The 114586-nt window shown below is 68.1% G+C and carries 102 protein-coding genes, 1 tRNA gene and 1 pseudogene (2 of these 104 only partly in view); 64 read left to right on the top strand and 40 right to left on the bottom strand.

Going from position 1 to position 114586, the window contains the following annotated elements; all coding sequences use genetic code 11:
- A protein-coding gene (gene hrpA / locus AC3WS6_RS13985) for an ATP-dependent RNA helicase HrpA (RefSeq protein ID WP_492501637.1) crosses the window boundary here: on the bottom strand, window positions 1-3178 show its 5' portion. 719 nt of this gene lie to the left of the window's left edge; 3178 of the gene's 3897 nt are visible here — the first part of the coding sequence; the start codon lies at window positions 3176-3178; its stop codon lies off the left edge, out of view.
- Window positions 3179-3220: 42 nt separating this feature from the next.
- Between hrpA and AC3WS6_RS13980 the strand changes: the two genes are divergently transcribed.
- The 5 genes from AC3WS6_RS13980 to AC3WS6_RS13960 all read left to right on the top strand — a co-directional run bounded on the left by AC3WS6_RS13980 (window position 3221) and on the right by AC3WS6_RS13960 (window position 9162).
- Window positions 3221-4393: a heparan-alpha-glucosaminide N-acetyltransferase domain-containing protein gene (locus AC3WS6_RS13980; RefSeq protein ID WP_492501636.1), complete on the top strand. Its 1173-nt coding sequence runs from the start codon at window positions 3221-3223 to the stop codon at window positions 4391-4393.
- Complete coding sequence (locus tag AC3WS6_RS13975) at window positions 4390-5226, top strand: aldo/keto reductase (protein ID WP_492501635.1); 837 nt, start codon at window positions 4390-4392, stop codon at window positions 5224-5226. The genes AC3WS6_RS13980 and AC3WS6_RS13975 overlap by 4 nt, the downstream gene beginning before the upstream one ends.
- A gap of 76 nt (window positions 5227-5302) precedes the next feature.
- The gene (msuE, locus tag AC3WS6_RS13970; RefSeq protein ID WP_492501634.1) at window positions 5303-5875 is read left to right on the top strand and encodes an FMN reductase; all 573 of its coding nucleotides are present in this window, start codon (window positions 5303-5305) and stop codon (window positions 5873-5875) included.
- A 47-nt stretch (window positions 5876-5922) separates the two neighbouring features.
- A complete protein-coding gene (locus AC3WS6_RS13965) occupies window positions 5923-7722 on the top strand; it encodes a thioredoxin domain-containing protein (RefSeq protein ID WP_492501633.1) in 1800 nt (599 codons plus the stop codon).
- Between the two features lie 72 nt (window positions 7723-7794).
- Entirely contained in the window at window positions 7795-9162 is a 1368-nt protein-coding gene (locus AC3WS6_RS13960; RefSeq protein ID WP_492501632.1) for an amino acid permease, read from the top strand.
- Between the two features lie 17 nt (window positions 9163-9179).
- On the opposite strand, the gene AC3WS6_RS13955 is transcribed toward AC3WS6_RS13960, so the two are convergent.
- Window positions 9180-10739, bottom strand: a complete 1560-nt coding sequence (locus tag AC3WS6_RS13955) for a dolichyl-phosphate-mannose--protein mannosyltransferase (protein WP_492501631.1) — start codon at window positions 10737-10739, stop codon at window positions 9180-9182.
- An 80-nt stretch (window positions 10740-10819) separates the two neighbouring features.
- Between AC3WS6_RS13955 and rsmI the strand changes: the two genes are divergently transcribed.
- From rsmI to AC3WS6_RS13940, 3 genes are read left to right on the top strand one after another with little or no spacing between them, the layout of a single operon-like run.
- Entirely contained in the window at window positions 10820-11638 is an 819-nt protein-coding gene (gene rsmI, locus AC3WS6_RS13950; RefSeq protein ID WP_492501630.1) for a 16S rRNA (cytidine(1402)-2'-O)-methyltransferase, read from the top strand.
- Entirely contained in the window at window positions 11638-12258 is a 621-nt protein-coding gene (locus AC3WS6_RS13945; RefSeq protein WP_492501629.1) for a class I SAM-dependent methyltransferase, read from the top strand. The genes rsmI and AC3WS6_RS13945 overlap by 1 nt, the downstream gene beginning before the upstream one ends.
- A 49-nt stretch (window positions 12259-12307) precedes the next feature.
- Window positions 12308-13414: a LacI family DNA-binding transcriptional regulator gene (locus AC3WS6_RS13940; protein ID WP_492501628.1), complete on the top strand. Its 1107-nt coding sequence runs from the start codon at window positions 12308-12310 to the stop codon at window positions 13412-13414.
- Between the two features lie 14 nt (window positions 13415-13428).
- Here the strand turns inward: AC3WS6_RS13940 and AC3WS6_RS13935 are convergent, their stop codons facing one another.
- A complete protein-coding gene (locus tag AC3WS6_RS13935; RefSeq protein WP_492501627.1) occupies window positions 13429-13797 on the bottom strand; it encodes a VOC family protein in 369 nt (122 codons plus the stop codon).
- 64 nt (window positions 13798-13861) lie between these two features.
- On the opposite strand from AC3WS6_RS13935, the gene AC3WS6_RS13930 reads away from it, so the two are divergent.
- The 9 genes from AC3WS6_RS13930 (at window position 13862) to AC3WS6_RS13890 (ending at window position 25038) form a co-directional block, all read left to right on the top strand.
- Window positions 13862-14314, top strand: coding sequence for a MarR family winged helix-turn-helix transcriptional regulator (locus AC3WS6_RS13930; protein WP_492501626.1), 453 nt, complete (start codon window positions 13862-13864; stop codon window positions 14312-14314).
- 177 nt (window positions 14315-14491) lie between these two features.
- Entirely contained in the window at window positions 14492-16162 is a 1671-nt protein-coding gene (locus tag AC3WS6_RS13925; protein WP_492501625.1) for an ABC transporter substrate-binding protein, read from the top strand.
- On the top strand, window positions 16162-17142 hold the full coding sequence (locus AC3WS6_RS13920; RefSeq protein WP_492501624.1) for an ABC transporter permease: 981 nt from the start codon (window positions 16162-16164) through the stop codon (window positions 17140-17142). Before AC3WS6_RS13925 ends, AC3WS6_RS13920 begins: the two co-directional genes overlap by 1 nt.
- A complete protein-coding gene (locus tag AC3WS6_RS13915; protein ID WP_492501623.1) occupies window positions 17139-18053 on the top strand; it encodes an ABC transporter permease in 915 nt (304 codons plus the stop codon). The genes AC3WS6_RS13920 and AC3WS6_RS13915 overlap by 4 nt, the downstream gene beginning before the upstream one ends.
- Window positions 18050-19774 (top strand): ABC transporter ATP-binding protein, encoded by a 1725-nt coding sequence (locus tag AC3WS6_RS13910; protein ID WP_492501622.1) that lies wholly within the window; start codon window positions 18050-18052, stop codon window positions 19772-19774. The genes AC3WS6_RS13915 and AC3WS6_RS13910 overlap by 4 nt, the downstream gene beginning before the upstream one ends.
- Before the next feature lie 12 nt (window positions 19775-19786).
- A complete protein-coding gene (locus tag AC3WS6_RS13905) occupies window positions 19787-20956 on the top strand; it encodes a glycoside hydrolase family 1 protein (RefSeq protein ID WP_492501621.1) in 1170 nt (389 codons plus the stop codon).
- 43 nt (window positions 20957-20999) lie between these two features.
- Window positions 21000-22541, top strand: coding sequence for a molybdopterin-dependent oxidoreductase (locus tag AC3WS6_RS13900; protein ID WP_492501620.1), 1542 nt, complete (start codon window positions 21000-21002; stop codon window positions 22539-22541).
- A gap of 37 nt (window positions 22542-22578) precedes the next feature.
- The gene (gene metG / locus AC3WS6_RS13895; RefSeq protein ID WP_492501619.1) at window positions 22579-24156 is read left to right on the top strand and encodes a methionine--tRNA ligase; all 1578 of its coding nucleotides are present in this window, start codon (window positions 22579-22581) and stop codon (window positions 24154-24156) included.
- 3 nt (window positions 24157-24159) lie between these two features.
- The gene (locus AC3WS6_RS13890; protein WP_492501618.1) at window positions 24160-25038 is read left to right on the top strand and encodes a TatD family hydrolase; all 879 of its coding nucleotides are present in this window, start codon (window positions 24160-24162) and stop codon (window positions 25036-25038) included.
- On the opposite strand, the gene AC3WS6_RS13885 is transcribed toward AC3WS6_RS13890, so the two are convergent.
- Window positions 25017-26303: an MFS transporter gene (locus tag AC3WS6_RS13885; protein WP_492501617.1), complete on the bottom strand. Its 1287-nt coding sequence runs from the start codon at window positions 26301-26303 to the stop codon at window positions 25017-25019. The two genes, AC3WS6_RS13890 and AC3WS6_RS13885, sit on opposite strands and share 22 nt — an antisense overlap.
- Window positions 26304-26376: 73 nt before the next feature.
- On the opposite strand from AC3WS6_RS13885, the gene rsmA reads away from it, so the two are divergent.
- The 7 genes from rsmA (at window position 26377) to AC3WS6_RS13850 (ending at window position 34582) form a co-directional block, all read left to right on the top strand.
- The gene (gene rsmA / locus AC3WS6_RS13880; protein ID WP_492501616.1) at window positions 26377-27246 is read left to right on the top strand and encodes a 16S rRNA (adenine(1518)-N(6)/adenine(1519)-N(6))-dimethyltransferase RsmA; all 870 of its coding nucleotides are present in this window, start codon (window positions 26377-26379) and stop codon (window positions 27244-27246) included.
- Window positions 27247-27255: 9 nt separating this feature from the next.
- Entirely contained in the window at window positions 27256-28323 is a 1068-nt protein-coding gene (locus AC3WS6_RS13875) for an aldo/keto reductase (RefSeq protein WP_492501615.1), read from the top strand.
- A gap of 12 nt (window positions 28324-28335) precedes the next feature.
- The gene (locus AC3WS6_RS13870) at window positions 28336-29268 is read left to right on the top strand and encodes a 4-(cytidine 5'-diphospho)-2-C-methyl-D-erythritol kinase (protein WP_492501614.1); all 933 of its coding nucleotides are present in this window, start codon (window positions 28336-28338) and stop codon (window positions 29266-29268) included.
- A gap of 71 nt (window positions 29269-29339) precedes the next feature.
- Window positions 29340-30371 carry a LacI family DNA-binding transcriptional regulator gene (locus AC3WS6_RS13865; protein WP_492502317.1) on the top strand — a complete coding sequence of 344 codons (1032 nt, stop codon included), beginning with the start codon at window positions 29340-29342 and terminating at the stop codon, window positions 30369-30371.
- A 155-nt stretch (window positions 30372-30526) separates the two neighbouring features.
- The gene (gene mmsA, locus AC3WS6_RS13860) at window positions 30527-32047 is read left to right on the top strand and encodes a multiple monosaccharide ABC transporter ATP-binding protein (protein WP_492502316.1); all 1521 of its coding nucleotides are present in this window, start codon (window positions 30527-30529) and stop codon (window positions 32045-32047) included.
- Window positions 32044-33402, top strand: coding sequence for a multiple monosaccharide ABC transporter permease (gene mmsB / locus AC3WS6_RS13855; RefSeq protein ID WP_492501613.1), 1359 nt, complete (start codon window positions 32044-32046; stop codon window positions 33400-33402). Before mmsA ends, mmsB begins: the two co-directional genes overlap by 4 nt.
- Before the next feature lie 61 nt (window positions 33403-33463).
- Window positions 33464-34582, top strand: a complete 1119-nt coding sequence (locus AC3WS6_RS13850) for a substrate-binding domain-containing protein (protein WP_492501612.1) — start codon at window positions 33464-33466, stop codon at window positions 34580-34582.
- Between the two features lie 90 nt (window positions 34583-34672).
- Here AC3WS6_RS13850 and AC3WS6_RS13845 read toward each other — a convergent pair whose 3' ends face one another.
- The 4 genes from AC3WS6_RS13845 to AC3WS6_RS13830 all read right to left on the bottom strand — a co-directional run bounded on the left by AC3WS6_RS13845 (window position 34673) and on the right by AC3WS6_RS13830 (window position 38345).
- A complete protein-coding gene (locus tag AC3WS6_RS13845) occupies window positions 34673-35251 on the bottom strand; it encodes a hypothetical protein (protein ID WP_492501611.1) in 579 nt (192 codons plus the stop codon).
- A 257-nt stretch (window positions 35252-35508) separates the two neighbouring features.
- Window positions 35509-36066 carry a hypothetical protein gene (locus AC3WS6_RS13840; protein ID WP_492501610.1) on the bottom strand — a complete coding sequence of 186 codons (558 nt, stop codon included), beginning with the start codon at window positions 36064-36066 and terminating at the stop codon, window positions 35509-35511.
- Between the two features lie 2 nt (window positions 36067-36068).
- Window positions 36069-36611, bottom strand: a complete 543-nt coding sequence (locus tag AC3WS6_RS13835) for a hypothetical protein (protein WP_492501609.1) — start codon at window positions 36609-36611, stop codon at window positions 36069-36071.
- 222 nt (window positions 36612-36833) lie between these two features.
- Window positions 36834-38345: an HNH endonuclease signature motif containing protein gene (locus AC3WS6_RS13830; protein WP_492501608.1), complete on the bottom strand. Its 1512-nt coding sequence runs from the start codon at window positions 38343-38345 to the stop codon at window positions 36834-36836.
- Between the two features lie 187 nt (window positions 38346-38532).
- Between AC3WS6_RS13830 and AC3WS6_RS13825 the strand changes: the two genes are divergently transcribed.
- The 5 genes from AC3WS6_RS13825 to AC3WS6_RS13805 all read left to right on the top strand — a co-directional run bounded on the left by AC3WS6_RS13825 (window position 38533) and on the right by AC3WS6_RS13805 (window position 45207).
- Window positions 38533-40344, top strand: a complete 1812-nt coding sequence (locus AC3WS6_RS13825) for an ABC-F family ATP-binding cassette domain-containing protein (RefSeq protein WP_492501607.1) — start codon at window positions 38533-38535, stop codon at window positions 40342-40344.
- A gap of 190 nt (window positions 40345-40534) precedes the next feature.
- Window positions 40535-42388, top strand: coding sequence for a Na+/H+ antiporter (locus AC3WS6_RS13820; RefSeq protein ID WP_492501606.1), 1854 nt, complete (start codon window positions 40535-40537; stop codon window positions 42386-42388).
- Window positions 42389-42479: 91 nt separating this feature from the next.
- Window positions 42480-43403, top strand: a complete 924-nt coding sequence (locus tag AC3WS6_RS13815) for a MetQ/NlpA family ABC transporter substrate-binding protein (protein WP_492501605.1) — start codon at window positions 42480-42482, stop codon at window positions 43401-43403.
- Between the two features lie 101 nt (window positions 43404-43504).
- Entirely contained in the window at window positions 43505-44548 is a 1044-nt protein-coding gene (locus AC3WS6_RS13810) for a methionine ABC transporter ATP-binding protein (protein WP_492501604.1), read from the top strand.
- Window positions 44548-45207, top strand: coding sequence for a methionine ABC transporter permease (locus tag AC3WS6_RS13805; protein ID WP_314426216.1), 660 nt, complete (start codon window positions 44548-44550; stop codon window positions 45205-45207). Before AC3WS6_RS13810 ends, AC3WS6_RS13805 begins: the two co-directional genes overlap by 1 nt.
- Window positions 45208-45251: 44 nt before the next feature.
- Here the strand turns inward: AC3WS6_RS13805 and AC3WS6_RS13800 are convergent, their stop codons facing one another.
- Both AC3WS6_RS13800 and AC3WS6_RS13795 read right to left on the bottom strand, forming a co-directional pair.
- Entirely contained in the window at window positions 45252-46172 is a 921-nt protein-coding gene (locus tag AC3WS6_RS13800; protein WP_492502315.1) for a pseudouridine synthase, read from the bottom strand.
- An 18-nt stretch (window positions 46173-46190) separates the two neighbouring features.
- Complete coding sequence (locus AC3WS6_RS13795; protein ID WP_492501603.1) at window positions 46191-46685, bottom strand: MarR family winged helix-turn-helix transcriptional regulator; 495 nt, start codon at window positions 46683-46685, stop codon at window positions 46191-46193.
- A gap of 71 nt (window positions 46686-46756) precedes the next feature.
- Here AC3WS6_RS13795 and AC3WS6_RS13790 point away from each other — a divergent pair.
- From AC3WS6_RS13790 to AC3WS6_RS13765, 6 genes are all read left to right on the top strand, one after another.
- Window positions 46757-46828, top strand: a tRNA-Gln gene (locus AC3WS6_RS13790).
- Window position 46829: 1 nt separating this feature from the next.
- Window positions 46830-48260 carry a bifunctional UDP-N-acetylglucosamine diphosphorylase/glucosamine-1-phosphate N-acetyltransferase GlmU gene (glmU, locus tag AC3WS6_RS13785; protein ID WP_492501602.1) on the top strand — a complete coding sequence of 477 codons (1431 nt, stop codon included), beginning with the start codon at window positions 46830-46832 and terminating at the stop codon, window positions 48258-48260.
- 11 nt (window positions 48261-48271) lie between these two features.
- Window positions 48272-49306 (top strand): ribose-phosphate diphosphokinase, encoded by a 1035-nt coding sequence (locus AC3WS6_RS13780; RefSeq protein ID WP_201470285.1) that lies wholly within the window; start codon window positions 48272-48274, stop codon window positions 49304-49306.
- Between the two features lie 85 nt (window positions 49307-49391).
- A complete protein-coding gene (locus AC3WS6_RS13775) occupies window positions 49392-49877 on the top strand; it encodes an FMN-binding protein (protein WP_492501601.1) in 486 nt (161 codons plus the stop codon).
- Between the two features lie 17 nt (window positions 49878-49894).
- Entirely contained in the window at window positions 49895-50749 is an 855-nt protein-coding gene (locus AC3WS6_RS13770) for an FAD:protein FMN transferase (RefSeq protein ID WP_492501600.1), read from the top strand.
- Window positions 50750-50776: 27 nt separating this feature from the next.
- Window positions 50777-52351 (top strand): FAD-dependent oxidoreductase, encoded by a 1575-nt coding sequence (locus AC3WS6_RS13765; protein ID WP_492501599.1) that lies wholly within the window; start codon window positions 50777-50779, stop codon window positions 52349-52351.
- Window positions 52352-52380: 29 nt separating this feature from the next.
- Here the strand turns inward: AC3WS6_RS13765 and AC3WS6_RS13760 are convergent, their stop codons facing one another.
- On the bottom strand, window positions 52381-53853 hold the full coding sequence (locus AC3WS6_RS13760) for a sensor histidine kinase (RefSeq protein WP_492501598.1): 1473 nt from the start codon (window positions 53851-53853) through the stop codon (window positions 52381-52383).
- Window positions 53854-53879: 26 nt separating this feature from the next.
- Window positions 53880-54608: a response regulator transcription factor gene (locus tag AC3WS6_RS13755; protein ID WP_201470281.1), complete on the bottom strand. Its 729-nt coding sequence runs from the start codon at window positions 54606-54608 to the stop codon at window positions 53880-53882.
- A gap of 164 nt (window positions 54609-54772) precedes the next feature.
- Between AC3WS6_RS13755 and AC3WS6_RS13750 the strand changes: the two genes are divergently transcribed.
- Window positions 54773-56248: an ABC transporter permease gene (locus AC3WS6_RS13750; protein WP_492501597.1), complete on the top strand. Its 1476-nt coding sequence runs from the start codon at window positions 54773-54775 to the stop codon at window positions 56246-56248.
- A gap of 41 nt (window positions 56249-56289) precedes the next feature.
- On the top strand, window positions 56290-57015 hold the full coding sequence (locus tag AC3WS6_RS13745) for an ABC transporter ATP-binding protein (protein WP_492501596.1): 726 nt from the start codon (window positions 56290-56292) through the stop codon (window positions 57013-57015).
- A 57-nt stretch (window positions 57016-57072) separates the two neighbouring features.
- Here AC3WS6_RS13745 and gnd read toward each other — a convergent pair whose 3' ends face one another.
- Window positions 57073-58521 (bottom strand): NADP-dependent phosphogluconate dehydrogenase, encoded by a 1449-nt coding sequence (gene gnd / locus AC3WS6_RS13740; protein ID WP_492501595.1) that lies wholly within the window; start codon window positions 58519-58521, stop codon window positions 57073-57075.
- A 117-nt stretch (window positions 58522-58638) separates the two neighbouring features.
- Complete coding sequence (locus AC3WS6_RS13735) at window positions 58639-58764, bottom strand: hypothetical protein (protein WP_492501594.1); 126 nt, start codon at window positions 58762-58764, stop codon at window positions 58639-58641.
- 221 nt (window positions 58765-58985) lie between these two features.
- On the opposite strand from AC3WS6_RS13735, the gene AC3WS6_RS13730 reads away from it, so the two are divergent.
- Both AC3WS6_RS13730 and pth read left to right on the top strand, forming a co-directional pair.
- On the top strand, window positions 58986-59609 hold the full coding sequence (locus AC3WS6_RS13730; protein ID WP_492501593.1) for a 50S ribosomal protein L25/general stress protein Ctc: 624 nt from the start codon (window positions 58986-58988) through the stop codon (window positions 59607-59609).
- Window positions 59610-59723: 114 nt separating this feature from the next.
- Window positions 59724-60305, top strand: coding sequence for an aminoacyl-tRNA hydrolase (gene pth, locus AC3WS6_RS13725; RefSeq protein ID WP_492501592.1), 582 nt, complete (start codon window positions 59724-59726; stop codon window positions 60303-60305).
- A 39-nt stretch (window positions 60306-60344) separates the two neighbouring features.
- Here pth and AC3WS6_RS13720 read toward each other — a convergent pair whose 3' ends face one another.
- The 8 genes from AC3WS6_RS13720 to sdhC form a co-directional block, all read right to left on the bottom strand.
- Window positions 60345-61073 (bottom strand): hypothetical protein, encoded by a 729-nt coding sequence (locus AC3WS6_RS13720; protein WP_492501591.1) that lies wholly within the window; start codon window positions 61071-61073, stop codon window positions 60345-60347.
- Between the two features lie 24 nt (window positions 61074-61097).
- Window positions 61098-62099 carry a tryptophan--tRNA ligase gene (gene trpS / locus AC3WS6_RS13715; protein ID WP_492502314.1) on the bottom strand — a complete coding sequence of 334 codons (1002 nt, stop codon included), beginning with the start codon at window positions 62097-62099 and terminating at the stop codon, window positions 61098-61100.
- A gap of 70 nt (window positions 62100-62169) precedes the next feature.
- Window positions 62170-63012: an exodeoxyribonuclease III gene (locus tag AC3WS6_RS13710; RefSeq protein WP_492501590.1), complete on the bottom strand. Its 843-nt coding sequence runs from the start codon at window positions 63010-63012 to the stop codon at window positions 62170-62172.
- Between the two features lie 9 nt (window positions 63013-63021).
- Window positions 63022-64224: a YihY/virulence factor BrkB family protein gene (locus tag AC3WS6_RS13705; protein WP_492501589.1), complete on the bottom strand. Its 1203-nt coding sequence runs from the start codon at window positions 64222-64224 to the stop codon at window positions 63022-63024.
- Between the two features lie 74 nt (window positions 64225-64298).
- A complete protein-coding gene (locus tag AC3WS6_RS13700) occupies window positions 64299-65066 on the bottom strand; it encodes a succinate dehydrogenase iron-sulfur subunit (protein WP_201470274.1) in 768 nt (255 codons plus the stop codon).
- A gap of 2 nt (window positions 65067-65068) precedes the next feature.
- Window positions 65069-66895, bottom strand: a complete 1827-nt coding sequence (gene sdhA / locus AC3WS6_RS13695) for a succinate dehydrogenase flavoprotein subunit (protein WP_492501588.1) — start codon at window positions 66893-66895, stop codon at window positions 65069-65071.
- 19 nt (window positions 66896-66914) lie between these two features.
- Entirely contained in the window at window positions 66915-67358 is a 444-nt protein-coding gene (locus AC3WS6_RS13690; RefSeq protein WP_201470272.1) for a succinate dehydrogenase hydrophobic membrane anchor subunit, read from the bottom strand.
- Window positions 67358-67792: a succinate dehydrogenase, cytochrome b556 subunit gene (gene sdhC, locus AC3WS6_RS13685; RefSeq protein ID WP_201470271.1), complete on the bottom strand. Its 435-nt coding sequence runs from the start codon at window positions 67790-67792 to the stop codon at window positions 67358-67360. The genes AC3WS6_RS13690 and sdhC overlap by 1 nt, the downstream gene beginning before the upstream one ends.
- Before the next feature lie 179 nt (window positions 67793-67971).
- On the opposite strand from sdhC, the gene AC3WS6_RS13680 reads away from it, so the two are divergent.
- From AC3WS6_RS13680 to AC3WS6_RS13635, 10 genes are all read left to right on the top strand, one after another.
- The gene (locus AC3WS6_RS13680; RefSeq protein WP_492501587.1) at window positions 67972-69087 is read left to right on the top strand and encodes a mannose-1-phosphate guanylyltransferase; all 1116 of its coding nucleotides are present in this window, start codon (window positions 67972-67974) and stop codon (window positions 69085-69087) included.
- Between the two features lie 147 nt (window positions 69088-69234).
- Entirely contained in the window at window positions 69235-70347 is a 1113-nt protein-coding gene (locus tag AC3WS6_RS13675; protein ID WP_463503892.1) for a BMP family lipoprotein, read from the top strand.
- A 150-nt stretch (window positions 70348-70497) separates the two neighbouring features.
- Window positions 70498-72012, top strand: coding sequence for an ABC transporter ATP-binding protein (locus AC3WS6_RS13670; protein ID WP_492501586.1), 1515 nt, complete (start codon window positions 70498-70500; stop codon window positions 72010-72012).
- On the top strand, window positions 72009-73328 hold the full coding sequence (locus AC3WS6_RS13665; RefSeq protein ID WP_492501585.1) for an ABC transporter permease: 1320 nt from the start codon (window positions 72009-72011) through the stop codon (window positions 73326-73328). The genes AC3WS6_RS13670 and AC3WS6_RS13665 overlap by 4 nt, the downstream gene beginning before the upstream one ends.
- Window positions 73328-74611: an ABC transporter permease gene (locus tag AC3WS6_RS13660; RefSeq protein WP_492502313.1), complete on the top strand. Its 1284-nt coding sequence runs from the start codon at window positions 73328-73330 to the stop codon at window positions 74609-74611. Before AC3WS6_RS13665 ends, AC3WS6_RS13660 begins: the two co-directional genes overlap by 1 nt.
- A 7-nt stretch (window positions 74612-74618) precedes the next feature.
- Entirely contained in the window at window positions 74619-75017 is a 399-nt protein-coding gene (locus AC3WS6_RS13655) for a cytidine deaminase (RefSeq protein WP_492501584.1), read from the top strand.
- The gene (locus tag AC3WS6_RS13650) at window positions 75014-76306 is read left to right on the top strand and encodes a thymidine phosphorylase (protein ID WP_492501583.1); all 1293 of its coding nucleotides are present in this window, start codon (window positions 75014-75016) and stop codon (window positions 76304-76306) included. Before AC3WS6_RS13655 ends, AC3WS6_RS13650 begins: the two co-directional genes overlap by 4 nt.
- 52 nt (window positions 76307-76358) lie before the next feature.
- Window positions 76359-77474 carry an adenosine deaminase gene (locus AC3WS6_RS13645; protein WP_492501582.1) on the top strand — a complete coding sequence of 372 codons (1116 nt, stop codon included), beginning with the start codon at window positions 76359-76361 and terminating at the stop codon, window positions 77472-77474.
- A 2-nt stretch (window positions 77475-77476) separates the two neighbouring features.
- On the top strand, window positions 77477-78580 hold the full coding sequence (locus tag AC3WS6_RS13640; RefSeq protein WP_492501581.1) for a polysaccharide deacetylase family protein: 1104 nt from the start codon (window positions 77477-77479) through the stop codon (window positions 78578-78580).
- 27 nt (window positions 78581-78607) lie between these two features.
- A complete protein-coding gene (locus AC3WS6_RS13635) occupies window positions 78608-79465 on the top strand; it encodes a carbohydrate kinase family protein (RefSeq protein WP_492501580.1) in 858 nt (285 codons plus the stop codon).
- A gap of 7 nt (window positions 79466-79472) precedes the next feature.
- Here AC3WS6_RS13635 and AC3WS6_RS13630 read toward each other — a convergent pair whose 3' ends face one another.
- The 7 genes from AC3WS6_RS13630 to AC3WS6_RS13600 form a co-directional block, all read right to left on the bottom strand.
- Window positions 79473-80222: an alpha/beta hydrolase gene (locus AC3WS6_RS13630; RefSeq protein WP_492501579.1), complete on the bottom strand. Its 750-nt coding sequence runs from the start codon at window positions 80220-80222 to the stop codon at window positions 79473-79475.
- Window positions 80223-80368: 146 nt separating this feature from the next.
- Complete coding sequence (locus AC3WS6_RS13625; RefSeq protein WP_492501578.1) at window positions 80369-81526, bottom strand: mannitol-1-phosphate 5-dehydrogenase; 1158 nt, start codon at window positions 81524-81526, stop codon at window positions 80369-80371.
- Window positions 81527-81543: 17 nt separating this feature from the next.
- On the bottom strand, window positions 81544-81975 hold the full coding sequence (locus AC3WS6_RS13620; RefSeq protein WP_492501577.1) for a PTS mannitol transporter subunit IIA: 432 nt from the start codon (window positions 81973-81975) through the stop codon (window positions 81544-81546).
- A gap of 78 nt (window positions 81976-82053) precedes the next feature.
- On the bottom strand, window positions 82054-83688 hold the full coding sequence (locus AC3WS6_RS13615; protein WP_492501576.1) for a PTS mannitol transporter subunit IIBC: 1635 nt from the start codon (window positions 83686-83688) through the stop codon (window positions 82054-82056).
- Window positions 83685-85370 carry a phosphoenolpyruvate--protein phosphotransferase gene (gene ptsP / locus AC3WS6_RS13610; protein WP_492501575.1) on the bottom strand — a complete coding sequence of 562 codons (1686 nt, stop codon included), beginning with the start codon at window positions 85368-85370 and terminating at the stop codon, window positions 83685-83687. The genes AC3WS6_RS13615 and ptsP overlap by 4 nt, the downstream gene beginning before the upstream one ends.
- Window positions 85367-85645: an HPr family phosphocarrier protein gene (locus AC3WS6_RS13605; RefSeq protein WP_492501574.1), complete on the bottom strand. Its 279-nt coding sequence runs from the start codon at window positions 85643-85645 to the stop codon at window positions 85367-85369. Before AC3WS6_RS13605 ends, ptsP begins: the two co-directional genes overlap by 4 nt.
- Complete coding sequence (locus AC3WS6_RS13600) at window positions 85642-85959, bottom strand: PTS sugar transporter subunit IIB (RefSeq protein ID WP_492501573.1); 318 nt, start codon at window positions 85957-85959, stop codon at window positions 85642-85644. The genes AC3WS6_RS13605 and AC3WS6_RS13600 overlap by 4 nt, the downstream gene beginning before the upstream one ends.
- Window positions 85960-86123: 164 nt before the next feature.
- Here AC3WS6_RS13600 and AC3WS6_RS13595 point away from each other — a divergent pair, with 164 nt between their 5' ends.
- Window positions 86124-88046, top strand: coding sequence for a BglG family transcription antiterminator (locus AC3WS6_RS13595; protein ID WP_492501572.1), 1923 nt, complete (start codon window positions 86124-86126; stop codon window positions 88044-88046).
- A gap of 35 nt (window positions 88047-88081) precedes the next feature.
- Here the strand turns inward: AC3WS6_RS13595 and AC3WS6_RS13590 are convergent, their stop codons facing one another.
- Genes AC3WS6_RS13590 through AC3WS6_RS13580 form a run of 3 tightly spaced genes read right to left on the bottom strand, consistent with a single transcriptional unit; the run spans window position 88082 to window position 90849 of the window.
- A complete protein-coding gene (locus tag AC3WS6_RS13590) occupies window positions 88082-88345 on the bottom strand; it encodes an HPr family phosphocarrier protein (protein WP_492501571.1) in 264 nt (87 codons plus the stop codon).
- 3 nt (window positions 88346-88348) lie between these two features.
- Window positions 88349-90019 (bottom strand): phospho-sugar mutase, encoded by a 1671-nt coding sequence (locus AC3WS6_RS13585; protein ID WP_492501570.1) that lies wholly within the window; start codon window positions 90017-90019, stop codon window positions 88349-88351.
- A complete protein-coding gene (locus tag AC3WS6_RS13580) occupies window positions 90016-90849 on the bottom strand; it encodes a purine-nucleoside phosphorylase (RefSeq protein WP_492501569.1) in 834 nt (277 codons plus the stop codon). Before AC3WS6_RS13580 ends, AC3WS6_RS13585 begins: the two co-directional genes overlap by 4 nt.
- Window positions 90850-90897: 48 nt before the next feature.
- Here AC3WS6_RS13580 and AC3WS6_RS13575 point away from each other — a divergent pair, with 48 nt between their 5' ends.
- Both AC3WS6_RS13575 and AC3WS6_RS13570 read left to right on the top strand, forming a co-directional pair.
- Window positions 90898-92352, top strand: coding sequence for an NAD(P)H-quinone dehydrogenase (locus tag AC3WS6_RS13575; protein WP_492501568.1), 1455 nt, complete (start codon window positions 90898-90900; stop codon window positions 92350-92352).
- Window positions 92353-92385: 33 nt separating this feature from the next.
- Window positions 92386-93267 (top strand): hypothetical protein, encoded by an 882-nt coding sequence (locus tag AC3WS6_RS13570; protein ID WP_492501567.1) that lies wholly within the window; start codon window positions 92386-92388, stop codon window positions 93265-93267.
- 53 nt (window positions 93268-93320) lie between these two features.
- On the opposite strand, the gene AC3WS6_RS13565 is transcribed toward AC3WS6_RS13570, so the two are convergent.
- Both AC3WS6_RS13565 and AC3WS6_RS13560 read right to left on the bottom strand, forming a co-directional pair.
- Window positions 93321-95087 carry an acetyl/propionyl/methylcrotonyl-CoA carboxylase subunit alpha gene (locus tag AC3WS6_RS13565; protein ID WP_492501566.1) on the bottom strand — a complete coding sequence of 589 codons (1767 nt, stop codon included), beginning with the start codon at window positions 95085-95087 and terminating at the stop codon, window positions 93321-93323.
- Window positions 95088-95165: 78 nt separating this feature from the next.
- The gene (locus AC3WS6_RS13560; RefSeq protein ID WP_492502312.1) at window positions 95166-95804 is read right to left on the bottom strand and encodes a Maf family protein; all 639 of its coding nucleotides are present in this window, start codon (window positions 95802-95804) and stop codon (window positions 95166-95168) included.
- 23 nt (window positions 95805-95827) lie between these two features.
- Here AC3WS6_RS13560 and AC3WS6_RS13555 point away from each other — a divergent pair.
- The 5 genes and pseudogenes from AC3WS6_RS13555 to AC3WS6_RS13535 all read left to right on the top strand — a co-directional run bounded on the left by AC3WS6_RS13555 (window position 95828) and on the right by AC3WS6_RS13535 (window position 101503).
- Window positions 95828-97056 (top strand): annotated as a pseudogene (locus AC3WS6_RS13555) (class I SAM-dependent RNA methyltransferase).
- A 38-nt stretch (window positions 97057-97094) separates the two neighbouring features.
- Window positions 97095-97757 carry a response regulator gene (locus AC3WS6_RS13550; RefSeq protein WP_492501565.1) on the top strand — a complete coding sequence of 221 codons (663 nt, stop codon included), beginning with the start codon at window positions 97095-97097 and terminating at the stop codon, window positions 97755-97757.
- Window positions 97747-98982 (top strand): sensor histidine kinase, encoded by a 1236-nt coding sequence (locus AC3WS6_RS13545; RefSeq protein WP_492501564.1) that lies wholly within the window; start codon window positions 97747-97749, stop codon window positions 98980-98982. The genes AC3WS6_RS13550 and AC3WS6_RS13545 overlap by 11 nt, the downstream gene beginning before the upstream one ends.
- Window positions 98979-99989, top strand: coding sequence for a hypothetical protein (locus AC3WS6_RS13540; RefSeq protein ID WP_492501563.1), 1011 nt, complete (start codon window positions 98979-98981; stop codon window positions 99987-99989). Before AC3WS6_RS13545 ends, AC3WS6_RS13540 begins: the two co-directional genes overlap by 4 nt.
- 314 nt (window positions 99990-100303) lie before the next feature.
- On the top strand, window positions 100304-101503 hold the full coding sequence (locus AC3WS6_RS13535; protein ID WP_492501562.1) for an ROK family transcriptional regulator: 1200 nt from the start codon (window positions 100304-100306) through the stop codon (window positions 101501-101503).
- Between the two features lie 204 nt (window positions 101504-101707).
- On the opposite strand, the gene AC3WS6_RS13530 is transcribed toward AC3WS6_RS13535, so the two are convergent.
- The 4 genes from AC3WS6_RS13530 to AC3WS6_RS13515 all read right to left on the bottom strand — a co-directional run bounded on the left by AC3WS6_RS13530 (window position 101708) and on the right by AC3WS6_RS13515 (window position 105433).
- The gene (locus AC3WS6_RS13530) at window positions 101708-101947 is read right to left on the bottom strand and encodes an acyl-CoA carboxylase subunit epsilon (protein WP_492501561.1); all 240 of its coding nucleotides are present in this window, start codon (window positions 101945-101947) and stop codon (window positions 101708-101710) included.
- The gene (locus AC3WS6_RS13525) at window positions 101944-103533 is read right to left on the bottom strand and encodes an acyl-CoA carboxylase subunit beta (protein ID WP_492501560.1); all 1590 of its coding nucleotides are present in this window, start codon (window positions 103531-103533) and stop codon (window positions 101944-101946) included. Before AC3WS6_RS13525 ends, AC3WS6_RS13530 begins: the two co-directional genes overlap by 4 nt.
- Before the next feature lie 122 nt (window positions 103534-103655).
- The gene (locus AC3WS6_RS13520; RefSeq protein ID WP_492501559.1) at window positions 103656-104660 is read right to left on the bottom strand and encodes a hypothetical protein; all 1005 of its coding nucleotides are present in this window, start codon (window positions 104658-104660) and stop codon (window positions 103656-103658) included.
- Between the two features lie 80 nt (window positions 104661-104740).
- Entirely contained in the window at window positions 104741-105433 is a 693-nt protein-coding gene (locus AC3WS6_RS13515; protein WP_201470241.1) for a phosphocholine cytidylyltransferase family protein, read from the bottom strand.
- Between the two features lie 253 nt (window positions 105434-105686).
- Here AC3WS6_RS13515 and AC3WS6_RS13510 point away from each other — a divergent pair, with 253 nt between their 5' ends.
- From AC3WS6_RS13510 to AC3WS6_RS13500, 3 genes are read left to right on the top strand one after another with little or no spacing between them, the layout of a single operon-like run.
- Window positions 105687-107729 (top strand): ABC transporter ATP-binding protein, encoded by a 2043-nt coding sequence (locus AC3WS6_RS13510; RefSeq protein ID WP_492501558.1) that lies wholly within the window; start codon window positions 105687-105689, stop codon window positions 107727-107729.
- A complete protein-coding gene (locus AC3WS6_RS13505) occupies window positions 107705-109267 on the top strand; it encodes a hypothetical protein (protein ID WP_492501557.1) in 1563 nt (520 codons plus the stop codon). The genes AC3WS6_RS13510 and AC3WS6_RS13505 overlap by 25 nt, the downstream gene beginning before the upstream one ends.
- 40 nt (window positions 109268-109307) lie before the next feature.
- A complete protein-coding gene (locus tag AC3WS6_RS13500; protein WP_045253497.1) occupies window positions 109308-109574 on the top strand; it encodes a DUF3039 domain-containing protein in 267 nt (88 codons plus the stop codon).
- A gap of 39 nt (window positions 109575-109613) precedes the next feature.
- On the opposite strand, the gene AC3WS6_RS13495 is transcribed toward AC3WS6_RS13500, so the two are convergent.
- Window positions 109614-110939 (bottom strand): nicotinate phosphoribosyltransferase, encoded by a 1326-nt coding sequence (locus AC3WS6_RS13495; RefSeq protein WP_492501556.1) that lies wholly within the window; start codon window positions 110937-110939, stop codon window positions 109614-109616.
- A gap of 75 nt (window positions 110940-111014) precedes the next feature.
- On the opposite strand from AC3WS6_RS13495, the gene murI reads away from it, so the two are divergent.
- From murI to AC3WS6_RS13475, 4 genes are all read left to right on the top strand, one after another.
- Window positions 111015-111896 (top strand): glutamate racemase, encoded by an 882-nt coding sequence (gene murI, locus AC3WS6_RS13490; RefSeq protein ID WP_492501555.1) that lies wholly within the window; start codon window positions 111015-111017, stop codon window positions 111894-111896.
- Complete coding sequence (gene rph, locus AC3WS6_RS13485; protein WP_492501554.1) at window positions 111893-112627, top strand: ribonuclease PH; 735 nt, start codon at window positions 111893-111895, stop codon at window positions 112625-112627. Before murI ends, rph begins: the two co-directional genes overlap by 4 nt.
- Window positions 112627-113220: an RdgB/HAM1 family non-canonical purine NTP pyrophosphatase gene (gene rdgB / locus AC3WS6_RS13480; RefSeq protein WP_492501553.1), complete on the top strand. Its 594-nt coding sequence runs from the start codon at window positions 112627-112629 to the stop codon at window positions 113218-113220. The genes rph and rdgB overlap by 1 nt, the downstream gene beginning before the upstream one ends.
- 75 nt (window positions 113221-113295) lie before the next feature.
- The gene (locus tag AC3WS6_RS13475; protein ID WP_492501552.1) at window positions 113296-114216 is read left to right on the top strand and encodes a cation diffusion facilitator family transporter; all 921 of its coding nucleotides are present in this window, start codon (window positions 113296-113298) and stop codon (window positions 114214-114216) included.
- Between the two features lie 3 nt (window positions 114217-114219).
- Here the strand turns inward: AC3WS6_RS13475 and ligD are convergent, their stop codons facing one another.
- Window positions 114220-114586 carry the final stretch of a non-homologous end-joining DNA ligase gene (gene ligD, locus AC3WS6_RS13470; RefSeq protein ID WP_492501551.1) on the bottom strand. It continues 1616 nt past the right edge of the window, so only the last 367 of its 1983 coding nucleotides appear in the window; its start codon lies beyond the right edge, outside the window; it ends in the stop codon at window positions 114220-114222.

Genomic DNA, 114586 nt, shown 5'->3' with positions numbered 1-114586 from the left:
CAGCCGCGTCGGCCGTCGACTCGACCCGCACCGAGACGGTCTTTCCCTGATCGATGATCGCCGGATATCCGCGCACCACTCCGCCGGCGACACGGGTGTCGAGCACCTCGGGAAGGTCGCCGAACGTCCAGCCGGTGAGACCGCTCTGCTCGATCGACGCGGCGGGTGCCGCAGGCTGGGGGCCTTTCGACGGGCCGGGGCGGCGCGGCGGCGCGGCGATCGAGCGGGCCACGCTGCTGCGGGCCCGGTCGGCGAGCTGCGCCTGCAGCACACGGAGATCACGGTTCGATCCGGCGACCCGACCGCGTTCGTCCACCGCGCGAAAGTTCATGCGCAGGTGCGCCGGCACGCGCTCGTCCTCGAAGTCGGACGCCGTGACGAGTTGATTCGCGAGCGGCTGGATGAGCCGAGCGAGAGCCTCTTTCAGCGTGCGTGCCGGCATTCCGCCGTGGGACTCGGGGCCGTCTCCCGCGAGCTCCGCGCCGAACTTCTCGGCCCAGTCGGCGGCGGGCACGACATGGCGTCGGATCGCCTTCGGCAGCGCGCGCAGCAGACCGGTGACGAGTTCGGCACGGAGGCCTGGCACCTGCCAGTCGAAGCCCCGGTTCTCGATCTGGGCGAGCAGAGGGAGCGGGATCACCACGCTCACGCCGTCGTCGGCAGCGCCAGGCTCGAACCGGTAGGCCAGGCCCAGCACCTGGTCGCCCTGCGTCCACCTGGTCGGGAACTCGTGCTGATCGGCGCGGCCTTCGTCGTCGACGAGGTCTGCCTCGCGCATCACCAGCAGCTTCGGCGTCGAGGCCAGCTGCTCGCGCCACCACTTCTCGAACGAGCGCACGTCGAAGACGTCGGCCGGGATCCGCTCCTCGTAGAAGCGGAAGACCGCCTCGTCGCCAGCGAGGATGTCACGGCGACGCTCGCGCTCCTCGAGCTTCTCGAGGCGCTTGCGCAGTTCGGCGTTGCTGCGCCAGAACGCACTCACGCGCTTGTCGATGCGCGAGGGGTCCCACTCGCCCTCGACGAGCGCATGCCGCACGAAGAGCTCCCGCGACGCGGCGCGATCGATACGCGCGAACTGCACACGACGGCGCGGGATGATCTCGACCCCGAACAGCGTGACCTTCTCATAGGCGACGGCCGCGCCGGCATCCTTCGACCAGTGCGGCTCGGTGACCTGCCGCTTCGCGAGGTCGCCGGCGAGCGCCTCGGCCCAGGCAGGGTCGATCGCGGCGACCGTGCGCGCATAGGTTCGCGACGTCTCGACGATCTCGGCGGCCATCACGGCTTGGGGACTCTTCTTGCGCAGGGCAGAACCCGGGAAGATCGAGAAGCGGATGCCGCGGGCGCCGCGGTACTCCGCCATCCGCTTCTTCTTGGGGTCGATGCCCTTACCGGTCTTGCGCTCGTCGAGGATGCCGATCTGCGACAGGAGCCCGGCGAGGAGCGCGCGGTGGATCGCGTCCGGATCCGCCGTCCCCGAACCGTCTGCGGTCTTCAGGAGTCCGCGGAGCTGGCGGTGCACGTCGAACCACTCCCGCACGCGCACATAGTTGAGATGCTCGGAACGACAGAGTCGGCGGAAGGCACTGGACCCCAACTCGCGCTGCTGTTCCCTGAGGTGGTTCCAGAGGTTCAGGATCGAGAGGAAGTCACTCGTCGGGTCGGCGAACCGCGCGTGCATCCTGTCGGCCTCGTCGCGCACGCTCTGCGGTGCCTCCTGCGAGGGGCGCTCGCGCACGTCCTGGATCGACATCCCCGCCACGATCGCGAGCACGTCGCGGGTGACGTCTGCGCCGCCGGGGCGACCCGCCTCGATGAGCATGCGCGCGAAGCGCGGGTCGATCGGTATGCGCGAGATGTCGCGGCCGATGCGGGTCAGCGTGGGGGCGTCCGAGCCGGTCGAGGGGCGGACGGCTCCGAGCTCGGTGAGGAGGTCGAACGCCGCCTTCACCCCTCGGGAGTCGGGTGGCGTGAGGAAGGGGAACGCGGTGATGTCGCCGAAGCCGAGCGACAGCATCTGCAGGATCACCGAGGCGAGCGAGGTGCGCAGGATCTCGGGCTCGGTGAACTCCGGGCGCTTCTCGAAGTCCTCTTCGGAGTAGAGGCGGATCGCGATGCCGTCGCTCGTGCGACCGGCACGCCCCGAGCGCTGGTTCGCCGAGGCCTGCGAGATGGCCTCGATCGGCAGCCGCTGCACCTTGGAACGGTTGCTGTAGCGCGAGATGCGTGCGGTGCCGGTGTCGATCACATACCGGATGCCGGGCACGGTGAGACTGGTCTCGGCGACGTTGGTGGCGAGCACGACGCGGCGACGCACTCCGGCGACCCTGCTCCGCTCGAACACACGGTGCTGCTCGGCCGCCGACAGCCGCCCGTACAGCGGCAGCACCTCGGTGGGGGAGCGATCCTTCGCATACGCGCCGCGCACGGCATCCGCCGCGTCTCTGATCTCGGCCTCCCCGGGCAGGAAGACGAGCACGTCGCCCGGTTCCTCGCGGTCGAGCTCGCGCAGCGCGGCGACGATCGCCGTCACCTCGTCGGCGGCTTCGGCGGCACCGCCCTCCTCGGTGTCATCGGTCTGGCCGCGATAGCGGATCTCGACCGGATACGTGCGCCCGGACACCTCGATGATCGGCGCCGGGGTTCCGTCCGCCGCCGCGAAGTGTCTCGCGAAGCTCTCGGGGTCGATCGTCGCCGAGGTGATGATGACCTTGAGGTCTGGTCGCTCCGGCAGCAGCCGTGCGAGGTATCCGAGCAGGAAGTCGACGTTGAGCGAGCGCTCGTGCGCCTCGTCGATGATGATCGTGTCGTAGCGGCGCAGCAGCCGGTCGCGGTTGATCTCGTTGAGCAGGATGCCGTCCGTCATCAGCGCGATGCGGGTCTCGTCCGAGACCTTGTCGGTGAATCGCACCTTGTAGCCGACGAGCGTGCCGAGCTCGACCTGGAGCTCCTCGGCGACGCGCTCGGCGATCGTGCGCGCGGCCAGACGGCGGGGCTGCGTGTGTGCGATCCGCTCGCGCCCGAGCTCGAGGCAGATCTTCGGCAGCTGCGTGGTCTTTCCCGACCCCGTGGCGCCCGCGACGATCACGACCTGGTGGTCGCGGATGGCGTCGGCGATCTCGTGGCGGGCAGCGCTGACGGGCAGCTCGGCGGGATACGAGATGACGGGGGAGGACATGGCTCTCCATCGTATGTCGGGATCGGCCTCTACGATCGTCGAATGACGGTCGTGCACAGCCCCACCCAGTGGTTCCACGACTTCGGTCGGCCGCCTCGCATCCTCGGACTCGATGTCGCTCGCGGTCTCGCGATCCTCGGCATGGCCGGGGCTCACATCGGCGAATCCGCATCGTTCGACGCGCTCGATCCCTCGACCTGGGGTGATCTGGTCAACGGGCGCTCATCGATCCTGTTCGCCGTGCTGGCGGGGGTGTCGATCGCACTCATGACCGGGCGCAGCTCGGGCCCCGACCCGGCGCGCATCCCGAGCATCCGACTGCAGCTCGTCGGGCGTGGTGCGGTGATCTTCCTGATCGGCGTGGGGCTCGAGCTGCTGAACACCCCGATCGCGGTGATCCTCACGCTGTACGGCCTTCTCTACGTCGCCGTCATCCCGTTCCTGCGGTGGCAGCCGTGGAAGCTGCTGCTCGCGGCCGGCGTGCTCGCTCTCGCAGGGCCGGCGCTCCTCGCCCTGCTGGCCGTGCTCACGCTGCATCCGTCGGGGCCGGGTATCGATCTCGTGCTCTACGGTTCGTACCCGATCACCGTCTGGCTCGCGTTCGTCTTCGCGGGCATGGCCCTGGGGCGCCTGCATGTGGAGCGACTCGAGACCGCAGCGGTCGCACTCGCGGTGGGGCTCGGACTCATGGTCGTCGGCTACGGGCTCGGCCTCGTCGGAGCGCTTGCGGGTGTGGGTGGCACGGGCGGCGTCAGCGGCACGGCGGGAGTGCCGAGCACGGGATGGACCACCTATCCGGATGCCGTCGCCGACGCCGATCCGCTCGGTGCGGTGCTGGCGGCGGTCTTCGGAGTCGATCCGCATTCGGGAGGCACCGCCGAGATCCTCGGTTCCGGCGGATTCGCGCTCGTGATCATCGCACTGTGCCTTCTGCTCAGCCGTCCACTGCGCGGGATCCTGCTGCCGCTCGCCGCGCTGGGATCCATGCCGCTGTCGGCATACACCGCTCACGTGCTCTCGACCGCGCTGATCGGCGGACCCGGCGGCTTCTTCACGAGCAACGAGTTCTGGGTCGGCACAGCGATCACGCTGCTGCTGGCGACGACCCTCTGGTCGATCTTCGTGGGACGCGGCCCGCTCGAGCGGCTCGCAGGCGGAGCAGCCTCGGCGATGGCGACCCCGCCGGCCTCCGGTGCTCCTAGGCTGGATGCATGACGATTCCTGCACTCGAACTGAACGACGGCAACTCCATCCCCCAGCTCGGCTACGGCGTCTTCAAGGTGCCGGCCGACGAGACCGAGCGCGCCGTGAGCGAAGCGCTCGAGATCGGCTACCGCCACATCGACACGGCGGCCATCTACGGCAATGAAGAGGGCGTGGGAGCCGCGATCGCCGCATCCGGCATCGCGCGCGACGAGCTCTTCGTCACGACGAAGCTGTGGAACGACCGCCACCACGACGACGAGCCGAACAAGGCGATCGCCGAGAGCCTCGAGAAGCTCGGACTCGACGCGGTCGACCTGTACCTCGTGCACTGGCCCACGCCGGCGAAGGACGACTACGTGCACGCCTTCGCGAAGCTCGTCGAGCTGCGTGAGGCGGGACTCACCCGCAGCATCGGCGTCTCGAACTTCCTCGTGCCGCATCTCGAGCGCGTGGTCGCCGAGACGGGCGTGACCCCCGCGGTCAACCAGATCGAGCTGCACCCGGCCTATCAGCAGCGCGACATCGTCGACTGGGCGACCGAGCGCGGCATCCGCATCGAGTCGTGGGGTCCGCTGGGACAGGGCAAGTACGACCTCTTCGGTACTCCGGCGATCGCCGAGGCCGCCGCAGCTCACGATGTCACCCCCGCCCAGGCGGTGCTGCGCTGGCATCTGCAGAAGGGGTTCATCGTCTTCCCGAAGTCGGTGCGTGCCGAGCGGCTGCGCGAGAACCTCGATGTGTTCGGGTTCGAACTGACCGATGCCGAGATCGCGGCGATCGACGCGCTCGACCCGCTCGACGGCTCGGGCCGCGTGGGCGCGCACCCGAACGACGTCAACTGAGGCGTTCCGTTTCGACAGATGACGCCCCGTGTCGCGCATGGCGACACGGGGCGTCGTCGTGAGTAGCGTCGTCGGCATGACAGCTCCCTACCGTGTCGTCGCCGTGTCCGGCTCTCTGCACGAACCCAGCAAGACCACGGCTCTGATCCGTGCGATCGCCGGTGCTGTCGCCGAACGCACCGCGGTCGATATCGAGGTCATCGAGTTGACCGACATCGGCCCCTCCCTCGCGGGAGCACTGTCGCGCGACCAGCTGCCCGAGCGCGTCGAGGAGAAGCTCGTGGCCATCGAGCAGGCCGACCTGCTGATCGTGGGCAGCCCCGTCTACCGCGCATCGTTCACCGGACTCTTCAAGCACCTGTTCGACTTCGTGGGTCAGTACGAGCTCGTCGGTAAGCCGGTGCTGCTGGCCGCGACCGGCGGCGGCGAGCGCCACGCGCTCATCATCGAGCACCAGCTGCGTCCGCTGTTCGCGTTCTTCCAGGCGCTGACGCTGCCGGTCGGCGTGTATGCGAGCAACACCGATTTCGACGGCTACGTGATCTCGTCGGACGTTCTGCAGGCGCGGATCGCGCTCGCCGCCGACCGTGCGCTGCCCTTGGTCGGCTATGCCGCGTCGCGCCCTGCCGAGCCGCTTCTCGTCTCCTGACGCCGCCCGGCTTCCGCCGCGCCCTCGGGCCCGCGTAGCGTAAAGGGATGACCAACCGGCTCGCCGACACGCTCAGTCCGTACCTGCGCGCACACGCCGACAACCCCGTCGACTGGTACCCGTGGGGACCGGAGGCCTTCGCCGAGGCCGAGCGCCGCGGCGTGCCGCTGCTCATCTCGATCGGCTACTCGACCTGTCACTGGTGCCACGTGATGGCGCGCGAGTCGTTCGCCGATCCCGTGACGGCGGCGGCGATCAATCAGGACTTCGTGGCGGTCAAGGTCGACCGTGAGGAGCATCCCGACGTCGACGGCGCGTACATGGCCGCAGCATCCGCGTTCACGCAGAACCTCGGCTGGCCGCTCACCGTGTTCGCCACGCCCCGGGGGCGAACGTTCTACGCGGGTACCTACTGGCCGCCGGTCGCGCGGCAGCCGATGCCCGCCTTCCGCGATGTGCTCGCTGCGGTGCACGAGGCGTGGACGGTGCGGCGCGCGCAGGCCGAGGAATCGGCGGATGCGGTGACCGCGGCGCTCGCGCAGGCCGCCGCATCCGCTCCGTCGGATCTGCCGGATGCCGGTGCGATCGCCGCAGCCGCCCGTGCGATCGCTGCACGCGAGGACCCGCAGTTCGGCGGTTTCGGCGGCGCACCGAAGTTCCCGGTGGCCACCACGCTGAGCTTCCTGCAGAGCCCGCTCGTGCGTCGCGAGGCTCCGGATGCGGCGGCGACCGCCGATCGGGCACTCGCCGCCATGGCGGCGTCCGCTCTGCGGGATGAGGACGGCGGGTTCTTCCGCTACGCGACGCAGCGGGACTGGACCGTGCCGCACTACGAGCGCATGCTGACCGACAACGCCCAGCTGCTGCAGGTGGCCCTCGACGCCGGGGATATGCCGACGGTGCACGGGGTGGCGGACTTCCTGCTGCGCACGCTGCGGCGCGATGGCGGCGGATTCGGTGCCGCACAGGACTCGGAGTCGTGGATCGACGGGCAGCGCAGTGAGGGCGGCTACTATCTGCGGCCGGTCAGCGAGCGGAGCGGGCTCGCGGAGCCCGCTGTCGACGGCAAGGTCATCACGGGCTGGAACGGTCTCGCGATCGCGGCGCTCGCTCGGGCGGGCGCCGCGTGCGCCGAACCCGTGTGGGTGACGGCCGCGGTCGACGCCGCCGAACACGTGCTGCGGGTGAACCGGGATGCCGCAGGCGTCCTGGTGCGCGCGTCGCTCGACGGCGTGGCGTCGTCAGCCGTCGCGACCACCGCCGACGCCGCGCTTCTCGCGGACGGACTGTTCGCGCTGGCTCTTGCGACCGGCGACGCAGCGTGGGCTCGCGAGGGACTGACGCTGCTCGACACGGCTCTCGCGGGGATCGACGGAGACCCTCTGCTGACCGTTCACGGCATCGCGACGGCGCCGGATCAGACCGACGGAGACCTTCCCTCGGGCGCCGCGGCCGTCGCCGCCGCCTCCCTCACGGCGTGGCTGCTGGGAGCGGGGGATCGGTATCGGGACGCCGCCGTCGAGTCGGTGAGCGCGCACGCCGCTCGGGCCGTCGAGCAGCCGTTCGCCCACGGCAGCCTGCTGCGGGTCGCTGCGGGGCTCGTCGACGCTCCGCGACAGGTCGTGGTGGTCACCGCACAGCCCGACGGCGCGCTCGCTTCGGCCGCCCGCGGCCTCGATGCCGATGCGGTGGCGATCGTCTCCCCGACACAGGCCCGAGCGTTCGCCGCCGCCGGATTCGAGCTCTTCGAGGGCAAGGCCGACGGGTCCGAGCAGGCGTTCGACTGCCGCTCGTTCGTCTGTCGGCTGCCGGTGAGCGATCCGGCCCAACTGTCGCACGCGCGCTGATCGGGTTCAATAGAACGGAGATCGGGTGCTGTCAGCGCTCCAGACTGACATCGCACCGCAGGAGGCACACGCATGACCGAGGTTCCCACCACCACGACGACGACCAAGGGTCTGCACCCGGGTCTCACCCGCCGCCAGATCTCGATGATGGGACTCGGCGGCGCGATCGGCGCCGGGCTCTTCGTCGGATCCGGTCAGGCGATCGGCATCGCCGGGCCCGCCGTGCTCATCTCGTATCTCGTCGCCGGCGGCATCGTGGTGCTGGTCATGGCGATGCTGGCCGAGATGGTCGCCGCTCGTCCGAGCTCCGGCGCGTTCAGCTCGTATGCGCAGCGCGCGATGGGGCGCAGTGCCGGAAGCGCGGTGGGATGGCTCTACTGGGTCCAGCTCGTCGTGGTGATCGCCGCTGAGGCGACGGGCGCCGCCGGCATCGTGTCGGCCTGGGTTCCCGGCATCCCCGCCTGGGTCTGGGTGCTCGTGTTCGTCGTGGCGCTGACCGCGGTCAACCTGTTCGGCGTGCGCAACTACGGCACCTTCGAGTTCTGGTTCGCGGCGATCAAGGTCGCGGCGATCATCGCGTTCCTGGTGGTCGGTGTGTGCGCGATCGTCGGGCTCTTCCCCGGCGTGCCGGCGACCGGCGTCGGCAACCTGTTCGACAACGGCGGTTTCGCCCCGACCGGCCTGCCCGGGGTCGCAGCGGCTCTCCTGATCGTGATGTTCGCGTTCGGCGGGACCGAGGTCGTGGCGATCGCCGCCGCCGAGTCCGATGATCCCGCGCGCAACATCCGCCGCATCGTGCGCGAGGTGCTCGTGCGCATCCTGATCTTCTACGTCGGCTCGATCTTCGTGATCGTGTCGGTGCTGCCGTGGAACGATCCCGCCGTCGCGGAGGGGCCGTTCTCAGCCGTCCTCGAGACGCTGCGCGTGCCCGGCGTCGGTCTGGTGATGGACCTCATCGTCGTGATCGCGCTGCTCTCGGCGATGAACGCGAACATCTACGGCGCGTCGCGCATGGCGTACTCGCTCGGCGAGCGGGGCCTCGCCCCGGCGGCGACCACGCGCACCACCGCGAAGGGCGTGCCGGTGGTGGCGGTGCTCGCCTCGGTCTCCTTCGGTTTCGTCACGGTGGGTCTGAACTGGGCGTTCCCGGATGTGGTGCTCCCGGTGCTCCTGAACGTCGTGGGGTCGACCGTCCTGATCATCTGGTCGGCCACGGCGGTGTCGCAGATCATCCTCCGCCGTCGCGCGGACCGCACAGGAGAGCAGATGCCCATGCGCATGTGGGGCTTCCCCTGGTTGTCGTGGCTGTGCCTGGCCCTGCTCGCCGGGGTCATCGCCCTCGCGATGACCGATGAGGCCGCGCGGGCGCAGCTGCTGCTGACGATCGGCTTGACGGCCGTGCTGCTCGTCGTCGCGCGCCTCACGCGTCGCCGAGTCTGAGGGGAGACCGGCCGGGATCAGACCCAGCCCGGCAGCCAGTTGTGCAGCAGCCAGAAGTCGTAGGGCACGCTGACGCCGGTCCACACCGGATAGTAGAACGCCGAGACCAGCACGACGACCGCGAGGAACACCATGACCGTGCGCTCGCCCGCCTGGCGTCGGTGCAGCGGGTCTTCGCGTCGACCCGCGATCACGCGCAGCACGACCGCGAGACCGATCACGAGGAAGGGCGCCATCGCCACCGTGTAGAACTGGAAGATCGTGCGCTCGGGGAACATGAGCCAGGGGACATAGGTCGCTGCGAGACCGACCAGCGGGAACGTCAGTGCCGGATCGATCGGTCGCCGGGCGATCCAGGCGCGCACGAGACGGTAGATCAGGTACCCGGCGGCCGCGATGCTCGCGTACCAGATCAGCGGATTCGGGATCGTCGAGATCACCGCGATGCAGTGGTCGACTCCGCAGGGTGCCGGGTCCGTGCCGACCCAGACGGCCGTCGGTCGCAGCAGCAGCGGCCACTGCCACGCCGGGCTGGCGTAGGGATGCCCGCTGGTCAGTCCGACATGGAAGTTGAGGATCGACTGGTGGTAGTTCCACAGCGCGATGAACGGGTTCGGGTCGCTGTCACGGGCGTACCCGCCCTCGGTCACGAGCCAGCCGGTCCAGCTCACGAGATACGTGGCGAACGCGGGGAACACGAGCAGCACGAACGACACCGGACCCTGGCGGAACGCCGCTGAGCTCGGCCACAGCACCACGCCCGCGCGGCGACGGGCCAGCGCATCGGTCACGACGGCGTAGAGACCGAACGCGGCGAGCGCGTAGAGGCCCGACCATTTGACGGCGCATCCGGCCCCGAGGGCGACTCCCGCGGCGATCAGCCAGGGCCGCCGCCAGAGCACCCGTCCCCAGAGCGGCTCAGGCGCGTCGGCGTCGGCATCGATGCGTTCGAGCACCGGGATCGTGCGTTCACGGTCGATCAGGATGAACAGGGCGCCGAGCATCACGAAGAACGTGAGCGGTCCGTCGAGCAGGGCGGTGCGGCTCATCACGATGCTCAGGCCGTCGATCGCGAGCAGCGAGCCGGCCACGGTGGCGACGACGATCGAGCCGGTCAGACGGCGTGCGACGAGATAGACCAGCAGCACGGTGGCGGTGCCCAGCAGCGCTGTCGCGAGCCTCCATCCCACGGAGTTGTCGGGCCCGCCGATCGACATGCCGAGGGCGATCAGCCACTTGCCCAGCGGCGGATGCACGACGAACGACCCGTTGTCGGCGAGCGGCAGCTCCTGCAGGGTGATGAACGCCTCGTTCGCCTTCTCTCCCCATGTGCCCTCGTAGCCCAGCGTCCACAGCGACCACGCGTCTTTGACGTAGTAGGTCTCGTCGAAGGCGAGCTGGTGCGGGTGGCCCAGGTTGACCAGGCGCAGCACCGCCGCGACGACGGTCACGATGAAGGGCGCGAACCACCGCAGCATCCGTCCCCAGCCGGGGTCGTCGAGCAGTCGGTCGCGCAGCTGCCCGTAACGCGTCAGGCGCTCTTCGGGAGCGGGCATCAGGGGCACGGGCGCTGTCACCGCTCCAGCCTAGACAACCCGGGTCCGCGGCGACCCGGGTTCGAGGCGGGCTGCGGCCTCGGTCGGCCTAAGCTGGGCGGGTGATCATCCTCGCCGCCACGCCGATCGGAAACCTCGGGGATGCGTCCCGCCGCCTGATCGAGGTGCTCGAGAACGCCGAGGTCGTGGTCGCAGAAGACACGCGCACCACCGGGCGGCTGCTGCAGGCGCTGCAGATCGTCAACAGGCCGCGCCTGATCGCGCTGCACGACCACAACGAGAAGCAGAAGTCGGCCGAGCTCGCGACGCTCGCGATCGAGCAGGACATCGTGGTCGTCAGCGACGCAGGGATGCCGGCGATCAGTGATCCGGGGTATGCGCTCGTCGCCGAGGCGGTGGCGCAGGGCGTGACGGTGACCGCGATCCCGGGGCCGAGCGCCGTCATCATGGCGCTCGCGATCTCGGGGCTGCCCACCGACCGTTTCACGTTCGAAGGCTTTCTGCCGCGCAAACCGGGGGAGCGGCGGTCGACGCTCCGCGCCCTCGCCTCCGAACCCCGCACGATGGTCTTCTTCGAATCACCCGCCCGACTGGCGTCCGCGCTCGCCGACATGGGTACCACGCTCGGTGACGACCGCCGCATCGCCGTCTGCCGCGAGCTGACGAAGTTCTACGAGGAGGTCCGTCGCGGCACCGCGGCCGAGCTCGTCGAGTGGGCTTCGGCGGGGGTCAAGGGCGAGATCGTCGTCGTCGTCGAAGGAGCTGCGCCTCGGGAGTCGTCCGCCGAAGACGCTCTCGCGCAGGTGCAGCGACTGGTCGCATCCGGTGTGCGTCTGAAAGAGGCGTGCGCCGAGGTCGCCGCGGCGACCGGGCTGTCGTCTCGCGACCTGTACCAGGCAGCACTCGCCGCGCGCAGCTGATGCGCGAGGCCTCGGATGCCGCGATCGCTGCGGCGTACGACGCGCGGGCCGTGGAGTACGTCGAGCTCGCCGGTGCGATCGAGCAGATGGACCCCCGGGATGCTGCGGTCATCGGGGCCTGGCGCGCCACGACCTCGGGGCGGCTGCTGGATGCCGGTTGCGGCCCCGGGCACTGGACCGCCTTCCTGAGCCGCGGCGAACGCGTGCCCCAGGGGGTCGACCTGTCTGCGGAGTTCATCGCGACGGCGAAGGAACGGCATCCCGGCATCTCTTTCGACGTCGGCTCGTTCCGCGACCTGCCGTTCGAAGCAGGGGCGGTCGGCGGCATCCTCGCCTGGTACTCGCTGATCCACACCTCTCCGCCTGACGTCCCCGGGATACTCGAAGAGTTCGCTCGCGTGCTGTCTCCCGGAGGCAGCATCCTGATCGGCTTCTTCGACGGCGAGCCGCGCGAGCCGTTCGCGCATGCCGTCGCTCCGGCGTGGTTCTGGTCGGCTGAGGCGCTGAGCGGACTCCTGCACGACTCGGGCTTCGAGGTCATGTCGAGCGAGACCCGCGGCCGCGAAGCCGGTGAGATCAGCGCCCGCCCTCACGGCTCGCTCGAAGCGCGCAGGCGGTGACTCGCTCGCCGGGTAGCCTGGTGCACACGCAAGCGGAGGAGGACCGAGCGTGAGCAAGAAGGCGACCGTCTACGACGTCGCAGACCGCGCCGGAGTGTCGATCGCGACGGTCTCCCGCGTGCTGCGACAGCCGGATGCCGTGCGCCCCGCCACGCGCGAGCGCGTGCTCGACTCCGTCTCCGCGCTCGGCTACGTGCCCAGTGGCAGCGCCCGCGGTCTGGCCGAGCGCCGCACCGGAGTGCTCGGGCTGTACTTCCCCGGTTTCGATGCCTCGGAGGACGCGCCCGTCCTCGACGTGCTGGCCGACGAGCAGGGCGAGGCACCGCCGTTCACGGTCGAGCAGGCGTCCGCCGACGCGGGAGCACCGCATCCGACCATGCTGTTCCTCGACGAGGTGCTGCGGGGAGCGGAGCTCGAGGCCTGGAAGCAGGGTTTCGTGCTCATGATCGGCGTCGGCCGCGACGATCCGACGCGTGAGACCGTGCGTGACATCGCCGGACGCGTCGACGGGCTGATGGTGCTGGCGCAGAGCGTGCCCGACGACGTGCTCGCCCGGCTCGCTCAGCGGATCCCCGTGGTCGTGCTCTCGGGGCCGGCGCGCGGCGACAGCTACGACCACGTCACCGTCAGCAACGCCGAGGCGATGTCGGAGCTGACCAGACTGGTGCTCGCCCAGGCCGACGAGGGGACGCTCGCTTTTCTCGCCGGCCCCGAGGACTCGCCCGACGGTGCCCAGCGCTGGGAGGGTTTCGCCGCGGCGGTCGCCGAGGCGGGCATCGCGACGGATGCCGTGACGGTGCTGCGCGGCGACTTCACCCGCGCGTCCGGGCGACGGGCGGCCGAGCAGCTGATCGCCGACGGCGCCCCCGCCGCACTCATCGCCGCGAACGACCAGATGGCCCTCGGGGCGATCGACGCGTTCCGCTCGGCCGGCATCCGCGTGCCCCACGATGTCCGCGTCACGGGCTTCGACGGCATCGAGGCGGCGGCGCTGTCGCGTCCCGCCCTCACCACCGTTCGCCAGCCGATGATCGATCTCGGGCGGGCCGCCGTGCAGCTGCTCTCGCGACGTCTCGAGAACCCGGACGGCCAGCCGATGACGGTGCGACTGCCCGTGCAGATCCTGGTCCGCGAGAGCTCCCAGCGCCCCGAGTGAACCGCTGGCGGCGTTCAGGCGCGGTCGTGCAGGGTGATGCGGTAGCCGTCGGGGTCGGCGAACGTGAACGTGCGACCGAACGGGCCGTCGATCGGATCGGCCACGATCGTGCGGCCGTCGGCGACGAGGGCGTCGTGGATCTCCTGGACATCCGTGGCGTGCAGCCAGACCGCCGTGCCGATCCCGGGCTGATCGACGGAGTCGAGGTCGGTCCCCGGGGCGAGGTCGCGCAGCGCGAAGGCGATCGGCGTCGTCTCGAAGACCACGGCGTGAGGCGGACCCGCCGGCGATCTGACGAGTCCGAGGTAGCGCTCGTAGAACGCCTGTGAGGCGTCGAGGTCGCGCACCTGCAGGGAGATGAAGTCGGGTCCGGTGACGGGCATGATCGTGCTCTTTCCTTTTCGTGTCAGTTATCTGACATGCTTGAACCTATGTCAGAATACTGACATGAGTCAAGACCGAGCCGGCATCGACCTCGACACCTCGCTGGGCTACCTGGTGAAGGAGGCGTCGAGCGCTCTCCGCGTCGAGATGGAGGCGGTGCTGAAGCCTCTCGGCATGACGATCACGCACTACTCGTGTCTCGAACTCCTCGCTCAGCGGCCGGGGCTCTCGAACTCTGAACTCGCTCGGGGAGCGTTCGTCACGCGTCAGTCGATGAACGTGCTCCTTCAATCGCTCGAGCGCGAAGGATTCGTCTCGCGGGCCGACGAGGCTCCGGTCGGCAAGGCGCTGCCGACCAGCCTGACGCCGAAGGGGCGCAAGAGCCTCGCCGCGGCGACGGCCGCCGTCCGCTCTGTCGAGGTCAGGATGCTCACCGGGATGACCTTGGAGGAGCAGTCCGCCGCGCTCCGCGCTCTGCGGAGCATGGTCGACTCGCTGCGACGCGTCCCCGAGTGAGACCGGGTCCTGATACCGCTCCCACGCCCGTCGCAGCAGGGGATCGGGGGAATCGGGGGTGATGCGAGGGGTTGCAGGGGTAAATGTATGCGCTTACAATTGCTCATGCGGCTTCGGCCGCGGGGTGCCCCGACCCGTGGGACCCCCTTCATGACACAGACGACATGAGGTGGCAGTGTGGCGAAGACGCACATGCTCCGACGCTGGCGGAGAGCGGCGATCGCGGGACTGGCGGCAGCAGCCGTCGCGCTCAGCGGTTGCAGCATCCAGATCAGTTCGCAGCCCGATCCGTCGATCGGCGACGACACGATGCTCATCAATGCGGACAAGGGGAATCCGTTCTTCACGCGGAACTTCAATCCGTACCTGACGAACACGCGCACGGCATCGCGGTGGATCTACGAGCCCCTGATCCTGGTGAACCCGCTGGACGGAACCCTGAACCCCTGGCTCTCGAGCGAATGGTCGCAGCCCGACGCACGCACGGTCGTGATGACCATCCGCGACGGCGTCGAATGGAGCGACGGCGAGAAGCTGACGCCCGATGACGTGGCGTTCACGTTCCAGCTGCTGAAGGACAACCCCTCGCTCGACATCAAGGGCGCCTGGCAGCACCTCGAGTCCGTCGAGGTCGAGGGCGACGACGTCATCATGCATCTGCAGACGGATGACGCACCCTCGCTGCCGATCCTCGGTCAGACCATGATCGTGCCCGAGCACCTCTGGTCCGACGTGAAGAACCCGGACACGTACCGCAACGAAGAGCCGGTGGGCACCGGACCCTTCTTGCTGGGCAACTACAACGACCAGCAGTACTCGGTCGACAAGAACCCCGACTACTGGCAGGCCGACAAGATCGAGATCGAGCACATCATCCTGCCGTCCACGAACTCCCAGCTCGACACCGTCACGCGCGGATACGACTGGGCCTACTCGTTCATCTCCGACGTCGAGGGCACCTGGGGCGCGGCGAGCGAGCACAACGCCTGGTGGTTCCCGCCGGGCGGTGTGATCGCGCTGATGCCGAACCTCGAGGTCGCGCCGTTCGGCGACGTGAACGTGCGTCGCGGCATCGCCCTCTCGCTCGATCGTGCCGAGATCGCCGAGACCGCCTCCGAGGGCTACATGGAGCCCGCCGGTCAGACCGGACTCATCCTGCCCAACCAGCAGGAGTATCTCGACCCGAGCATCCCTGATCAGGGCATGATCACGCAGGACACGGATGCTGCGCTGGCGGCCTTCGCCGAGTCCGGCTACACGCTGCAGGGCGACCGACTCGTGGGTCCCGACGGCGAGCAGCTGGAGTTCGCGCTCACCACCGCCAACGGATACTCCGACTGGACCCGTGCGGCGCAGACCGTGCAGAGCCAGCTGGCGAAGGTCGGCGTCAAGGTCAGCCTCAAGCTGCCGCAGCCGGCCGGCTACCAGAATGCCATCAGCAACGGCGACTTCGAGATGGCGATCGGCGGCATGGGCAACGGCGACGTCTACCAGGCGTTCAACAACCTGCTCTCGAGCGAGTTCTATGTGCCGTCCGGGTCCGGCGAACCCACCGCCAACAACTTCGAGCGCTATCGCTCGGATGAGGCGGATGCTCTGCTCGCCGAGTACCGCGAGACGGTCGACCCCGCCCGTCAGACCGAGATCGTGAACGAGCTGCAGGGCATCGTCTACGACGACCTGCCCGTGATCGGGCTGTACTACGGCGGCATCTGGGGTCTGTTCAACGACTCCAAGTTCACCGGCTGGCCCACAGAGGACGACCCCTACATGATTCCGCAGAACTACGACTCCGCTCCGCTGGGCATCTTCACCCGGCTCGAGCGCGCGAAGGGGGATGACGACTGATGAAGTATGTCCTCCAGAAGCTCGGCCTCTTCGTGCTCACGCTGTGGGCGGCGGTCACGCTGAACTTCTTCCTCCCGCGACTCATGCCGGGCTCTCCCGCCGACGCCGCGGTCGCGAAGCTCGCGCAGAACGGCCCGGTGTCCGACGCGACTCGTGCCGCGATCGAAGCCCAGCTGGGTGTGCCCACCGGTTCGATCTGGGATCAGTACGTGACCTACCTCGGTCAGGTCGCACGACTCGACTTCGGCGTCTCGTACACGTTCTACCCGCAGACCGTGTCGAGCATGGTCTCGACCGCGCTTCCCTACACGATCGGCCTGGTCGGCATCGTCACGATCCTCGCGTTCGTGATCGGCACGCTGATCGGCACGGCCGCCGCGTGGCGTCGTGGCACCTGGCTCGATTCGCTCCCGACACTGACGGGCTCGTTCCTCAGCACCTTCCCGTATTTCTGGACGGCGCTGCTGCTGCTGTTCTTCTTCGGGTACGTGCTGCACTGGTTCCCGACGACCGGGGCGTACGCGGCCACCACCACCCCCGCGTTCAGCTGGGACTTCATCGTCGACCTCGTGCAGCATGCGGTGCTGCCGGCGGTGACGATCCTGTTGACCTCGCTCGGCGGCTGGATCATCGGCATGCGCAACGCCATGATCAACACGCTGGGTGACGACTACGTGACCTTCGCCGAGGCGAACGGACTGCACGGGCGCACGATCGCGCTCCGCTATGCCGCCCGCAACGCGATCCTGCCGAACCTCACCGGCTTCGGGCTCACGCTCGGCGGAGTGGTCGGCGGATCCATCCTCGTGGAGCAGGTGTTCGGGTATCCGGGCATCGGGTATCTGCTCTTCAACGCCGTGATCGGGCAGGACTACCCGCTCATGCAGGCGCTCTTCCTGATGATCACCGTGAGCGTGCTCGTCGCCAACTTCCTCGTCGACATCCTGTACGGCGTGCTGGATCCAAGGACTCGCCGATGACCTCCACCATGAATGTCAAGGTTCCCGCCGACCGGATCGCGGCTCCCAGCCCGTGGCGCTCGTTCGCCCGGATGGTGGGCACCCTCTGGTCCAACGGCAAGGCCCGACTGGGTCTCATCATCCTCGGCCTGTTCGTGCTGGTCGCGGTGTTCGCGCCGCTGCTCGCGCCCTACGGCCCGAAGGAGAACTCTTTCGAGCGCAATGCGGATGCCTCGTGGGCGCACTGGCTCGGCACGACCGCCGCAGGTGAAGACGTGCTCAGTCAACTCATCTACGGCTCGCAGATCAGCCTGCTGGTCGGCATGGCCGCCGGCATCCTGTCGACGATCGTCGCGGTGCTGATCGGACTCAGCTGGGGCTACATGCGCGGATTCCTGGGTGAGGTGGTCGGCTTCATCGTCAACCTCTTCCTCGTGATCCCCGGGCTGCCGTTGATGATCGTGATCGCCGCGTACTTGCAGAACGGCGGCATCCTGATGATCATCGCCGTGATCGTCGTCACCGGGTGGGCCTGGGGCGCGCGCGTGCTGCGCAGTCAGACCCAGTCGCTTCGAGGCAATGACTTCGTCACCTCGGCGCAGTTCTCGGGAGACAGTCGGGCGCGCATCGTGTTCCGGGAGATCCTGCCGAACATGACCTCGATCATCGCGGGAACGCTCTTCGGGGCGGCGACCGCGGCGATCCTCGCCGAGGCGGGCCTCGAGTTCCTCGGACTCGGCGACTCGAGCATCGTCAGCTGGGGCACCATGCTCTACTGGGCGCAGAACTCCAACTCTCTGCTCACCGGGCAGTGGCTGCTGCTGTTCGCCCCGGGTCTGTGCATCGCCCTGCTCGCTCTGAGCCTGACACTGATCAACTTCGGCGTGGATGGGATCTCCAATCCACGCCTGCGAGAGGGGAAGGGCCGATGAGCGCCATGGAAGCGAATGCCCCCGGGGGCGACGTGCTGCTGGATGTCCAGGGCCTGTCGGTCGAGTACGCCTCGCCGGGCACGACTCCCGTCACGGCCGTCGAGAACGTCTCGTTCACGCTGCGCCGTGGAGAGTTCGTCGGTCTCGTCGGTGAGTCGGGCTCGGGCAAGTCGACGCTCGGCTTCGCGCTGACGCGGCTGCAGAAGCCCCCGGCCCGCATCAGCGGCGGGCGCATCCTGTTCGACGGACGCGACATCCGCGAGCTGAACGCCGAGGAGCTGCGTCGCCAGCGCCAGGGCGGCTTCGCGATGGTGCTGCAGTCGGGCATGAACGCGCTCAACCCGGTGCGCACGGTCGGCAACCACTTCCGTGACATCTTCGCCGCGCATGGTCACGTGCCGCGCGAGGATCGGGATGGCAGGGCGCGCGAGCTGGTCGGCAAGGTGGGTCTCGACCCCGCCGTGCTCGCCCGATACCCGAGCGAGCTCTCGGGCGGCATGCGTCAGCGCACCTCGATCGCCCTCGCCCTCTCGCTCGAGCCGCAGCTCATGGTGTTCGACGAGCCGACCACGGCCCTCGACGTGCTCGTGCAGCACGCCGTCATGGACACGATCAAGGATCTGCAGCGCTCCGAACACTTCACTGCGATCCTGATCAGTCACGATCTGGGCATCGTGCTCGAGGCGACCGACCGTGTGATGGTCATGCACGAGGGGCGGATCGTCGAGGACGCTCCGAGCCTCGACATCCTGCACCGCCCGCAGGACGAGTACACGAGGATGCTGCTCAGCCACTACGCCGACCCGCGGGCCGAGTCGATCTCGATCCCCGGATTCGTCGATCTCGGCACCCGGCGTCGCGAGGGGCGCTCGCGCACCGACCTCACCGAGACCCTGCCCACGGTCTCGCAGCGCGACACCCGTCGCGCCGATGCCGCGATCGTGGTGGAGGGCGTGTCGAAGCGCTACCCGGCTCCGCGCCGCGGCGAGAAGCCCGTGACGGCGGTCGATCATGTCTCCTTCCGGCTCGAACCCGGAGAGGCACTGGCTCTCGTCGGCGCCTCGGGGTCGGGCAAGTCCACGCTCGCGAAGCTGATCACCGGCGTCGAGAAGCCCACCGAGGGCACGGTGCGCTTCGGCGACGTCGATGTCGCGACGCTCCGCCGCCAGGGTCTGCGCGACCTGCGCAAGGACGTGCAGATGGTGTTCCAGGATCCGTATGCCGCGCTCAACCCGCTGCACACGGTGGAGTATGCGCTGAGTCGGCCGATCCGCAACTACACACCGTTGCGCGGCCACGAGGCTCGAGCCCGCGTGCTCGAACTCCTCGAGACCGTGGGGCTGACGCCCGTCGAGCAGTTCGCCGCCAAGTTGCCGCACCAGCTCTCGGGTGGCCAGCGGCAGCGCGTGGTCATCGCCCGCGCACTCGCCAGCGACCCGCAGGTGCTGATCGCCGACGAGCCCGTCTCGATGCTCGACGTGTCGCTGCGCGCCGGCGTGCTCGCCCTGCTCGAGGACCTGCGCGAGAGGTGGGGGATCAGCATGCTCTACATCACGCACGATCTGCTCAGCGCCCGACTCGTCACCGAGAACATCCTCGTGCTCAACGGCGGACGCGTGGTCGAGCGCGGCGAGACCTCGCAGGTGCTGCAGCATCCCGAGGACCCGTACACCGTGCAGCTGCTCGACGCCGTGCCCAACCCATCCCGAATCTCGAAATAGAGAGGAGCACTCGTGCTCACATTCCCTGACGGCTTTCTCTGGGGCGCTGCGACCGCAGCCCATCAGGTGGAGGGGAACAACACGACCAGCAACTGGTGGGCCATGGAGCATGCTCCCGGCTCGCCCATGGTCGAGCCCTCGGGCGACGCGGCCGACCACTTCCACCGGTACCCCGAGGACATGCGTCTGCTGGCGGATGCCGGTCTGAACTCCTACCGCTTCTCGATCGAGTGGGCGCGCATCGAGCCCGAGCGCGGGTTCGTCTCGCGGGCGATGCTCGACCACTACCGCCGCATGATCGACACGGCTCGCGACAACGGGCTCGATCCCACGGTGACGCTGATGCACTTCACGGTGCCGCAGTGGTTCCAGAACGACGGCTTCTGGCGTGCGGATGACGCGGTCGACCTGTTCTCTCGCTACGTCGAGACGGTGCTCCCGATCCTCGAGGGCGTGACCTACGTCTGCACGATCAACGAGCCCAACATCGCGGCGATGCTGGCCGGGGGAGAGGATGCGGCGAACCTCGTCGCCTACGGTCTGCCGAACCCCGACCTCGCGGTCGCCGACACCCTGCTCGACGCCCACCACCGCGCCTCCGAGATCCTGCATTCCGTCTCGGGTGTGCAGGCCGGATGGACGATCGCGACGCAGGCGTTCCACTCCACGGGTGAGCCGGGGGCGGACGAGATGCTCGCCGAGTACGGCGACCCTCGCGACCACTGGTACCTCGACCAGTCGGCCGGCGACGACTTCGTCGGCGTGCAGGCCTACACGCGCACGTTCATCGGGCCGGAGGGTCCGCGGCCCGTCTCCGACGACGTCGAGACGACGCTCACCGGCTGGGAGTTCTTCCCGGAGGCGCTCGAACTGGGTGTGCGCAGCGCCTGGGAGCGCAGCGGCGGCGTGCCGGTGCTGGTGACCGAGAACGGCATCGCGACCTCCGACGACACCCGCCGCATCGCCTACACGCAGGGCGCTCTCGAGGGCCTGCATCGCGCGATCTCCGACGGCATCGAGGTGAAGGCCTATCAGCACTGGAGTGCGCTCGACAATTACGAGTGGGCGAGCGGCTTCCGCCCGACCTTCGGGCTGATCGGCTTCGACCACGAGACGTTCGAGCGGTCGCCGAAGCCGTCTCTCGCGTGGCTCGGCGAGGTCGCTCGTCGCAACGGGCTCTGAGCCGCACGGCCCCGGGGCACTGCCCCGGGGTTACGCTCGGTTCATGAGCCACGCCGCCCGCACACCCCGCAGGGACGGGCTGCGAGCGGCGGCCGCCGGACTCAGCGCGGCCGTCGTCGCGGTCGGCCTCGCCGAACTCGTCGCGGCCCTCGTCGAGCCGAGCGCGAGCCCCTTCGCCGTGATCGGCGGCGGGCTCATCGACCTGGCGCCCAGCTGGGCGAAGGATGCGGCGATCGCGCTGTTCGGCACCGGCGACAAGATCGCGCTCCTCACAGGGATCGCCGTCGTGCTCGCGGCCATCGCCGCGCTCGCCGGAATCCTGGAGTCCCGCAGAGCCGGTGTGGGGTCGACGATCCTCGCGGCGCTCGGTGTGATCGCACTCGTCGCAGCGATGATCCGACCCGGCGCCGGACCCTTCGCCTGGCTGCCCGGTCTCATCGCAGGCATCACCGCGGTCGTCGCACTGCGGCTGCTCGTGCGCAGACTCCACCCTGTTCCGTATGCGCGCCCGGATGCTGAGGAGCGGCGCCGATTCCTGCTCTGGACGATCGGTGTCGCAGCCACGGGCGCCGCAGCGCTCATCGTCGCCAACGTCGCTCGCGGTGCCACCCGCTCGATCGAGGCGGTGCGTGAGGCACTGCGCCTGCCGTCTCCGGTTGGCTCCGCTCCAGCCGTGCCGGCAGGAGCGGAGCTCGACATCCCGGGCCTCGCCCCCGTCGTCACGCCGAACGCGCAGTTCTACCGCATCGACACCGCGCTGATCGTGCCGCGCATCGACCCGGCCGACTGGTCGTTGCGCATCCACGGGATGGTCGAGCGCGAGGTCGTGATCTCGTGGGACGAGCTGCTCGCCCTGCCGATGACCGAGTCGCACGTGACACTCGCCTGCGTGTCGAACGAGGTCGGCGGCGACCTGATCGGCAACGCCCTGTGGCTCGGTCATCCCGTGCGCGAGCTGCTCGCGCGCGCGGGCGTCGACCGGGATGCCGACATGGTGCTGTCCAGGTCGTCAGACGGGTTCACCGCATCCACTCCTCTCGAGGCGCTCACCGACGACCGCGACGCTCTGCTCGCCGTCGGCATGAACGGCGATCCGCTGCCGATCGAGCACGGCTTCCCGGCGCGCATGGTCGTTCCCGGGCTCTACGGCTATGTGTCGGCGACCAAATGGGTGACCGAGCTCGAAGTCACGCGGTTCGACCGGGCCACGGCGTACTGGACCGACCGCGGGTGGTCCGAGCGGGGGCCGGTCAAGCTGCAGTCGCGCATCGATGTGCCCCGCCGCGGCGTTCGGCTCGAGCCGGGTGATGCGGTGATCGCCGGCATGGCCTGGCAGCAGCACGTGGGCGTCGAGGGCGTCGAGGTGCGGATCGACGAGGGCGAGTGGCGTCGCGCCGAGCTCGCCTCTGCGATCTCCGACGACACCTGGGTGCAGTGGCGTCTCGACTGGGCGGCCGAGAGCGGCGATCACACGATCGAGTGCCGGGCCCTCAGCGCTGATGGCGAGACGCAGACCTCCGATCCGGCCGATGTCGTGCCCGACGGCGCCCAGGGCTGGCACCGCATCGAGGTCTCGGTCGCCTGAGCGTAACGACCCCCGCATCCCACCTAGAATTGACCGCATGCCCGCTGGCGAATCGTTTTACATCACCACGCCCATCTACTACCCCTCCGACGTGCCTCACATCGGCCACGGGTACACCTCGGTGGCGGTCGACGCGCTCGCGCGCTGGCACCGTCAGAGCGGCGATGACACGTGGATGCTCACGGGCACCGACGAGCACGGCCAGAAGATGCTCCGCGCGGCGGCGGCGAACAACGTCACTCCGCAGGAGTGGGTCGACAAGCTCGTCACCGAGTCCTGGTTCCCGCTGCTGAAGACCCTCGACGTGGCGAACGACGACTTCATCCGCACCACGCAGGAGCGGCATGAGGAGCGCGTCAAGAAATTCGTGCAGGCGATCTACGACCGCGGCTACATCTATGCCGGCGAGTACGAGGCCCTCTACTGCGTGGGCTGCGAGGAGTTCAAGCCCGAGGCCGAGATCCTCGACGGCACCGGCCCGTTCGAGGGTCTGAAGGTGTGTGCGATCCACTCCAAGCCTCTCGAGCTGCTGCAGGAGAAGAACTACTTCTTCAAGCTCAGCGAGTTCCAGGACCGGCTGCTCGACCTCTACAAGACCCAGCCCGATTTCATCCGCCCCGAGTCGGCGCGCAACGAGGTCGTCTCATTCGTGCGCCAGGGACTCAAGGACCTGTCGATCTCGCGGTCGGCGTTCGACTGGGGCATCGAGGTGCCGTGGGATCCGTCGCACGTCATCTACGTCTGGGTCGATGCGCTGCTCAACTACGCGACAGCTGTCGGGTACGGCGACGACCCCGAGACGTTCGCACGCCGCTGGCCCGCGTATCACGTGGTCGGCAAAGACATCCTGCGCTTCCACGCGGTGATCTGGCCCGCGATGCTGATGGCGGCGGGCGTCGATGTGCCCAAGGGTGTGTTCGCGCACGGCTGGCTCCTGGTCGGCGGCGAGAAGATGTCGAAGTCGAAGCTCACCGGCATCGCGCCCACCGAGATCACCGACGTGTTCGGTTCCGACGCGTACCGCTTCTACTTCCTCTCGGCGATCGCGTTCGGTCAGGACGGATCGTTCTCGTGGGAGGACCTCGCCGCTCGGTATCAGGCCGAGCTCGCGAACGGCTTCGGCAACCTCGCCTCCCGCACCACGGCGATGATCGAGAAGTACTTCGACGGCGTCGTGCCGCCGCCCGCCGAGTACCTCGAACAGGATCTGGTGATCCAGCGACTGGTCGCTCGGGCGACCACCGATGCGGACGCCGCCGTCGAGCAGTTCCGCATCGATGAGGCGATCCGCGCGATCTGGACGATCGTCGACGCTCTCAACGGCTACATCACCGAGAACGAGCCCTGGGCGCTGGCCCGCGACGACGATCAGCGCGCGAGGCTCGGAACAGTCCTCTACACCTGCGCCGAAGGCCTTCGCGCGCTCGCCGTGCTGCTCTCGCCGGTCATGCCGCAGTCGACCGAGAAGCTGTGGGTCGCACTCGGTGCCGCCGAGAGCCTCGGCCGGCTGCTGGACCAGCCGATCCGCGAGGCCGGTGCCTGGGGTGCCCTGCGCCCGGGAACGAGTGTCAACGGCCTCTCGCCGCTGTTCCCGCGGGTGGAGTCGAACGCCTGACCCATGCCGGAGACGTACGTGCAGCGCCGTGACGGCGACGGGCGCAAGGATCTGCGCTACCCCGCGGCTCCCGAGCCCCTCGCGGTGCCGGTGTACGACAACCACGCGCACCTCGAGATCCTCGACGGCGATGAACCGCTGTCGTTGGTCGAGCAGCTCGACAGGGCCGAGGCCGTAGGCATCGCGGGGGTCGTGCAGGCCTCCGGCGACATCGATTCCTCACGCTGGGCGGTCGAGGCGGCGGCATCGGATCATCGCGTGCTCGCCGCCGTCGCGATCCACCCGAACGATGCGCCCACCTATGCGGAGGAGGGGCGTCTCGACGAGGCGATCGCGGTGATCGACGAGCTCGCTGCGCATCCGCGCACGCGAGCGATCGGCGAGACCGGACTGGACTTCTTCCGCACCGAGCCCGAGCGCCGCGCGCCGCAGTTCGCGTCGTTCGAGGCGCACATCGCGCTCGCGAAGAAGCACGGCATCGCGATGCAGATCCACGACCGCGATGCGCATGAGGCTGTTCTCGAGACGTTGACCCGCGTGGGCGCACCCGAGAGGACCGTCTTCCACTGCTTCTCGGGCGATGAGGCGATGGCTCGTCTCTGCGCGGATGCCGGCTACCACCTGTCCTTCGCGGGCAACGTCACGTTCAAGAACGCGCAGAACCTGCGCGACGCGCTGAAGGTCACGCCGCTGGACCGCATCCTGGTCGAGACCGATGCGCCGTTCCTCACGCCGACCCCGCTGCGGGGCCGACCGAACGCGCCGTACCTCGTGCCGATCACCGTGCGGTTCATGGCGGCGGAACTCGGTGTCGAGGTCGACGAGCTGTCGGCGCAGCTCGCCGCGAACACCTTGCGGGTCTACGGCTCGTTCACCGACTGATCCACCGGCGCTGCGCTGACGATCTGCGAGATCGGCTTCCATACCAGCAGCAGCGTCAGGGCGGCGCCGACGAAGGCGAACCACCACGGTCCGGTCAGGCCCCAGATCTGCGCGATCACTCCGCCCAGGGCCTGCCCGATCACCATTCCGCCGAACACGCCGACCATGTTGACCGAGGCGACGCGACCCTGCAGTTCGGCGGGCACCAGGCGCTGGCGCACGGTGGTCGAGATCGTGCCCCAGACGAAGGCGTAGGCGCCGAAGAAGAACATGATCACGAGCGCGACCCACCCGGTGCTCGTGAGGGCGAAGGCCAGGTGCATCAGCACTTCGAGCGTGAGCACGATGCGCATGAGTGTGGCGAACGACACATGTCGCTCGAGCCATCCGAAACTCACCGTGGCGAGGATCCCGCCGATCGCGGAGGCGGTCGTCAGAGCACCGTACCCGACGGCGCCCATGTTCAGGTGCTCGGTGGCGTAGAGCACGAGCACACCCCAGGGGGCGGCCCACGTGACGTTGAACACCAGGATGATCAGCACCAGCATCCGCACCGGGGGGTTGCGCCAGAGCCAGCGCAGCCCTTCGGCGATGTCGGTGTGCACATGCGTCCTGGCCTCTGTGCTCGTCGTCTCGTGGGTTCCTGCGCCCACCGCAGGGCGAGGAGGCACCGGCGTGCGCGCCATGCGCGAGATCAGTGCGACCGCCAGAAGCACGCAGAGCACCTCGACAAGGAACGGCCAGGCCGTGCCCGCCGCGAAGAGGAAGGCACCGAGCGGCGGGCCGGCGAACTGATTCGCGACGAGATACCCCGCCTGCAGGCGGGCGTTTCCGACGCCGAGGTCCGCCGGCTTCACGAGCATCGGCAGCAGCGTGCTGCCCGCCGTGTCGACGAAGACCTCGGCCGTGCCGTAGAGGAATGCGACGGCCAGCACGATCCAGATGTTCGCGGTCCCGGTGAGCAGGAAGACGCACAGGCCCGCGAGCACGATCGCTCGAGCGCTGTTCGCGAACATCACCAGGCGACGCCGATCGAACCGGTCGGCGATCGCACCCGCGTGCAGCCCGAAGAGCAGCCAGGGTAGGAACTGCATGATCGCGCCCGCGGCGACGAGGATCGGCGACGACGTCATCGACGCGATGAGCAGGGGAGCGGCGGCCAGGGCGACACCGTCTCCCACGTTGCTCGTCCACGACGACGCGAGCAGCCAGCGGAAGTCCCTGCCCATGCGCCGTGGTGCGATGAGTTCAATGGGGGAGGGCATCACAGAAGACTACTGGCGGGCTCCGACATCGGCTGCGGCTTCGAAGGCGGGGGCGGTGGGGGACAATGGAGCAATGACAGTCACCCTGCTCGGCGCCACCGAGATCCGCCGCCTCGCCGCCGAGCTCGATGTCACCCCGACCAAGAAGCTCGGACAGAACTTCGTCGTCGACGCGAACACGGTGCGCAAGATCGTGCACGCGGCGCGGGTGCAGCCGGGCGAGCGCGTCGTCGAGGTAGGGCCGGGCCTCGGATCGCTCACTCTCGCGATCCTCGAGACGGGAGCGTCCGTCACCGCCGTCGAGATCGATCACCGTCTCGCCGCCCGACTGCCGCAGACCGTCGTCGAGCACGGGGTGCCCGAAGGGCAGCTGACCGTCGTCGATGCCGACGCGCTGCGTGTGACCGAACTCCCGGGCGACCCCACGGTGCTGATCGCGAATCTGCCGTACAACGTCTCGGTGCCGGTGCTCCTGCACTTCCTCGAGAACTTCTCGTATCTCAAGCGCGGCGTCGTGATGGTCCAGTCCGAGGTGGCCGAGCGCCTGGCGGCGAAGCCGGGCTCCAAGATCTACGGATCGCCCAGCGTCAAGGCCGCCTGGTACGGCGAGTGGCGACTCGCGGGAAACGTGTCGCGGCAGGTGTTCTGGCCCGTGCCCAATGTTGACAGCCTGCTCGTGGGATTCGACCGCTCCGACGGCGAACGTGGTCCGGAAGACGAGCGACGCCGCACTTTCGCGATCGTCGACGCCGCGTTCAACCAGCGACGCAAGATGCTGCGCCAGGCCCTCTCTGGCCTCTTCGGCAGTTCTGCAGCGGCATCCGAGATCCTGCTCGCCGCCGGTGTGGCGCCGACCTCTCGCGGGGAGGACCTCGGCGTCGACGACTACCACCGCATTGCGCAGCACGTCGCTCGGATCGAAGAAGCCGCCGTCACCGACTAACCTGGCACCGTGACCGACTCGCCCCGCTTCCGCCCGAACGTCCCCGAACTGCACCGGCCGTATGCGGCGGACGAGAACCGCTACCGGCAGTTCGAGTACCGCCAGGTCGGCACCTCGGGACTCTTCCTTCCGCCGATCTCCCTCGGCCTGTGGTGGAACTTCGGCGACAACATCCCGCTCGACAACCAGCGCGAGCTGCTGCGCCACGCGTTCGATCGCGGCATCACCCATTTCGACCTCGCGAACAACTACGGCCCGCCCTACGGCTCTGCCGAGAAGAACTTCGGCCGCCTGTTCGCCGAGGACTTCCGCCCCTACCGTGACGAGCTGATCATCTCGTCGAAGGCCGGATGGGACATGTGGCCCGGGCCCTACGGCGACTACGCGAGCCGCAAGTACATCCTCGCCAGTGCCGAGCAGTCGCTCACACGCATGGGACTCGACTACGTCGACATCTTCTACTCGCATCGGGTCGACCCGGTGACGCCGATCGCCGAGACCGTGGCCGCGCTCGACACTCTCGTGCGACAGGGCAAGGCTCTCTACGTCGGCATCTCCTCGTACAGTGCCGAGCGCACCGCTGAGGCGGTCGCGGTCGCGAAGGACCTCGGCACCCCGCTCGTGATCCACCAGCCCGCGTACTCGATCCTCAACCGGTGGGTCGAGGACGGCCTGACCGACACCCTGCGGCAGTCGGGCGTCGGGGCGATCGCCTTCACACCGCTCGCGCAGGGGCTGCTGACCGACAAGTACCTCGGAGACGGCACGGCCGAGCGCGCGCAGAAGCGTGGCTCGCTGCCCGATGCTCCGCTCTCGGGCGACGCCGTGCAGACCCTGCGGTCGCTGAACGGCATCGCGGGCGACCGCGGTCAGTCGCTCGCGCAGCTGGCGCTGCAGTGGACGCTGCGCGACCCGGTGGTCGCATCCGCACTGGTCGGAGCCTCGCGGCCCGCCCAGCTCGACGAGAACATCGCGGCGCTGGACGGTCCGGCCTTCACCGACCAGGAGCTGGCCCGCATCGACGAGCTCTCCGGCTCGATCGACGTCGACCTCTGGGCGTCGTCGACGGAGCTCTGACAGGAGCACATCATGAGCGTCGCCTCCTCGCCCCCCGCCGTGCACGTGCGTGCGCCGGGCAAGATCAACCTCTATCTCGGCGTCGGTGGGCGACACGACGACGGGTATCACGCCCTTGCTACCGTCTTCCAGGCGGTCTCGCTCTACGAAGACGTGATCGCGCGGCATGCCGACGACTTCTCGATCACCGTGTCGGGGGTCGACGACGTCGACAGCGTGCCGCTCGACGACCGAAACCTCGCGATGCGCGCGGCGAAGCTGCTCGCGACCGCAGCGCAGTACGAGGGCGGAGTCGCGCTCGAGATCAGGAAGAGCGTTCCCGTCGCGGGAGGGATGGGCGGAGGCTCGGCTGATGCCGCTGCCGCGCTCGTGGCCTGTGACGCGCTCTGGGGTACCGGCTTCTCGACGGCGCGGCTGCACGAACTCGCGGCGCGCCTGGGCGCCGACGTGCCGTTCGCGTTGCACGGGGGCACCGCCGTCGGAACGGGGCGGGGCGATCAGCTCAGTCCCGCGTTGGCACGCGGCCGGTTCGACTGGGTGCTCGTCACGAGCGCTCAGGGACTCTCGACGCCCGTCGTCTACGGCCGGCTCGATGCTCTCCGCGAGCAGCAGGGTGCGCTCGCCGACGACCCGCCGCTCTCCCTCGACGTTCCGGTGCCCGTGCTGCAGGCGCTGCGTTCCGGTGATCCCGAGTCGCTGTCCGAGAGCATCTACAACGACCTTCAGGAAGCGGCGCTGTACGAGCGCCCCGACCTCGAGACCACGATCCTCCGCGGCATCCATGCGGGCGCGCTGCAGGGGATCGTGTCGGGATCGGGGCCCACGGTGGCGCTGCTCTGCGGCAGTCCCGAGAGCGCTCAGCATGTGCAGAACGAGCTCCGCGACCACGGGTTCGATTCGATGCACGTGCACGGTCCCGTTCCCGGCGCGCGCATCGTCGCCTGAGCGATCCACGGCATGCGAGGTGCGTTCGGCGTGCCGTGCGTACATAATGAGATGACGATGTGACCGTGCACATGCAAGGAGGCAAGGCAGTGTCCACCGCCTCCGAGCGAGCAAGGATGCCGAGCATCCGCGATGTCGCGCGCCTCGCGGGGGTGTCGCACCAGACCGTCTCCCGCGTGCTCAACGACCACCCGAGCATCCGGCCCGAGACCAAGGCCAAAGTGCTCGACGCGATCTCGGTCCTCGACTATCGGCCGAACCTCGCCGCCAGGGCCCTGGTGACGAGCCGGTCGAACATGCTCGGCATCCTGTCGGCGACCGTGGGGGAGTTCGGCCCCACCTCGTCGATCGTCGGCATCGAGGATGCCGCGCGCGAAGAGGGGTACTCGGTCTCCACGCTCAACCTCTCGGCGACGTCTCCCGAGGCGATCGGCAACGCTCTGCGCCAGCTCTCGCGGGAGCAGGTCGACGGAATCGTGGTGCTGGCGCCGCAGGTGCGGGTCTTCCATGTGCTGCGCGGCATGGCCGTCGACATCCCCTTCGTGTCGCTGCAGACCGCATCCGGCTCCGACGGCGTGAGCCTCTCGGCCGACCAGGTGACGGGTGCGCGCACCGCCACCGAGCATCTGATCGGGCTCGGCCACAGTGACATCCTGCACATCGCCGGACCGCAGGACTGGGTCGAGGCCGAGTCGAGGATGCGGGGATACCTGGATGCCCTGAGGGAAGCGGATCTGCCCACGTTCCCGCCCATCCGCGGTGATTGGACGGCCGACTTCGGCTATTTCGCCGGTCAGGAGTTGTCGCGCCGCCGCGACTTCACCGCGGTCTTCGTGGCCAACGATCAGATGGCGATCGGGCTGCTGCACGGCTTCCGCGACGCCGGCATCCGCGTGCCCGACGACGTGAGCGTCGTGGGGTTCGACGATATTCCGGTGGCGGCGCATGTGGCTCCGACCCTGAGCACCGTGCACCAGGACTTCCCCGAACTCGGTCGCCGCGCGGTGCGCCTGCTGCTGGCGCAGATCCGCGGCGAGCAGGCACCCGTGTTCGGGCCCCTGCAGACGACCCTGAGAACCAGGGAATCCTCGGCGCCTCGATAAGGCCACATTTTCGTCAGTGGTCTTGACACCGCTTCGGCGAGCGTAGACTATGTAATCCAATGTGAACGGTCACATCGTCTGTGGCCGCCCGTCGCGAGGAAGATCTTGTGAGCACCACAGCAACGTTGCCGGTCGTGTCTGGCCCCATCCTGGAGATGCGCAGCATCACCAAGGAGTTCCCGGGTGTCAAAGCGCTGTCCGATGTGTCCATCACCGTCAGGGCCGGCGAGATCCATGCGATCTGCGGCGAGAACGGTGCGGGCAAGTCGACACTGATGAAGGTCCTGTCCGGGGTCTACCCGTACGGGTCGTACGAGGGCGAGATCCTGCTGTACGGCGAGGAGCAGCGGTTCCGCGACATCGCCGCGAGCGAGCAGGCCGGCATCGCGATCATCCACCAGGAGCTCGCGCTCATCCCCGAGCTGTCGATCACCGAGAACATCTTCCTCGGCAACGAGATCCGCCGGTTCGGACGGATCGACTGGCAGGCGCAGCGTCAGCGGGCGATCGAGCTGCTCGCCCGTGTCGGGCTCGGCGAGAACCCGGATGTCGCGATCAAGACGCTCGGCGTCGGCAAGCAGCAGCTCATCGAGATCGCCAAGGCGCTCAACAAGGACGTCAAGCTGCTGATCCTCGACGAGCCGACCGCGGCGCTGAACGAGAACGACTCGCAGCACCTCCTCGATCTGATCCTCGGGCTCAAGGCCAAGGGGATCGCGTCGATCATGATCAGCCACAAGCTCAACGAGATCGAACAGATCGCGGATGAGATCACGATCATCCGCGACGGACGCACGGTCGAGACGCTCGACATCTCGCGCGGCGAGATCAACGAAGACAGGATCATCCGCGGCATGGTCGGGCGTTCGCTCGAGAGCCGCTATCCCGACCGCACCCCCGAGATCGGAGAGGTGTTCTTCGAGGTCAAGGACTGGTGGGTGCAGCACCCGACGGTGTCGGAGCGCATGGTCGTCAAGGGATCGAACATCAACGTGCGGCGCGGCGAGGTCGTCGGCATCGCGGGACTCATGGGCGCCGGGCGCACCGAGTTCATGATGAGCATCTTCGGTCGCTCGTACGGCAACTTCCAGTCGGGCACCCTCGTCAAGGACGGTCAGGAGATCACGATCCCCGACGTGTCCTCGGCGATCAAGCACGGGCTCGCGTATGTGAGCGAGGACCGCAAGGTGCTCGGGCTCAACCTGCTCGACACCATCAAGCGCTCCACGGTCGCTGCGAAGCTGTCGAAGATCTCCAAGCGCGGCGTCGTCGACGAGCGTGCCGAGTACTCGATCGCCGAGCAGTATCGCAAGGCGCTGCGCATCAAGGCGCCCTCCGTCGAGGAGGGCGTGGGAAAGCTGTCCGGAGGCAATCAGCAGAAGGTCGTGCTGGCGCGGTGGATGTTCACCGATCCCGACCTGCTGATCCTCGACGAGCCCACGCGCGGCATCGACGTCGGAGCCAAGTACGAGATCTACGCGATCATCAACGAGCTCGCATCCCAGGGCAAGGGCGTGATCGTCATCTCCAGTGAGCTGCCCGAGCTTCTCGGCATCTCCGACCGCATCTACACCGTCTTCGAAGGTCGGGTCACCGACTGCATCCCGGCCGACCAGGCGACACCCGAGGCCCTCATGCGCAGCATGACCTCCGCTACTCAGAAAGCATCCGCATGACCACCGACATCACGACAACGAAGCGCGGCTTCCACTTCGGCGACATCCGCAAGATGTTCGGAAGCAACGGCACTTCGTCGCTGCGCCAGTTCGGCATCTTGGGCAGCCTCATCGTCATCATCGTCTTCTTCGAGATCTTCACACTGCTGCGGAACGGACCGAACGGTGCGACGCTGACGTCGGGCAACCTGATCAACGTCATCAACCAGTACTCGTTCATCCTGATCCTCGCGATCGGCATGGTGATGGTCATCATCATGGGGCACATCGACCTGTCGGTCGGCTCGGTTGCCGCCTTCACCGGCATCATCGTCGCGAAATCGATGGCCGACTGGAACCTTCCCTGGCCGCTCGCGATCGTGCTCGGCCTCGCCGTGGGTGCTCTGGTGGGTGCGTGGCAGGGATTCTGGGTCGCGTACGTCGGGGTTCCTGCGTTCATCGTGACGCTCGCGGGCATGCTGCTGTTCCGCGGAGCGCAGCAATGGATCGGCGACGCGCAGACGATCCCGGTCCCGAAGGGCTTCCAGATCATCGGCACCGGTTATCTGCCGGAGGTGGGTCTTCCGCTCCCGTTCAACGTGCCGACGATGATCCTGGCACTGCTCGCGGTCGCTTGGCTCATCTTCTGGGAGATCCGCACGCGTCGCATCCAGCACAAGATGGGATCCGAGAGTGCGCCCCTGTGGGTCAGCGTCGTCAAGGTCGCTCTGCTCTCGGTGGTGGTCCTGGTCGCCGCATGGATGTTCGCAACGGGTCGCCCCGGCACGAGCTTTCCGGTCCCCGGGCTCATCCTGCTGGCTCTGGTCATCATCTATTCGTTCATCACGCGCAACACCGTGTTCGGCCGTCACATCTACGCTGTTGGTGGCAACCGGCAGGCTGCACGCCTGTCGGGTGTCAAGGATCGCTGGGTCGACTTCTTCGTCATGATGAACATGTCGGTCATGGCGGCGCTGGCCGGCATGATCTTCGTCGCCCGTTCGCAGGCCTCCGGGCCGAACGACGGCACCGGCTGGGAGCTCGACGCGATCGCCTCCGTCTTCATCGGTGGTGCGGCTGTCGCTGGCGGCATCGGCACGGTGATCGGCTCGATCATCGGTGGTCTCGTCATGGCGTTCCTCAACAACGGACTCGCGCTGCTCGGCCAGGGTGCCGACGTCGTCTCGATGATCAAGGGCATCGTGCTCCTGTTCGCGGTCGGCATCGACGTCTGGAACAAGCAGCAGGGTCGCCCCTCGATCATCGGGTTCATGACACGTCGCTTCGGCCGCAAGGACGATCCCGAGGCCTCTCCGGTGTTCGAGCCGAACAAGACTTACCAGGCTCCGCCCGTCGACAAGACGCGGAGCGAGTAAGCGGAATCTTCGCGCAGTGCTCGCGCGCAGGGTCCGTCAACATCACACAGAAAGAGATCACATGAAGAAGATCATCGTCACAGCGACAGCGCTCGTCGCGACGGCTGCCTTCGCCCTCACCGGCTGCTCGGCCGAGCGAGGCGGGGACACCGGTTCGGGATCGGGCGAAGAAGCCGCGGGCTTCGCAGCGGACTCGTCGATCGGCGTCGCGCTTCCCGACAAGACCAGTGAGAACTGGGTCCTCGCGGGCAAGCTCTTCACCGACGGCCTGGAGGAGGCCGGCTTCAAGGCCGACGTCCAGTACGCCCCGGCCAGCAACACGGTCGCCGAGCAGCAGAACCAGATCCAGGCCATGGTCACCAACGGTGCCAAGGTCATCATCATCGGCGCGAAGGACGGCAAGCAGCTGGCCACGCAGGTGCAGGCGGCGAAGGATGCCGGCGCCTACGTGATCGCGTACGACCGTCTCATCGAGAACACCGAGGCCGTCGACTACTACGTCGCGTTCGACAACTTCAAGGTCGGTGAGCTGCAGGGACAGGCGCTGCTCGATGGTCTCGAGGCTCGTGCGGGTCACGAAGCCCCGTACAACGTCGAGCTGTTCTCGGGTTCGCCCGACGACGCCAACTCGGCGGTCTTCTTCGACGGCGCGATGAGCGTGCTGCAGGACAAGATCGACGACGGAACGCTGAACGTCGTGTCGGGTCAGACTGAGATCGCGCAGACCGCGACCGAGGGCTGGCTCGCAGAGAACGCGCAGAACCGCATGGACACGCTGCTCACCGGTTCGTACAGCGGTGACACGGTGCTCGACGGCGTCCTCTCGCCGAACGACACCCTGGCTCGCGCCATCATCACCTCGGTGCAGCAGGCGGGCAAGCCTGTTCCGGTCGTCACCGGTCAGGACTCCGAGGTCGAGTCGGTCAAGTCGATCATGGAGGGCGTGCAGTACTCCACGATCAACAAGGACACCACGCTGCTCGTCGAGCAGGCCATCACGATGGTCGGCCAGCTGCAGAAGGGCGAAGAGGTCGACGTCAACGACACCGAGTCGTACGACAACGGCGCCAAGGTCGTTCCGGCATACCTGCTCGACCCGATCATCGTCACCAAGGAGAACGCGGCCGAGGCTTACGCCAACGTCCCGAGCCTCCTCGAGATCGTCGAGTCGTACCAGTAAGCGATTCCGCTTGTCGAGCACATCAGCTCGACAGCACACGAGCCGTTCGGACCTTCGGGTCCCGGACGGCTCGTTCGCGTCAGGGCGCCCTCAGCACCCGACGCCCTGCGGATCTTCGGTGCACGTATGGGCGACGAGCGCGGTGTGGGCTTCGAGGATGCGGATCTGCTGGGGTGTTCCCGTCGTCGTGATCTGCCCTGGCAGGGGGATCCATCCGGTTCCGAGGTCGACCTCTGTGGCATAGGCCACGTCGACGCGGGCGACATAGTTCCCCCGCTCTTCGTACACATGAGTGGTGGGTGTGGGAGTGAACTGCGCCTGACCGAGCTCCTCCCAGGTGCGGCCCGCACGAGCCGTGCTCATCGTGCTCCCATCCCCGTAGTCGTATACGTACGCGGCGGGGGAGAACCGGACCGTCAGCGGGATGCCGAACAGTTCACCCGTCTGCGTCCGTACGTCTGCCGCTGCGATGAAGTTCGTGGGGAGATCGGCGATGCCCACGTTCCCCGGGTCGGCGCTCGCGGCGGTGGGCGGCGGTGCGAACTGCGCCAGATCTGTGATGGTGATCGTCGGCGGGGCGGGCGCTGCGGGGCCCGGCGCATCTGCGACCGGGGTCGGCTCGCTCGGACTCGCGCGCTTTGAGCAGCGTGTCGTGCCGGAATCATCCATGCAGGCTGCGAGTTGCACAGCCCGATCACTCGGTGGTGCCGGTTCTGCAGAGCTGCCAGGCGTGGTGGAGTCGGTACGGATGCCCGGGGTATGTGGAGTACCAGGGGTGTTCGGGCGATTTGGGATGACGGGCATTCCTGGTTGCTGCTGAGTTCCGGAGATCGTCAGAGTCGAGCCGTCGGTACCGTAGAGGAAGTCGCTTCCGCCGTCAGACGAGCCCGCTGAAGCCGTGACGACCAGAACCGCCGCCACGAGTATCAGCGGTTCTCGCATGTCGCCCCCTCAGCGCGTTCTGCGGCGTCGATACGTAGTTCCCCGTCGTCAGCTTTGAATGACACAGCGAGCGCGTAGACATTCGGGCGACCTTCCGTGACGACCGACGCCCCGTTCTTGTCGGTGATCTGCACGGCACTCACGTCTAGACAGACGAGCGCCTTCACGACGCTGAAGCCAGCCGATACGGACTCGCCTCTAAAGGATGTGACCGCTGAATCGCCGTCGATCGAATGTCCTTCAGCATGCATGATTGAGAGGTTCTCGCGATCCGCTGTTTCGAAGGACCCGCTCGACAACTCGAAGACCGGCTCGAACGTCGCGGGGTCGGACGGGTCGATCGCGTTCAACGCGGCGTTGTACGCGCGATACACCTCCTCGGCGGCGGTGAAGGCGGCTTCTTTCGAAGCGAAGACCGGCGTCGGTGTCGGTTTCGGGGTCGGATTCGCTATAGGTCCGCATCCGACCAACGCGGCGAGGGCGATCGCCAAAAGCGCAGGGACCGCGAGGCGATAGTTCGTGAGCTTTCTGGGGGCGCCCATGGTCAGCCGGCTGCCGAATCGCATTCGGCGGCTGGGCGGCTTGCGACCCGGTCGAGGTAGACACGCCCGTTGACCAGTACGAACTCCAGATGCGACTCCACCTTCTCCGGCTGACCGTAATTTGTCTGTGTCCCGAGACCGTCTCGCACCACGTAGTTCGACACATCGGTGCATCCGATCGCCTGAACGCGCTGGCCTCGTACTGTCTGTACCTCGAACGAATCGATCTCGATCTCTCCTTGTATGTCATATCCCTGCTCGTACAAAGGCATCAGCGTGTTGATCTCGCGCTGGAAGAGGGTCTCGGACCCGATACTTGCGAGTGGGGCGAACGAATCGACATTCTTCAGGTCGATCTCATTCATTGCGGCGATATAGTCGCGAAAGACTTTCTCCGACATCACGCCAGCCAAATCCGCGGCGGGGACGATCTGTCGCGCCGAAGAGCCGGCCGGCACAGGCGCGCACGCGACCGAAGCGGCGATGGCACCGGCGGCGACCAGCAGTGCCAAGGCGAAACGAAGGAACAGTCGGAGCGATGTCATCGCGCCACCGTAGTGAAACGGCTCCGGACGTCGCTGCAGTTATCCACAGCGAAGGCTGGACAGCGACGCCTCGCTTCGGGTTCTTGACGACACGCGGCGACCTTAGTGACCTGGGCGCGCCCGCATCTTTTACCTCCTCTGCGGCACGATGCCTGCGTGTGACTTGGTGGCAGACGGCAACCGTATTTGGGACTGACGGCAGACTGGCACGAGGCCGGCGACTCAGAACGGCGCTGCCGTGGTGTCTGTGAATGCGACAGTGTTCTGTGGAGGCGGAGTGTCGATGTAGGTGCGACCCGTCGGGCTGGTCCAGACGAGTACTCCATGATGACCCTGTGCGACGTGCCACGGTGTGTGGTGTTTGAGCACGTGGTGGCGTCTGCAGAGCGTGGCGAGGTTGGCGGCGCTGGTGTCGCCGCCGGTGGAGGCGGCGTGGGTGTGATCGAGGTCGCTCTTGCGCGCCGGGACGCCGCAGCCCGGGAAACGACATCGTGCGTCTCGGGCGCGAAGGAGACGTCGGAGGTGCTTGCTGGGCCGATAGCGGTCGACGGTGAGCGCGCCGCCGGTGAAAGGGTGGGTGAGAACCCGATCCCAGCCGCTGGCCGTTGCCGCAAGTTGTCGGGTTGTGCCGTTGTCGATCGGGATGACCCCGTCGAGTTCAGCGGGCGGCGGCGCGGCGGACGCATGGAAGCAGCGTGTCGACGGCGCGAGGGAGGACGTCCCGTCACATTGGCACTCCGCGTCCCGAGCGGGGCGACGGCGGTCGGGGTCGGGGTTCGTGTGGTTGCCGTAGGCGTTGTCGCTGCTGGTGCCCGCGTCGCCGCCGGTGTTCTTGTAGTCGCCGACGTTCCCGTCGGCGTCGGCGTCGGTGTCGGTGTCGTCGGTTGCACCGGTCATGAGAGTGGAGATAGGGACAGTGACGGTGATGTGCGCTCGGATCTCGGCGAGGAGCGCATCTTCGCTGTCATGTCCGCTGGGAGCTCCGGTAAGGACGAGGTCGGCGAGCAGGTCGGCGCGAATCTCATCGACGGTGCGTTTATCGGCATCGAACTCGCGCCCGTCGCGCCGGGCATCCCGGGCGGCGCGGAGATTGTGTGTACGGACCAGGTGCGCCATCTGCGATAGACGATCGAACATCCCATGCACGAGGGCCGCTGGAGCGTGGGTGTGCAGGGCGGCCATACCGTCTTCACCCGCGGTCACCCATACCCGTCTTTCGGAGCGCGCCTTGCGGTGTCGAGACGTGATCGATGTCGGCATGAAGCGCTTAGCGATGCGTCGCGCGAGCGGCCGTAGCCGGTTGGGTGACTCCACTTCGGCCAGCGGCAGAACGATCGCGGCATAGGTCGCGCGTGTCGAGTCGGGCAGGTGGGACCCCGCGTCGACGATCACGCGCGAGTGCGCGGCGCTGATGCGCCCGGCGCCCTGCGCCGCCCAGACGGTGGGGAACAGGTCGACGAGTTCGGTTGCGGCCGCCATGCGCCGTTCGACAGTGCGGTCACTGGCTCGTTGCACGGCCGCGACCTCTGCGGCCACCGTGCGGATGGAATGGTCGCCGCGGTCGGGGTGGTCGCCCTGCTTCGCGATGTCGATCGCGAGCCGCCCCGCGAGGGCGAGCAGCCCATCACGCGCGGCCTGCACGCTGCTCAACGTCGCCTCAGCGACGCGCAACGACTCGACTAATCCGGCGAGGTTCGCCATCTGGGAGTCGGTCGCATCGAGGAGCGCTGTCATGACTCAAGTAGATCATCGATCTCCGACATTCGAACGAAGTTTCTAATGTATTCCGGAATTCGAATACGGCTCGCCTTTCGCATGCTTTACTCGCTTCAGGTCAGTCGGGTTCGCGGGTCCGACAGACCGCTCGCATGATCTCGCCTGACCGCTCGCGCACAGCATGCGGGACTAACCTGGAAGCGATATGGCACATCTTCTCGGGGCAGAAGCCCTTCACCTCGAATATCCGACGAGGGTCGTCTTCGACTCCGTGACCCTCGGCATCGAAGAGGGTGACCGCATCGGCATCGTCGGCCGCAACGGCGACGGCAAGTCGAGCCTCCTCGGCATGCTGGCGGGCATCAAGGAGCCGAGTTCCGGTCGCGTGACCGTGCGCGGGGGCACGACGATCGGCGTCCTCGACCAGGCCGACACCCTCAGCGATGACCTGACCATCAGTGCCGCGGTCGTCGGCGACACCCCCGAATACGAGTGGGCCGGCGACCCCCGCACCCGGGATGTGATCGAGGGGCTGCTCAAAGACCTTCCGTGGGACGCCGAGATCGGCTCGCTCAGCGGCGGGCAGCGTCGCCGCGTCTCTCTCGCCAAGCTGTTGGCCGGGGATTGGGACGTCATCGCGCTCGACGAGCCCACCAACCACCTCGATGTGGAAGCCATCACATGGCTTGCCGGACATCTGAAGAAGCGATGGAGCGCCAATTCCGGCGCCCTCCTGGTCGTGACCCACGACCGGTGGTTCCTGGACGAGATCTGCACCGAGACATGGGAGGTGCACGACCGCATCGTCGAGCCCTTCGAGGGAGGCTACGCGGCCTACATCCTGCAACGGGTCGAGCGTGACCGTATGGCGGCCGCCACCGAGGCCAAGCGTCAGAATCTCGCCAAGAAGGAGCTGGCCTGGCTGCGGCGGGGCGCCCCGGCGAGAACGGCGAAGCCCAAGTTCCGCATCGATGCAGCGAACGAGCTGATCGCCGACGTGCCGGAGATCCGCGACAAGATCTCGCTCCAGTCGCTCGCTGTCTCTCGCCTCGGCAAGGACGTCGTCGATCTGCTCGACGTCGGGGTGACCTACCCCACGGCTGATGGTGGGACCCGAGAGGTGCTGCGCGATGTGGAATGGCGCATCGCACCGGGGGAGCGCACCGGGATTCTGGGCGTCAATGGCGCAGGCAAGTCGACACTGCTCGGGCTCATCTCAGGCACCGTGGAGCCGACCGTCGGTCGGGTGAAGCGCGGCACGACCGTGAAGGTCAAGACGCTCACGCAGCGCCTCGACGAACTCGAGGATGTTCGGCGCGAGCCGGTGCGGGTCGTGATCTCTCGCCTGCGCACTTCGTACACGATGGGTGCCGGGTCCAAGGCGCAGGAACTCACGCCCGGGCAGCTGCTCGAGCGGCTCGGGTTCGATTCCGCTCAGCTCTCCACTCCGGTGAAGGATCTCTCGGGTGGCCAGCAGCGCCGCTTGCAGTTGCTGCTCGTGCTCCTCGACCAGCCGAATGTGCTGATCCTCGATGAGCCGACCAATGACCTGGACACCGACATGCTGGCGGCGATCGAGGACCTGCTCGACTCGTGGTCGGGAACCCTGCTGGTCGTCAGCCACGATCGCTACTTCCTCGAGCGCGTGACCGATCAGCAGTTCGCGATCCTCGATGGGCATTTTCGTCATCTGCCTGGCGGCGTGGACGAGTATCTCCGTCTTCGCCAGCTGCAGACCTCCGCGCCCGGCAAGTCGCAGACGGCCGTCAACACTGAGAAGAAGGCCTCCAATCTCGATGGCGCTGCACTGCGCGCAGCGCAGAAGGAGGTCTCGGCGCTGGAGCGGCGCATCCAGAAGCTCACCCAGCAGGTCGACAAGGCGAAGACCGCGCTCGCGGATCACGACCAGTCGGACTTCGCGGGGCTCGGCGACAAGATGAAGGCGATCAGTGATCAGCAGGCGGAGATCGAGGAGCTCGAACTGCGTTGGTTCGAGCTGACGGAAGAGCTTGACTGACGGAAGAGCTTGACCGACAGAAGAGCTGGATCGACGGAAGAGCTCGATCAACCCGGGAGCTCGACTGACTGAGCTCTCGCCATTCTGCCGCCGCGGGAATACGGTGGCTCTGCGCGGCGCTGTGCTCTGGGCGGGATTCGATACCGACAGGGATCGCACAGCTTGATCCTGCGGCACCCTGGAGGTTCAGATGGAAGGACTCGAGGTCACGGTCCTGATAGGACTCACGATTCTCGTCGGCGCGATCCTCGCCCCGCGCGTGCGCTTGGCGTTGCCGCTTGTGCTGGTGATCTTCGGCCTTCTGCTCGGGTTCGTTCCGCAGTTGCGCGAGATCCAACTGCCGCCCGAGACCGTGCTTCTGCTGTTCCTCCCGGTCATGCTGTTCTGGGAGAGCCTCACCACCTCGCTGCGCTCCATTCGTCGGGACTTCCGCTACATCCTGCCCATGAGCACATTGCTCGTCGTGGCCTCCGCTTTCGCCGTCGCAGGCGTCGGGATCCTGTTCGGTATGCCGTGGGAGACCGCACTCATCCTCGGCGCGGCGGTCGCTCCGCCCGACGCGACCGCCGTCGCCGCGCTCGGTCGACTGCTCCCGCAGCGCCTGTTCATGAAGCTCAAGGCGGAAAGCCTCACGAACGACGGAACGGCGCTCGTGCTGTACGCGATCGCGGTGTCGTTGGCGCTGGGTGGCCAGGTCACGCCGTGGTCCGTCACGATGTCCGTGCTCATGTCGTACGCCGGCGGCATCGCGGCGGGCGGCGTGATCGCCGCCCTCGCGTTCGTGCTGCTGCGCGCCACCTCCTCGACGATCGTGATCAATGTCACACTGCTGCTGATCCCCTTCACGGCCTTCCTTCTCGCCGAGATCGTCCACGCCTCGGGCGTGCTGGCAGTCGTGGTCGCCGGTCTCGTGGTCGCATACGTGGCGCCGCGCGTCACCACGGCGTCGTCGCGACGCCAGGCCGACGCCGCCTGGCCCTTCGGGGTCTTCCTGCTCAACGGCGCTCTTTTCGTGCTGATCGGCCTCGAGGTGCAGTTCGTCGCGCACGAGATCTCGGCAGCGGCGATCGGGAGGCTCGTGCTCATCACGCTCGGGGTCTGGGTGACCCTGCTGGTCGTGCGCTACCTGTTCCAGGTGATGAACATGCCGTTCCAGCGCCGCACCGGCACCCGACCCTCGGCCGGCGCGCGCGCCCGCTCGATGGCGGTGTCGACCATGGCGGGGATGCGCGGAGCCGTCTCCCTCGCCATCGCCCTCTCCGTCCCCGCGGCGAGCGCGACGCAGGGGGCGATCGCCGGACGTGACGAGATCGTCTTCGTCACGGCCGGGGTGATCCTCCTGAGCCTTCTCGTGCAGGGGCCGTTGCTTCCCGCCATCGTGCGCTGGGCGCGGTTCCCCGTCGATCACGCGGCCGACGAGGAGTACGAGCTGGCCGAGCGGGCGATCTCGGGAGCGGCTCTCGCCGCGCTCGACGACATCGCCACCGAGCACGCGATCGGGCAGGAGATCCGCGACAAGGTGCGCGCGGAGGGGTACCAGATGCTCGAGTTCTCGAACGCACGCGCGCTCGCCCGCGAACAGGCGATCGTCGACGCTGAAGCGCGTGCACTCGACGAGCTCCTGGACGAACCCGATCCGCTGGGTGTCGCCGGCTCCACCGGGGGCTCAATGGAGACGGGCATCGACGCTGACGGCATCGACGTCGGGGGCGTCGGCGGCAGCAACATCGGCGGCGGCCCGGATGCTGACGCACCCGCCTCGACGATCGCCGCGGATAGCGTGTTGGCGGGCGCCACCGGTGACGTCGAGGTCAGAACACTGCAGATGATCGCGACATCCACCGACGTCGACGTCATGCAGCGGTCGCCGTTGCTGCGCCACGAGGAGCACACGCGCCTCAAACTCGCCCTGCTCGACCGCAAACGAGAGGTGCTTCTGGGGCTCCGTCGCAGTGGCACGGTCGATGACCTCGTCGTGCGCCGCATCGCAGCTCGCCTCGACCTCGAGCAGGTGCGCCTGCAGGGCATCGAGGATTACGACTGACGGCTGTGACGCTCTGTGACGTCGCGATTCGGCGCGATCCCGTGCGGGTGTCTAACGTGATCGAGTCCCCCAAGAGAGGAACCCGAACATCATGTCCTTCACAGCATCCCGCAGGACCACCTCCGTCATCGCCGCGCTCGCCGCGGTCCCGCTCTTCGTCGCACTCGCAGGCTGCGCGACCGCGTCCTCCGACGCCGGCTCCGGCGAGTCCGGAGCGTCCGAGAGCGAAACCGTCAAGGTGGGCGTCGTCGGCAAGGGCGACGCGCAGTGGGCGCCGTTCGTCGAGGCAGCGGCCGAAGAGGGAATCACGGTCGAGCTCGTCGACTTCGGCTCCTACGAGCAGCCGAACCCGGCGCTGACCGAGGGCGAGATCGACCTCAACCAGTTCCAGCACATCGTGTACCTGGCTGACTACAACGTGAACTCCGGATCAGACCTCACTCCGATCGGTTCGACGGCGATCTACCCGCTCGGCCTGTACTCGAAGAAGTACGACGACGTCGACAGCATCCCCGAGGGTGAGACTGTCGCGGTGCCGGATGACGCGTCGAACCAGGCACGTGCGCTGCTCGTGCTCCAGTCCGCGGGTCTGATCGAGCTGAAGAGCGGCGGCACGATCTTCTCCGACGTCGCCGACGTCGACACCGACAAGTCCAAGGTCAAGGTCACGGCACTCGAGGCCGCGCTCATCCCGACCTCGCTGCCGGACGTCGCCGCCGCGATCATCAACAACGACTTCGTGAAGGACGCCGGTCTGACGTTCGACGACGCGATCGCTCAGGACGACCCCGAGGATCCCAACGCGCTGCCGTACGTCAACATCTTCGCGGCCCGCGCCGACGAGGCTGACAACGAGACCTACCTCAAGCTCGTCGAGATCTTCCAGACGAATGAAGACGTCCGGGCCGGTCTGCTCGAGTCGTCGGGTGACACCGCCGTTCCTCTGCAGACTCCTGTCGAGGACCTCGTGTCGTCGCTCGAGAAGGTCCAGAAGGACACCGAAGCACAGAAGTGAGTCCGGTGGGAGGGGAACCTCCCATCCGGATGCGAGAGAATCGGGTGGCGCTGCGTGCGTCACCCGATTCTTCGTTCCCGAAGCAGACCGGAGCAGCACACATGCCCATCGTGAGCCTGACCAACGTGTCGAAGGCATACCCCGCCCGCAACCCGGGAGACGGCGACGTCGTCGCTGTCGACGACGTGACCCTCGATATCGAGAAGGGTGATGTCTTCGGCATCATCGGGTACTCGGGGGCGGGGAAGTCGACGCTCGTCCGCCTTATCAACGCGCTCGAGCCAGCGACTGCCGGAACCATCCTCGTCGACGGCGTGGACGTGACCGCGCTGCGCGAGAGCGAGCTGCGCAAGGTCCGCGGTGGCATCGGCATGATCTTCCAGCAGTTCAACCTATTCTCCTCACGCAGCGTCAAGGCGAACATCGCGTATCCGCTCAAGCTGGCCGGCTGGTCCAAGCCCGACATCGAGAAGCGGGTCACTGAGCTCCTCAGCTTCGTCGGCCTGTCCGACAAGGCGAAGGCCTACCCCGAGCAGCTCTCCGGCGGGCAGAAGCAGCGCGTCGGCATCGCCCGTGCCCTCGCCACAGACCCGGCGATCCTGCTCGCCGACGAGGCCACCAGCGCTCTCGACCCGCAGACCACGCACGAGGTGCTCGATCTGCTCAAGCGGGTCAACCAGGAGCAGGGTGTGACGATCGTGGTGATCACGCATGAGATGGATGTCATCCAGACCATCGCGACCAAGGTCGCGGTGATGGAGAACGGTCGGGTCATCGAGAAGGGCGACGTGTTCGACGTGTTCTCAGCCCCGCAGAACCCCGCGTCGCAGAGATTCGTGGGCACCGTCGTCAAAGGCATCCCGACGCCGTCCGAGCTGTCGGTGCTGCGCGACCGGCACCAGGGCCGGCTCGTCACCTTCTCGTTCCGTGACGGCGACTCGTCGCAGGCCCAGGTGTTCCTCGACCTCGCCGGTGCTGGTCTCGACTTCGAGCTCGTGTACGGCGGCATCAACGACATCCGGGGTCGCGCCTTCGGCCACCTCACACTCGCGATTCGCGGCGACGGCGACGTGATCGACCGCACGCTCTCGGGCATCGCGGAGCGCGTCGAAGTCACCGAGATCGCCGGAGAGGAGGCACGCTGATGGATCGTCTGAACGAACTGTGGCCTGAATTCTGGAAGGCCGCGCTCGAGACCCTCTACATGACGTCCTTCGCGCTCGTGCTCGGTGGAATCCTCGGTCTCGCGATCGGCGTCATCCTGTACGTCACGCGTCCGGGCGGGCTCGCACAGAACAAGCCGGTCTCGGTCATCGCGAACCTCGCGGTCAACTTCTTCCGGCCCATCCCGTTCGTGATCTTCATGGCGGTGGCGCAGCCCTTCGCGCGCGTGGTCGTCGGTACCGGCATCGGAACCACCGCGGGGGCCTTCATCATCGGTCTCGCGGCGGCGTTCGCGATCGGTCGCATCGTCGAGCAGCACCTCGTCTCGGTCTCGCCCGGGGTCATCGAGGCCGCGCGGGCGATGGGAGCCGGTCCCTGGCGCATACTCTTCACGGTGGCGATCCCCGAGTCCCTCGGACCCCTCATCCTGGGCTACACGTTCATCGTCGTGGCGCTCATCGACATGACGGCCATGGCCGGTCTGATCGGCGGCGGCGGGCTCGGCGCGTTCGCCCAGATCTACGGCTTCCGGCAATTCGAGCCGCTGGTCATGTGGGCGGCGATCATCCTCATCGTGGTGTTCGTGCACCTGGTGCAGATGCTCGGTACCCGCCTCGCGCGCAAGATCATGCGCCGCTGACCCGCCCCGTCGCCTCGACAGAAGGGGTCGCGCGGCCGGTGCGGCTACCGTGACCGCGGCGCGTACCGGAGCGAGCGGCCCGAGGTGAAGGTGCGCTTCTCGCCGCTCATCGGATCGACGAAGTGGAGCTCTCGGGCGAGCAGCTGCATCGGGTTCTCGAAGTCGTCGGCCTTCTCGCCGCGCAACTCGGGATAGAACGGATCGTTCAGGATGCCGAGGCCCAGTGCAGCGAGGTGCACCCTCAGCTGATGCATCTTGCCGCTGTGCGGATGCAGCAGCGTGTGTACGACGTGGTCATCCGCGCCCATCACATCGATGCGGGTCTCGGCGTTGGGCTCGCGATCGTCGTCGACCTGCACCTTCAGCTCGTTGCGGAGCTTCACGATGTGGTTGCGGTACACGAGAGGGAAGCGGGAGGGGTCCCAGTCGGCAGGCCGGGCGGAGACCGCCTCATAGACCTTCTGCACCTGACGTGTCTCGAAGAGCAGCTGGTACGGCCCCCTCGTGGCCGGTCGCGCCGAGAACATCAGGAGGCCCGCCGTCGCCCTGTCCAGGCGGTGGATCGGAGCGAGATCGTCGTTGCCCAGCAGGTTGCGGAGGCGGATCAGCGCCGAGTTCTGCAGGAACTTCCCCCCGGGGATGGTCGGCAGGAAGTGCGGCTTGTCGACGACCACCAGGTCATCGTCCTGGTGCAGGATCTCGATCTCGACGGGCAGCCGGGTCTCGACAGGCGGGTCCCGGTAGTACCAGATGAACTCCTCGACGCCCAGGGGTGTGTCCCGTGCTAGAGGGGTGCCGTCACGGGCGACGATCTCGCCACGATCGAAGCGGCTGAGCAGCCCCTCGGGGTCGAGGTGGAAGAAGCGCTCGATCATGTATGCGCCGACGGTCGGCCATTCGCCGCTCATCGGCACGTGCAGACGCGTCGCGCCGACGCCGTCGCGCACGGGAAGAGGGGACTGCATCGCCATGTGTTCAGGCCCTCACGCGTCGAAGCTCAGGCTGAGCTTGCGCAGCAGACTCGCCAGGCGGTCGCGGTCGCCACGCGACAGCGCCTTCAGAAGGTCGTCTTCGACATCGACGAGGCGTGTGATCGCCGCATCCACTCTGATGCGTCCGTCATCCGTCAGGGTGACGAGCACGCTGCGGCCGTCAGCGGGGTCCGCCTCGCGGCGCACGAACTTTCGCCCGACCAGACGATCGATGCGGTTGGTCATGGTGCCGCTCGAGACGAGAGTCTGCTGCAGCAGCTGCTTGGGGGAGAGCTGGAAAGGCGAGCCCGCCCGGCGCAACGCCGAGAGCACGTCCCACTCCCAGGCCTCCAGGTCGCTGCGGCGGAAGACATCGCGGCGCGCGCGATCGAGCAGGCGAGTCAGCCGATCCATCCGCGACAGCACCTCGAGGGGCGAGAAGTCGAGGTCGGGGCGCTGGGTGTTCCAGGCGCCGACGATCCGATCAACCTCATCCGCCTCAGTCATCCGTCCATTATCGCCGGTAGCACGCAGGCGGACGTGGCAGACTTGATCCGCGGCTCCCTCGGGGGCAGCGGTCCGCCGTGGTGTAATGGCAGCACGACAGCCTTTGGAGCTGTTAGGTCTAGGTTCGAGTCCTGGCGGCGGAGCATGACTGGGAACAAGCTCGCCATCATCGTCCTCGCTGCCGGGCAGGGCACGCGTATGCGTTCCCGCTTGCCGAAGGTGCTGCACCCGATCGGCGGGCGTCCGCTCGTGGGCCACGTGCTCACCACCGCGACGCGACTCGGTGCCGATCACATCGAGGTCGTCGTGCGGCACGAACGCGACCAGGTCGTGGCTGCGCTCGCCGAGGACTACCCCGACGCCGTGTTCGTCGATCAGGACGACGTCCCCGGCACGGGTCGCGCCGTGCAGGTCGCGATCGATCAGCTGCCGGACGACTTCGACGGCGATGTGCTCGTGCTCTCGGGTGATGTCCCGCTGCTCGAGGTCGACACGCTGCGCGCGCTCGTCGACGGGCACCGTGCCGTGTCTGCCGCAGCCACGCTGCTCACGGCGCGACTCGACGACCCCAGCGGCTACGGCCGGGTGATCCGCGACGTCGACGGCACCGTGCAGCGCATCGTCGAGCAGAAGGATGCGACAGACGACGAAGCGGCCGTGACCGAGATCAACGCGGGCGTCTACGTCTTCCGTGCACTCGAGCTGCGCGCGCAGCTGGCACGCGTCACGCAGGACAACGCGCAGGGCGAGATGTATCTCACCACCGTCATCGAGCTTCTCCGCGCAGCGGATCGTCCGGTCGCCGCCGAGATCGCCGCCGACACCGCATCGACGTTCGGAATCAACGACCGCATCCAGCTCGCCGAGGCCGGCCGCGTGCTCAACGACCGCATCGTGCGGCACTGGCAGCGCGAAGGCGTGACCGTGATCGATCCCGCCACCACGTGGATCGACGACGATGCCTCGCTCGCGCCCGACGTCACGATCCTCCCGAACACGCACATCCTGCGGGCGACGACGATCGCCGAGGGTGCCATCATCGGCCCTGACACGACTCTCGTCGACTGCGAGGTGGGGGAGGACGCGATCGTCCGCCGCACCGATGCGACGCTCGCGGTGATCGGTGCCGAGGCCACGGTCGGGCCGTTCTCGTTCCTGCGGCCCGGCACCGTCCTGGGGGCCAGAGGCAAGATCGGCGCCTACGTCGAGACCAAGAACGCCGAGATCGGCGAGGGCAGCAAGGTTCCGCACCTGTCGTACGTCGGCGATGCGACGATCGGCCGCGGCGTCAACCTCGGCGCGAGCACGATCACCGCGAACTACGACGACGTGAACAAGCACCGCACTGTGGTCGAGGACGAGGTGCACACCGGCTCGCACACGACCCTCGTCGCGCCCGTTAGGCTGGGTGCTGGCGCCAAGACAGGTGCCGGCGCCGTCGTCCGCAAGGACGTCCCCGCCGGCTCTCTTGCCATGAGCGTCGCCCCTCAGCGCAACATCGAGGGTTGGGTCGAGAAGAACAGGGCAGGCACGGGCGCGGCAGATGCCGCAGCCCGATCGCGAGTGGTGGAATAGGCGAGAAAACGATGGCGCGCAAGAAGAAGACGGTCGATCTGGACCGGGACAACGGCATCGCACCGGGACTGGTCGCCAAGACGAAGAAGCGGCTGGTCGTCGCCGGCGGGCGTTCGCACCCGGAGCTGACTGCAGCTGTGGCAGCCGCGCTCGGCACCGAGGTCGTGCCGACCGAGCACCGCACGTTCGCCTCGGGCGAGATCTACGCGCGGTTCGAGGTGTCGATCCGCGGCTGTGACCTCTTCCTGATCCAGACCTTCGGTGAGCCGGTCAACGAGTGGCTCATGGAGACCCTCATCATGATCGACGCCGCGAAGCGCGCATCTGCCAAGCGCATCACGGTCGTCGCCCCGTACTACCCGTATTCGCGCCAGGACAAGAAGGGCCGCGGCCGTGAGCCGATCAGCGCCCGCCTCGTCGCCGACCTGCTCAAGACCGCCGGCGCTGACCGCGTCATGAGCGTCGACCTGCACGCCGCTCAGATCCAGGGCTTCTTCGACGGCCCCGTCGACCACCTGTTCGCCAAGCCGGTGCTGCTGGACTACTTCCAGCGCACCCTGAGCCCGGCCGACCGAGAGATCCTCACGGTCGTCTCGCCCGACATGGGTCGCGTGCGCGTGGCCGACACCTGGTCGGACAGCCTGGGCGCCCCGCTGGCGATCATCCACAAGCGTCGTGACCCGAAGGTCGCGAACCAGGTCTCGGTGCACGAGATCGTGGGCGCGGTCGACGGTCGCACCTGCCTGCTCGTCGACGACATGATCGACACGGGCGGAACCATCGTGAAGGCCGCGCAGGCGCTCAAGGCCAACGGCGCGCATCGCGTGATCGTCGCTGCGACGCACGCGATCTTCAGCGATCCGGCCTCGGAGCGTCTGCAGGACGCCTCGATCGACGAGGTCGTGATCACCGACACGATCCCGCTCACCGAGTCGCGTCGCTGGGACAAGCTGACGGTCCTCCCGATCGCCCCGATGCTCGCGCGTGCGATCCACGAGGTCTTCGAAGACGGATCCGTCACGAGCATGTTCGGCGGAGACGCGTAAGCGACTCATATAGCGGGCACAGCCCGCACATAGACGGGCTCCCTACGGTCGAATCAACACATCGATCAAGGCCGGGAGGACCATCATGATCCGCACGACTGTACCGACTTCGCTCCGCAAGGGAGCAGCCATCGCCGGCGTCGCCGGGCTTCTCGTGCTCGCCGGATGCTCGGGCACGGCTGACGCCGAAGACACCTCGACCGGTGATTCGTCGAGCACCGACTCGAGCACCGACTCGAGCACAGACACGAGCACGGGCTCGGCGTCATCGGGGGAGTACTCCGACGGCACCTATACCGCGGACGGGTCGTACCAGACGCCGGAGACCGTGGAGGAGATCACGGTGACCCTCACGATCGCCGACGGCGTGGTGAGCGAGGTCGAGGTGACCGGCGACCCCCAGGCCCGCGAGAGCGAGCAGTACCAGGGGCAGTTCATCGAGGGCATCTCGGATGAGGTCGTGGGCAAGTCCCTCGACGAGATCGATGTCAGCAAGGTCGCGGGCTCCTCGCTCACGAGCGGTGGATTCAACAAGGCCGTCGACGCGATCAAGGAGCAGGCCGCCGCGTAGGCGCCTGAGCCGGCACCATGGCGATCTGGCGTTTCGACGCGATCGGCACGCGCTGGGAGATCGAGACCACGCACGAGCTCGGGCCCGACGAGCGACGCCTCGTGAGCACGGAGATCGAGCGTTTCGACCGCGAATGGTCGCGGTTCCGCGAGGACTCCGCGGTCACCGCGGTCGGCCGAGCCGGTGGGACGATCGCCTCGGTGGATGCAGGACCCATGCTCGACGCCTACCGGGATCTCGCGCACGCCACCGCGGGAGCGGTGAATCCGCTGGTCGGCGACAGCCTCGACGCGCTCGGCTATGACGCGCAGTACTCGCTCGTGGCCGGGACTCCTGTGGCGGCCCCGCGGGCGTGGACCGAGCAGATCCGGTGGTCGGAGAGCGAAGTCACGGCGTCTGTCCCCGCGCTCATCGATGTGGGAGCCCTGGGTAAGGGACGTCTCGTCGACCTCGTCGTCGACGCTCTCACGGATGTGCCCGGGGATCTGGTCGTCGACGCCGGGGGAGACATGCGCGTCCGCGGTGCGGTCGTGCGCGTCGGCCTCGAGCATCCGTACGACTCGACGAAGGCGATCGGCGTGGTGGAGCTGCAGGATGCGGCACTCTGCGCGTCGGCCGTCAACCGCCGCGCGTGGGGAGACGGCCTGCATCACGTGCTCGACGCGCGCACCGGAGTTCCGGTGCGCACATGGGCTGCGACATGGGCGATCTCGGCCGACGCGATGCGCGCGGATGCCGTGGCCACCGCCCTGTTCTTCGACGGCGGCCCGGAGCTCGCGGCGTCGTGGGACGTGCACTGGGTACGGATGACGACTGATGGCCGCGTCGAGCGCTCGCCCGGATGCCCTGCCGAATTGTTCACGCGCCGCTGAGGCGCAGGATTACGGAAGAGTGGAACAGTGATCACCTCCCTCACCGCCATGCGGCAACGAGTTCTCGCGCTCCTCGGCGGCATCTCGATGTATCGCCTGGTGCTTTTCTCGCTGCTCGCTCTGGCGATCATCGCCGTCGTGCTCTCGTCGCTCGGGGTCATCGTCTCGCCGACTCCGGTCGAGATACTCGTGTCCTTCGTGGTGCTCGCGCTGGTGATCTCCGCCGTGGATGCGGCGGCGCAGCGCGTTCTGCGGCTGCCGTGGCGCATCGAGTCGTCGCTCGTCACGGCGCTGATCCTGCTGTTCGTCTTGCGGCCCGGCGCTGAGCCGCTCGCGCTGCTCGGCCTCGCGATCGCCGGTGCAGTGGCGAGTCTGTCGAAGTACCTGATCGCGTGGCGAGGACGACACATCCTCAACCCTGCCGCATTCGGTGCAGCCGTCGTGTCGATCCTCGGGTCCTTCGGCGCCTTCGAGTGGCTCGGCACATCGTCGTCGTGGTGGGTCGGCACACCGTCGATGTTCCTTCCCGTGCTCGTCCTCGGGCTCGCCGTGCTCTGGCGGACCGAGAAGGTGCGCGTCGTGGCGACATTCCTCCTGATCGCGATCGTCGTCTCGGTCGTACGACAGGCCGTTCAGGCTCAGGAGTTCTCGATCGACTTCGACCTCGCATCCGCGCTCTCGTTCGCTCTGCTGCAGTCGCCGTTCCTGTTCCTCGGTGCCTTCATGCTCTCTGAGCCGCTGACCCTTCCGCCGCGCCGCTGGCAGCAGTTCTCCGTCGCTGCCCTCGTCGGCGTCCTCGCCGGGTGGCCGATCGCCGTCGGAGGGCTCTTCACGCTCGGCCAGGAACGCGCCCTGCTCATCGGCAACCTGCTCGCCTTCGCGTTCGCGCTGCGCGGTTCTGTGCGTCTCGTCCTCGAGAAGAGGCAGTTCATCACTCCGACCGCGCAGGAGCTCACGTTCCGCGCGAAGGGGAAGGTGCGCTTCCTCGCGGGCCAGTACCTGGAACTGGATGTGCCCCACAGCCGGCCGGATGCTCGCGGCACACGCCGCGAGTTCAGCATCGTGTCTGCGCCCGCCGACCTCCCGACGCTGCGCATCGCCTACAAGGACGGGGATCAGAGGCATCCGTCGAGCTACAAGCGTGCCCTCGCGGACGCCGAACCCGGCGCGACTCTCGCAGTCACCGGCACCTGGGGCGACTTCCTGCTTCCGCGATCCGAAGCCCCGGTGCTGATGGTGGCCGCCGGCATCGGCGTCACGCCGTTCGTGTCGCAGCTCCGTCAGCTGCGGGCGACAGGTCAGCACCGCGATGTCGTGCTGGTCTATGTCGCCTCCGACAGCTCGGAGCTGGCCTTCCGCGACGAGATCGCCGCCACCGGCGCGCGAGTGATCGCTTTCACTCGTGACGAGCCGACGCCGCTTCCTGATCACTGGTCATGGGCGCAGGGCGCCCGGCTCGACGCCGCCGAGCTCGATCGCTTCGTCCCCGACCTCGCATCCCGTCACGCCTACATCTCCGGCCCTCCGCGGTTGATCGCGGACCTCGCCCCCGCGCTGCAGAAGGCCCGCACGCTCACGACCGACGCGTTCGCGGGCTACTGAGCGCGGATGGGCGACCTCGTCCGAGCTCTCTAGTCCGAGACGGGCACCGGGTTCACCGGCAGGCGGACGGCGAACGTCGTGTCACCCGGTTCGCTCGTCACCGAGAGCCCTCCGCCGTGCCCCTCGACGATCGCCTTCGCGATGGCGAGTCCGAGGCCAGTGCCCCCGGTCTGCCGGGCACGCGAGCTGTCGCCGCGGGCGAAGCGGGCGAAGAGCTCGTCGCGCACCGCCGGATCGATGCCCGGGCCGTCGTCATGCACGCTGATGACCGCGTCGTCGCCCTCGCGAGTCACCCGCAGAGTGATCGAGGTCCCGGGCGGAGTGTGCGTGCGGGCATTCGCGAGCAGGTTGGCGACCACCTGATGCAGACGACCCGCGTCGCCCATGACCACGATCGGCTCGTCGGGCACCTCGATGTTCCAGTGGTGATCGACGGCGGTGGGGCGGGCGTCGGAGAGGCCTTCGAGAGCCAGCTGGGTGAGGTCGACGGTGCCGTGCACGAGTTCGCGGCCTTCGTCGAGCCGCGCCAGCAGCAGCAGGTCCTCGACGAGGTGGGTCATCCGCAGCGACTGCGCCTGGATGCGCTCGAGCGATGTCGTGGTGCCTTCGATCGCTGCGTCCGTGCCCTGCTGCTTCAGCGCGCGCAGAGACAACTCCGAGTATCCGCGGATCGATGAGAGGGGTGTGCGCAGCTCATGACTCGCATCGGCGACGAAGCGGCGCATCCGCTCCTCGTTCTTCTGGCGTGCGGCCAGCGAGGCGTTCACGTGGTCGAGCAGAGTGTTCAGTGATGCTCCGACGAGGCCCGTCTCTGTGCGCGGGTCTGCTTCGGCCGCCGGCACCCGCTCGGTGATCTGCACCTCCCCGCGATCGAGTGGCTGGTTCGCCACGCGCGTGGCCGTGGCGGCGACGGCGCGCAGCGGCCTGAGGCCGACCCTGATGGTGATGGCGGTCGTCAGTGCGAGAAGGATCAGCCCCCCGAGCGTCGCGAGCACGATGACGGTCAGGAGAGTGGTGAGCTGATTCTGGATGTCTGTGCGGGGGAGCCCCGTGACGACATTCACTCCGTTGGGCGCCTGCTGCACGACCACGAGGTAGGAGCCGAAGTCGTCGAGCGTCACGGTGCCCACGCGCCGCCCGTCGAGCGCTGCGTCGATCCGCTCGAGATCAGCGCTCGTCAGGGGCTGGGACTGTCCACTCAGCTCGCCTTTGGTGTCGGGGAACACGATGCCGTTGGTGCCCCCCGCCGAACTGGAGACGGCCATCAGGATGCCGGGTGGAACGCGCGACCCCTGGCCCTCGAAGATGGCATCGACGTCGGCGTACTTCGCGGGCACGCTGCCGACCGCCTGGGCGACCCCTGTCGAGTAATTCGTCACCTTGTCCTGGAGCTGCTGTTCGAGTGTCCCGCCGAGCAGCGCACTGGTGATGACGGCGACGATCACGAGGATGAGCGAGACGAAACCGATCACGGCCGTCATCAGCCGCGTCTGCAGGCTCATCGGTCGCCCGGCGATCCTCGTGGAACTCACTGAGGCGCCTTGATCATGTAGCCGACTCCCCGCACGGTGTGCAGGAGCGGAGTGCGGCCCGCGTCGATCTTCTTGCGCAGGTACGAGATGTACAGCTCGACGACCGACGACTTGCCGCCGAAGTCGTAGCTCCACACCCGGTCGAGGATCTGCGCCTTCGACAGCACCCGTCGCTCGTTGCGCATGAGGTAGCGGAGCAGTTCGAACTCGGTCGCCGTCAGCTCGATCTCGGTGCCGTCGCGCATGACCTCGTGACTGTCCTCATTCAGCGTGAGGTCGGCGACGCGCAGGATCGATTGTCCGTCGTCGGCGGTCGCGTGTCCGGTGCGCCGGATGATCGCGCGCAGCCGTGCGATCACCTCCTCCAGGCTGAACGGTTTGGTGACGTAGTCGTCTCCGCCGGCGGTGAGGCCCGCGACGCGGTCGCCCACCGCATCCTTCGCTGTCAGGAACAGAACGGGAACGAGGCTGCCCGATTCGCGCAGGCGACGCAGCACCGCCATGCCGTCGAGATCGGGCATCATGATGTCGAGCACGAGGGCGTCGGGTTCGAAGTCGCGCGCGACCTGCAGCGCCTCGAGCCCCGATGACGCGGTGCGCACCTCCCAGCCCTCCATCCGCAGGGCCATCGCGAGCAGATCCGTGAGCATCTGCTCGTCGTCGACGGCGAGGATGCGCAGGGGCGAGCCGTCGGGGCGGCGCAGTTCGGGAAGATCGGTGCTCATGACTTCATTCTGCGGAATCACCTATGGGGTTTCTATGGAACGCGCTATGCGTCTGCTGTGAGATCGAGCGCCCATAGCCTTCTCATCGATGTTCCTTCGATTGCACAAAACTCCGCTCCATACCGTCATCATCGGCCCGCGATCGGCGCGGCAGAAGGAGACACATGTACGGGACATATCTGCGGCGCGAGTTGGCGGGCCGCAAGAAGCAGACCACGATCGTCGCGATCGGACTCGCGATAGCCATCGCCCTCGTGATCGTCGTGAACGCGCTCACAGCGGGAGTGCGTGACGCGCAAGCGCAGGCGCTGGAATCGGTGTACGGCGTCGGCACCGACCTCACGGTCACCGGAGCTGCGGCCCAGCCCGGGGAAGGAGGCGGTCAGCGCTTCGACTTCGGATCAGACGACGGCGCCACCGACGGCGACACGACGACGCTGAGCCAATCGACTCTGATGACCGACTTCATGCGCGGAACGCTCGACGCGTCCGTGCTCGACACAGTGACGTCGACGGAGGGCGTGACGGCGGCGTCCGCTGCTCTCAGCCTCACCAACTCGACGTTCTCGGGCGAGCTGCCCAGCGGCGGCTTCGGCGAGCAGGACGGCGCGACCGAAGGCGCTGCCCCCACCGAGGGGCAAGCACCGCCGCAGGGCGGAACGGACGGTGCCGGCGGCGGCTCGTTCGGTGTCGACTCGTTCACGGTGCTGGGCATCGACCCCGCGGTGACATCGGTGGGCCCGCTCGCCTCGGTCGAGGTCAATGACGGCCGGGCTCTCGACAGCGACGACTCCGGAGCGCTCGTCGCGCTGGTCGATGCGACCTACGCGACCACGAACGAGATCGCCGTCGGCGACACGATCGACGTCGCTGGCTCCGATGTCGAGGTCGTCGGCATCGTGGCATCCACCTCCGACTCCGCCGACACCGCCGCGAACGTCTACCTGCCGCTCGACACCGCCCAGGAGCTCTCCGGAGCAGGAGACGTCGTCTCGACTGTGTACGTGCAGGCCGAGTCCGCATCATCGATCGACGCGGTGCAGGCAGCCCTGGCAGACGAGCTTCCCGATGCGACGATCACGTCGCAGTCCGAGCTCGCCTCGACGGTCTCGGGTTCGCTCTCGAGTGCGACATCGCTGATCACGAACCTCGGCACCTGGCTGTCGATCATCGTGCTGGCTGTGGCCGTGCTGCTCTCGGTGCTGCTGACCCTCTCGGGCGTCTCTCGTCGGACGCGGGAGTTCGGAACCCTCAAGGCGATCGGCTGGTCGAACGGCCGGGTCGTGCGCCAGGTCGCCGGCGAGTCGATGGTGCAGGGGTTGATCGGCGGTGCGGTGGGACTCGTGCTCGGCGTCGCGGGGATCCTCATCATCAATCTCGTGCAGCCCACGGTCGCCGCTGCGGCGACGGGCAACGCGGAAGGCGGAGGACCGGGAGGAATGGGGGGAGGCCCCGCGGGAGGCGGCGGCATGTTCCAGAGCCCGCAAGCGGCCGACATCGTGTTGCACGCACCGTTCACCCCGTGGGTGCTCGTCGCCGCGGTGGGCCTGGCCGTGCTCGGCGGTCTCGTCGCCGGCGCCTTCGGAGGCTGGCGTGCCGCGCGTCTCAGCCCGGCTGAAGCACTTCGCTCGGTCGCATGACCACCGCGCCTTCATCACACGCACGACAAGGAGACAACGACATGACCATCGCAGACATCGCCGCGGCGACAGGGAACACGGATGCCGCACGGCCGATCTACCGCGCACAGGACGTCACACGCACCTACGCGCAGAAGGGACGCACTGTGAAAGCGCTCACAGGCGTCGACCTCACGATCCAGGCCGGTGAGTTCGTCACAATTCAGGGCCCGACCGGCGGAGGCAAGTCGACACTGCTGCAGATGCTCGGCGCCCTCGACAAGCCCTCGTCCGGTTCGCTCACGCTCGGCGACATCGAGCTGGCATCGGCGTCGGCGCGCGAGCTGAGTCGCATCCGGGCCGAGGAGATCGGATTCGTGTTCCAGGGGTTCAACCTCATCCCGACCCTCACCGCCGCGGAGAACGTGAACATGGCGCTGGAACCGACCTCGCTGAGCCGCGGCGACCGGACCGCACGCGTCGCCGAGGCTCTCGCGCACGTCGGCCTCGCCGATCGCGGCGACCATCTGCCGACCGAGCTCTCGGGAGGCCAGCAGCAGCGTGTGGCGATCGCTCGCGCCATCGTGAAGCGACCTCGTGTGCTGCTGGCCGACGAGCCCACGGGCAACCTCGACGAGAGCATGCGAGATGAGATCCTCACCCTGCTCGAGGGCCTCTGCGCCGAAGGGATCACGATGATCGTCGTCACGCACGACTCGGCAGTGGCTCGCCGGGCGACCAGGCGGCTGCGGCTCGCGATGGGGACGGTGCAGGACATCACCCGCTGAGGTGCGGCGAAGGCCCCGGCGAACTCGCCGGGGCCTTCGTGCTGCGTGGGACTGCGCTCAGTGCGTGTCTTCGGCTTCGATCTCGGTGCGGTCGCCCGACCACTGCGTGTGGAAGGTGCCTTCCTTGTCGATGCGCTTGTAGGTGTGCGCACCGAAGAAGTCGCGCTGGCCCTGCACCAGAGCCGCAGGAAGGCGGTCGGCGCGGATGCCGTCGTAGTACGACAGCGACGACGAGAACGCCGGAGCCGGGATGCCGGCCTGCGCGGCCGCGACGACCACGCGGCGCCAGGAGGCCTGGGCGCGGGTGATCGCCTCGGTGAAGTACGGCGCCGTGAGCAGCACCGGAAGGCCGGGCTCCGCCTGGTAGGCGTCGGCGATGCGGTTGAGGAACTGGGCGCGGATGATGCAGCCGCCGCGCCAGATCTTGCTGATCGCACCGAGGTCGATGTTCCAGTCGTACTCGGCGGCGCCGGCGCGGATCTCGTCGAAGCCCTGCGAGTACGCGACGATCTTCGACGCGTAGAGCGCGAGACGGACGTCTTCGATGAAGGCGGCCTCGTCGGCGACGGTGAACGCCTCGTCGGGGCCGGGAAGGGAGCCTGCCACCTCGCGCTGCTCGGGGTGCGAGGACAGCGAGCGGGCGAACGTGGCCTCGGCGATGCCCGAGACGGGGACGCCGAGCGAGAGTGCGGTCTGCACGGTCCACGCGCCGGTGCCCTTGGCGCCGGCCTGGTCGACGATGACGTCGACGAGCGGCTTGCCGGTTGCGGCATCCACCTGGCGGAGCACCTCGGCGGTGATCTCGATCAGGTACGACTCGAGCTCGCCCTTGTTCCACTCGGCGAAGATCTCCGCGATCTCGGCCGGGGTCTTGCCCGTGCCGCGGCGGATGAGGTCGTAGGCCTCGGCGATGAGCTGCATGTCGGCGTACTCGATGCCGTTGTGCACCATCTTGACGAAGTGTCCTGCGCCGTCGTGGCCGACGTGCGTGACGCACGGCTCGCCCTCGGCGACCGCGGCGATCGACTTCAGGATCGGGCCGAGCGTGACCCACGACTCGTCGGATCCGCCGGGCATGATCGACGGGCCGAGCAGTGCGCCCTCCTCGCCACCGGAGATGCCGGCGCCGACGAAGTTGATGCCCGTCTCACGGACGGCCTTCTCGCGGCGGATCGTGTCGGGGAAGTACGCGTTGCCGCCGTCGACGATGATGTCGCCCGGCTCGAAGACCTCGACGAGCGAGTCGATCACGGCATCCGTCGGGCGACCGGCCTTGACCATGATGATCGCGGTGCGCGGCTTCTGCAGGCTGTCGGCGAACTCCTGGTACGTCGACGCCGGGACGAACTCGGCCTCGGGGTGCTCGCTCAGCAGCGTCTCGGTCTTCTCGTAGCTGCGGTTGAAGATCGCCACCGTGTTGCCCTCGCGGCTGGCGAGGTTGCGAGCGAGGTTCGAACCCATGACGGCGAGTCCGACGACTCCGATGTTGGCTGATGCTTCGGGCACAGATGGCTCCTAGATCGAGAAGAAGGGGATGCTCTCAGGATATCGCGGGTGCTCGGGGGACGGTCGCGTGTGACGTCCGACGGCGGGCCGACGGACGAGCGACCAGAGCGGTCGCGGTCAGTCCTTACGGTAGCCCGAACGACCGAGGGAGAACAGGGCTCCGAAGGTGGCGACGGCGGCGCAGAGGGTCATGGCTCCGATGAGCCAGGCGATCGCGTGCGAGAAGAAGACGCCGTCGAGCATGAGGAAACTCCGTGTTCTGCGAGAGGGAACGGTGTCTTCAGCCTATCGGGTCATCGGGTAGCATGAGGGGAGTACCTCGGCGAGGGATGCGTGCGCGTGCGCGCGAATCCGTTATCGACGCGGCGAAGCAAGCCCGGTGGCTTCTTTCACGCGTCTGCGTTCGAGAGCTGTTCCATAGACCACCGCGCGGCTGCTCGCTGCGTGCCCCGAAGGAGAACCCCATGTCTGAAGACACCAAGGTCCAGGCCGAGATTCGCGAGAACTTCGGCAAGGGCTTCGCTCGCCGCCTCCGCGCTGCCGGCAAGATCCCCGCCGTCCTCTACGGCCACGGCACCGACCCGGTGCACGTCGCGCTGCCCGGCCACCAGGTCTCGCTCATCATCCGTCGTGCGAACGCCCTGCTCGAGCTCGACATCGAGGGCAAGAGCCACCTCGCCCTGGTCAAGGACGTCCAGAAGGACCCCGTGCACCAGATCATCGAGCACATCGACCTGCTCGTCGTGAAGAAGGGCGAGAAGGTCACGATCGACGTTCCGCTCGTCGTCACCGGCGAGTCCTTCGCAGGAACGATCGCGAACCTCGACACGACCACGCTGTCGATCGAGGCCGAGGCGACGCACATTCCGCAGAACATCGAGGTCTCGGTCGAGGGGCTCGAAGAGGGCGCGCACATCACGGCCGCCGACGTGGTCCTGCCTAAGGGCTCGACCCTGCTGACCGACCCCGAGGTCCTCGTGGTCGCTGTCTCGGTGCCCGTGCTCGACCTCGAGTCCGACACGACTGCCGAGGAGCCCGCCGAGGGTGAGACCGAGGCAGAGGCTGCTCAGGAGGACGCCGCGGAGTGATCTCCACCGGCGCAGCACTCAGCTGACTGCATCACAGAGGGGGCGCGAGCAGATCGCGCCCCCTCTGTCGTATTCTGACCTGGCCGCAGATCCCGATCCCGAGAGGACGACCGCATGGCATCCACCTGGCTGGTGGTGGGGCTCGGCAATCCCGGCCCCCGATACGAGGCGACGAGGCACAACGTCGGTCAGATGGTGATCGATGAACTCGCCTCCCGACGCTCCGAGACGTTCCGAGAGCACAAGGGCGGCGCGCGCGTCATCGAGACCTGGCTCCGGCCCGGCGGCGACAAGATCGTGCTGGTCAAGCCGAACACGTTCATGAACGTCTCGGGAACCCCCGTGGCAGCGCTCGCGAGGTTCTACTCGGTTCCCGCCGAGCGCATCGTCGTCGTGCACGACGAGCTCGACATCCCTTTCGACACCGTGAAGCTCAAGATCGGCGGCGGTCACGGAGGTCACAACGGCGTGCGCGACATCGCGAGAGCGATCGCGACCCCTGATTTCCCCCGCGTGCGCGTCGGCATCGGCCGTCCGATCGGGCGTCAGGACCCTGCCGACTGGGTGCTCTCACCGTTCGGCAAGGACGAACGGGCGAACCTGCCGATCCTCGTCTCAGATGCCGCCGATGCGGTGGAACTGCTCGTCGACGAGGGCCTGCTGGCGGCTCAGCAGAAGCACCACGCTCCGCGCTGAGCGGGGCGGTGGCGGTGCGACCGGCTGCAGCGTCGCCGGTCAGGGCATGAAGCCGGATGCCGTGCCCGCCGACAGCGCGATCACGAGCCCGACCCAGAAGATGATCGGCGCGACGGCGGCGACGACGATCGCTGCGATGCCGGCGCCGCGACCCTGCCTCTTGCGGATGGCGATGATGCCGAGCACGATGGCGGCGATGCCGAGCACCGTGCCGCTCCAGAACGCGATCTCGGCCCACAGCACCTGATCGCGAGCGGGGGAGAGGATCGTCAGGAAGTCGGGCTCGCTGGTGTCGAGTCCACTCGGAAGACGCGTGCCGATCTCGAATCCGACGATGCCGCCGATGATGGGGATCACGACGGCGGCCGCGACCGCGAGCACCAGGGCCACGATGCCGAGTAGCGATGACCCCTTCTCGCGGGCGGGCGGCCTCACTGCGTAGGCGCCCGATGCCGTCGCGTACCCGCCGACGGGCACCTGATAGGCGCCGGGCGGAGCCGCCTGATAGCCGGGGCCGGACGGCGGAGCGACCTGGCCGCCGGGGTAGGGCGCCGGGGCAGCGGCACCGGGGTAGGCGGGCGGCTCGGCGAACGAGGGAGCGACGGGGTACGCGGGGGTGCCAGGGTACCCGGGACCGCCCGAGGGGGCGGGAGCACCGGACGAGGGCGGCTGCGCCACGTAGGGGGGAGGCGCGATCGGCGGCTGGCCGCCCGGGGGAGGAGGGCTCACAGGGTCGGCTCCGGACGGGGGCAGCTGAGCATCAGTCACGCCCCCATCCTAGGGCCGCACGTCTCAGACGCGTCGAAGCAGACCCACGCGGTCGTACACGGCGGCGAGGGTCGCGTCCGCGACCTCGTCGGCGCGGCTCGCGTTGGCTGCGAGGATGCGGTCCAGTTCGGCAGGGTCGTCGAGAAGCTCGAGGGCACGGGAGCGCACCGGTTCGAACTCTGCGACGACGACCTCTGCGAGACCCTTCTTGAAATCTCCGTAGCCGCGGCCCGCGTACTCGTCTTCGATCGCGCCGATCTGGCGTCCGGTGAGCGCCGCATAGATCGTGAGCAGGTTGGAGACACCGGGCTTGCTCTCGCGGTCGAAGCGCACCGAGCCCTCGTTGTCGGTCACCGCGCGCATGATCTTCTTCGCCGACTTGGCCGGGTCGTCGAGCATCCACAGCACACCGGCATCGCTCTCGGCCGACTTCGACATCTTCGACGTGGGATTCTGCAGGTCGTAGATGCGCGCTGTGTCCTTCTGGATCACCGGGCGCGGCACGACGAAGGTCTCGCCGAAGCGCGAGTTGAACCGCTCCGCGAGGTCGCGGGTGAGTTCGACATGCTGCTTCTGGTCGTCGCCCACGGGGACGACATCGGTCTGGTACAGCAGGATGTCGGCGGCCATCAGCACCGGATACGTGAACAGACCCACGCTCGTGGCGTCAGCGCCGTAGCGGGCCGACTTGTCTTTGAACTGCGTCATGCGGCCAGCCTCGCCGAAGCCGGTGATGGTCGACAGGATCCATGCGAGCTCGGCGTGCGCGCGCACATGCGACTGCACATACAGCGTCGACAGCGACGGCTCGATGCCTGCGGCGATGTACTGCGCAGCCGTGCGCCGGGTCTTCTCGCGCAGCTCCGCGGGATCCTGGGCCACCGTCAGCGCATGGAGATCGACGACCGAGAAGTAGGCGTCGTACGAGCTCTGCAGCTCACGCCACTGCAGAAGAGCACCGATGTAGTTGCCGATCTGCAGAGAGTCGGCGGAGGGCTGCATTCCTGAGTAGAGGCGTGGTTTCATCACGCTCTCAATCCTATGGGGGTGGTGGCGGTGGGTGATCCCGTCGACAGCGCCACCGACAGCCGAGTGCTCAGTACGTGTAGTCGACGACGACGGGTGCGTGGTCACTCCACCGCTGGTCATACGCGGCGGCGCGGGCGACGTGGTACGCGGTGGCGCGCTCTGCGAGTGCCGGGGTGGCGAGGTGATAGTCGATCCGCCACCCGGAGTCGTTGTCGAACGCCTTCCCCCGCATCGACCACCAGGTGTACGGGCCCTCGACCTCGCCGTGGAAGGCGCGTCCGACATCGACCCAGCCGAGACCCGCTCCGGCGGAGCCGTCGGCTGACTCGATCGTCGCGTCGCGCTCACCGAGGAAGCGGTCGAAGTACGCGCGCTCTCGCGGCAGGAAGCCCGCCTTCTTGCGGTTGCCCCGCCAATTCTTGATATCGAGCTCCCGGTGGCCGACGTTGAGATCGCCGGTGACCAGGGCCAGGGATGCGCTGTCGCTGCCGAGCTCGGCGAGACGCGCCTCGAACGCATCGAGGAACTTCCACTTCTCGTCCTGCTTCGGAGTGTCGGCCTCGCCGCTGTGCACGTATGCGCTGACCACTGTGAGCGCACGATCGCCGATCACGAAGTCGGCCTCGATCCAGCGACCCTTCGAATCGAACTCGTCAGGGCCGAAATCGGTGCGCGATACGAGCGCCGGAACCCGACTGGCGATGGCGACGCCCGCGCGGCCCTTGGCCGTGGCCTCGTCGTGCACGAACGTCCACCCGGGAAGGGCGGCCTCGAGATGCTCGTCCTGCCCGCGAACCTCCTGCAGAGTCAGGATGTCGACGTCAGCGGCGTCGAGCCAGGTGCTCATGCCGTTGCGAGCCGCCGCTCGGATTCCGTTGACATTGACCGAGGCGATACGCAGATGAGGCATGATTCCAGCCTAACGAGGGTCACCGACATCTCGGGACGAGCGCTGCAGATCAGAGAGCAGGCGCTGAGTGAAGGCAGACATCGTCGGCGGCGGCGGGGGAGCAGACGCCTCGAGGTGCGCGAGGTCCGCCTCAGCCGCCCGCACGGCTCGCTGTGCCGGCCAGGCGCTGTACCACCGGGCGGACTCGCGAGCTGCCTGGGCCTCGCGCAGACGGATGCGCGCCGCCTGCGCGAGCGTCTCGTGTTCGGCGACTCGGCGCTCGGCCTCGGTCTGGGTCTGCAGGGGGAGGTCACGGTCCTGCGCCGCGACCGCGATCCACGACGAGGCCACGAGCATCACCACCCCGTTCACTCGGAACCAGAGCAGGAGCCCGATGAAGATCGCGAAGGTCGCCAGCAGCGGGTTGGTGGGGGTGTAGCTCAGCAGGAAACCGGCCCCGAACTGGAGGACCGTCATCGCTCCGCCGCCGAGGATGGCCCCGGGCCAGATGGTGCTCCAGTGCAGAGACGTGCCTGTGAGAAACCGCACCATCGCAGCGAGCGCCGCCGACAGCAGGGCGAACGAGACCAGCACCGTACCGATGCGGATGCTGGTGAGGCCGTCGAGTGCCGATTCCCATCCCAGCAGGCTGAAGATCCAGCTCAGTGCGAACGCGCTGGCCGAACTGAGCAGAGAGCCGGCGACCAACGAGACTCCGAAGAGCAGCGCGGCCAACAGGTCCCGCGCCTTCAGGACGATGTAGCTGCGACGATCGGGCGGAAGCCCGAAGATGTCCCGCGTTGCGCGCCTCGAGAACGTCACCCAGCCGATCGCTGTCCAGATCACCGTGCCGAGCGCGATCAGACCGGTCACACTCAGGATGCCCGCCGTGCCCGCGGCGACCTCTTGCACCTGCTGCCGCGTGAACACCCCGCCCTCGTCCTGGATGAGGTTCGGGATGTAGCTGTTGATGAGGTCGATCATCGCGTTCACGGCCTCGGCGCTGCCGCCGAGCCAGAGCCCCGCGATGGCGAAGGCGAGGTAGATCGCGGCGAAGATCGCGAACAGCGCCTGATAGCTCACGCCCGCGGCGAGCAGGAATCCGTTGTGCTGCAGGAAGTGTCGCCAGACCCTCACCGGGAAGAGGCCCAGCGTGCGCCGGGTGAGAGCGGTCGCGCGTTCCACGGCGGTGTCGAGGCGACCGGGCTCGAGGGCGGCATCGGGTTCAGACACGTGCTCACCCTATCCAAGAGACGAGAACGCGCGGGTTCCGATCATGGAACCCGCCCGTCGTCAGTCAGGGAGCGTCAGGGACGCCCGCGCAGCACGGCCTGCTTGACCTCGGCGATGGCCTTCGTGACCTCGATGCCGCGTGGGCATGCCTCGGAGCAGTTGAAGGTGGTGCGGCAGCGCCACACGCCTTCCTTGTCGTTGAGGATGTCGAGACGGACCTCGGCGTTGTCATCACGGGAGTCGAAGATGAAACGGTGGGCGTTGACGATCGCGGCCGGTCCGAAGTACTGTCCGTCGGTCCAGAACACGGGGCAGGACGAGGTGCACGCGGCGCACAGGATGCACTTGGTGGTGTCGTCGAAGATCTCGCGGTCGGCGATCGACTGGACGCGCTCCTTGCCCTTCTCCGGCACGGAGCTCGCGACGAGGAACGGCTGCACCTCGCGGTACGAGGCGAAGAACGGCTCCATGTCGACGACGAGGTCCTTCTCGAGCGGCAGCCCCTTGATGGCCTCGACGTAGATCGGCTTCGAGATGTCGAGGTCCTTGATCAGCGTCTTGCAGGCGAGCCGGTTGCGACCGTTGATGCGCATGGCGTCGGAACCGCAGATGCCGTGGGCGCACGAGCGACGGAAGGTGAGCGAGCCGTCGACCTCCCACTTGATCTTGTGCAGTGCATCGAGGACGCGGTCGGTCGAGTACAGCTCCACGTCGTAGTCGACCCAGTGCGGCTCGGCGTCGACCTCGGGGTCGAATCGGCGGATGTTGAACGTCACGATGAAGGACTGGATCGCAGCCTCTTCGGTCGTGTCGGCGGGTGCTTCGGCGATGGCGTTCGACATGTTCAGTACTTCCTCTCCATCGGCGGGTAGTTCAGTTCGCCCTGCTCGTTCTTCGTGAACACGACGGGCTTCCAGTCGAGCTCGATGTGGTCGCTCGGAGTGGAGGAGTGCGGGTCGCCGGTGAGGTACGCCATGGTGTGCTTCATGTACTTCTCATCGTTGCGCGTCGGGAAGTCGTCGCGCATGTGCCCGCCGCGGCTCTCTTCGCGGTTCTGCGCCGCGTAGACGACGACCTCGGCGATGTCGAGCAGGAAGCCCAGCTCGACGGCCTCGAGCAGGTCGGTGTTGAACCGCTTGCCCTTGTCGTCGACGTGCACGTTCATGTACCGATCGCGGAGTCCGGCGATCACTCCGAGCACGTGCTCGAGGGAGTCGTGCGTGCGGAAGACCTGCGCGCCCTTGTCCATCTCGTCCTGCAGCTCCTTGCGGAGCACGGCGATGCGCTCGGTGCCCTGATTGTTGCGCAGCCCCTCGAGCATGTCGGAGACGAACGACGCGGGGTTCTCGGGGAGGGGGACGAACTCCGCCGTCTTGACGTACTCGACCGCGTTGCGTCCCGCGCGCTTGCCGAACACGTTGATGTCGAGCAGCGAGTTGGTTCCGAGGCGGTTCGCGCCGTGCACCGAGACGCACGCGCATTCGCCGGCGGCGTAGAGGCCGGGCACCACAGTGTCGTTGTCGGCGAGCACCTCGGCGTCGTTGTTCGTCGGGATGCCGCCCATCGCGTAGTGCGCGGTCGGCATGACCGGCACGGGCTCGACGACCGGGTCGACGCCCAGATAGGTGCGGGCGAACTCGGTGATGTCGGGAAGCTTGGTCTCGAGGACCTCAGCGCCCAGGTGCGTGCAGTCCAGCAGCACGTAGTCCTTGTGCGGGCCGGCACCGCGGCCCTCGGCCACCTCCTGCACCATGCAGCGCGCGACGATGTCACGCGGTGCGAGGTCCTTGATGGTGGGGGCGTAGCGCTCCATGAAGCGCTCGCCCGAGGCGTTGCGCAGGATCGCGCCCTCTCCACGTGCGCCCTCGGTGAGGAGGATGCCGAGGCCGGCGAGGCCGGTGGGGTGGAACTGGAAGAACTCGAGGTCTTCGAGAGGGAGGCCCTTGCGCCAGACGATGCCGACGCCGTCACCCGTGAGGGTGTGGGCGTTCGAGGTGGTCTTGAAGATCTTGCCGAAACCGCCGGTGGCGAAGATCACGGCCTTGGCCTGGAAGACGTGCAGCTCGCCGGTCGAGAGGTCGTACGCGACGACACCGGAGATCTGCGTCTTGCCCGCGGCATCCTTCACCGTGAGCAGATCGAGCACGTAGAACTCGTTGAAGAAGTTGATGCCGAGCTTGACGCAGTTCTGGAACAGCGTCTGCAGGATCATGTGACCGGTGCGGTCGGCGGCATAGCACGCGCGACGCACGGGGGTCTTGCCGTGCTCGGCGGTGTGTCCGCCGAAACGACGCTGGTCGATCTTGCCCTCGGGGGTGCGGTTGAACGGCAGACCCATGTTCTCGAGGTCGATGACCGCGTCGATGGCCTCTTTCGCGAGGATCTCTGCAGCATCCTGGTCGACCAGGTAGTCGCCACCCTTGACCGTGTCGAAGGTGTGCCACTCCCAGCTGTCTTCTTCGACGTTCGCGAGGGCCGCCGCCATGCCGCCCTGTGCCGCACCGGTGTGCGAGCGCGTGGGGTAGAGCTTGGAGATGACCGCGGTCTTCGCGCCGGAGCCGGCCTCGATGGCCGCTCGCATGCCGGCGCCGCCGGCGCCCACGATGACGATGTCGAACTGGTGGTAGTGCACACCGTCGCGGACGACGGAATCCTGGGTCTCGGTAGTCACTTCTCGTTTGCCTTCTCTTCTACTGGCCCAGCGCCTGGCAGGAATCCCACAGCGTGCTCGACTCGGTCACGCCGAGGCACGGGTCGAAGGTGAAGACGACCAGCGTGCCGAGGAGGATGAGCAGAGCCGCAGCGAGGCCCAGCGCCCAGATGAGCGCCTTTCGTGCAGTGTTGTTCGTGACGTAGTCGTTCACGATCGTGCGCATGCCGTTGGCGCCGTGGATCAGCGCCAGCCACAGCATGATGACGTCCCACCACTGCCAGAACGGCGTGGCGAACTTGCCGGCGATGAAGGCGAAGTCCAGGGCGTGGATGCCTTCACCGACCATGAGGTTGATGAACAGGTGTCCGAAGATCAGCACCACGAGCACGACGCCGGAGCCGCGCATGAACAGCCAGCCCCACTTCTCGAGGTTGACCCCGCGACGAGCGCGAGTGGGGGCGGAGACGGTCTGAGCGGTCATCAGTGTCCTCCTCCGAAGCCGGCGAACGCGAGCATCAGGTGGCGGGGCACGAAGCCCGCCATGATGATGCCCCACACCAGAAGCACGCCCCAGAACAGCTGTCGCTGGTACTTCGCTCCCTTCGACCAGAAGTCGACCGCGATGATGCGCAGGCCGTTCATGGCGTGGAACACGATGCCGGCGACGAGCACGACCTCGCCGATCGCCATGACCGGGTTCTTGTAGGTGCCGATGACGGCGTTGTACGCCTCGGGCGACACCCTGATGAGTGCAGTGTCGAGCACATGCACCAACAGGAAGAAGAAGATGGCGACTCCGGTGATGCGGTGAAGCACCCACGACCACATGCCTTCGCGACCCCGATAGAGGGTTCCGCGAGGCGTCTTGGAAGTGGTTTCCGAAATCGACGGTGTCAAGCGAGCGCTTGTGGACACGGTCGTCCTCCCTGGATCGATGTGACTCGGTCGCGTGCATCGCGTCATCCAAGCGTGAACCCGTTGAACGTCAGGCACGGCCGATCGCTGTCCATCCTATTCCCGCGAACTGGCGGAGGCGACGAAGGGGACCCTAAGTATCTCGATGTCGAGAGGTTCGATGCCGATAGCCTGGCAGGGTGAACCAACCGATCCAGGACTTCTACGCAGTGATCCCCGCCGGCGGAATCGGCAGCAGACTCTGGCCGCTCTCGCGCGCGGACGCACCCAAGTTCCTGCACGATCTGACGGGCTCGGGGCATTCGCTGCTCCGCGACACCTGGGACCGGCTGGAGCCGCTCGCGGGCGCCGATCGGATCGCCGTCGTGACCGGTCGCGCCCACCGCGCGGCCGTCGAGGCGGAGCTGCCCGGAATACCGGATCTCAATGTGTTCCTCGAGTCGGAGCCGCGCGAGTCGGCGGCGGCGATCGGCCTCGCCGCCGCGATCCTGCACCGCCGCGACCCCGACGTCATCATCGGCTCCTTCAGCGCCGACCACGTCATCCGCAGCACGAGGGTCTTCGAGTTCGCGGTGCGCGACGCGGTCGAGGTCGCGCGGGAGGGCTACATCTGCACGATCGGGATCTCTCCTACCGAGCCCGCGGTCGGGTTCGGCTACATCAAGAAGGGCCCCGAGCTCGTGGTCGAGGGCGCGCGCGAGGCGGCGCTCGTGGAGAGCTTCGTCGAGAAGCCCGACCTCGAGACGGCCACCGCGTACCTGGCGAGTCGCGACTACCTCTGGAACGCGGGCATGTTCATCGCCAAGGCGAGTGTGCTGCTCGACGAGCTGGCCGCGAACGAGCCCGCCCTGCACGCGGGCCTCATCGAGCTCGCCGAGGCCTGGGACGACCGCGAGCGGCGTGGTCCGGCGGTCGATCGCATCTGGCCGGGACTCAAGAAGATCGCGATCGACTACGCGGTGGCGGAGCCGGCGGCTCGACGCGGACGCCTCGCGGTGGTCCCCGGGCACTTCGACTGGGACGACGTCGGCGACTTCGCCTCGCTCACCAAGCTCATCAACAACGGACGCAAGAACGACCTCGCCGTGCTCGGTCCCCGTGCCCGTGTGCTCAGCGACGCTGCGAGCGGCATCCTCGTGAGTCAGACGTCGCGCGTGATCAGCCTGGTCGGAGTGAAGGACATCGTCGTGGTCGACACCCCGGATGCCCTGCTCGTCACGACGGTGGAGCACGCGCAGCGTGTGAAGGGCGTCGTGGAGTCGCTCAAGCTCACCGGTCGGGGCGACGTGCTCTGATGAGCAGGGTGTGGTGCTCATCGGCTGGTTGGATTTCAGCTTTGTAACCATTGCGTGGCGTGTGGCGTCGTCGCATGCGGAAATGCCGAAACACTGGGTAACTTTGATCGATCCGCGAGGGCCGCGGGTTCGTTGAGGAGGCATGAGTTGACCATCTCCACCACCAAGAAGCTGCTCGGCGCGACCATCGCCGCCGGCGTCGTCTTCGCGCTCGCCGGCTGCGGCCAGGCCCCGACCGAGTCCGGCGGCACGGACGGCGGCGACGCCGCCTCCGACTTCGTCCCCTGCCTCGTCTCCGACGCGGGCGGCTGGAACGACAAGTCGTTCAACCAGTCGGCCAAGGAGGGCATGGACCGCGCCGCGGACACCCTGGGTGTCAAGCCGATCGAGTTCGAGTCCGCGAACGACAACGACTACGCGCCGAACCTCGAGACCGCGGTCTCCGAGGGCTGCTCGCTCATCGTCTCCGTCGGCTTCAAGCTCTCGGCCGCCACGGTCGAGTCGGCACTCGCGAACCCCGACATCGACTACGCGATCATCGACGACTACGCCGACAACGACTTCGACGGCACCACGGATGCCCCGAACATCAAGCCCCTCGTCTTCGACACGGCTCAGGCCGCCTACCTCGGCGGATACGCGTCGGCGGCATGGTCGGCGCAGAGCGGTGTCAACAAGGTCGGCACCTTCGGCGGAATGCAGATCCCGTCTGTCGCCGTCTTCATGGACGGCTTCCAGTTCGGCGTCGAGAAGTACAACGAGGACAAGTCCGCAGCCGTCGAGGTCTTCGGCTGGGACGCGGCCACGCAGAAGGGCTCCTTCACTGGTGGCTTCGACGCGAACGACACCGCCAAGCAGACCGCGCAGGGTGTGCTCGACCAGGGCGTCGACGTCATCCTCCCCGTCGGTGGACCGGTGTACCAGAGCGCTGCGGCCGCGATCGCTGACAGCGGCAAGGACACGCTCCTCGTCGGTGTCGACAGCGACCTTGCCGTGGCTGACGAGAGCGTGGCCGACGTCACTCTCTTCTCGATCATGAAGGCCATCGACGTGGCCGTCGAGGATGCGACCATCGCCGCATCCGAGGGCGACTTCGACCCGGCGCCGTACATCGGAACGCTCGAGAACGAGGGCGTCAAGCTCTCGGGCTTCGGTGCTTTCGAGGGCGACCTGCCCGAGGGCCTGACCGATGAGCTCGCGACTCTGCAGGAGCAGATCATCTCGGGCGACATCACGGTGGAGTCCGAGAACTCCCCGTAAGCGATCTCCATCCATGGGCGGGGCGAGTGGTGCAAGCGGCCACTCGCCCCGTGCCGTGGAAGGACACTCCCACCGTCACTCCGCGGACTCGGCATCATCGGCGATGCTGATGCCCGCCCTCCCTCGGACTCCTCTGGATAGGGTGCAGATATGAAGCTCGAACTCCGCGGCATCACCAAGCGCTTCGGCAGCCTCGTGGCCAACGATCACATCGACCTCGTCGTCGAACCGGGACAGATCCACGCGCTGCTCGGCGAGAACGGCGCAGGCAAGTCCACTCTCATGAACGTGCTGTACGGCCTCTATCAGGCCGATGAAGGCGACATTCTGCTGGACGACGTCGTCCAGCGGTTCCGGGGTCCCGGCGACGCCATGGCGGCCGGAATCGGCATGGTGCACCAGCACTTCATGCTCGTTCCGGTGTTCACCGTCGCCGAGAACGTCATGCTCGGGCACGAGCAGACCAAGGGGCTCGGCACTCTCGACATCGCCAAGGCGCGGGAGCACGTGCGCTCGGTCGCCGCCCGCTTCGGCTTCGACATCGACCCGGATGCGGTCGTCGGAGACCTGCCCGTCGGCGTGCAGCAGCGCGTCGAGATCATCAAGGCGCTCTCCCGCGATGCGAAGGTGCTCGTGTTCGACGAGCCCACCGCCGTGCTCACCCCGCAGGAGACCGATGAGCTCATGGGCATCATGCGCCAGCTCCGCGATGAGGGCACCGCGATCGTCTTCATCACCCACAAGCTCCGCGAGGTCCGCGAGGTCGCCGACACGATCACGATCGTGCGTCTCGGCAAGATCGTCGGTGAGGCGTCGCCCACCGCCGGCAATGCCGAGCTCGCCTCCCTCATGGTCGGTCGCGCCGTCGAGCTCACTGTGCACAAGGATGCTCCGCGCCTCGGCGAGGGCGGTCTGCAGGTCGAAGGACTCCGCGTCCTGACGGCGGCCGGCGCGATCGTGGTGGACGGCGTCGACTTCGTGGTCCGTCCCGGTGAGGTGCTCGCGATCGCCGGAGTGCAGGGCAACGGGCAGACGGAACTTGTCGAGGCCATCGTCGGACTCGCGTCGCGGGTCGAGGGCTCGATCATCCTCGACGGCACCGACCTGGTCGGCAAAAGTGTGCGCACCATCCTCGATGCGGGGGTCGGATTCGTCCCCGAGGACCGCAACGAGGACGGCCTGGTCGGCGCGTTCTCCGTGGCGGAGAATCTGATCCTCGACCGATCGACCGACCCTGCCTTCAGCCGTGTCGGAACGATCCGGCGCGCCGAACTCGAGGACTTCGCGAAGGCGCGTATCGCCGAGTACGACATCCGCACGCAGGGCTCGCACACGCCGGCGGGCACGCTCTCGGGCGGAAACCAGCAGAAGGTCGTGATCGCGCGCGAGATGAGCCGCGAACTGCGGCTGCTCGTCGCGGCGCAGCCGACGCGCGGCGTCGATGTCGGCTCGATCGAGTTCATCCACAAGCGGATCATCGAGACGCGCGACGCGGGCATCCCGGTCATCGTCGTCTCCACCGAGCTCGACGAGGTCGCGGCTCTGGCCGATCGCATCGCGGTCATGTATCGAGGAACCATCGTCGGGATCGTTCCCGGCGACACCCCGCGCGAGACACTGGGATTGATGATGGCGGGCGCCGCCGAGGGAGAGGTGGCCGCATGAGCGGGACGACGCCACAGGCAGACGGGCCGGAGAAGGAGAACTCCTCCGACCGGCTGTCGTTGAACACGACGACGACTCTGCGCGATCCCGTGGACGTGCCACCGCCTCCGCGCGGGAACACGATCCTCAAGGAGATGCTGCGCGGCAGCGCGGTCACCACGATCCTCGCGATCTTCCTCGCACTCGTCGTCGGCGGAATCCTCATCGCCTTCACCAACGAAGACGTGCTCGAGGCGTCCGGCTACTTCTTCCAGCGGCCGAGCGACACGTTCGCAGCCATCTGGAACGCGGTCTACAACGGCTACGAGGCGTTGTTCCGCGGAGCGATCTTCAACGCGCGCGGCGCGGACTTCGCCGCACAGATCCGTCCGCTGACGAACACCCTCGGTTTCGCCGCTCCGCTGATCGCCGCGGGACTCGGCGTCGCGCTGGCCTTCCGCGTCGGCCTGTTCAACATCGGTGCCCGTGGGCAGATGCTCATCGCCGTCGGTGTCGCAGGCCTCCTCACCTTCGGCCTCGACCTGCCGATCTGGCTGCACATCCCCGTCACGCTGATCGCCGGTATCGCCGGCGGAGCGCTGTGGGGCGCGATCGCCGGGTTGCTCAAGGCTCGTACCGGAGCGCATGAGGTGATCCTCACGATCATGCTGAACTACGTGGCCTACTATCTGCTGCTCTGGATGATCCGAACCCCGGGTCTGCTGCAGAAGGAGGGCACGAACCAGGCTCTCGGCTCGGCCACGCCCGAGACCGCGCAGTTCCCCGAGCTGTTCGGACCCAAGTTCCCGCTTCTCGATCTCGGCTTCGTGATCGTGATCGTCGCGACGCTCTTCGTCTGGTGGCTGATCGAGCGGTCCTCGCTCGGACTCCGCATGCGCGCGGTCGGCGAGAACCCGCACGCGGCGCGCGCCGCGGGCATCAGCGTGCAGCGCGTGTACGTGTACGCGATGCTGTTCGCGGGTGGCCTCGCGGGCCTCGCTGGCATGAACCAGGTGCAGGGCGCGGTCACGACCGGCATCACCGAGACGATCGATGCCGGCATCGGCTTCGACGCCATCACCGTCGCGCTGCTCGGGCGCAGCCGTGCCTGGGGCACCTTCGCGGCCGGCATCCTGTTCGGCGCGCTGAAGGCAGGCTCGTTCTCGATGCAGGCGCAGGACATCCCGGTCGACATCGTGCTCGTTGTGCAGTCGCTCGTCGTGCTGTTCATCGCCGCGCCGCCTCTGCTGCGCGCGGTGTTCTTCCTGCCCAAATCCGATGCAGAGAAGGCCGCCAAGGCGAGAGCCAAGGCCGCGAAGAAGGCGGTGACCGCATGATGTCCCTCGTGCAGACGCAGGCGGCCGACGGCACCGTGCAGCTCTCGACGGTGCGCGAGCGCCACCTCAAGGCGCCGATCGTCCTCGCCGCTGTCACCGCGCTCCTGGCGCTGCTCGTGCTGCTCGTGCCGCGCACCGGCACGAGCACCTTCCGACTCGGCGATTCGTCGCAGGCCTTCGAGCTTCCCGACATCGCCCTGCCCACGGCATCGACCATCTGGGTCGTCATCGGGGTGCTCTTGGTGATCGTGATCGCGGCGTTCCTGCGTGCATGGTCCTATCGCCCTGCGTCGCTCTGGCTGGCGCTGGCCTTCGGCATCCTGGCGATCTTCGCCTTCCTCGTGTGGGCGAGCGCGGGCGGCCTCGTGCCGGTCACGAGCCTGCTGTTCGGTGCCGTCTCGCTCTCGGTGCCGCTCGTGTTCGGTGCTCTCGGCGGTGTGATCGGCGAGCGTGCGGGTGTCGTGAACGTCGCGATCGAGGGGCAGCTGCTTCTCGGCGCGTTCTCGGCCGCGCTGCTGTCGAGCATCACAGGCAACCCGTTCGTGGGACTCGTCGGCGCGATGATCGGCGGCGTGCTGGTCGCGAGCGTGCTTGCGGCGTTCGCCATCAAATACCTCGTGGAGCAGGTCATCGTCGGCGTCGTGCTGAACGTGCTCGTCACCGGTCTCACCGGCTTCCTGTACGGTGCGCTGCTCGCCCCCAATGAGCAGGCGCTCAACACACCGGAGCGCTTCGCTCGCATCCGCATCCCGGTGCTCAGCGAGATCCCGGTCATCGGGCCGGTGCTGTTCAATCAGACCTTCATCGTGTACCTGATGTTCATCACGGTCGCTCTGGTCGCCTGGGGGCTCTACCGCACGCGCTGGGGTCTTCGGCTGCGCGCGGTCGGCGAGCACCCGCAGGCGGCCGACACGGTGGGCATCAAGGTGAACGCGACGCGCTTCTGGAACGTGCTGCTGGCCGGCGCGATCGCGGGCATCGGCGGGGCGTACTTCACGCTCGTGTCGGTGCCGCAGTTCGGCAAGGAGATGACGGCCGGCCTCGGCTTCATCGCTCTCGCGGCGGTCATCTTCGGGCGATGGGATCCGATCCGCGCGACCCTCGCGGCGCTGCTCTTCGGCTTCGCGACGAACCTGCAGAACCTGCTGTCGATCCTCAAGACACCGGTCCCGAGCGAGTTCATGCTGATGCTCCCGTACGTCGTCACCCTGATCGCGGTCGCCGGTTTCGCGGGCCAGATCCGGGGCCCCGCGGCGAGCGGCAAGCCGTACATCAAGTCATAGGAGAGACATGACCGACATCGACTGGGACGAGCTGCGTCAGGTCGCGACCGATGCGATGGCCAAGGCCTATGCGCCGTACTCCCGCTACAGGGTGGGGGCGGCGGCACTCGTCGGCGACGGACGGATCGTGGCGGGCTGCAACGTCGAGAACGCCTCGTACGGGGTGACGCTGTGCGCCGAGTGCGCGCTCGTCGGCGATCTGCACATGTCGGGCGGCGGGCAGCTCGTCGCCTTCGTGTGCGTGAACAACGACGGCCAGACGATCATGCCGTGCGGGCGCTGCCGTCAGCTGCTCTACGAACACGCGATGCCCGGGATGCTGCTGGAGACCGTCTCCGGCATCCGGACCATCGATGAAGTACTGCCGGATGCGTTCGGCCCCCGAGATCTGGAGGACGCCCGATGAGCGTTGAGCCCTTCGACGCCGTCGATGTGATCCGCGCCAAGCGCGACGGCGGTGCGGTGCCCGAGAAGGCACTGCGCTGGATGGTCGACGCCTACACCCGCGGGTATGTGTCTGATGCGCAGATGGCGTCGTTCGCGATGGCGATCTTCCAGCGGGGCATGGAGCGCGACGAGATCCGCGTGCTCACCGACGCGATGATCGCGTCGGGGGAGCGGATGAGCTTCGCGACCCTCGGCAAGAAGACCGTCGACAAGCACTCGACAGGTGGGGTCGGCGACAAGATCACCCTGCCGCTCGCACCCCTGGTCGCCGTGTTCGGCGTGGCGGTGCCGCAGCTGTCCGGTCGCGGTCTCGGCCACACCGGGGGCACGCTCGACAAGCTCGAGTCGATCCCTGGCTGGCGCGCCGCCCTCAGCAACGAAGAGATGTTCGCCCAGATGCAGGGTGATGTGGGCGCCGTGATCTGCGCGGCGGGCTCGGGTCTCGCGCCGGCCGACAAGAAGCTCTACGCGCTGCGCGACGTCACCGGAACCGTCGAGGCGATCCCGCTGATCGCCTCGAGCATCATGTCGAAGAAGATCGCCGAGGGCACCGACGCGCTGGTGCTCGATGTGAAGTTCGGCTCGGGTGCCTTCATGCAGGACATCGATCGAGCCCGCGAGCTCGCGCGCACGATGGTCGCCCTCGGCACCGATTCGGGCGTCGCGACCACCGCGCTGCTCACCGACATGAACGTGCCTCTCGGCCGCGCGATCGGCAACGCCAACGAGGTGCGCGAATCGGTCGAGGTGCTCGCCGGCGGCGGCCCTGCCGATGTGCGGGAGCTCACGATCGCCCTGGCGCGCGAGATGCTCGCCCTCGCCGGGCAGCCGGATGCCGACGTCGAGGCCGCTCTCGACGACGGCCGCGCGATGGACGGGTGGAAGGCCATGATCCGCGCGCAGGACGGCGACCCGGACGCACCCCTGCCGACGGCGCGGGAGACTCACGTCGTCACGGCGCCGAGCGACGGCGTCGTGTCGCAGATGGATGCCCTGCCGTTCGGCATCGCGGCCTGGCGTCTCGGCGCAGGACGCGCGCGGGCGGAGGACCCCGTGATCTTCGAGGCGGGCATCGATCTGCATGCGAAGCCCGGCGATCGCGTCGTGGCCGGCCAGCCGCTGTTCACGCTCTCCGCTGCCGATGAGGCGCGCTTTCCCCGGGCTCTCGAGGCTCTCGAGGGGTCGTGGGCGATCGGCGACGACGCTGCGGCTGCCGGCCCGATCGTGCGGGAGCGCATCACCGCCTGACTCGCTGACCGCTAGCCTGAACTGAGCGAATCCGCGACCGAGAGGAACCCTCATGTCGATCGACGCGAACGGCGACGTCACCATCCAGGGCGTGTCCCTGCGCAGCCTGCCCAAGGTGTCTCTGCACGACCACCTTGACGGCGCGGTGCGCCCCTCGACGATCATCGAGCTCGCCGACGCGATCGGCCTGGAGCTGCCCGCATCCAAGCCGGGTGCTCTCGGAAAGTGGTTCGCGACCAAGAGCGACTCGGGCTCGCTCGTGGAGTACCTCAAGACCTTCGAGCTCACGACGGCCGTCATGCAGACCGAGGCGGGACTCACGCGCATCGCCCGCGAGTTCGTGCAGGATCTCGCGAAGGACGGCGTGATCTACGGCGAGGTGCGCTGGGCCCCCGAGCAGCACGTCGCCGGAGGTCTCTCGCTCGAGCAGACCGTCGAGGCCGTGCAGCAGGGCATCGAAGAGGGCGAGGATGCGGCCGACCGCGCCGGTCACAGCATCCGCGTCGGGCAGCTGATCACCGCCATGCGCCACACCGATCGTTCGCGGGAGATCGCCGAACTCGCTGTCTCGTTCCGTGGGCGCGGTGCCGTCGGATTCGACATCGCCGGTCCCGAAGACGGGTTCCCCGCATCGGAGCACCGCGACGCGTTCGACTACCTCGCGGAGAATTTCTTCCCCGTGACCGTGCACGCGGGCGAGGCGGCCGGCCCGTCGTCGATCCGTTCCGCGCTGCTCGACGGACGCGCGCTGCGGCTCGGCCACGGTGTGCGCATCGCCGAGGACCTTCAGGTCATCACCCAGGAGGGCGATGAGGTGCAGGTGCAGTTCGGAGATCTCGCCCGCTGGGTGCGCGACCGCGAGATCCCTCTCGAGCTCTCGCCGTCGTCGAATCTGCAGACCGGAGCGATCGCCGCGTGGGGCAACACGCTCGCCGATCACCCCTTCGATCTGCTCTACCAGCTCGGCTTCGCCGTGACGGTCAACGTCGACAACCGCACCATGAGCGCCACCTCGCTGACCCGCGAGCTGTCGCTGCTCGTCCAGGCGTTCGAGTACGACCTCGACGATCTCGAGACCTTCCAGTTCAACGCTGCCGCTGCCGCCTTCCTCCCCGTCGAGGAGCGGGAAGAACTCGTCGAGATGATCGCCGAGGGCTTCGACATCTGACCATGGCATCCGGGGGGAAGCGACGCCGTGCCGGCCTCGCGATCGGGATCATCGCGGCCGTCGTGCTCGCGGGAGGAGCAGCGGTCGCTGCAGTGGCCATGAACCGTCCGACGGAGACGCCGCTGTCGAAGCAACGGGCGGGGGTCGTCGAACGACCGCTCACGCCCGTGCAGCAGCTGATCGCGGATGCCGATGATCCGCTCGCGTGCGCTGTGACGTTCGTCGGCGAGGGCGCTCCTGTCGACCCGATGCTGCAGCGCCAGGATGCGCTCTACACCGGGCTGCCTCTTCTCGACCAGCCCGGCCGCGTGTTCGCGGGCTGGTACTCGTCAGAGGCCGATGCTGCGGCATACACGGTCGCGAACCGCATCAACGGCGCTGACCCGGTCGTCTGCGTCGACCAGCAGATCCAGCTCTTCGCAGCGTGGAAGACTCCGGATGAGAACGTCGCGGAGAACGCCGAGATCCCGATCCTCATGTATCACCAGTTCACGTCGAACCCCGAGGGGGAGACCGGCTGGCTGCGCGGCAACTACGCCTATATCGGTGACTTCGAGGCGCAGATGGAGCACATCTCGACGACGGGCTTCTATCTGCCCACGTGGGACGAGCTCAGCGCCTTCATCGACGGCCGACTCTTCCTGCCCGCGCACTCGGTGATCATCACCGACGACGACGCGGATCAGACCTGGTTCGACCTGGCGGTGCCCGTGATCGACCGCCTCGGCCTGCTGTCGACGTCGTTCATGATCACCTCGGCACGTCAGGACCCGGCGCCCTCGGAGTACGTGCTGAGGCGCTCGCACACCCACGACATGCACCAGGCGGGGGAGAACGGCAAGGGGCGGATGGTGAACTGGTCGGCCGATGAGATCGCGGCCGATCTGAACACCTCCGCCGAGATCCTCGGAGTCCGCGAGGTGATCGCGTATCCCTACGGCCACTACAACGACACCGCGAAGCAGGGCGTCGCCCAGGCAGGTTTCGAGATGGCGCGGACGATCGAGCCCGGCACGGTCTCGATCGGCACCGACAAGCTCGCGCTCCCCGTCGTGCGGATCGACTACGGAATGGGGCTCGACGCGCTGATCAAGCGCATCGGCTGAGCACGGTCACGCGGCAGGATGGTGACCATGACTGCATCCGTCTTCGTCGCCGGTCCGGCATCGTGGAACTCACTCGTCGTGCTCGATCGGCTGCCCGAGCCGGTGCCGCACATGCAGTTCGCCGAGGACAGCTGGGAGACCGTCGGCGGCACGAGCGCGGGCAAGGCGCTCAGCCTCACAGGCCTCGGGCGGTCGACGCGTCTGTACGCTCTGCGCGCCGGCGATGAGCCAGGGGGCCGGGTGCGCGACGCCCTCGCCGCGGCGGGGGTCGATGCGGTCTGGGGCGCGGGCGACGCCACCGAGCGTCATCTCAACCTGATGACGCGGGAGGGCGGCCGCGTCTCGCTGTATCTGTCGTCGCCGCAGGCCACCGACGGGCGGGATGATGCCGATCTGCTCGTGGCGATGACCGGCGCCGATGCACTCGTGCTCGACCTCGCTGCGGAACCGCTGCGCCTGCTTCCGCAGGCGCGGTCGACGGGACGACCGATCTGGGTCGACGTGCACGACTACGACGGCGAGGCCGAGTTCCACCGTCCCTTCCTCGACGCGGCGGAGGCGGTGTTCTGCAACGCCGACCGGCTGCCCGATCCCGTCGCGTTCCTGCACTCGCGCATCGCAGCGGGGGCGTCGCTCGCGGTGTGCACGCTGGGCGCTGCGGGGGCGGTCGCGGTCGACAGCGATCATCGGGAGACTCGGGTGGCCGCGGTGGCCGTCGACGTGATCGACACCAACGGTGCGGGCGACGCGTTCTTCGCCGGGGTCCTCGACGCGCGACTCGGCGGGGCCCACCTCGACGCGGCGCTGCGGGCCGGGGCACGCACAGCATCCGTGGCGCTCGGCACGAGGCACCTGCATCCCGCGCTCGACGCCGTGCTCGGCTGACGGCGGATCAGCCGCGCGGGAGCTCCGCGAAGAAGGACGCGAGCAGCTCGGCGACCTCGGCACGCATCTCGTCGTCGGAGATCGTGGGGGTGCCGTCGCCCGCCTGCGGGCCGTAGTCGCCGAACGAGGCGTGGGAGGCTCCCTCGATCTCGATCATCTCGGCATCCGTCGGCAGCATGTCGCGCGCGGCATCGATCTTGGCGGGTGTGGAGAGGCCGTCTTCGCTGCCGGAGATGCTGAGCACCGAGAGGTCGGACTCCGACACGTCGTTCGAGCAGTACGACCCGAACAGCACCAGGGCCTCCGCATCCGCGGCCAGCTGGCATGCGCGCACGCCGCCGAGTGAGTGCCCGCCGACTCCCCAGTCGTCGATGTCGGGGGCCGCCGACGTGAAAGCGTCGAGCCCGCGAAGGTCGAAGAACGCGAGGTTCAGCCACGGCCGGGTGATCACGACGGTCACGCCCTCTTCGGCGAGGCTCTGCAGGATCGGCGCGTAGGCCCACGGATCGACCTTGGCGCCGGGCACGAAGACCAGACCCTGATCGGAGTCGCCGTCGGCGGGCGTCAGGATGATGCCCTGTTCGGCGTCTTCGACGTGGATGGCGGTGTTCGCCTTGACATCGGCGAGAGGGCCGGGCTCGGCCTGCATGACGCCGATCTGGCTCCAGGCGAGAATGCCGCCGATGCCGAGCACGAGGATCGCGACGAGACCCCATCCGACGAACTTCAGGACCCGACGGCCACGCTTCTTCTGCACGGATCCAGAGTACGTCGTGAGGGTGTGAGGGGTTCTCAGGTGCGAGCGGCGCTCCTCGGCGTCATCCGGGACTCGCGGCGCCGCGATGAAGACGCCCCCTGCCGATCACATCGACAGGGGGCGGGAGCGGGGAGTTCGGGCTCCGGTCAGGAGACCCCGAGGGCCGTCTGACGCGAGACGACCGCGTCGCGGACTGCCGGGAACAGCGGATGCTCGGGGTCGAGCCCCGTCGTGCGCGAAGTGAACGCAAAAGCCTCCTCGGTGCGCAGCAGCTGCTGCAGCTCGACCGCCTGCTCGTCGTCGGGCTCTTCGAACTCGAGGGCCGCGGCGACCGCGCCGACGAGTGCGGTCGTCGGGAGGCCCCGTTCGGCCGCCATCGCCGCCGGCCCGATGAACCGTTCGTGTCGTGAGATCTTGCGCAACGGCTGACGGCCCACCCGCTGCACCGTGTCGACGAGCGCCGGATTGCGGAACCGCTCGAGGATCGTCGCCCGATACGCGGCGAGGTCGGCAGGATCGAGTCCGTGCTCGGCGACGAGGACCGCAGAGGTCTCTTCGAGAGCGGCCGAGACCCGGGCCGCGATGTCGGGATCGGCGAGAGCGTCGGAGATGCGCTCGATGCCGGCTCGCGCACCGAAGTACGCCGTGGCGGCGTGGCCCGTGTTCACGGTGAAGAGCTTGCGCTCGATGTACGGCGCGAGATCGTCGACGAAATGAGCACCGGGGATGTTCGGCAGCGCACCGCCGAAGGCCCCCGACTCGATCGCCCATTCGAAGTACGGCTCGACGGTGACGTCGACCCCTCCCTCGGCGGGCTGACCCGGCACGATGCGGTCGACAGCGGTGTTCGCGAAGACCGCGCGCGACAGCAGCTCCTCGGCATCCACCCCCGCGGCCTTCTCGACCTCCGCGCGCAGGGTGTCGGTGGCTCCGATCGCGTTCTCGCAGGCCATGACCTGCAGGGGAGCGGCGCCGGCGGAGCGGCGGGCGAGGCCGGCGACGATGGTCGGCGCCACGAAGCGCAGCACGGTGGGTCCGACCGCGGTGGTGACCACATCGGCCGTGGCGACCTCGTCGGCCACGGCATCCGGATCGTTCTTGCTGTTGACCGCGCGGAACCCAGACACGACGTGGTCGGTGCCGCCGGGGCCCGCCTCATGCACGGTGTACGAGTCGACCGCGTTGATCGCGTCGACCAGAGCATCGGCGACGTCGGAGAACACGACCTCGTAGCCGCCCTGATGGAGGAGCAGCCCGACGAAGCCGCGACCGATGTTGCCTGCTCCGAAGTGGACCGCCTTCATCGGTCGTTCACCGGCCATCAGTCGTTGACCGCCGAGAGCAGGGCGTACAGCTCATCGGGGGTCGCAGCCGCATTGAGCTTCGCGACGTCGTCCTCGTCGGAGAACAGGATCGCGATCTGCGACAGGATCTCGAGGTGCTCGTCGCCGCGACCGGCGATGCCGACCACGAAGGTCGCGGGCTCGCCGTCCCAGTCGACCCCGCCGTCGTACCGGACCACGGACAGTGCCGACCCGAGGATCGCATCCTTCGCGTCGTTCGTGCCGTGCGGAATCGCCAGTCCGTTGCCCATGTAGGTCGACACGGTCTGCTCGCGCTGACGCATCGCGTCGACGTAGGCGGGAGTGACGGCCCCGGCCGCGACGAGGATGTCGGTGGCCTCCTGCAGGGCCGCATCCTGCGTGCTGGAGCCGTCGTGGATGCGCACCTGGTCGAGGGTGAGAACGCTCATGGTGATTCCTTCTTTCTGAGAATGTGGAGGAGGGGCGGATGCCGAGGCACCCGCCCCTCCCGGTCTATCAGGCGGGTGTCACGCGTCGGTGCCGCGCTGCTCGCGCACCATCTCGACGACCTCTTCATACTTCGGGGAATGCATGAAGTTGTCGACCGACACGTGCACGGAGTTCGGCGACTGGGCCTTCGCACGATCCGTCAGCTGCTGCTGCGTGATCACCAGGTCGGCGGTGCCGTCGAGGTTCGCGATGGCCTGGTTCGTGACGGTGATGCCCTCGACCCCTGCCTTCTTGAACTTGTTGCGCAGCACGCTCGCGCCCATGGCCGACGAGCCCATTCCGGCGTCGCAGGCGAACACGATGTTCTCGATGCGGCGGTCGGTGGCGACGCCCGCACCTGTGGCGGCGGCGGTGCCGGCGGCTCCCGCACCCGAGGACGCACGCAGTGCATCCATCGCGGCGGACGACTTGCCCTTGTTCGCCTCGGTCTGTGCGATCGCATCGCCGAAGCTGTCTCCCTCGGCCTCGAGGTCACGCTTGCGCGAAGCGCGCAGGATGACGCCGGCGACGAGGAAGGTGACGACGGCCGCGATGACGACCGACAGGTACACGACGAGCAGGTTCCCGACGCCGGGTCCGACAGCGGCCGCGGTCACGGCGATGATGCTGCCGGGCGCTGCCGGGAACACCAGGCCGCCGCCGAGCACCATGTTGGTGGTGACGCCGGCCGCTCCACCCGCGATCAGGGCGAGGATGGTGGTCGGCTTGCTGAGCGCATACGGGAAGTAGATCTCGTGGATGCCGCCGAAGAACTGGATGATCGCCGCTCCCGGGGCAGATGCCTTGGCGGCGCCTACGCCGAAGAACGAGAAGGCGAGCAGCAGGCCGAGGCCCGGACCGGGGTTCGCCTCGATCAGGAAGAGGATCGACTTGCCGGTCTCTGCTGCCTGCTCGATGCCGAGCGGGGTGAAGACGCCGTGGTTGATCGCGTTGTTCAGGAACAGCACCTTCGCGGGCTCGACGATGATCGACACGAGGGGGAGCAGGTTCAACGCGACCAGCCAGTCGACCGCCCCGCCGAGGACGGCGCTGATGCCGAGCATCACGGGGCCGAAGGCGAAGAAGCCGAAGATCGCGAGGAGCATGCCCAGGATGCCGGCCGAGAAGTTGTTCACGAGCATCTCGAAGCCGGGGCGGATCTTGCCGTCCCAGATCCTGTCCATCTGCTTGGTGATGTAGGCCGCGAGCGGACCCATGATCATCGCGCCGAGGAACATCGGGATGTTCGTGCCGACGATGACACCCATCGTCGCGATCGTCGCGACGACACCGCCGCGCTCGCCGTAGACCATGCGGCCCGCGGTGTTCGCGATCAGGAGGGGCAGCAGGTAGGTGACCATCGGTCCGACCAGGCCCACGTAGGCGAGGATGTTGCCGTCAGCACCTTCGGCGATCGCCGTCATGGCGCCCTGCCAGCCCACGACCGCGGAGTCGCCGCCGCCGCCGACCGTCTCGGCGACGCCGGCCCAGTGCCAGCCGAACGGGCTCTCCGACCCGAAGAAGCCCTTCGGGATGAACAGCATGGTGATGAATCCCCACGCGATGAACGCGGCGATGTTGGGCATGATCATGCCCGAGAGGAACGTGCCGAAGCGCTGCACGCCCGTTCGGAGGCCGCCTGCCTTCGTGGCGGCGGGTGACGTCGTCGTCATGATGTCGTCTCTTTCTGGTGAGGGGGAAGGGTTGCCGTGGCGTCCGCCACGGCGAGGCGAGCACCGGCGGCGTCATCGGCCGCGAGTGCGAGTTCGGCGAAGTTGCGGGCTTCGTCGAGAGTGTGCTGCGACAGGGTGTGGCGTACGTCGGCAAGAGCCGACGGCGCCATCGAGAGGCTCGTCGCCCCGAGGCCGACGAGCACCACCGCGAGCATCGGGTCGGCGGCAGCCTCACCGCAGATCCCGACGGGCTTGCCGAGGCGTGCACCTGCCGCACCGACCTCGCGCACGAGACGCAGAACGGCCGGGTGCCAGGGGTCTTGGAATCCGGCGACGGACCCGAGCATGCGGTCCGCGGCCATCGTGTACTGGGTGAGGTCGTTGGTTCCGATCGAGGCGAAGTCGGCATGCGCGAGCACCCGGTCGGCCAGCAGAGCTGCCGCGGGCACCTCGACCATCACTCCTGCGGTCTTCAGGCCGTACTCGCGGGCGAGCGAGGTGAAGTACTGGGTCTCCTCGACCGTCGCGATCATGGGTGCCATGACCCAGAGGTCGGCGTCTGTGGCGGCGTCCGCCTCGGCGAGTGCGGTCAGCTGCTCGCGCAGGATGTCTTCGCTCGCGCGGAGGGCGCGCAGGCCCCGGAGGCCCATCGCCGGGTTCTCCTCGTGGGCGTCGTTGAGGAATGCCAGAGGCTTGTCCGCCCCGGCATCCAGCATGCGCACGACGACCTTCTTGCCCGGGAAGGCCGCGAGGAGCTCGCGGTACGCCTCGCGCTGCTGCTCGACCGTCGGTGCCTGCGACGAGGAGAGGAACAGGAACTCGGTACGGAACAGCCCGACGCCCTCGGCCCCGCGTTCGACGGCATCGGATGCGTCTGCGGGCTTCCCCAGATTCGCCAGCAGCGGGATCAGCGTGCCGTCGGCGAGGGCGCCGGGAGTGAGCGGTGCGGAATCGGCGGATCGACGGGCGGCCGCTCGCTGCTCGGCGCGCTGCTTCTCGTCGTCCGTCGGATCCAGGGTCACGATGCCTGCCGCCGCGTCGACGATCACCGCACGGCCGGTGGTGAGCTCGGATGCTGCGGATGCGCCGACGATCGCCACGATGCCCTTCTCGCGGGCGAGGATGGCGGTGTGCGAGGTAGGACCGCCGTCGAACGTGACGAGGGCGAGTACCTGATCGAGATTCAGCAGCGCGGTGTCGGCGGGAGCGAGATCGCGTGCGACGAGGACGAAAGGGTGCCCGGGGTCGGGCACGCCGGGGGCGTCGACGCCCCGCAGTCGAGCGAGCACACGCTGGGCGATGTCGTCGAGGTCGGCGGCGCGCTCGCCGAGGTATCCGCCCACGGCCTCGAGGGTGGCGCGGAAGCCGGCGAACGCGTCGTGCACGGCCCATTCGGCGGTCGCACCGTCATCGATGCGCGCATCGACCTCGTCCTGCAGAGTGGGGTCTTCGGCGATCATCGCCTGCGCTTCGAGAACCTCCTGCGCCGAACCACCGGCCGCCTCGCCGCGCGCGGTCAGCTCCTGGGCCACGACCGCGACAGCCTCACGGACGCGGGTGCGCTCGGCATCCGCTCCGAGAGTGCTCGGCGTGTTCTCGGGTGCGGGCAGCGCTTCGGCCATCCGGACGACGACCCCCTGCGCAACGCCCAGGCCGATGCCGACACCACGCAGGTCGCTCATGCGGTCTCCTGGTCGTGGTCGGTGGTGAGCAGCTCGGTGAGCGTGTCGAGCACGCCCTCGGCTCCGTCGCCGTCGGCAGTCAGGGTCACGTAGTCGCCGTACTCGATGGCGAGGGCGATCACGCCCAGGATGCTGGCGGCGTTGACCGCCTTGCCGGAGTCCTTGGCGATCGTCACGGGGATGCCGGAATCCTTCGCGGCCTGCGCGAACAGCTTGGCGGGTCGGGCGTGGAGGCCGTGCGAGGAGCCGATACGGACGGTGCGGGAGACGGTCATGATGTTCCTTCCGGGGTGGTCGTGACGTCGATGAGGATCGACCGCGCGAGGGACAGGGTGCGTGAGCCGTCACGGTCTGCGAACACGTCCTCGGGGAGGAGCGCCACCGGGACCCGCACGGCATCGCGGATGGCATCGAGGCGATCGGCCAGATGAGGGCCGACGAGGATGAGGTCGTGATCGGCTGTGGAGACCGAATGCTCCATGCCGGCAGACGCATCCCAGTCGAGACCGGACTCTGCGGCCGCTCGGCGAAGTCGTTGCGCGACGAACGTGCTCGACGCGCCCGCGCCGCACACCACGAGGATCCTCATTGATGCCACCTTTCCTGAGAACAGTCTGGGAACTGGCGCGGATGCGCGCCAACACGATCGTTTCCGCCCCTCCGGAACATCGGTTTCGGGGCGAAGGGGTCCGGTAGCTGACATCATGGAAGTCACGCCACGACAGTGCGGTCGGCACGAAGCAGGGGAGGATCATGTCGCGTCAGCGTCAGGACCAGCTCCTCGCGATCCTGCTGCGACAGGGCACCTGGGCGACCGCCGCGAGCCTCGCCGACCAGGTGGGCGTGACTCCGCGCAGCATCCGCTCGTACGTCGCCGCGCTCAATGCCCGCACCGGCGGGTCGGACGCCGTCGAGTCGGGCCCCGCCGGGTACCGCGTCGGGGCGGGAGCTCGTGACGCGCTGCGGTCGCGCCAGGCGGGGGAGTCGACGCCGCGAGACCGACTGCACTCACTCGTGCGCACGCTGCTCGACGTGCCCGACGGGATCGACGTCTTCGAGATGGCCGATCGCCTGCATGTCAGCGAGGCGACCGTCGAGTCCGACCTCTCACGCGTGCGGAGCCTGCTCGACGGCACCGAGCTCGCCCTCGAGCGCGAGCGCGAGATCGTGCGACTGCGGGGCACCGAGACCGCGCAGCGGCGGCTGCTCTCGCGTCTGGCGCACGACGAGATGGATGCCGCCTCGTTCCGCCCCGAGACCTTCCGTCGCGCGCTCGCCGCCACCGCGGTCGGCGCCGACTCCGTCGCCCCCTTCAAGTCCGACCTCGTGCGCGAACTCGGAGTTCTGGGCTACTACGTGAACGAGCTCGCGATCTCCGACGTGCTGCTGCACATCGCGATCGCGGCCGAGCGCGTCGCCGCCGGCCACGCACTCGACTCGGCACCGCCCAGCGCACGGGAGGAGATCCCGCAGGTGGGCTCGGTGATCGCCCGGCTCGCACACGAGCACTTCGCCGTCACGCTGGGCGACGGCGACAGCGGCCACCTCGCCTCGCTCGTGCTGACACGCATCGTCGCCCCGGGGCAGGACGCCACCCGCGAGGTCGCGCGCAGCGGCGTGGCGCCGGAGGTGGAAGCGGCCGTGCGTGCCGAGCTCGCCCGCGCCGCGCACGACTTCGAGGTCGATCTGGTCGACGAGACCTTCGTGCTGCGCCTCGCCCTGCACGTGCAGAACCTGCTCCGACGTGCCGAAGAGAGCGCGCTCACCCGCAATCCGCTGACGCGGTCGCTCAAATCGTCGTATCCGATGATCTTCGAGGTCGCGGTGTCGATCGCGAGCGGACTGCACGATCGGCTTGGAACGCCGATCCACGACGACGAGATCGCCTATATCGCCATGCACGTGGGCGGGCGGCTGGAGCGCAGCCGCAAGGCCGAATCGATCCTGACCGCGACGATCGTCTGCCCGGGCTATTACGAGCTGCACGAGCTGCTGCGATCGAGCGTCGACCGCTCGCTCGGCACGGCGATCGAGGTGACCAGCGTCGTCACAGAGGTCGATCCCGACTGGGGCGCCTTCGACACCGATCTCGTGCTCACCACGATCGAGCCCGGGGCCGCGGGGGATCGGTTCGTGCGCATCCAGCCTTTCCTCACCGAGGCCGACGTCGATCGCATCCAGCAGGCGGCCGCACGTGTCCGCCGCGGACGCAGGTTGACCCGGCTGCGGGCCGAACTCGCGCGGTACTTCGTGCCGGACGCGTTCATCCACCCTCTGACCGACGACGGCGAGGAAGCCATCATCCGTCGGCTCGGCGGACTGCTCGTCGACGCGGGGCTCATCGGCGACGACTACGTCGAGAACACGATCGTGCGCGAGCGCATGTCGTCGACGGCGTTCACGGATGCTCTCGCCGTGCCCCACGCGTTGCAGATGACCGCCGCCCGCACGGCGATCGCGATCGGCGTCGCCGACGGGTCGGCGGCCTGGGGTGAAGGACGTGTGCAGGTGGTGGCGCTCGCCGCCTTCAGCGAGAGCGACCGGGCGGCCTTCCAGACCGTCTTCGAGCAGCTCGTCGAGGTGTTCAGCGAGCGAGAGAGCGTGCTGCGGATCGTGCGACGCGGCACGACTTTCGAGGCGTTCCTCGACGAACTCGTGGCGGTCATCGACGGCTGAGGTCGCGCCCGCGCCCGCTGCCGCACGGGTAGCCGTCAGTGCAGCGGGTCGAGCACCGACGCGAGCGTCTCGAGCACTCTCTCGGCATCTGTCGCATCGGGCGTCTCGAGCACGACGACGTCGCCGGGGGCGAGCCCGAGGTCCATGAGCGCGAGAACGCTGCTCAGGTCCACCACCGCCCCCGTCGACGTCTCGAGGGTCACCGCGTGCGGGTGCGCCTGCACCACCCGCACGAGCTCCGCGACGGGGCGTGCGTGCACCCCGTTGTGGGCCGTGATGACCACCTGTCGTCTCGGCATGCGCTACGAGCGCTCTTCCAGCAGCGTGCGGACCGCGGTCTCGAGCTCGCTCACGATCTCGGCGGCTCGGCCGGCCGAATCCGCCTTCGCGTCGATGTAGACCTTCAGCTTCGGCTCGGTGCCGCTGGGCCTCACGACGATGCGCGAGCCGTCGGCCAGGCGATAGCGCAGCACATCGCCGGAGGGCATCCCCTCGCCGGCCTGCAGAAGGTCTTCGGCCGATGCCACCGAGTGTGCGTCGAAACGGGTGGGCGGCAGGGTGCGCAGCGACAGCATCACACGCCCGATCACCGAGAGGTCGTCGACGCGGATCGACACCTGACCGCTCGCGAAGTGACCGTACGTCTCACCGAGGTCCGCGATCGCCTCCGCGAGAGACGATCCGCGGTCGTGGGCTTCTGCGGCGAGTCCCAGCACCGCGACGGCGGCCGAGATCCCGTCCTTGTCGCGCACGGTCTCGGGGTTCACCAGGTAGCCGAGCGCCTCTTCGAACCCGTAGACGATGCCGGGGGCTCGAGAGATCCACTTGAAGCCGGTCAGCGTCTCGTGGAAGTCGAGTCCGTGATGAGCGGCGATCGCACCGAGACCGGGCGACGACACCAGCGAGCAGGCCAGCGACGCGCCGCCGCCGGTCTCCGCGGCTCGCGCGGCGCGGGCGCCCAGCAGCAGTCCGACCTCGTTCCCGGTGAGCCGTCGCCATCCGCTCGCCGACGTGGCGTCGGGCACGGCGACGGCGAGACGGTCGGCGTCGGGGTCGTTGGCGAGGATGAAGTCCGCCTGTACGCGGCGACCACGCGCGAACGCGAGATCCATCGCCCCCGGCTCCTCCGGGTTCGGGAACGACACGGTGCGGAACGTGGCGTCGGGCGTCAGCTGCTCGCCGACGACCATGGGCTGGGGATAGCCGGCGGCGGCCACGATCTTCGACAGCGTCTCCCACCCGACGCCGTGCATCGCGGTGTAGACCCAGCGCAGGCCCGAGGCCGATCGCGGGGCCGGCGCGACCGCGGCGGTCGCCGCGATGTACGCGTCCACGACGTCTTCGCCCGCGGTCTCGTAGGCGGTGGAGCGGGGGAGCGCCGAGATGTCGGCCGCGTCGGCCACGCGCTCGATGTGCGCCGCGATCTCGGCATCCGCCGGAGCCACGATCTGCGCGCCCTGGTCGCCGCCGCCGAGATAGACCTTGTAGCCGTTGTCGTTCGGCGGGTTGTGCGATGCGGTGACCATGACGCCCGCGTCGGCACCGAGATGCCGCACCGCGAAGGCGAGCACGGGGGTGGGCAGCAGACGTGGCAGCAGGATCGCGCGGAGCCCGGCGCCGGCGAACAGTTCCGCCGAGTCGATGGCGAAGATCCGCGAATTGCGACGACCGTCGTAGCCGATCACCACGGTGGGGGTCGCCCCCGATGCACCTTCGCGCAGGTACGCCGCGAAACCGGCGGCCGCCTGAGCGACGAGCACCCGGTTCATGCGGTTGCTTCCGGCGCCGAGCGCGCCGCGCAGACCAGCGGTGCCGAACGCCAGCCTGGTGCCGAATCGGTCGTCGAGGTCCGCCACCGCGGCCTCGTCGCCGGCGGAGGCGCGGGTGATGACGCCCGCGAGCTCGTCGCGGGTCTCGTGGTCGGGATCCTGCCTCATCCAGGCACGTGCCTGCGCGAGGCGTTCCTCGCTCACAGCGCCTCGACCACTCGGGCCAGCAGCGCCGAGATCACAGGCTCCGCCTCGCGGCCGGCCTCGATGACCTCCGCATGGCTGAGCGGGGTCTTCTGGATGCCCGCAGCGAGGTTCGTGATGAGCGAGAAGCCCAGGATCTCCATGCCGGCCTCGCGGGCCGCGATCGCCTCCAGGGCGGTCGACATGCCGACGATATGACCGCCGATGTGCTTCGCCATCTGGACCTCGGCCGGCGTCTCGTAGTGCGGTCCCCGGAACTGCGTGTAGACGCCCTCGTCGAGCGTGGGGTCGACACTCCGGGCGATGTCGCGCAGGCGTGCGGAATACAGGTCGGTGAGGTCGATGAAGGTGGCGCCCTCGAGGGGCGAGTCGGCGGTGAGGTTGATGTGGTCGCTGATCAGCACCGGCTGACCCGGGGTCCACGTCTCGCGGACTCCGCCGGCGCCGTTCGTGAGCACCATGATCCCTGCTCCCGTGGCCGCGGCGGTGCGGACAGAGTGCACGACGCGACGCACGCCGTGGCCCTCGTAATAGTGCGTGCGAGCACCGATCACGAGCACGTTCTTGCCGTCGGGGGTGCGGATGCTGCGGAGGGTCCCGACGTGGCCTTCGAGAGCGGGCTTCGAGAAGCCGGTGACCTCGGTGGCGGGGATGGTCGCGGTGGTCTCGCCGATGATGTCGGCGGCCTTGCCCCAGCCGCTGCCGAGAGTGAGTGCGATGTCGTGCTTCTCGACCCCGGTGAGTCGCGCGATGTCTGCGGCGGCTGCGGAGGCGACCTCGAACGGGTTCGCGGTGGGATCGTCGAGGGGGTTGGTCTGTGTTTCGGACATGGATCCACTCTAGGAAGGTGCAGGCTCAGGAGCCAGGATTGCGAGAGAATGGAAACTATGTCTTCCACCCCTTTTGAGCGCACTCAGCGCGTCGCCGTGCTCGGCGGCGGTCCCGGCGGCTACGAGGCGGCACTCGCCGCCGCTCAGCTCGGAGCCGAGGTGACCCTGGTCGAGCGCGTGGGTGTGGGTGGCGCCGCCGTTCTCACCGATGTTGTTCCTTCCAAGAGCCTGATCGCGACGGCGGATGCCGCGATCGCGATCTCGGAGGCATCCGACCTGGGAGTGCAGTTCTTCGCGAAGGGCGAGCACGGCAAGCCGCTCAAGCCTGAGATCGCGATCAACCTCGCCGCCGTCAACAAGAGACTCATCGCTCTCGCCGGTCAGCAGTCCGAGGACATGCGCTCGGCGCTGCTCGAAGCGGGCGTGCGCATCCTCTCCGGTCATGGACGCCTCGAGGGACCCAACGCGATCGTCGTCTCGACCGGGCAGGGCGGCACGGACTTCGATCGCATCGAGGCCGACACGATCATCGTCGCCGTCGGGGCGTCACCGCGCGAGCTCGACTCGGCGAAGCCCGACGGCAAGCGCATCCTCACGTGGACGCAGCTGTACGACATGAAGGCGCTGCCCGAGCACCTCATCGTCGTCGGCTCGGGAGTGACGGGCGCCGAGTTCGCGTCGGCCTACATGAACCTCGGTGCGAAGGTGACGCTGGTCTCCAGCCGCGATCAAGTGCTGCCGGGCGAGGACCAGGATGCTGCCCGCGTGCTCGAGAAGGTCTTCACGCGCGGCGGCATGACGGTGCTCTCCAAGGCCCGGGCCGAAAAGGTCGAGGTCACCAAGAACGGTGTGACCGCGACGCTGTCGGACGGGCGCACGGTCGACGGCAGCCACTGCCTCATGGCCGTCGGATCCATCCCGAACACCGCAGGCATCGGCCTCGAAGATGCGGGCGTCGAGCTCGACGAGTCCGGGCACGTGCGGGTGAACCGCGTGGCTCGCACCTCGGTGCCGAACGTCTATGCGGTGGGCGACTGCACGAACTTCTTCCCGCTGGCCTCCGTCGCATCCATGCAGGGGCGCACGGCGGTGTTCCACGCGTTGGGCGACATCGTCATCCCGCTCGAGCTGATCAAGATCACCTCCAACATCTTCACGGCGCCCGAGATCGCGACCGTGGGCTACTCCGAGAAGGATGTCGAGGACGGTGTGGCCGACGGCCTCGTCTACAAGCTCCCCCTCGCAGCGAACCCCCGCGCGAAGATGATGGGCATCAAGGACGGGTTCGTGAAGCTGATCGCGCGCAAGGGCTCGGGAACGGTGATCGGCGGGGTGATCGTCGGCCCGAAGGCCTCTGAGCTGATCTACCCGATCGCCGTCGCGGTGGAGCGTCGACTCACGGTCGATCAGGTGTCGCGCGTGTTCGCGGCCTATCCGTCGCTGTCGAGCAGCATCACGGACGCGAGTCGCGCGATGCACCTCGTCAACGCCAAGATCTCGTAGCGTTCTGCTGCCCATCGTCCGGGGGAGGGCGCGGTGACCGAGCAGAGCGCAGCACCCGGTCTGCAGGAATGGCCTGCGAACTGGGGTGAGCGACGCCGTGGCGGCAACATCGGGATGCTGTGGGTCGGCATCGCCCTGTGCGTTCTCGCGGCCGTCATGATCGGATTCTCCCGAGGCGCCGCCGGGCCGTTGTGGTCGGGCGCGGTGCTCGCTCTGTTCGGCTTCACCGCCCTCGCGGCGGCTGCTCGCAGACCGTTCGTTCGGGGGAGCGTGACGATGGTCGAGGCGGCTGCACTGACCCGTGGGCAGGGATCGACGCCCGATGTGCGTCTGCACTTCGTGTCTGAGCGGCGCGCCGACGTGGTGATGCTGCTGCTGTGCATCGTCTGGACGCTCGTGCTGGCTGCAGCGACGGCCGTCGCGACCGTGATCGGTGCGACCGGGCGACCGGAGGCGTTCCTGGGCGTGGCGGTGCTCGCCGCAGCCACCGTGCTGTTCGCCTTCGCGGCCGTACGTGCGACCATCACCCGTCGGCGCTCATCGTCGCCGCGCCACGCGCCGGTCGGGGTGGGCATCGGGCGCGAGGGGGTGCTGCTGATGCGCGCCACCGAGACACTGTACGTGCCGTGGCACGCGATCCGCCGCGTGGATGCCGACGTGACCGAACCCCGTCGAGGGATGCCCGAGCTTCCGCTGATCCGGCTCCGGGTGCATCCCGACCGGGTGATCGCGACCGGCCCACAGCGGGTGTCCGCCACGGTCACCGTCGCACCGGCGATGCTGACGACCCACCCGCAGGTCGTGTGGTCGGCGCTGCAGGGGCTGCATCGATCGCCGTCGGCGCGGGCCGTGCTCGGCACGTCGGCAGGCCAGCGACTGTTCGACGAGTGGTGCGCGGCCGCATCCGCCGTCTGACGCACGACGAAGGCCCCCACCGGCAGGTGGGGGCCTTCGTCAAGAGGTGCGGGTCAGCTGATGGTCAGCAGCTGGTGACCGGCCGAGACGGTGGCTCCGGCGACGGCGCCGATGTTGCCGATCGTGCCGTCCTTGTGCGCCTGCAGCGGCTGCTCCATCTTCATGGCCTCGAGGACCACGACGAGGTCGCCCTTGACGACCTGCTGGCCCTCTTCGACAGCCACCTTCACGACGGTGGCCTGCATGGGGGACTTCACCGCGTCACCCGACGTCGCGGCACTGACCGACGTGGCGTGGCTGCGGCGCGACGGCGGCACGGCCGCCGGTCGGCCGACAGTGCCGGAGGCGACGGCGACACGATCGGGCAGGCTGACCTCGAGGCGCTTTCCGGCGACCTCGACGACCACGGTGTGACGGTTCTCGGCCGCGCTCGGCGACTCGAGCTCGCCGTCCCACGCCGGGATGTCGTTCACGAACTCGGTCTCGATCCAGCGTGTGAAGACGCCGAACTCACCGTTCTCGGCGGTGAATGCCGGGTCGTTCACGACCTTGCGGTGGAACGGCAGCACGGTCGGCAGACCCGCGACCTCAAACTCTTCGAGGGCGCGGCGCGAGCGCTCGAGAGCCTCGGCGCGGTCCTTGCCCGTGACGACGATCTTCGCGAGCAGGGAGTCGAACGCGCCGGAGACCGAATCGCCGGCGGTGACGCCCGAGTCGAGACGGATGCCGGGGCCGCCGAAGGTCTTGAAGACGTGGATCGGTCCGGGCTGGGGCAGGAAGCCGCGTCCCGGGTCCTCGCCGTTGATGCGGAACTCGATCGAGTGTCCGGTCGGCTTCGGGTCGTCGTAGTCGATGGTGCCGCCGGCCGCGATGCGGAACTGCTCGCGCACCAGGTCGATGCCGGTGACCTCTTCGGACACCGGGTGCTCGACCTGCAGGCGGGTGTTGACCTCGAGGAACGACACGGTGCCGTCGGCGCCGATGAGGAACTCGCAGGTGCCGGCGCCCACGTAGCCGACCTCTTTGAGGATGGCCTTCGACGCCGAGTAGAGCAGGTCGTTCTGCTCGTCCGTGAGGAACGGCGCAGGCGCCTCCTCGACGAGCTTCTGGTGGCGACGCTGCAGCGAGCAGTCACGCGTCGAGATGACGACGACGTTGCCCTCGGCATCCGCCAGGCACTGGGTCTCGACGTGTCGGGGCTTGTCGAGGTACTTCTCGACGAAGCACTCGCCGCGACCGAACGCGGTCACAGCCTCGCGGGTGGCGGACTCGAACAGCTCCGCGACCTCGTCGAGCTCACGGGCGACCTTGAGGCCACGGCCGCCGCCGCCGTACGCCGCCTTGATCGCGATCGGCAGACCGAACTCCTTCGCGAACGCGATGACCTCGTCGGCTCCGGCGACCGGACCCGGCGTGCCGGGAGCGAGAGGCGCGCCCACCTTCTCGGCGACGTGACGCGCCGTGACCTTGTCGCCGAGCGCCTCGATGGCATCGGGAGACGGGCCGATCCAGGTCATTCCCGCACCGATCACGGCCCGGGCGAACTCCGCGTTCTCGGCGAGGAAGCCGTAGCCCGGATGCACGGCATCTGCGCCGGCACGACGGGCGATCGAGAGGATCTTCTCGATCTGCAGGTAGGTCTCGGCGCTGGTCGCTCCGTCGAGAGAGAAGGCCTCGTCGGCGAGGCGCGTGTGCAGGGCGTCGCGATCCTGGTCGGCATACACGGCGACCGAGGCGATCCCCGAGTCGCGAGCGGCACGGATGATGCGGACGGCGATCTCGCCGCGGTTGGCGATGAGCACCTTGGCGATATCAGGCATGGTTGCCAGCCTAGCGAGAAGGCCGTCGATCCATTTGACGACTCTCCACAAGAAAGTGGAGGAAACGTGGAGGGGAGTCTACGACCAGAGGTCGGTCCATTCCACGCCGAGGTCGGCGGCGAGTCGGCGGACCGTCGACAGCGACATGCCCACGACCGTCGAGGGGTCGCCCTCGACCCGGGTGATGAAAGCGCCTCCGAGGCTGTCGACCGTGAAGGCGCCGGCGACATGCAGAGGCTCGCCCGATGCGACGTACGCGGCGATCTCGGCATCCGAGATGTCGTCGGCGAACGTCACTGCCGCCTCTGCCGTCGCGGTGGCCTCGACGGGAGCCTCGCCCGGCGAGACGCGGAAGACCGAGTGGCCCGAGTGGAGGATGCCCGTGGCTCCCCGCATCTCGTTCCAGCGGCGCGTGGCCTCTTCGGCCGTGTAGGGCTTGCCGTACACGCGTCCACCGAGCGCGAACATCGAGTCACCGCCGATCACGATGCCGTCGAAGTCGCCTGCAGCGGCGAGTTCATGAGCGACCGCGGCCGCCTTCGCCCTGGCCAGCAGCAGCACCAGCTCGGCCGGGAGCAGATCGGATCCGCTTTCGGCCGTCGCCGCTGCGGCCACGGCATCCTCATCGACGTCGGGCGCCTGCGTGAGCGGCTCTATGCCGGCCTGCCGAAGCAGCATCAGGCGGGCGGGGGACGTCGAGGCGAGGCATACGCGCATGTTCACCACCGTATCCTCGAAGGATGACTTCCTCCCCAGCCCTGCTCGATCTGGACATCACCGGCATCGCGCATGGCGGTACCTTCATCGCCCGACACGAGGGACGCGTGGTGTTCGTCTCCGACGCGATCCCCGGCGAACGCGTGCGGGCCCGTCTGAGCGCGGATTCGACCGGGGAGTCGAAGAGCTTCTGGCGAGCGGAGACCGTCGAGGTGCTCGAGGCCTCGCCGCACCGCCGCCCCCACATCTGGTCCGAAGCCGATGTGTCGCGTTCTCCGGACGAGCGTCCGGGCGGCGCCGATCTGGGTCACATCGACCTCGACCACCAGCGGGTGCTGAAGCGTCAGGTCCTGTCGGAGGCCCTCGATCGGTTCGCCGGGGCAGGGCTCGAGGCCCCCGAGATCGAGGCGGTCGATTCGACCGACGGCACCGGATGGCGCACCAGGGTCTCACTGCACGTCGACGATGACGGACACGTCGGGCCCTACGCCGCGCGCAGCCACCGCGTGATCCCCGTCGGCTCCCATCCGCTGGCGCGGCCGTCGATCGCTCAGGCGGCCCTGCGACTCGCCGGCGGCGAGGCAGGCAGCGTCGACCTGGTCGAGCCCGGCGACGGGGAGGTGCGGATCATCCGACGCGCCCGACTCGATGAGCGTCCGGCGCGCGGGCAGGGCCGGCGCCCCGCACCCGAGGTCGTCTACGAGCAGGTGGGCGATCGGCGCTTCCGGGTCGATGCCGGGGGCTTCTGGCAGGTGCATCCGCGCGCGGCATCCGTGCTCGACGGTGCGGTCTACGGCGTCCTCGACGGTCACGTCGATCCCGACAAGAAGCACTTCGACCTGTACGGAGGTGTGGGCCTCTTCGCCGCCTCGCTCGCGGATCTCGGCGGCACAGACATCGTCACGGTCGAGTCCAGCCGGCGCGCGACGGCGCACGCCCAGCAGAACCTTGCCCCTCTGGGCGTCAGCGCGGTGACGGCGCGTGTCGATCGCTACCTCGCAGGAATCCCCGCGGGCACGAGAGCGGGCGCTGTCGTCCTGGATCCCCCCAGGGCCGGCGCAGGACGCGCGGTGGTCGAGGCGCTCGACGCACTCGCCCCCGAGGCGATCGCCTACGTCGCGTGCGACCCGGTCGCTCTGGCGCGCGACCTCGGAACCTTCCGTGAGCACGCTGGAACGTGGGGACTCTGCGCGGATTCGACCTGTTCCCGCACTCGCACCATTTCGAGGTCGTCGCCCTGCTCACACGCTGACGGGGGTCCACGCGCGCGCGAATCACTAGGCTGGGTGGATGAGCAGGGTCGCACTGATCGACGATCACGAATCCGTTCGCCTCGGTCTGGAGGCGGCATGCGCTCGCGACGGTGAGCAGTCTGTCGTGTTCTCGGGCAGCACCGTCGTCTCCTACTTGGAATGGCGCGTCGCGACGTCAGCCGCATCCGCCGATGTGGTCGTGCTCGATCTGACCCTCGGCGACGGCACGACCGTCACCGAGAACGTGGCATCGCTTGTCGCAGACGGGGCGAGCGTGGTGATCCACAGCGTCGCCGACAGGCCGGCGGCCGTGCGCGAGGCGCTCGCCGCAGGGGCGGCGGGAGTCGTGAGCAAGTCGTCGGCTCTGGATGACGTGCTCGACGCGATCCGCACGGTCGCGCAGGGGGAAGCGCTCAACAACGTCGAGTGGGCGAGCGCCGTCGACGGCGACCGCGACTTCGCCGACGCGCAGCTGTCGGTCCGGGAGCGCGAAGTGCTGCGCCTCTATGCCACGGGGCTTCCACTGAAGGCCGTGGCGGAGCGACTGGGCGTCGCGTACTCGACCGCCAAGGAGAACATCACTCGGATCCGCGTCAAGTACGTCGATGTCGGCCGACCGGCACCGACCAAGGTCGATCTGCTGCGACGAGCGATGGAGGACGGCATCGTCGCCGCAGACGGGGCACCGAGTGCCCGCTGACGCGCTCAGCATCCGCGGGGCCTGGAGCACGATCCCCTCTCCGGGCAGCGTGGAGACCGAGTTCGAGCGCTTCACCGGCAAACGGATGGAGCGCATCCTCGCGACGGTCGTCGCGGTCGGCTCGGCAGTGCTGGGCGTGCAGGCCTTCATCGCGGCGGTCACGGCCATGTCGTGGGATGACTCCCCGCGCATCGCGATCCTTCTCGCGGTCTCGCTGCCCCTCGCTGCGATGCTGATCGCCTGCGTCGTCGGACGCGGGGTGCGCACAGCATCCGGCGTCTTCGCGGTCGCGTATGTGCTGGCGCTCGGCGCCTGGCCGACCATCGTGGGGGGCGGCGATGGAGCGGCGTCGGAGCAGCCGTGGATCTTCTTCCTGGTCAACGTCGGCGTCGTGGCGGCGATGCTCGCGTTCCCGCTCTGGCTGCAGTTCACGTGGGCGGTCGGGCTGCCGTTCGTGTACGGCTACGTGCGACTCGTCGAAGGGGACTTCTCTCCGGAGTTCTGGGTGACGACGGCGTTCGACGTCTCGTTCACCCTGATCCTCGGCATCGTCATCGTGGCGCTGGGGTGGATGTTCCGGTCGGTCGCCGCGGGCGTCGACGAGGCGCGAGCCCAGGCGGTGTCCTCGTATGCGGCGGCCGCCGCAGCGGCTGCCGCCGAGGAGGAGCGCGTCGCGATGTCGGCGCTCATGCATGACAGCGTGCTGGCGGCTCTCATCGCCGCGGAGCGTGCCGAAGGCGAGAGAGCGAGAGAGCTGGCGGTCGGCATGGCCAGAGAGGCGCTCACGCGCCTCGCGAACACCGAGGCGGCTGTCGCGCAGGAGGGCAGCGACGAGCCCGTCACCGCGGCGCAGATCGTGGTCGAGCTCCGCCGCGCGCTTTCGGAGCTCGGAGCGGATGCCATCGTCGAAGAGCGGGGTGGAGCCGGTCTCATCCCCGGGCGTGTGGCGCGGGCCCTCGTGCTCGCCGCCCGACAGGCGCTCGGCAACGCGGTGACGCACGCCCACGGGCGCGGACTGCACATCATCGCGGAAGGACGAGGCGACGAGGGGATCATCGTGACGATCTCCGACGCAGGAGCAGGATTCGATGTCGCCGCGATCGGCCAGGACCGCCTCGGCATCCGCGCGTCCATCCTCGCCCGCATGGCGGGTGTGGCAGGTACTGCGGAGATCGAATCGAGTGCGTCGGGAACCACGGTCTCGCTCGGCTGGGCGCGCCCATGAACAGAACGGTACGCAGCGTCGCGACCTCGCTCGCCGTGGGGTTCGCGATGTACTTCGCCGCGCGGGGGATCTGGTGGATCGAACAGCCCACGGGGCCGTTGCTCATGGTCGCCGCGATCGGCCTGTACCTCGTCGTCGTGAACATCGCGATCCTCTGGGACTCGGCCATCGTCGTGAGAATGCCGCTGTGGGCCGCGGTCGTCGCTCTCGTCTCGGGCGCGATCATCCCGGTGCTCGTCACTCTCTCGCTCGATCCATTGACGCTGCGCGCGCCGTTCGCGACGTGGTACATCGGCGCGCTGGGGGTCCTCGCGGTGGTGTGCATCGTCCGACGGCGCTTCGTCATCGGGTGGGCCGTCGTCGTCGTGCTGATCGCCGAATCGTCGATATACCTGGGAGTCGCCGATGCTCTCTCGCTCGGCCTCGTCGGCTCGGTGATGTGGGCTGCGGTCGCGCACCTGCTCGTCATGTTCTGGGATCGCGCGGTCAGCGACACCGAGCGGCTCGCGGGCATCCAGCAGGCCGTTTCGGCGTGGCATGCCACGCAGCAGGTGCGTCAGCGGGAGCGGAGGATGCGCACGCAGTTCGCGCTCGCTGTGGCCGGGCCCGTCCTGAGTCGTGCGGTGGCCACAGGCGGCGCTCTCGACGCCGACGAAAGGCTGGAGGCGCGCCTGGCAGAGGGCCGTCTGCGCGACGAACTCCGAGGGGCCGACCTTCTGAACGATGCCGTGCGTGATGCGATCGCCGACGCTCGGCGGCGCGGCGCGGTGGTGACGGTGTTCGACGAAGGCGGACTCGGCGACGTCGATGATGCCCGTCGAGAAGAGATCCGCGACGAGTTGGCCGAGGTGCTGCGTGGAGCCGAGGCCGAGCGCTGGATCATCCGTGCGGCGAGCGATCCGCACACCGCGGTCACGATCGTGGGCCGCGCGCGATCCGGGGGGACGAGCGACGACGACGCCGTGGACGTCTGGCACGAGATCCCTCGCGAAGCCCAGAACCGCTGAAGGCCGCAGATCCTGGCCCTCTGTCCTCGGCTCCGACCGGGGGAGGGGATCGGAGTCGAGGTCAGTCAGAATGGGCGAGGGGCGGCGATATCGCCAGCCCCTCGCCATGCGGAACAGTTACCCGAAAACCGTCCGCCTGTGGCTGATCTGCGTCTGTCTACCCTGGGACCGAGAGACCAGCCGAACGCGAAGCGTCTCCCTCAGTCTCGGTGATCGTCAATACGTTTGTCTGTAGGTATTTTGGGGGACAAGGACGCCCCCGATGTGCGAGATGATGAGGCATGGGAATGCGTCGAGGAACCAATCTTCCCCGAATGGGAGATTTCAACCAGTCGGTGATCCTCGAGGCGATCCGGCGATCGGTGGAGGGGCTGAGCCGGATCGAACTGGTCGAGGCCACCGGGCTCTCGGCGCAGACCGTCACGAACATCACCCGGCGGCTTCTCGATGACGGTGTGATCGCCGAAGCGGGCCGCACGATCAACGGTCCCGGCAAGCCGCGGGTCACTCTCAGGCTCGTCGCCGAGAGCCGCTTCGCAGTGGGGGTGCACCTCGACCCTGCCGTCATCACGGTCGTCCTGCTCGACATGGCCGGAACGATCGTCCGACGCCGTGCGGTGCGTCCCGCAGACAGTGACCCGCGTGCGGTCATCGACATGATGGCGACAGCGATCGATGAGCTCATCGAGGAGGCGGGAGTCGAGCGCTCACGCGTGGCCGGGATCGGCGTCGCGGCGCCGGGGCCGCTCGACGCGGCGAGGGGCACGGTGATCGATCCGCCGAAACTCCACGGATGGCACACCGTGCCGCTGCGCGCGGTGCTGGCCGCAGCGACGGGGCTCGCGGTCGCCGTCGAGAAGGACACGACGGCTGCCGCGGTCGGCGAGACGTGGAGACGAAGCGGGCCAGTGGACGACTCGTTCCTCTTCCTGTACCTCGGCACGGGGATCGGAGCGTCCCTCGTGCGCGAAGGCGACGCGGTCCGAGGGAGCTCGCACAACTTCGGCGAGGTCGGACACATCATGGTCGATCCCGACGGTCCCGACTGCGCGTGCGGTTCGCGAGGATGCGTCGAGGTCGTGTGCACCCCACAGGCCATCGTCGAGGATGCCGAGCGCGCCGGGATGCTCGACGATGACCGTCACGCGAGCGATATGGACGCGATGGAGCAGCGTTTCACGCAGCTCTGCGAACGTGCCGCCGAGGGGGAGGCCCGCGCAGTGGCGGTGATCGAGCGGGCGGCGCACTCGCTGGCCGTGTTGATCTCGGTGCTCACGAACGTGCTCGACGTCGACCGCGTCGTCCTCGGCGGGCCCTTCTGGGACCGTGTCTCCGAGATCTGCCTCCGCGAGATCCCCGGGGAGCTGCAGCGGCGCAGCGCCACTCGTGCTGTGCGCGAGATCCCCGTCGCGGGGACGGTCGTCGGCGACGACGTGGGTGCGGTCGGCGCCGCATGCGTCGTCCTCGATCTCGCTCTCACCCCACGGGCCTCGGACCTGTATCTGCAGCAGTGAGTGGCGTGACCGCCCCCCGGGTGCGATATATCGGAAACCTGGCGCGCGAGTAATTCCAATCGATGTACTATCGATCTGGGACGCGCCGACTGGGGGGATGCGAGCACGTCTCTCTCGCATCCATGGCGAAGATGTCTGCAGGGCCCGACACCGGGGGGTTCACGGGCCCTGCAGGCCTTCTTTCCGCTCCGGCGATGTCGTGCGTCAGCCCGAGAATCGGCCCCAGGGGATGTCGCGGCGCAGCGGTGTCCGCAAAGGGCGTTGCGTACGCGTCCAGGCCGATATCACCGGGTCATCCGCCACGGCGTCGGCGCTCTCCTGCGCGTACGCGTGACTGACGACCGCGATGAGCGCCGCGAGCTCCTCGTCCGTGGCGCTGCCGCGAGTGATCTCGATCGTCGGCGGGTGCTCCGCCGGGACTCCCGCGTTCGGCTGCTCGGTCACAGCGGGATGTTCCCGTGCTTCTTGGGCGGCAGTTCGGCACGCTTGCCACGCAGCGCGCGCAGAGCCTTCGCGATCGAGACGCGGGTGTTCGCCGGTTCGATGATGCCGTCGATCTCTCCGCGCTCAGCAGCCAGGAACGGCGAGGTGACGCTGTAGGTGTATTCGTTCGCGAGGCGCGTGCGCACTGCCGCGACGTCTTCGCCGGCTTCTTCGGCCTTCTTGATCTCGTTCCGATACAGGATGTTGACGGCCCCCTGACCGCCCATCACCGCGATCTCCGCCGTCGGCCAGGCGAGGTTGACGTCGGCGCCCAGCTGCTTGGAGCCCATCACGATGTAGGCGCCGCCGTACGCCTTGCGCAGGATCACCGTGACCATCGGCACCGTGGCCTCCGCGTAGGCGTAGATGAGCTTCGCGCCTCGGCGGATGACCCCGGTCCACTCCTGATCGGTTCCGGGAAGGTATCCGGGGACGTCGACGAGCGTGACGATCGGAATCGAGAACGCGTCGCAGAAGCGCACGAAGCGGCTGGCCTTCTCGCCCGCCTCGATGTTGAGCGTGCCCGCCATCTGCGAGGGCTGGTTCGCGATGATGCCGACGGAGCGCCCCTCGACACGTCCGAATCCGATGACGATGTTCGGCGCGAACAGCGGCTGGACCTCGATGAAGTCCCCGGCGTCCACGACGTGCTCGATCACTGTGTGGATGTCGTAGGGCTGATTCGGAGAGTCGGGGATGATCGCGTTCAGGGAGCGGTCGGCGTCGGTGGTCTCCCATTCGAAGCCGCTCTCGTAACCCGGGATCTCCGCCATGTTGTTGTCCGGCAGGAAGCTGAGCAGCGTGCGTGCGTAGTCGAGAGCATCGTCCTCATCCTGAGCCAGGTAGTGCGCCACTCCCGATCGCGTGTTGTGCGTGAGGGCTCCTCCCAGCTCCTCCATGCCGACATCCTCGCCGGTGACCGTCTTGATCACGTCGGGCCCCGTGACGAACATCTGGCTCGTCTTGTCGACCATGATGACGAAGTCGGTCAGCGCGGGCCCGTACACGGCGCCACCGGCGGCCGGCCCCATGATGATCGAGATCTGCGGGATCACACCGGACGAGCGGGTGTTGAGTCGGAAGATCTCGCCGTACTTGCTGAGGGCGAGCACTCCCTCCTGGATGCGGGCCCCGCCGGAGTCCAGGATGCCGATGATCGGCATCCCGTTGGTGAGCGCGAACTCCATGATCTTGATGATCTTGTCGCCCGAGACCTCGCCGAGGGAGCCGCCGAAGGTGGTGAAGTCCTGTGAGTAGACGGCGACCGTGCGTCCATTGATCGTTCCGACGCCTGTCACGACGGAATCTCCGTACGGGCGGTTGCGGTCCATGCCGAAAGCAGTGGTGCGATGACGCACGTACTCGTCGAACTCGACGAAGCTCCCGGGGTCTACGAGCAGCTCGATTCGCTCGCGGGCGGTCATCTTGCCCTTCGCGTGCTGCTTCTCCTTCGCGACCTTCTCGGCGTCGACAACGGCTTCGTTGTATCGAGCGCGGAGGTCAGCGATTCTGCCGGCGGTGGTCGAGAGTTCGGGCTTGTCCGTCACGGATTCCACCCTATCGTCGGCTCGGCCACTGCCGTTGGATGCTCACCACAACGGGTCGCGAGATCCTTTGGCGGATCTCGTCTGCTCGCCGCGGTGTTCTCTCGCCTCGGAACGCGATGACCTCACACCCGGTCGCGAGAATCGCCGTCGGTGTTCTCTGCGCGCGCTGAGCTCGTGTCGGTCGGGAAATCGTGACCGCCGGGTGGTGCGATCTCGGGGGTGCCCTTGTTGCGACCGCGTCCGACAGAGGCGATCTTCCGTCCGGCCCATCCGACGCCTCTGACGGCAGTGCCGGCCGCACCGGCGAATGCGCCGCCGACGTACTGCGCGCCGTGCAGCATCCGCATCTCGAGCTTCTCGGAGCCTTCCCCCGGCTCGAGCTCGAGCGGCAGATCCATGGGCGCCGCGCCGAATGCGTGGCGCGAGGTCGTCAACACGCGTCGACCGAGGATGTGGTTGCCTGCACCACCGACTGCCGCACCGACGCCGAAGGGCAGTGCCTTGCCGATGAAGGATGCCCCGCCGGTGGCGGCGAACTGCTTGATGAACATGCTCTTCAGGCGGTCGACGAGCGGCCCGACGGCTGCTCGAGGGAGCGACTTCGTGACCATCTCGCCCCAGTACGACGATCGTGAACCCCCGCGGCCGGTCGCTTCGCCCGCCAGTTGTCCGACGAGCGCGACGCCCTCTTTTCCGAGCATCAGGGTCATCACGAGTGCCCTGGCGCGATCGGGGTTGGCGATGGCGATGCCGTGCACCTCGGCGACCGACTGGGCGAAGAGCGCCGTGGACTCGACGAATCCGACGGTCTCGACACCCGACAGCGCGAGAGTGATCCCGGTGCCTATCCCCGGAACGACGGCAGTCGCGCCCACGGCTGCGCCGCCGGTGGTCACGGCAGCGAGATAGCGGCGCTCGAGGATGCGGATGATCTGTTCGGGCGAGGCGTGCGGGTTGCGGATCCGGATGCTGCGGATGTGCGCGAGCACGAGCGGGCGCTGGATCGCGAGGACACGGTCGAGCCCGCGGACCATGAGCGGATGCTCGGTCGAGCCCACGGGCGGCACTCCCTTGTCCCACGGGGAGTCGTCGGGGAGGGAATGGATCTTGTGCACCTTGGGGGCCATGGATCGATCCTAGGAACGGATGCCGCGAAAATGCCGAAAGCCCGGCTCCCTTGACGGGGCCGGGCTTTCGTGGAAGAGGGTCAGACGAAGAGGTTCGCCCGTTCGAGGTCTTCGGCGAAGTCGACCTCGACCGCGTACAGGTCGGACACGTCCATCGGCTCGAGAAGGAGGCCGTCTTCGGCGATCGCGAGCTCGAGTCCCCGCTCGAAGTAGTCCTGGTCCTCGACGCGCTGCAGCTGGCGCATGAAGGCCTTCTTGTTGGCGGAAGAGATGTAGTTGATGCCGACAGCTTCGCCGAGGCCGCCCTTGACGGTCTTCGAGAGCTCCTTGATGAACCCTTCGGCCGTCACCGTGTACTTCACCTCTTCGTCGCTGACCTTCGAGGTGTTGACGGTGACGAACGACTGGTCCCGCTCGATGTACGCGGCGGCGCGGCCGAGGATCATCGGGTCAAAGACGACGTCTCCGTTCATCCAGAGAACCCCGCCCTTGCCGGTGGCGCCGAGTGCGCGGAGCAGGCTCTTGGAGGTGTTGGTCTCGTCGTAGCGCTCGTTGTGCACATAGTTGACCGACGGGAACGCCTCGATGATGGTCTCGGCGCGGTAGCCCACCACAGCGGTGATGCGTGCGTCGGAACCGAAGGCGGCGCGGATGTTGTCGTGCTGCTGACGCATGATGGTGCGTCCGTCGCTCAGCTCGGTCAGCGGCTTGGGCAGTGCACGGCCGAGGCGCGAGCCCATACCTGCGGCGAGGATGACGGTCTGAAGAGTCACGAGAGCTCCTATAGAAGTTGTGTTCACGATCGGTTCACCGATCAGACACTTCGTCGTGCCGAGGTTCATGGTAGCGACAGAGCCTGGAAAGAAGCGGGCGCAGACGGCGACGTTGCCGTTTCGTGACCCAGTACACACCCAACGCTCAGATTCGTCCAGAGGGCGTTGAACGAAATGCCGGGATACCCCTCGACGTACGGCCAATTGTTTCGGGGAGCCGAAGAAAGTCGGCCCTCGTTGATACCGTAGGACGGTGACTGCCTCCCCCGAAGACCGCCCCGACGAGGTGGCCGACCCCGCGTCGAAGCCCACCAAGAAGACGACGGCCCGGAAGGCGCCCGCGAAGAAGGCGGTGAGTGACACCACGCCGCCTCGATCGGCTGACGACAGGGCGGCCGCCACAGGCGAGGTCGTCATCGAGCCGATCGCGAGACAGGCAGACGCGGTGGCGTCGAAGAAGCCGACCGTCAGCGCGGCGCGCACGGCTGCGTCGCGGAACACAGCCGCCGCCAAGCGCTCGGTGTCTGCGAAGAACGCCGCGCCCACGACCGCTCGCGGAAGCCGAGCTGCGGCTCCCACCGCGCGAGCGGCGGCGGCCCGCACGGCGAAGGCCGAGGGCACTGAGATTCGCGGAACGGCAGACGCAACCGGTACGACTGCCGTGCCTCCGGCGACGCCGGCCAAGAGCGCGACGGCGAAGAAGACGACCGCGGCGAAGAAGACGACGACCGCGGCGAAGACGACTGCCGCGAAGACGACTGCCGCGAAGACGACTGCCGCGAGGACGACGACTGCGAAGACGAGTGCCGCGAAGGCGACGACTGCGAAGACGAGTGCCGCGAAGGTCGCGGCCGAGCGGAACGCGGCGGCGAAGTCCGCCGCAGCCAAGAGCAGTGCGCGGACCGCCTCCGCGCGCAGCGCGGCGGCCAGGACTGCCGCAGCCAAGTCAGCGGCGGCCAAGGCGGAGGCGGCCAAGTCAGCGGCGGCCAAGGCGGAGGCGGCGAAGGCGGAGGAGGCTGCGAAGGCTGAGGACGCCGCCAAGGCAGCGGAAGCTGCGAAGGCGGAACAGGTGCAGGCTGAGCGGGTCGAAGCGGAGGCCGTCGAGGCAGCCGACCAGAGTCGCGTGAGCGACGAGGCGGCTGTCAGCGACGAGACGCCCGTGATCGACGAGGCGCCTGTGCGTGACGAGAGCCACGCGACTGACGAGGCGCCTATGAGCGACGAGAAGCCTGTGAGCGAGGTGGGGATCGACGATCCTTCCCTCGTCGATGAGAACCCCACGCCCGAGGTGCCTGCAGAGGACACCCCGCTCGCAGAGGTCTCATCTGCACACGCGGTGGTGAACGACGAGACCGAGCCGTCTCTCACCGAGGCTCCCGTGGCCGACTCCGGCGTTGCGCCCGCCACTCTGGACGCAGAGGCCCCCGCCGACGACACGGTCGACGAACTCCTTCCTCACGCCGATGCGACAGACGAGGTCGTGACTTCCGCCGACGACGATGCTCGCGCGGCGGGTCACGCGCCCTCCGCGTCCGGCGAGGAGGCGATCCGCATCCGCGGTCTCGTGAAGAGCTTCGGCGATCACACGGCCATCGACGGCATCGACCTCACTGTGCCGGCAGGCTCGTTCTACGGGATCGTCGGACCGAACGGCGCCGGAAAGACCACGACCCTCTCGATCGTCGCCGGACTGCTGCGCGCAGACAGCGGCGAGGTGGTGATCTGCGGCATCGACCAGCGCGCGAAGCCACTCGCGGCCAAGCGCATGATGGGCGTTCTTCCTGATCGCCTGCGCACCTTCGATCGTCTGACCGGTCGTCAGCTGCTGCACTACTACGGTCTGCTGCGCGGGCTGGCGTCGAGTGTGATCGAGAAGCGCGTGGGCGACCTCGCGCGCGCGTTCGACCTCGGCGATGCTCTCAACAGAGTGGTGTCGGACTACTCCGCAGGGATGACGAAGAAGATCATGCTCGCCGGAGCGATGATCCACTCGCCGCGCGTGCTCGTGCTCGACGAACCTTTCGAAGCGGTCGACCCGGTGTCGTCGGCAGTGATCCTCGACATCCTGCGCGCGTACGTCGCACACGGTGGAACGGTGATCCTGTCGAGTCACGGCATGGATCTGGTCGAGCGGGTGTGCTCGCGCGTCGCCATCATCGTGGGCGGCGAGGTCCTCGCCGAGGGCACGATCGACGAGGTGCGCGCCGGGCAGACGCTCGAGGCGCGATTCGTCGAGCTCTCCGGTGGCGCAGGAGAGGTGGAGGGGCTCGAGTGGCTGCACACGTTCTCCGACTGAGAGCAGCGCTTCTGATCGGCGCACTCCGCGGTGAGCGTCGCGTGCGCACACTGCTCATGCTCGCCGTCGTCATCGTGATCACGGCGGTCGTGTGCGCGGCCGTGCTGAGTCTCGACGATGCGCCGGTGGCGGTCGCACGGAGCGTCATCGTCTTGGGAAGCGCGGCGCTGCTGCTCGGCTTCCTCGTCGGTCCTGTACTCGTGGGCGCGACAGACCAGCTCGATCCACGACGCTTCGCAGTGTTCGGGGTCGACGAGCGTCAGATGCCATGGATCCTCGTGATCGCCTCGTTCGTCAGCGTGCCGAGCATGGCCGTGATCGCGGTGTATGCGTGCGTCGGCATCGTCGCCACGCATCTCGGCACTCCCTGGCCGATCGCCGTGCTGATGACAGTGCTCGGCGTGCTCTCCACGCTCCTCGCCGCGCGCATCGGCATGGCGGTGAACGCGATGATCCTGCCCGAGCGGCGATCGCGCGAGCTGACGGCGATCTTCGCGCTCGCCGTCATCGTCATCGCCTTCCCTGTCGCCGTGTTCCTCGCCTCCCTGAAATGGGACGGCGAAGTTCCTGCGGCGGTCGCAGCGCTGACGGCCACCATCGGGCTCACACCTCTGGCCGCACCGTCCTGGTTCCTCTTTGCCGTCGCCGCCGATGCCGGCGATGCATGGATCGGCGGTGTCATCGCCGTGGCCACTGCGGTGGTGCTGTCGGCGCTGTGGACCTGGCTCGTGCGGCGGCTGCTCACGACCACCGAGCGGCCCCAGGCATCCCGTGAGCGCACCGGGCTCGGCTGGTTCGGCCTGCTGCCGTCCAACCCCTTCGGTGCGATCGCCGCCCGCAGTCTCGTGTACTGGCTGCGTGATCGTCGCTACATCATGAACCTCATCGTCGTCCCGATAGCGGGTGCGCTGACCGTGCTTCCGCTGCTGGTCGCCGGTGTTCCACTCGAGATCGCGGCGCTTGTGCCGGTGCCGGTGATGGCGCTGTTCTTCGGCTGGCTTCCGCACAACGACGTCGCCTATGACTCGACCGCTCTCTGGACCCATGTGGCCAGTGGCGTCCGAGGGGTCCCCGACCGGCTGGGTCGGCTCGTGCCCGTCATCCTCGTCGCGGTGCCCGTGCTCGCGATCGCGGTGCCGCTCACGCTGCTGTGGATCGATGACTGGCGTCTGCTGCTCCCGCTCACGGGTCTCGCGGCGAGTCTGCTGTTCTCGGCTCTCGGTGTCTCGAGCATCGTGTCGGCGCTCGCGCCCTACGCCGTGTCACGGCCCGGCGACAGCCCGTTCCAGCAACCTCAGCGACCGACGTCCCGGGGAGTGTACGGGCCCGCGGCAGCCTTCCTCGGCGCCATCGTCGTCAGCATCCCCACCGGATGGCTTCTGGTGCTGACGATGCTCGAGGGGCCGCAGTACGCGCCCGCCACCTTCTGGGCGGGACTCGCGACAGGTGTCGGTATCGCTGCGGTCGGGATCGCTGTGGGCGGACGCATCTTCGAGCGCGGCGGCGAGCGACTCATGGAGTTCGTCGAGACCGCCTGATGACCGCCCGACACCGCGTTCGCACGGCTAGACTCACGGGATGAGTACTCCGCTGGACAGCCCCGATCAGGGCGGCGTGGCAACGCTTGATCGCGAACTGGAAGAGCTTCTCCGGGAGGAGAACCTCGAGCCGGGTGACCACGAGCGTTTCTCCCACTATGTGAAGAAAGACAAGATCCTCGAGTCGGCGATCACCGGCAAGCCGGTGCGTGCGCTGTGCGGCAAGAAGTGGACGCCGGGTCGCGACCCGGAGAAGTTCCCGATCTGCCCCACCTGCAAGGAGATCTACGAGTCGATGGTCCGCTGACCCTCGGGCGTCAGCCCGCGGGTCCCGCGCCGCGCAGAGTCAGCGCGCGTCGACGAAGACGGTCGGGATGGCCGGGTCGGACTTGCTGAGTGCGAGCGCGCGCACGGGGAGCTCCTCCCGGACTCGCAGGTGGTGCTGTCGGGCGGATTCCGTGCCCGTCGGTCCCTCGAAGGCGGTGTCGATCTCGCCGACCTCGACGAACGTCGTCTGGAGAGCTCGGCCGTCGGGGTGCTCCGCCGGACTGTCGAGCTCTTCGAAGCCGTCGGACACGACGACGGTCTCGGCGTCGGCGACGCCATCGACCAGCGTCCGGAAGGCCGCTTTCCGTCCGCCGTGCGAGGCCTTGTCGGTGGAGGCCTTGGCCACGCCGACCCAGGCCCCGCTGGGATCCTGTCGAGCGACGAGCTTGTAGACCATGCTCGCAGTGGGGTAACCCGATCCGGTCACCACCGAGGTGCCCACTCCGTAGGCATCGACCGGGGATGCGGCCAGCGCCGCGATCGCGTACTCGTCGAGATCACTCGTGACCGTGATGCGCGTCTCCGTCGCCCCGAGCTCGTCGAGCTGAGCACGTACCTCCGCGGCGACGATCGGCAGATCGCCGGAATCGATCCGCACCCCGCCGAGTCCGGTCCCCGCGATCCGGATCGCGGTCTCCACACCTGCACGGATGTCGTAAGTGTCGACCAGGAGTGTCGTGTCGGTCCCGAGGCTCGCGACCTGCGAGCGGAACGCCTCTTCCTCGGTCTCGTGCAGCAACGTCCACGAGTGGGCGGCCGTGCCCATGGTGGGAATGCCCCAGCGTCGCCCGGCCTCAAGGTTGCTGGTCGCTCCGAAACCGGCGATGTAGGCGGCGCGGGCGGCGGCGACGGCGGACTGCTCGGCGGCGCGGCGCGACCCCATCTCGGCGAGAGGGCGCTCGCCTGCGGCGATGCTCATGCGCGAGGCGGCGGTGGCGACGGCGGAGTCGTGATTGAGCACACTGAGTGCCAGGGTCTCGAGAACGACCGCGTCGGCGAAGCTGCCCTCGACCGTGAGGATGGGGGATCCCGGGAAGTACAGCTCGCCCTCTCGGTAGCCGCGGATCGACCCTGTGAAGCGGTAGTCCTCGAGGTAGGTCAGCGAGTCGGTGTCGACGATGTGATTGTCGCGCAGGAACCGCAGTTCGTCGTCTCCGAAGCGGAACTCGCGCAGGAGCGTCAGGAGACGGCCGGTGCCGGCGACGACGCCGAAACGGCGGCCACCCGAGAGCCGCCGGGAGAAGAGCTCGAAGACGCTCGGCCGTGACGCGGTGCCGTCGCGCAGAGCGGCGGCGAGCATCGTGAGTTCATAGCGGTCGGTGAGCAGCGCCGTGGACGTCGTCATGCGCTCAGCTTAGTGACGACATCCGCACGGGTTGCTGAGCGCGGTGCGGCGTGCGCGCGGGTAGGCTGGGGAGTCATGAACGACGCCCCGATCGGAATCTTCGACTCCGGTGTCGGCGGACTCACGGTGGCCCGGGCCATCAGAGCCCAGCTGCCCCGGGAATCGTTCGTCTACATCGGCGACACGGCGCATTCGCCCTATGGGCCGAAGCCGATCGCCGATGTCCGTCGTTACAGCCTCGAGGTCCTCGACACTCTGGTCGACCAGGGCGTAAAGATGCTCGTGATCGCCTGCAACACAGCGTCCGCCGCGATGCTACGTGACGCGCGCGAGCGGTACGACGTACCGGTGATCGAGGTGATCGGTCCGGCGGTCCGTCGTGCCGTCTCGACGACGCGGAACGGTCGTGTCGGTGTCATCGGAACAGTCGGCACCATCGGCTCGCGTGCCTACCAGGACATGCTCGAGGTGAACGAGCGCCTCGAGGTCTTCACCGCCGCCTGCCCCCGTTTCGTCGAGTTCGTGGAGGGCGGGATCACAGGAACGCCAGAGGTGCTCGCGACCGCCGAACAGTACCTCGCGCCGTTGCGTGACGCCGATGTCGACACGCTGGTGCTCGGCTGCACCCATTACCCGTTCCTCCGCGGCGCCATCAGCTACGTCATGGGCGAGGGAGTCACCCTCGTGTCGAGCGACGACGAGACCGCCGGCGACGTGTACCGCCAGCTCGTGAGAGGCGACCTCCTTGCGTCGCCCGATGCCACGGCCACATACGTCTACGAGGCCACCGGCGCATCCGCGACCGAGTTCACCGCGCTGGCCAACCGGCTCATGGGGCGCGAGGTGCGCGACGTGCAGCTCGTGCAGACCGGCGTCATCACGCTTCCCGAACCACCCATCGGCGTCGTACGCCCCGCGGCATCAGCGCTTCACCCCTCACACGAAGGAACTCCATGACCAGCATCGTCCGCGCCGACGGTCGCAGCGCCGACCAGCTCCGCGAGATCACGATCGAACGCGGCTGGAGCAGCCACGCCGAGGGATCTGCGCTCATCAGCTTCGGGGGGACGAAGGTGCTGTGCACCGCGTCGTTCACCAACGGGGTGCCACGCTGGCTCACCGGGAAGGGCAAGGGCTGGGTCACGGCCGAGTACTCGATGCTGCCGCGCGCGACCAACAGTCGCAACGACCGCGAGAGCGTCAAGGGGCGTATCGGCGGGCGCACCCACGAGATCTCGCGGCTGATCGGACGCGCTCTGCGCGCCGTGGTCGACACCAAAGCGCTCGGAGAGAACACGATCGTGATCGACTGCGATGTGCTGCAGGCCGATGGCGGTACGCGCACCGCAGCGATCACCGGCGCGTATGTGGCGCTCGCGGACGCGATCGAGTGGGGGCGTGAGAAGAAGTTCATCGGCAAGAACGCGACTCCGCTGCTCGACTCCGTGGCGGCAGTCTCGGTCGGCATCATCGACGGCGAACCCATGCTCGATCTCGCATACGTCGAGGACGTGCGGGCAGAGACCGACATGAATGTCGTCGTCACCGGCCGCGGCCTCTTCGTCGAGGTGCAGGGCACGGCCGAAGGAGCGCCGTTCGACAAGCGAGAGCTCGATGCGCTTCTCGACCTCGGCGTCAACGGCTGCGCCGACCTGAAGAGCGAGCAGTTGAAGGCTCTCGCGGGCTGATGAGAGTCGTCCTCGCCACCCACAATCCGCACAAGGTCGCGGAGTTCCAGCAGATCGTGCGAGCCACCCGCCCCGACCTCGAGGTGGTGGGCTATGACGGGCCCGAGCCGATCGAGGACGGCATCACCTTCGCGGAGAACGCACTCATCAAAGCCCGCGCGGCCGCGACGCACACGGGGCTCGCGGCTCTCGCGGATGACTCCGGCATCTGCGTCGATGTCCTCGGCGGATCGCCGGGGGTCTTCTCGGCCTACTGGGCCGGCCACAAGAAGGATGCGACCGCGAATCTGGAGCTCTTGCTCGATCAGCTCCACGACGTCGCCGATCCTCATCGAACCGCGCACTTCACCTCGACGATCGCGCTGGTCACGCCTTCTGGCACAGAGCACGTGGTCGAGGGGATCTGGCCCGGCCGGCTCGCGTCATCGGCATCCGGGGCGGGAGGTTTCGGTTACGACCCGATCTTCATCCCGGCGGGGCAGCCTGCGGGCGCCGAGCGCACGGTCGGAGACCTCTCGGACGAGGAGAAGCAGTCGCAGTCGCACCGTGCCCGTGCGTTCGCGGAACTGGTGCCGCTTCTCGCGAGTCTCTGAAGAACTGAGAATCATCACCATTCCCGACTTCGGGGAAACGCCTGCCCTGCGTCGAGGCCGGTCTAGCCTGGTGACATGCACGATCACGCGCCCGCTGCCGGCGGCATCCGCTCGGCGAGCCACCGCCGTCTGCTGGCGATCTCACTGACTCTGACGGCGACGGTGATGGTCGTGCAGATCGTGGGAGCGATCTTCACCGGTTCGCTCGCCCTGCTCGCCGATGCGGCTCACATGTTCACTGACGCATCCGCCCTGGTGATCGCGCTCATCGCGGCGGCCGTGGCCGCGCGGCCCGCAGACGACCGTCGGACGTTCGGTTACCAGCGGGCCGAGGTCTTCGGGGCGCTGATCAACGCGATCATCCTGATCCTTCTGGCGGGGTGGGTCGGCATCGAGGCCGTCGCGCGCCTGCTGAACCCGGGAGAGACCGAGGTCGTCGGCGGGCTGATGCTGGTCGTCGCGGTCGTCGGCCTTCTCGCCAATGCGCTGTCGATGTGGCTGCTGAGCCACGCCCAGCGCACGAGCATCAACGTCCGAGGCGCATATCTCGAGGTGATGGGCGACCTGATCGGCTCGGCGATGGTGATCATCGCCGCGATCGTGATCGTGGCGACCGGGTGGATGCCGGCAGATGCCATCGCATCGCTCATGATCGCGGTGCTGATCATCCCGCGCGCGGTCGCACTCCTCCGAGAGGTGTTCTCGGTGCTCTCCGAGTCGGCGCCGGTGGGAACCGCGGTCAGCGACATCCGCCAGCACCTGCTCGATTACGACGGAGTGGTCGGTGTGCACGACGTGCACGTGTGGCAATTGACGCGCGGCGCCCCCGTGTTCACGGCTCATGTCAGCGTCGAACCCGCTCTGCTCGCCGACGGCCGGTCGGCGAAGCTGCTGAGCGACCTTCAATCCTGCCTCGCGCACCACTTCGACGTGGAGCACTCCACCTTCCAGATCGAACCCGCCGAGCAGTCCGACTGCGAACCGCATCACGCGTGAGGGTCAGCTCTCGACCACGACCTCGTCGGGGGACTTGTCGGGGCGCAGTCCGCGCCATCGTGAGTGACGCAGCACGCCGTCGGGAGTCCAGTTGGCGAACTCGACCTCCCCGACGAGCTCCGGAGACACCCACAGTGCATCCGAGGCGTCGAGCGCGGGCACGCCCTCGAGCGGCGCAGAGTCGACCCGCAGCGGCGCGAGGCGTGCGAGCAGGTCGCGCAGCATCCGGTCCGTGAAGCCTGTGCCGACGCGTCCGACATATCTCAGGCCTCGCCCCGGCTGCGGCACGGCGAGCAGCAGCGACCCGAAGGTCCCTTCGCGATCTCCCTTGCCGGGACGGATGCCGACGATCACGACTTCCTGCATCCTG

Source organism: Microbacterium sp. EB106-03-03-XG65, assembly GCF_058791955.1.
This window is presented reverse-complemented; position numbering and strand designations above follow the sequence as displayed.

Coding starts and splice junctions, on each gene's coding strand:
- AC3WS6_RS13820 (WP_492501606.1), top strand. CDS start 40,535: ATGGAAGGACTCGAGGTCACGGTCCTGATAGGACTCACGATTCTCGTC.
- AC3WS6_RS13635 (WP_492501580.1), top strand. CDS start 78,608: ATGACTGCATCCGTCTTCGTCGCCGGTCCGGCATCGTGGAACTCACTC.
- AC3WS6_RS13920 (WP_492501624.1), top strand. CDS start 16,162: ATGAAGTATGTCCTCCAGAAGCTCGGCCTCTTCGTGCTCACGCTGTGG.
- mmsB (WP_492501613.1), top strand. CDS start 32,044: ATGACCACCGACATCACGACAACGAAGCGCGGCTTCCACTTCGGCGAC.
- AC3WS6_RS13750 (WP_492501597.1), top strand. CDS start 54,773: ATGTACGGGACATATCTGCGGCGCGAGTTGGCGGGCCGCAAGAAGCAG.
- AC3WS6_RS13640 (WP_492501581.1), top strand. CDS start 77,477: ATGGCATCCGGGGGGAAGCGACGCCGTGCCGGCCTCGCGATCGGGATC.
- metG (WP_492501619.1), top strand. CDS start 22,579: ATGCCCGCTGGCGAATCGTTTTACATCACCACGCCCATCTACTACCCC.
- AC3WS6_RS13665 (WP_492501585.1), top strand. CDS start 72,009: ATGAGCGGGACGACGCCACAGGCAGACGGGCCGGAGAAGGAGAACTCC.
- AC3WS6_RS13655 (WP_492501584.1), top strand. CDS start 74,619: ATGACCGACATCGACTGGGACGAGCTGCGTCAGGTCGCGACCGATGCG.
- AC3WS6_RS13605 (WP_492501574.1), bottom strand. CDS start 85,645: ATGACCGTCTCCCGCACCGTCCGTATCGGCTCCTCGCACGGCCTCCAC.
- AC3WS6_RS13975 (WP_492501635.1), top strand. CDS start 4,390: ATGACGATTCCTGCACTCGAACTGAACGACGGCAACTCCATCCCCCAG.
- msuE (WP_492501634.1), top strand. CDS start 5,303: ATGACAGCTCCCTACCGTGTCGTCGCCGTGTCCGGCTCTCTGCACGAA.
- AC3WS6_RS13810 (WP_492501604.1), top strand. CDS start 43,505: ATGCCCATCGTGAGCCTGACCAACGTGTCGAAGGCATACCCCGCCCGC.
- AC3WS6_RS13870 (WP_492501614.1), top strand. CDS start 28,336: ATGAGCGTCGCCTCCTCGCCCCCCGCCGTGCACGTGCGTGCGCCGGGC.
- AC3WS6_RS13620 (WP_492501577.1), bottom strand. CDS start 81,975: ATGAGCGTTCTCACCCTCGACCAGGTGCGCATCCACGACGGCTCCAGC.
- mmsA (WP_492502316.1), top strand. CDS start 30,527: ATGCGCAGCATCACCAAGGAGTTCCCGGGTGTCAAAGCGCTGTCCGAT.
- AC3WS6_RS13560 (WP_492502312.1), bottom strand. CDS start 95,804: ATGCGCGTATGCCTCGCCTCGACGTCCCCCGCCCGCCTGATGCTGCTT.
- trpS (WP_492502314.1), bottom strand. CDS start 62,099: ATGAAACCACGCCTCTACTCAGGAATGCAGCCCTCCGCCGACTCTCTG.
- AC3WS6_RS13735 (WP_492501594.1), bottom strand. CDS start 58,764: ATGCTCGACGGCGTCTTCTTCTCGCACGCGATCGCCTGGCTCATCGGA.
- AC3WS6_RS13830 (WP_492501608.1), bottom strand. CDS start 38,345: ATGACAGCGCTCCTCGATGCGACCGACTCCCAGATGGCGAACCTCGCC.
- AC3WS6_RS13690 (WP_201470272.1), bottom strand. CDS start 67,358: ATGACCGCTCAGACCGTCTCCGCCCCCACTCGCGCTCGTCGCGGGGTC.
- AC3WS6_RS13935 (WP_492501627.1), bottom strand. CDS start 13,797: ATGCCCGTCACCGGACCCGACTTCATCTCCCTGCAGGTGCGCGACCTC.
- AC3WS6_RS13615 (WP_492501576.1), bottom strand. CDS start 83,688: ATGACGACGACGTCACCCGCCGCCACGAAGGCAGGCGGCCTCCGAACG.
- AC3WS6_RS13660 (WP_492502313.1), top strand. CDS start 73,328: ATGTCCCTCGTGCAGACGCAGGCGGCCGACGGCACCGTGCAGCTCTCG.
- AC3WS6_RS13595 (WP_492501572.1), top strand. CDS start 86,124: ATGTCGCGTCAGCGTCAGGACCAGCTCCTCGCGATCCTGCTGCGACAG.
- AC3WS6_RS13755 (WP_201470281.1), bottom strand. CDS start 54,608: ATGAGCACCGATCTTCCCGAACTGCGCCGCCCCGACGGCTCGCCCCTG.
- rdgB (WP_492501553.1), top strand. CDS start 112,627: ATGAGAGTCGTCCTCGCCACCCACAATCCGCACAAGGTCGCGGAGTTC.
- AC3WS6_RS13520 (WP_492501559.1), bottom strand. CDS start 104,660: ATGGCCCCCAAGGTGCACAAGATCCATTCCCTCCCCGACGACTCCCCG.
- AC3WS6_RS13780 (WP_201470285.1), top strand. CDS start 48,272: ATGGCGCGCAAGAAGAAGACGGTCGATCTGGACCGGGACAACGGCATC.
- AC3WS6_RS13540 (WP_492501563.1), top strand. CDS start 98,979: ATGAACAGAACGGTACGCAGCGTCGCGACCTCGCTCGCCGTGGGGTTC.
- AC3WS6_RS13760 (WP_492501598.1), bottom strand. CDS start 53,853: ATGAGCCTGCAGACGCGGCTGATGACGGCCGTGATCGGTTTCGTCTCG.
- AC3WS6_RS13500 (WP_045253497.1), top strand. CDS start 109,308: ATGAGTACTCCGCTGGACAGCCCCGATCAGGGCGGCGTGGCAACGCTT.
- AC3WS6_RS13910 (WP_492501622.1), top strand. CDS start 18,050: ATGAGCGCCATGGAAGCGAATGCCCCCGGGGGCGACGTGCTGCTGGAT.
- AC3WS6_RS13475 (WP_492501552.1), top strand. CDS start 113,296: ATGCACGATCACGCGCCCGCTGCCGGCGGCATCCGCTCGGCGAGCCAC.
- pth (WP_492501592.1), top strand. CDS start 59,724: ATGGCATCCACCTGGCTGGTGGTGGGGCTCGGCAATCCCGGCCCCCGA.
- AC3WS6_RS13840 (WP_492501610.1), bottom strand. CDS start 36,066: ATGGGCGCCCCCAGAAAGCTCACGAACTATCGCCTCGCGGTCCCTGCG.
- AC3WS6_RS13835 (WP_492501609.1), bottom strand. CDS start 36,611: ATGACATCGCTCCGACTGTTCCTTCGTTTCGCCTTGGCACTGCTGGTC.
- ptsP (WP_492501575.1), bottom strand. CDS start 85,370: ATGAGCGACCTGCGTGGTGTCGGCATCGGCCTGGGCGTTGCGCAGGGG.
- AC3WS6_RS13700 (WP_201470274.1), bottom strand. CDS start 65,066: ATGTCGAACGCCATCGCCGAAGCACCCGCCGACACGACCGAAGAGGCT.
- AC3WS6_RS13805 (WP_314426216.1), top strand. CDS start 44,548: ATGGATCGTCTGAACGAACTGTGGCCTGAATTCTGGAAGGCCGCGCTC.
- rsmA (WP_492501616.1), top strand. CDS start 26,377: ATGACAGTCACCCTGCTCGGCGCCACCGAGATCCGCCGCCTCGCCGCC.
- AC3WS6_RS13960 (WP_492501632.1), top strand. CDS start 7,795: ATGACCGAGGTTCCCACCACCACGACGACGACCAAGGGTCTGCACCCG.
- AC3WS6_RS13915 (WP_492501623.1), top strand. CDS start 17,139: ATGACCTCCACCATGAATGTCAAGGTTCCCGCCGACCGGATCGCGGCT.
- AC3WS6_RS13625 (WP_492501578.1), bottom strand. CDS start 81,526: ATGAAGGCGGTCCACTTCGGAGCAGGCAACATCGGTCGCGGCTTCGTC.
- glmU (WP_492501602.1), top strand. CDS start 46,830: ATGACTGGGAACAAGCTCGCCATCATCGTCCTCGCTGCCGGGCAGGGC.
- murI (WP_492501555.1), top strand. CDS start 111,015: ATGAACGACGCCCCGATCGGAATCTTCGACTCCGGTGTCGGCGGACTC.
- AC3WS6_RS13900 (WP_492501620.1), top strand. CDS start 21,000: ATGAGCCACGCCGCCCGCACACCCCGCAGGGACGGGCTGCGAGCGGCG.
- AC3WS6_RS13930 (WP_492501626.1), top strand. CDS start 13,862: ATGAGTCAAGACCGAGCCGGCATCGACCTCGACACCTCGCTGGGCTAC.
- AC3WS6_RS13850 (WP_492501612.1), top strand. CDS start 33,464: ATGAAGAAGATCATCGTCACAGCGACAGCGCTCGTCGCGACGGCTGCC.
- AC3WS6_RS13590 (WP_492501571.1), bottom strand. CDS start 88,345: ATGCCGAGACGACAGGTGGTCATCACGGCCCACAACGGGGTGCACGCA.
- AC3WS6_RS13865 (WP_492502317.1), top strand. CDS start 29,340: ATGCAAGGAGGCAAGGCAGTGTCCACCGCCTCCGAGCGAGCAAGGATG.
- AC3WS6_RS13770 (WP_492501600.1), top strand. CDS start 49,895: ATGGCGATCTGGCGTTTCGACGCGATCGGCACGCGCTGGGAGATCGAG.
- AC3WS6_RS13795 (WP_492501603.1), bottom strand. CDS start 46,685: ATGACTGAGGCGGATGAGGTTGATCGGATCGTCGGCGCCTGGAACACC.
- AC3WS6_RS13645 (WP_492501582.1), top strand. CDS start 76,359: ATGTCGATCGACGCGAACGGCGACGTCACCATCCAGGGCGTGTCCCTG.
- AC3WS6_RS13710 (WP_492501590.1), bottom strand. CDS start 63,012: ATGCCTCATCTGCGTATCGCCTCGGTCAATGTCAACGGAATCCGAGCG.
- AC3WS6_RS13890 (WP_492501618.1), top strand. CDS start 24,160: ATGCCGGAGACGTACGTGCAGCGCCGTGACGGCGACGGGCGCAAGGAT.
- AC3WS6_RS13885 (WP_492501617.1), bottom strand. CDS start 26,303: ATGCCCTCCCCCATTGAACTCATCGCACCACGGCGCATGGGCAGGGAC.
- AC3WS6_RS13745 (WP_492501596.1), top strand. CDS start 56,290: ATGACCATCGCAGACATCGCCGCGGCGACAGGGAACACGGATGCCGCA.
- AC3WS6_RS13565 (WP_492501566.1), bottom strand. CDS start 95,087: ATGCCTGATATCGCCAAGGTGCTCATCGCCAACCGCGGCGAGATCGCC.
- AC3WS6_RS13825 (WP_492501607.1), top strand. CDS start 38,533: ATGGCACATCTTCTCGGGGCAGAAGCCCTTCACCTCGAATATCCGACG.
- AC3WS6_RS13815 (WP_492501605.1), top strand. CDS start 42,480: ATGTCCTTCACAGCATCCCGCAGGACCACCTCCGTCATCGCCGCGCTC.
- AC3WS6_RS13495 (WP_492501556.1), bottom strand. CDS start 110,939: ATGACGACGTCCACGGCGCTGCTCACCGACCGCTATGAACTCACGATG.
- AC3WS6_RS13600 (WP_492501573.1), bottom strand. CDS start 85,959: ATGAGGATCCTCGTGGTGTGCGGCGCGGGCGCGTCGAGCACGTTCGTC.
- AC3WS6_RS13965 (WP_492501633.1), top strand. CDS start 5,923: ATGACCAACCGGCTCGCCGACACGCTCAGTCCGTACCTGCGCGCACAC.
- AC3WS6_RS13800 (WP_492502315.1), bottom strand. CDS start 46,172: ATGCAGTCCCCTCTTCCCGTGCGCGACGGCGTCGGCGCGACGCGTCTG.
- AC3WS6_RS13980 (WP_492501636.1), top strand. CDS start 3,221: ATGACGGTCGTGCACAGCCCCACCCAGTGGTTCCACGACTTCGGTCGG.
- AC3WS6_RS13535 (WP_492501562.1), top strand. CDS start 100,304: ATGGGAGATTTCAACCAGTCGGTGATCCTCGAGGCGATCCGGCGATCG.
- AC3WS6_RS13575 (WP_492501568.1), top strand. CDS start 90,898: ATGGAAACTATGTCTTCCACCCCTTTTGAGCGCACTCAGCGCGTCGCC.
- AC3WS6_RS13580 (WP_492501569.1), bottom strand. CDS start 90,849: ATGTCCGAAACACAGACCAACCCCCTCGACGATCCCACCGCGAACCCG.
- AC3WS6_RS13730 (WP_492501593.1), top strand. CDS start 58,986: ATGTCTGAAGACACCAAGGTCCAGGCCGAGATTCGCGAGAACTTCGGC.
- AC3WS6_RS13670 (WP_492501586.1), top strand. CDS start 70,498: ATGAAGCTCGAACTCCGCGGCATCACCAAGCGCTTCGGCAGCCTCGTG.
- AC3WS6_RS13650 (WP_492501583.1), top strand. CDS start 75,014: ATGAGCGTTGAGCCCTTCGACGCCGTCGATGTGATCCGCGCCAAGCGC.
- AC3WS6_RS13775 (WP_492501601.1), top strand. CDS start 49,392: ATGATCCGCACGACTGTACCGACTTCGCTCCGCAAGGGAGCAGCCATC.
- AC3WS6_RS13550 (WP_492501565.1), top strand. CDS start 97,095: ATGAGCAGGGTCGCACTGATCGACGATCACGAATCCGTTCGCCTCGGT.
- AC3WS6_RS13945 (WP_492501629.1), top strand. CDS start 11,638: ATGCGCGAGGCCTCGGATGCCGCGATCGCTGCGGCGTACGACGCGCGG.
- rph (WP_492501554.1), top strand. CDS start 111,893: ATGACCAGCATCGTCCGCGCCGACGGTCGCAGCGCCGACCAGCTCCGC.
- AC3WS6_RS13845 (WP_492501611.1), bottom strand. CDS start 35,251: ATGGATGATTCCGGCACGACACGCTGCTCAAAGCGCGCGAGTCCGAGC.